Origin of the sequence: Clostridium sp. E02 (assembly GCF_003833015.1) — a bacterium.
Classification (GTDB): Bacteria; Bacillota; Clostridia; order Lachnospirales; family Lachnospiraceae; genus Lacrimispora.
The window spans coordinates 1-115343 of the sequence record NZ_RJLQ01000007.1 but is presented as its reverse complement, the minus strand read 5'-3'; the positions used below and the strand labels follow the sequence as shown (position 1 = coordinate 115343).

The 115343-nt window shown below is 39.5% G+C and carries 105 protein-coding genes, 2 tRNA genes and 1 riboswitch (1 of these 108 running past the window's edge); of the genes, 85 read left to right on the top strand and 22 right to left on the bottom strand.

Annotated elements, in window-relative coordinates:
* The 21 genes from xylB to EFT72_RS06740 form a co-directional block, all read left to right on the top strand.
* Window positions 1-866, top strand: the 3' portion of a protein-coding gene (xylB, locus tag EFT72_RS06840) for a xylulokinase (RefSeq protein ID WP_124066165.1). The gene continues 655 nt to the left of window position 1, outside the view; 866 of the gene's 1521 nt are visible here — the last part of the coding sequence; its start codon lies off the left edge, out of view; its stop codon occupies window positions 864-866.
* Between the two features lie 3 nt (window positions 867-869).
* On the top strand, window positions 870-1931 hold the full coding sequence (locus EFT72_RS06835) for a galactitol-1-phosphate 5-dehydrogenase (protein ID WP_124066164.1): 1062 nt from the start codon (window positions 870-872) through the stop codon (window positions 1929-1931).
* The gene (locus EFT72_RS06830; protein ID WP_124066163.1) at window positions 1928-2935 is read left to right on the top strand and encodes an aldo/keto reductase; all 1008 of its coding nucleotides are present in this window, start codon (window positions 1928-1930) and stop codon (window positions 2933-2935) included. Before EFT72_RS06835 ends, EFT72_RS06830 begins: the two co-directional genes overlap by 4 nt.
* A 77-nt stretch (window positions 2936-3012) precedes the next feature.
* Window positions 3013-4623: a response regulator gene (locus EFT72_RS06825; protein ID WP_164473102.1), complete on the top strand. Its 1611-nt coding sequence runs from the start codon at window positions 3013-3015 to the stop codon at window positions 4621-4623.
* Window positions 4601-6376 carry a sensor histidine kinase gene (locus EFT72_RS06820; RefSeq protein ID WP_164473101.1) on the top strand — a complete coding sequence of 592 codons (1776 nt, stop codon included), beginning with the start codon at window positions 4601-4603 and terminating at the stop codon, window positions 6374-6376. Before EFT72_RS06825 ends, EFT72_RS06820 begins: the two co-directional genes overlap by 23 nt.
* Window positions 6366-7340: a substrate-binding domain-containing protein gene (locus EFT72_RS06815; RefSeq protein WP_124066160.1), complete on the top strand. Its 975-nt coding sequence runs from the start codon at window positions 6366-6368 to the stop codon at window positions 7338-7340. The genes EFT72_RS06820 and EFT72_RS06815 overlap by 11 nt, the downstream gene beginning before the upstream one ends.
* A 121-nt stretch (window positions 7341-7461) precedes the next feature.
* The gene (locus EFT72_RS06810) at window positions 7462-8991 is read left to right on the top strand and encodes a sugar ABC transporter ATP-binding protein (protein WP_124066159.1); all 1530 of its coding nucleotides are present in this window, start codon (window positions 7462-7464) and stop codon (window positions 8989-8991) included.
* Window positions 8969-9955 (top strand): ABC transporter permease, encoded by a 987-nt coding sequence (locus EFT72_RS06805; RefSeq protein ID WP_124066158.1) that lies wholly within the window; start codon window positions 8969-8971, stop codon window positions 9953-9955. The genes EFT72_RS06810 and EFT72_RS06805 overlap by 23 nt, the downstream gene beginning before the upstream one ends.
* Window positions 9956-9972: 17 nt before the next feature.
* A complete protein-coding gene (locus EFT72_RS06800) occupies window positions 9973-11046 on the top strand; it encodes a substrate-binding domain-containing protein (RefSeq protein WP_124066157.1) in 1074 nt (357 codons plus the stop codon).
* 61 nt (window positions 11047-11107) lie between these two features.
* Window positions 11108-11539 (top strand): RbsD/FucU domain-containing protein, encoded by a 432-nt coding sequence (locus EFT72_RS06795; protein ID WP_124066156.1) that lies wholly within the window; start codon window positions 11108-11110, stop codon window positions 11537-11539.
* 314 nt (window positions 11540-11853) lie between these two features.
* A complete protein-coding gene (locus EFT72_RS06790; RefSeq protein ID WP_124066155.1) occupies window positions 11854-13320 on the top strand; it encodes an NADP-dependent glyceraldehyde-3-phosphate dehydrogenase in 1467 nt (488 codons plus the stop codon).
* A 143-nt stretch (window positions 13321-13463) separates the two neighbouring features.
* Window positions 13464-14474 (top strand): putative heme d1 biosynthesis radical SAM protein NirJ2, encoded by a 1011-nt coding sequence (gene nirJ2 / locus EFT72_RS06785; protein WP_124066154.1) that lies wholly within the window; start codon window positions 13464-13466, stop codon window positions 14472-14474.
* The gene (locus EFT72_RS06780; RefSeq protein ID WP_124066153.1) at window positions 14471-15418 is read left to right on the top strand and encodes an ABC transporter substrate-binding protein; all 948 of its coding nucleotides are present in this window, start codon (window positions 14471-14473) and stop codon (window positions 15416-15418) included. Before nirJ2 ends, EFT72_RS06780 begins: the two co-directional genes overlap by 4 nt.
* Entirely contained in the window at window positions 15381-16406 is a 1026-nt protein-coding gene (locus tag EFT72_RS06775) for an iron ABC transporter permease (protein ID WP_124066152.1), read from the top strand. The genes EFT72_RS06780 and EFT72_RS06775 overlap by 38 nt, the downstream gene beginning before the upstream one ends.
* Before the next feature lie 9 nt (window positions 16407-16415).
* Window positions 16416-17210 (top strand): ABC transporter ATP-binding protein, encoded by a 795-nt coding sequence (locus EFT72_RS06770; protein ID WP_124066151.1) that lies wholly within the window; start codon window positions 16416-16418, stop codon window positions 17208-17210.
* A 111-nt stretch (window positions 17211-17321) separates the two neighbouring features.
* Complete coding sequence (locus tag EFT72_RS06765; RefSeq protein WP_124066150.1) at window positions 17322-18986, top strand: 2-oxoacid:acceptor oxidoreductase subunit alpha; 1665 nt, start codon at window positions 17322-17324, stop codon at window positions 18984-18986.
* Window positions 18986-19831 (top strand): 2-oxoacid:ferredoxin oxidoreductase subunit beta, encoded by an 846-nt coding sequence (locus EFT72_RS06760; RefSeq protein ID WP_124066149.1) that lies wholly within the window; start codon window positions 18986-18988, stop codon window positions 19829-19831. The genes EFT72_RS06765 and EFT72_RS06760 overlap by 1 nt, the downstream gene beginning before the upstream one ends.
* Before the next feature lie 79 nt (window positions 19832-19910).
* Window positions 19911-20201: a DUF4491 family protein gene (locus EFT72_RS06755; protein WP_124066222.1), complete on the top strand. Its 291-nt coding sequence runs from the start codon at window positions 19911-19913 to the stop codon at window positions 20199-20201.
* A gap of 81 nt (window positions 20202-20282) precedes the next feature.
* Window positions 20283-20846: a TetR/AcrR family transcriptional regulator gene (locus EFT72_RS06750; protein ID WP_124066148.1), complete on the top strand. Its 564-nt coding sequence runs from the start codon at window positions 20283-20285 to the stop codon at window positions 20844-20846.
* Between the two features lie 96 nt (window positions 20847-20942).
* On the top strand, window positions 20943-23351 hold the full coding sequence (gene lon / locus EFT72_RS06745; protein WP_124066147.1) for an endopeptidase La: 2409 nt from the start codon (window positions 20943-20945) through the stop codon (window positions 23349-23351).
* Complete coding sequence (locus tag EFT72_RS06740) at window positions 23351-23554, top strand: DUF1858 domain-containing protein (protein WP_124066146.1); 204 nt, start codon at window positions 23351-23353, stop codon at window positions 23552-23554. The genes lon and EFT72_RS06740 overlap by 1 nt, the downstream gene beginning before the upstream one ends.
* Window positions 23555-23592: 38 nt before the next feature.
* Here EFT72_RS06740 and EFT72_RS06735 read toward each other — a convergent pair whose 3' ends face one another.
* From EFT72_RS06735 to EFT72_RS06715, 5 genes are all read right to left on the bottom strand, one after another.
* Window positions 23593-23982, bottom strand: a complete 390-nt coding sequence (locus tag EFT72_RS06735) for a DUF6483 family protein (protein ID WP_124066145.1) — start codon at window positions 23980-23982, stop codon at window positions 23593-23595.
* Window positions 23983-24087: 105 nt separating this feature from the next.
* Window positions 24088-26301 carry a methyl-accepting chemotaxis protein gene (locus EFT72_RS06730; RefSeq protein WP_124066144.1) on the bottom strand — a complete coding sequence of 738 codons (2214 nt, stop codon included), beginning with the start codon at window positions 26299-26301 and terminating at the stop codon, window positions 24088-24090.
* Between the two features lie 210 nt (window positions 26302-26511).
* Entirely contained in the window at window positions 26512-27084 is a 573-nt protein-coding gene (locus EFT72_RS06725) for a chromate transporter (RefSeq protein WP_124066143.1), read from the bottom strand.
* Entirely contained in the window at window positions 27081-27680 is a 600-nt protein-coding gene (locus EFT72_RS06720; protein WP_124066142.1) for a chromate transporter, read from the bottom strand. The genes EFT72_RS06725 and EFT72_RS06720 overlap by 4 nt, the downstream gene beginning before the upstream one ends.
* The gene (locus EFT72_RS06715) at window positions 27661-28167 is read right to left on the bottom strand and encodes a hypothetical protein (protein WP_124066141.1); all 507 of its coding nucleotides are present in this window, start codon (window positions 28165-28167) and stop codon (window positions 27661-27663) included. Before EFT72_RS06715 ends, EFT72_RS06720 begins: the two co-directional genes overlap by 20 nt.
* A gap of 146 nt (window positions 28168-28313) precedes the next feature.
* On the opposite strand from EFT72_RS06715, the gene EFT72_RS06710 reads away from it, so the two are divergent.
* Window positions 28314-29228 carry a LysR family transcriptional regulator gene (locus EFT72_RS06710; protein ID WP_206426614.1) on the top strand — a complete coding sequence of 305 codons (915 nt, stop codon included), beginning with the start codon at window positions 28314-28316 and terminating at the stop codon, window positions 29226-29228.
* Between the two features lie 50 nt (window positions 29229-29278).
* On the opposite strand, the gene EFT72_RS06705 is transcribed toward EFT72_RS06710, so the two are convergent.
* The 4 genes from EFT72_RS06705 to EFT72_RS06690 all read right to left on the bottom strand — a co-directional run bounded on the left by EFT72_RS06705 (window position 29279) and on the right by EFT72_RS06690 (window position 34668).
* Window positions 29279-30037, bottom strand: a complete 759-nt coding sequence (locus EFT72_RS06705) for a prolipoprotein diacylglyceryl transferase (protein ID WP_124066140.1) — start codon at window positions 30035-30037, stop codon at window positions 29279-29281.
* Between the two features lie 101 nt (window positions 30038-30138).
* Window positions 30139-31134, bottom strand: coding sequence for a spore photoproduct lyase family protein (locus EFT72_RS06700; RefSeq protein WP_124066139.1), 996 nt, complete (start codon window positions 31132-31134; stop codon window positions 30139-30141).
* Window positions 31135-31282: 148 nt separating this feature from the next.
* Window positions 31283-32956 carry a S8 family peptidase gene (locus EFT72_RS06695; RefSeq protein WP_124066138.1) on the bottom strand — a complete coding sequence of 558 codons (1674 nt, stop codon included), beginning with the start codon at window positions 32954-32956 and terminating at the stop codon, window positions 31283-31285.
* Between the two features lie 38 nt (window positions 32957-32994).
* A complete protein-coding gene (locus EFT72_RS06690) occupies window positions 32995-34668 on the bottom strand; it encodes a S8 family peptidase (protein WP_124066137.1) in 1674 nt (557 codons plus the stop codon).
* A 1159-nt stretch (window positions 34669-35827) separates the two neighbouring features.
* On the opposite strand from EFT72_RS06690, the gene EFT72_RS06685 reads away from it, so the two are divergent.
* Window positions 35828-36604 (top strand): Ku protein, encoded by a 777-nt coding sequence (locus tag EFT72_RS06685; protein WP_124066136.1) that lies wholly within the window; start codon window positions 35828-35830, stop codon window positions 36602-36604.
* The gene (locus tag EFT72_RS06680) at window positions 36604-37530 is read left to right on the top strand and encodes a DNA ligase (protein ID WP_124066135.1); all 927 of its coding nucleotides are present in this window, start codon (window positions 36604-36606) and stop codon (window positions 37528-37530) included. The genes EFT72_RS06685 and EFT72_RS06680 overlap by 1 nt, the downstream gene beginning before the upstream one ends.
* 96 nt (window positions 37531-37626) lie before the next feature.
* Here EFT72_RS06680 and EFT72_RS06675 read toward each other — a convergent pair.
* The 3 genes from EFT72_RS06675 to EFT72_RS06665 form a co-directional block, all read right to left on the bottom strand.
* Window positions 37627-37700 (bottom strand) — tRNA-Val (locus EFT72_RS06675).
* 6 nt (window positions 37701-37706) lie between these two features.
* Window positions 37707-37779 (bottom strand) — tRNA-Ala (locus EFT72_RS06670).
* Between the two features lie 84 nt (window positions 37780-37863).
* A complete protein-coding gene (locus tag EFT72_RS06665) occupies window positions 37864-38811 on the bottom strand; it encodes a 2-hydroxyacid dehydrogenase (RefSeq protein WP_124066134.1) in 948 nt (315 codons plus the stop codon).
* A gap of 159 nt (window positions 38812-38970) precedes the next feature.
* On the opposite strand from EFT72_RS06665, the gene EFT72_RS06660 reads away from it, so the two are divergent.
* The 18 genes from EFT72_RS06660 (at window position 38971) to EFT72_RS06575 (ending at window position 62157) form a co-directional block, all read left to right on the top strand.
* Window positions 38971-39216, top strand: a complete 246-nt coding sequence (locus tag EFT72_RS06660; protein WP_124066133.1) for a hypothetical protein — start codon at window positions 38971-38973, stop codon at window positions 39214-39216.
* 213 nt (window positions 39217-39429) lie between these two features.
* Window positions 39430-39672, top strand: coding sequence for an acyl carrier protein (locus EFT72_RS06655; RefSeq protein ID WP_124066132.1), 243 nt, complete (start codon window positions 39430-39432; stop codon window positions 39670-39672).
* Between the two features lie 26 nt (window positions 39673-39698).
* Window positions 39699-41432: an ABC transporter ATP-binding protein gene (locus EFT72_RS06650; protein ID WP_124066131.1), complete on the top strand. Its 1734-nt coding sequence runs from the start codon at window positions 39699-39701 to the stop codon at window positions 41430-41432.
* Window positions 41425-43197: an ABC transporter ATP-binding protein gene (locus tag EFT72_RS06645; RefSeq protein WP_124066130.1), complete on the top strand. Its 1773-nt coding sequence runs from the start codon at window positions 41425-41427 to the stop codon at window positions 43195-43197. Before EFT72_RS06650 ends, EFT72_RS06645 begins: the two co-directional genes overlap by 8 nt.
* A complete protein-coding gene (locus tag EFT72_RS06640) occupies window positions 43194-44600 on the top strand; it encodes a hypothetical protein (RefSeq protein WP_124066129.1) in 1407 nt (468 codons plus the stop codon). Before EFT72_RS06645 ends, EFT72_RS06640 begins: the two co-directional genes overlap by 4 nt.
* Complete coding sequence (locus EFT72_RS06635) at window positions 44590-44853, top strand: phosphopantetheine-binding protein (protein ID WP_124066128.1); 264 nt, start codon at window positions 44590-44592, stop codon at window positions 44851-44853. The genes EFT72_RS06640 and EFT72_RS06635 overlap by 11 nt, the downstream gene beginning before the upstream one ends.
* Entirely contained in the window at window positions 44837-45607 is a 771-nt protein-coding gene (locus EFT72_RS06630; protein ID WP_124066127.1) for a hypothetical protein, read from the top strand. The genes EFT72_RS06635 and EFT72_RS06630 overlap by 17 nt, the downstream gene beginning before the upstream one ends.
* Window positions 45588-46625 carry a hypothetical protein gene (locus EFT72_RS06625; protein ID WP_124066126.1) on the top strand — a complete coding sequence of 346 codons (1038 nt, stop codon included), beginning with the start codon at window positions 45588-45590 and terminating at the stop codon, window positions 46623-46625. The genes EFT72_RS06630 and EFT72_RS06625 overlap by 20 nt, the downstream gene beginning before the upstream one ends.
* Entirely contained in the window at window positions 46613-47719 is a 1107-nt protein-coding gene (locus tag EFT72_RS06620; protein ID WP_124066125.1) for a nucleotidyltransferase family protein, read from the top strand. Before EFT72_RS06625 ends, EFT72_RS06620 begins: the two co-directional genes overlap by 13 nt.
* 75 nt (window positions 47720-47794) lie before the next feature.
* Window positions 47795-48436 (top strand): hypothetical protein, encoded by a 642-nt coding sequence (locus tag EFT72_RS06615; RefSeq protein ID WP_124066124.1) that lies wholly within the window; start codon window positions 47795-47797, stop codon window positions 48434-48436.
* Window positions 48437-48443: 7 nt separating this feature from the next.
* Window positions 48444-49901: a PEP/pyruvate-binding domain-containing protein gene (locus EFT72_RS06610; protein ID WP_124066123.1), complete on the top strand. Its 1458-nt coding sequence runs from the start codon at window positions 48444-48446 to the stop codon at window positions 49899-49901.
* Window positions 49876-52764, top strand: coding sequence for a non-ribosomal peptide synthetase (locus EFT72_RS06605; protein WP_124066122.1), 2889 nt, complete (start codon window positions 49876-49878; stop codon window positions 52762-52764). Before EFT72_RS06610 ends, EFT72_RS06605 begins: the two co-directional genes overlap by 26 nt.
* Complete coding sequence (locus tag EFT72_RS06600) at window positions 52727-53701, top strand: hypothetical protein (RefSeq protein WP_124066121.1); 975 nt, start codon at window positions 52727-52729, stop codon at window positions 53699-53701. The genes EFT72_RS06605 and EFT72_RS06600 overlap by 38 nt, the downstream gene beginning before the upstream one ends.
* A 36-nt stretch (window positions 53702-53737) precedes the next feature.
* The gene (locus tag EFT72_RS06595; protein WP_124066120.1) at window positions 53738-55420 is read left to right on the top strand and encodes a hypothetical protein; all 1683 of its coding nucleotides are present in this window, start codon (window positions 53738-53740) and stop codon (window positions 55418-55420) included.
* A gap of 51 nt (window positions 55421-55471) precedes the next feature.
* Window positions 55472-57424 (top strand): hypothetical protein, encoded by a 1953-nt coding sequence (locus EFT72_RS06590; RefSeq protein ID WP_124066119.1) that lies wholly within the window; start codon window positions 55472-55474, stop codon window positions 57422-57424.
* 388 nt (window positions 57425-57812) lie between these two features.
* Window positions 57813-58757, top strand: coding sequence for an AraC family transcriptional regulator (locus EFT72_RS06585; protein WP_124066118.1), 945 nt, complete (start codon window positions 57813-57815; stop codon window positions 58755-58757).
* Complete coding sequence (locus EFT72_RS06580) at window positions 58747-60813, top strand: glycoside hydrolase family 3 C-terminal domain-containing protein (RefSeq protein WP_124066117.1); 2067 nt, start codon at window positions 58747-58749, stop codon at window positions 60811-60813. The genes EFT72_RS06585 and EFT72_RS06580 overlap by 11 nt, the downstream gene beginning before the upstream one ends.
* 12 nt (window positions 60814-60825) lie before the next feature.
* Window positions 60826-62157 carry an MFS transporter gene (locus EFT72_RS06575; protein WP_124066116.1) on the top strand — a complete coding sequence of 444 codons (1332 nt, stop codon included), beginning with the start codon at window positions 60826-60828 and terminating at the stop codon, window positions 62155-62157.
* A 70-nt stretch (window positions 62158-62227) separates the two neighbouring features.
* Here the strand turns inward: EFT72_RS06575 and EFT72_RS06570 are convergent, their stop codons facing one another.
* The 3 genes from EFT72_RS06570 to EFT72_RS19210 all read right to left on the bottom strand — a co-directional run bounded on the left by EFT72_RS06570 (window position 62228) and on the right by EFT72_RS19210 (window position 64019).
* Window positions 62228-62719 (bottom strand): DUF6512 family protein, encoded by a 492-nt coding sequence (locus tag EFT72_RS06570; RefSeq protein WP_124066115.1) that lies wholly within the window; start codon window positions 62717-62719, stop codon window positions 62228-62230.
* 87 nt (window positions 62720-62806) lie between these two features.
* Window positions 62807-63778: an ABC transporter substrate-binding protein gene (locus EFT72_RS06565; RefSeq protein ID WP_347561853.1), complete on the bottom strand. Its 972-nt coding sequence runs from the start codon at window positions 63776-63778 to the stop codon at window positions 62807-62809.
* A 100-nt stretch (window positions 63779-63878) separates the two neighbouring features.
* A complete protein-coding gene (locus tag EFT72_RS19210; protein ID WP_164473100.1) occupies window positions 63879-64019 on the bottom strand; it encodes a hypothetical protein in 141 nt (46 codons plus the stop codon).
* 152 nt (window positions 64020-64171) lie between these two features.
* Between EFT72_RS19210 and EFT72_RS06560 the strand changes: the two genes are divergently transcribed.
* Both EFT72_RS06560 and EFT72_RS06555 read left to right on the top strand, forming a co-directional pair.
* The gene (locus EFT72_RS06560; protein ID WP_124066113.1) at window positions 64172-64984 is read left to right on the top strand and encodes a Cof-type HAD-IIB family hydrolase; all 813 of its coding nucleotides are present in this window, start codon (window positions 64172-64174) and stop codon (window positions 64982-64984) included.
* 80 nt (window positions 64985-65064) lie between these two features.
* Window positions 65065-65364, top strand: coding sequence for a YerC/YecD family TrpR-related protein (locus EFT72_RS06555; RefSeq protein ID WP_124066112.1), 300 nt, complete (start codon window positions 65065-65067; stop codon window positions 65362-65364).
* 64 nt (window positions 65365-65428) lie between these two features.
* On the opposite strand, the gene EFT72_RS06550 is transcribed toward EFT72_RS06555, so the two are convergent.
* Window positions 65429-66043, bottom strand: coding sequence for a DUF1836 domain-containing protein (locus tag EFT72_RS06550; protein WP_124066111.1), 615 nt, complete (start codon window positions 66041-66043; stop codon window positions 65429-65431).
* Between the two features lie 405 nt (window positions 66044-66448).
* Between EFT72_RS06550 and EFT72_RS06545 the strand changes: the two genes are divergently transcribed.
* The 12 genes from EFT72_RS06545 (at window position 66449) to spoVAE (ending at window position 74056) form a co-directional block, all read left to right on the top strand.
* Window positions 66449-67774 (top strand): Mur ligase family protein, encoded by a 1326-nt coding sequence (locus EFT72_RS06545; protein ID WP_124066110.1) that lies wholly within the window; start codon window positions 66449-66451, stop codon window positions 67772-67774.
* Entirely contained in the window at window positions 67767-67907 is a 141-nt protein-coding gene (locus tag EFT72_RS19205) for a hypothetical protein (RefSeq protein WP_164473099.1), read from the top strand. The genes EFT72_RS06545 and EFT72_RS19205 overlap by 8 nt, the downstream gene beginning before the upstream one ends.
* Before the next feature lie 11 nt (window positions 67908-67918).
* The gene (locus tag EFT72_RS06540) at window positions 67919-69235 is read left to right on the top strand and encodes a hypothetical protein (protein WP_124066109.1); all 1317 of its coding nucleotides are present in this window, start codon (window positions 67919-67921) and stop codon (window positions 69233-69235) included.
* Between the two features lie 140 nt (window positions 69236-69375).
* The gene (locus tag EFT72_RS06535; RefSeq protein ID WP_124066108.1) at window positions 69376-69717 is read left to right on the top strand and encodes an anti-sigma factor antagonist; all 342 of its coding nucleotides are present in this window, start codon (window positions 69376-69378) and stop codon (window positions 69715-69717) included.
* A gap of 10 nt (window positions 69718-69727) precedes the next feature.
* Window positions 69728-70162, top strand: a complete 435-nt coding sequence (gene spoIIAB / locus EFT72_RS06530) for an anti-sigma F factor (RefSeq protein ID WP_124066107.1) — start codon at window positions 69728-69730, stop codon at window positions 70160-70162.
* A gap of 5 nt (window positions 70163-70167) precedes the next feature.
* A complete protein-coding gene (sigF, locus tag EFT72_RS06525; RefSeq protein WP_243109964.1) occupies window positions 70168-70881 on the top strand; it encodes an RNA polymerase sporulation sigma factor SigF in 714 nt (237 codons plus the stop codon).
* A 61-nt stretch (window positions 70882-70942) separates the two neighbouring features.
* Window positions 70943-71104, top strand: coding sequence for a hypothetical protein (locus tag EFT72_RS19200; protein ID WP_164473098.1), 162 nt, complete (start codon window positions 70943-70945; stop codon window positions 71102-71104).
* Complete coding sequence (locus EFT72_RS06520) at window positions 71101-71727, top strand: stage V sporulation protein AA (RefSeq protein ID WP_124066105.1); 627 nt, start codon at window positions 71101-71103, stop codon at window positions 71725-71727. Before EFT72_RS19200 ends, EFT72_RS06520 begins: the two co-directional genes overlap by 4 nt.
* Complete coding sequence (locus EFT72_RS06515) at window positions 71717-72145, top strand: stage V sporulation protein AB (protein WP_124066104.1); 429 nt, start codon at window positions 71717-71719, stop codon at window positions 72143-72145. The genes EFT72_RS06520 and EFT72_RS06515 overlap by 11 nt, the downstream gene beginning before the upstream one ends.
* Before the next feature lie 24 nt (window positions 72146-72169).
* Window positions 72170-72622 carry a SpoVA/SpoVAEb family sporulation membrane protein gene (locus tag EFT72_RS06510; protein ID WP_124066103.1) on the top strand — a complete coding sequence of 151 codons (453 nt, stop codon included), beginning with the start codon at window positions 72170-72172 and terminating at the stop codon, window positions 72620-72622.
* 33 nt (window positions 72623-72655) lie between these two features.
* The gene (gene spoVAD, locus EFT72_RS06505; protein ID WP_124066102.1) at window positions 72656-73669 is read left to right on the top strand and encodes a stage V sporulation protein AD; all 1014 of its coding nucleotides are present in this window, start codon (window positions 72656-72658) and stop codon (window positions 73667-73669) included.
* A 30-nt stretch (window positions 73670-73699) separates the two neighbouring features.
* Window positions 73700-74056 (top strand): stage V sporulation protein AE, encoded by a 357-nt coding sequence (gene spoVAE / locus EFT72_RS06500; RefSeq protein ID WP_124066101.1) that lies wholly within the window; start codon window positions 73700-73702, stop codon window positions 74054-74056.
* A gap of 583 nt (window positions 74057-74639) precedes the next feature.
* Here the strand turns inward: spoVAE and EFT72_RS06495 are convergent.
* On the bottom strand, window positions 74640-75653 hold the full coding sequence (locus tag EFT72_RS06495; protein WP_124066100.1) for a LacI family DNA-binding transcriptional regulator: 1014 nt from the start codon (window positions 75651-75653) through the stop codon (window positions 74640-74642).
* 161 nt (window positions 75654-75814) lie between these two features.
* Here EFT72_RS06495 and EFT72_RS06490 point away from each other — a divergent pair, with 161 nt between their 5' ends.
* The 7 genes from EFT72_RS06490 (at window position 75815) to EFT72_RS06460 (ending at window position 84883) form a co-directional block, all read left to right on the top strand.
* Window positions 75815-77215, top strand: coding sequence for an L-fucose/L-arabinose isomerase family protein (locus EFT72_RS06490; RefSeq protein ID WP_124066099.1), 1401 nt, complete (start codon window positions 75815-75817; stop codon window positions 77213-77215).
* Between the two features lie 20 nt (window positions 77216-77235).
* Entirely contained in the window at window positions 77236-78054 is an 819-nt protein-coding gene (locus EFT72_RS06485) for a transketolase (protein ID WP_124066098.1), read from the top strand.
* Window positions 78051-78995: a transketolase C-terminal domain-containing protein gene (locus EFT72_RS06480; protein WP_124066097.1), complete on the top strand. Its 945-nt coding sequence runs from the start codon at window positions 78051-78053 to the stop codon at window positions 78993-78995. The genes EFT72_RS06485 and EFT72_RS06480 overlap by 4 nt, the downstream gene beginning before the upstream one ends.
* The gene (gene glpK / locus EFT72_RS06475) at window positions 78992-80458 is read left to right on the top strand and encodes a glycerol kinase GlpK (protein ID WP_124066096.1); all 1467 of its coding nucleotides are present in this window, start codon (window positions 78992-78994) and stop codon (window positions 80456-80458) included. The genes EFT72_RS06480 and glpK overlap by 4 nt, the downstream gene beginning before the upstream one ends.
* A complete protein-coding gene (locus EFT72_RS06470) occupies window positions 80451-81527 on the top strand; it encodes a LacI family DNA-binding transcriptional regulator (RefSeq protein WP_124066095.1) in 1077 nt (358 codons plus the stop codon). Before glpK ends, EFT72_RS06470 begins: the two co-directional genes overlap by 8 nt.
* Window positions 81528-81728: 201 nt before the next feature.
* On the top strand, window positions 81729-83579 hold the full coding sequence (locus tag EFT72_RS06465) for a beta-glucoside-specific PTS transporter subunit IIABC (RefSeq protein WP_124066094.1): 1851 nt from the start codon (window positions 81729-81731) through the stop codon (window positions 83577-83579).
* Between the two features lie 26 nt (window positions 83580-83605).
* Window positions 83606-84883 carry a DUF4038 domain-containing protein gene (locus EFT72_RS06460; protein ID WP_124066093.1) on the top strand — a complete coding sequence of 426 codons (1278 nt, stop codon included), beginning with the start codon at window positions 83606-83608 and terminating at the stop codon, window positions 84881-84883.
* 122 nt (window positions 84884-85005) lie between these two features.
* Here EFT72_RS06460 and EFT72_RS06455 read toward each other — a convergent pair whose 3' ends face one another.
* Window positions 85006-87720 (bottom strand): transglycosylase domain-containing protein, encoded by a 2715-nt coding sequence (locus tag EFT72_RS06455; protein ID WP_124066092.1) that lies wholly within the window; start codon window positions 87718-87720, stop codon window positions 85006-85008.
* Window positions 87721-87876: 156 nt separating this feature from the next.
* Between EFT72_RS06455 and EFT72_RS06450 the strand changes: the two genes are divergently transcribed.
* From EFT72_RS06450 to EFT72_RS06390, 13 genes are all read left to right on the top strand, one after another.
* Window positions 87877-88539: a YigZ family protein gene (locus EFT72_RS06450; RefSeq protein ID WP_347561852.1), complete on the top strand. Its 663-nt coding sequence runs from the start codon at window positions 87877-87879 to the stop codon at window positions 88537-88539.
* 215 nt (window positions 88540-88754) lie between these two features.
* Window positions 88755-90590, top strand: a complete 1836-nt coding sequence (gene typA, locus EFT72_RS06445) for a translational GTPase TypA (RefSeq protein ID WP_124066091.1) — start codon at window positions 88755-88757, stop codon at window positions 90588-90590.
* A gap of 207 nt (window positions 90591-90797) precedes the next feature.
* A complete protein-coding gene (locus EFT72_RS06440; RefSeq protein WP_124066090.1) occupies window positions 90798-91424 on the top strand; it encodes a single-stranded DNA-binding protein in 627 nt (208 codons plus the stop codon).
* A 114-nt stretch (window positions 91425-91538) separates the two neighbouring features.
* Window positions 91539-92042, top strand: coding sequence for a cob(I)yrinic acid a,c-diamide adenosyltransferase (locus EFT72_RS06435; protein WP_124066089.1), 504 nt, complete (start codon window positions 91539-91541; stop codon window positions 92040-92042).
* Between the two features lie 23 nt (window positions 92043-92065).
* Window positions 92066-92240, top strand: a riboswitch (Lysine riboswitch).
* A 154-nt stretch (window positions 92241-92394) separates the two neighbouring features.
* Complete coding sequence (gene dapA, locus EFT72_RS06430; RefSeq protein ID WP_124066088.1) at window positions 92395-93279, top strand: 4-hydroxy-tetrahydrodipicolinate synthase; 885 nt, start codon at window positions 92395-92397, stop codon at window positions 93277-93279.
* Window positions 93280-93309: 30 nt separating this feature from the next.
* Window positions 93310-94068, top strand: a complete 759-nt coding sequence (dapB, locus tag EFT72_RS06425) for a 4-hydroxy-tetrahydrodipicolinate reductase (RefSeq protein WP_124066087.1) — start codon at window positions 93310-93312, stop codon at window positions 94066-94068.
* A gap of 73 nt (window positions 94069-94141) precedes the next feature.
* Window positions 94142-94435, top strand: a complete 294-nt coding sequence (locus EFT72_RS06420) for a hypothetical protein (protein ID WP_124066086.1) — start codon at window positions 94142-94144, stop codon at window positions 94433-94435.
* Window positions 94436-94621: 186 nt separating this feature from the next.
* A complete protein-coding gene (locus EFT72_RS06415) occupies window positions 94622-94987 on the top strand; it encodes a hypothetical protein (RefSeq protein WP_124066085.1) in 366 nt (121 codons plus the stop codon).
* 145 nt (window positions 94988-95132) lie between these two features.
* A complete protein-coding gene (gene purC / locus EFT72_RS06410) occupies window positions 95133-95840 on the top strand; it encodes a phosphoribosylaminoimidazolesuccinocarboxamide synthase (RefSeq protein ID WP_124066084.1) in 708 nt (235 codons plus the stop codon).
* A gap of 24 nt (window positions 95841-95864) precedes the next feature.
* Entirely contained in the window at window positions 95865-97307 is a 1443-nt protein-coding gene (gene purF, locus EFT72_RS06405) for an amidophosphoribosyltransferase (RefSeq protein WP_124066083.1), read from the top strand.
* 136 nt (window positions 97308-97443) lie between these two features.
* Window positions 97444-98874 carry an adenylosuccinate lyase gene (gene purB, locus EFT72_RS06400; RefSeq protein ID WP_124066082.1) on the top strand — a complete coding sequence of 477 codons (1431 nt, stop codon included), beginning with the start codon at window positions 97444-97446 and terminating at the stop codon, window positions 98872-98874.
* A gap of 70 nt (window positions 98875-98944) precedes the next feature.
* Window positions 98945-99838, top strand: coding sequence for a LysR family transcriptional regulator (locus EFT72_RS06395; RefSeq protein ID WP_124066081.1), 894 nt, complete (start codon window positions 98945-98947; stop codon window positions 99836-99838).
* Window positions 99839-99939: 101 nt separating this feature from the next.
* The gene (locus EFT72_RS06390) at window positions 99940-101217 is read left to right on the top strand and encodes an adenylosuccinate synthase (protein WP_124066080.1); all 1278 of its coding nucleotides are present in this window, start codon (window positions 99940-99942) and stop codon (window positions 101215-101217) included.
* A 59-nt stretch (window positions 101218-101276) separates the two neighbouring features.
* On the opposite strand, the gene EFT72_RS06385 is transcribed toward EFT72_RS06390, so the two are convergent.
* The gene (locus tag EFT72_RS06385; RefSeq protein ID WP_124066079.1) at window positions 101277-101498 is read right to left on the bottom strand and encodes a hypothetical protein; all 222 of its coding nucleotides are present in this window, start codon (window positions 101496-101498) and stop codon (window positions 101277-101279) included.
* 167 nt (window positions 101499-101665) lie between these two features.
* Here EFT72_RS06385 and EFT72_RS06380 point away from each other — a divergent pair, with 167 nt between their 5' ends.
* On the top strand, window positions 101666-102736 hold the full coding sequence (locus EFT72_RS06380; RefSeq protein WP_243109962.1) for a cell wall-binding protein: 1071 nt from the start codon (window positions 101666-101668) through the stop codon (window positions 102734-102736).
* 37 nt (window positions 102737-102773) lie between these two features.
* On the opposite strand, the gene abc-f is transcribed toward EFT72_RS06380, so the two are convergent.
* Window positions 102774-104687: a ribosomal protection-like ABC-F family protein gene (abc-f, locus tag EFT72_RS06375; RefSeq protein WP_124066078.1), complete on the bottom strand. Its 1914-nt coding sequence runs from the start codon at window positions 104685-104687 to the stop codon at window positions 102774-102776.
* A gap of 156 nt (window positions 104688-104843) precedes the next feature.
* Between abc-f and EFT72_RS06370 the strand changes: the two genes are divergently transcribed.
* The 6 genes from EFT72_RS06370 to EFT72_RS06345 all read left to right on the top strand — a co-directional run bounded on the left by EFT72_RS06370 (window position 104844) and on the right by EFT72_RS06345 (window position 111178).
* Window positions 104844-105512: a redox-sensing transcriptional repressor Rex gene (locus EFT72_RS06370; RefSeq protein WP_124066077.1), complete on the top strand. Its 669-nt coding sequence runs from the start codon at window positions 104844-104846 to the stop codon at window positions 105510-105512.
* A gap of 104 nt (window positions 105513-105616) precedes the next feature.
* Window positions 105617-107131 (top strand): NAD(P)H-hydrate dehydratase, encoded by a 1515-nt coding sequence (locus tag EFT72_RS06365; RefSeq protein ID WP_124066076.1) that lies wholly within the window; start codon window positions 105617-105619, stop codon window positions 107129-107131.
* 15 nt (window positions 107132-107146) lie between these two features.
* Window positions 107147-108325 (top strand): alanine racemase, encoded by a 1179-nt coding sequence (alr, locus tag EFT72_RS06360; protein ID WP_124066075.1) that lies wholly within the window; start codon window positions 107147-107149, stop codon window positions 108323-108325.
* A 124-nt stretch (window positions 108326-108449) separates the two neighbouring features.
* Window positions 108450-108797 carry a type II toxin-antitoxin system PemK/MazF family toxin gene (locus EFT72_RS06355; protein ID WP_124066074.1) on the top strand — a complete coding sequence of 116 codons (348 nt, stop codon included), beginning with the start codon at window positions 108450-108452 and terminating at the stop codon, window positions 108795-108797.
* A gap of 95 nt (window positions 108798-108892) precedes the next feature.
* Window positions 108893-110284 carry a hemolysin family protein gene (locus tag EFT72_RS06350; RefSeq protein ID WP_124066073.1) on the top strand — a complete coding sequence of 464 codons (1392 nt, stop codon included), beginning with the start codon at window positions 108893-108895 and terminating at the stop codon, window positions 110282-110284.
* A 165-nt stretch (window positions 110285-110449) separates the two neighbouring features.
* A complete protein-coding gene (locus EFT72_RS06345) occupies window positions 110450-111178 on the top strand; it encodes a YebC/PmpR family DNA-binding transcriptional regulator (protein ID WP_124066072.1) in 729 nt (242 codons plus the stop codon).
* 50 nt (window positions 111179-111228) lie between these two features.
* Here EFT72_RS06345 and EFT72_RS06340 read toward each other — a convergent pair whose 3' ends face one another.
* Window positions 111229-111987, bottom strand: a complete 759-nt coding sequence (locus EFT72_RS06340) for a GNAT family N-acetyltransferase (protein ID WP_124066071.1) — start codon at window positions 111985-111987, stop codon at window positions 111229-111231.
* A gap of 139 nt (window positions 111988-112126) precedes the next feature.
* Between EFT72_RS06340 and pepF the strand changes: the two genes are divergently transcribed.
* Window positions 112127-113911, top strand: a complete 1785-nt coding sequence (gene pepF / locus EFT72_RS06335; protein ID WP_347561851.1) for an oligoendopeptidase F — start codon at window positions 112127-112129, stop codon at window positions 113909-113911.
* Window positions 113912-113941: 30 nt separating this feature from the next.
* The gene (locus EFT72_RS06330; protein WP_124066069.1) at window positions 113942-114715 is read left to right on the top strand and encodes a nitroreductase family protein; all 774 of its coding nucleotides are present in this window, start codon (window positions 113942-113944) and stop codon (window positions 114713-114715) included.
* A gap of 75 nt (window positions 114716-114790) precedes the next feature.
* Here EFT72_RS06330 and EFT72_RS06325 read toward each other — a convergent pair whose 3' ends face one another.
* Window positions 114791-115204, bottom strand: coding sequence for an Hsp20/alpha crystallin family protein (locus EFT72_RS06325; RefSeq protein WP_124066068.1), 414 nt, complete (start codon window positions 115202-115204; stop codon window positions 114791-114793).
* Between the last annotated feature and the right edge of the window lie 139 nt (window positions 115205-115343).

The following is a 115343-nucleotide window of genomic DNA, read 5'->3' as shown; positions in this document are numbered from 1 at the left end:
TAACCCCAGCTGCAGCAAAAGAAACAGGGCTGATCGCAGGAATCCCTGTGGTTGCAGGCGGTCTGGATGCCGCCTGTGGAACGTTAGGTGCAGGGGTGATCCATGGAGGGGAGACCCAGGAACAGGGAGGTCAGGCTGGGGGCATGAGTATTTGCTGTGACCGTTGTCAGGCAGACCCCAGACTGATACTCAGCTATCATGTGATTCCGAACCGATGGCTGTTACAGGGGGGAACAACCGGCGGAGGCGGTGCCATGCGATGGCTGGAGAAAGAATTTGGAGCGCATGAAAGAGAAGAAGGGGGAAAACGAGGGAAATGCTCCTTGGATTTATTCAATCAACAGGCGGAAAGGATTGCCCCAGGATGTGATGGACTTATATTCCTCCCTTATATGATGGGAGAACGTTCCCCCATCTGGAATCCACAAGCAAAGGGCGTATTTTATGGTTTGGATTTTAGAAAGACCAAAGGACATTTTATTCGTTCGGTTATGGAAGGGGTTGCTTTTTCACTTTTACACAACTTAGATGCAGCAGAGGAAGCAGGTGCAAACGTTCAGGTACTAAAGGCCATGGGAGGTTCTGCCAACTCCCTTTTGTGGACGCAGATTAAAGCAGATATCACAGGAAAGCCAGTTGCGGTTTTATCATCGGATACTTCCACAACTATGGGGGCTGCCATTCTTGCCGGAGTAGGAGTGGGCATGTATCTAAACTACGAGGAAGCGATTCAGCTGACCGTGAAAAACAAGCGCTACCATGTACCAAATGCAAAAAACAAACAGGTCTATGATGAGAACTATGGAATCTATCTTAAACTGTATGAAAACTTGAAAGAACTAATGAATGGGAAAGGGGATTGTTAAAGAATGAAAGCAGCAGTTGTATGTGCCAACGAAGATGTCAGATACTTAGATTACGAGGAACCAAAGACAGAGGCGGGTACCGTGAAAGTAAAAATAAAGGCATCGGGGATATGCGGTTCCGATCTTCCAAGAGTGTTACACCATGGAGTTCATTTTTATCCCATAGTCCTAGGACATGAATTTTCCGGGGATGTGGTTGAAATTGGAGAAGGGGTAACAGATGTTAAGGTAGGGGACCGGGTTTCTGGTGCACCATTAATTCCTTGTATGAAGTGTGACGATTGTCAGAATGGGAATTTCTCCTTGTGTAAACACTACAGCTTTATTGGTTCCAGACAGCAGGGAAGCAATGCAGACTATGTGGTGATACCAGAAAAAAATGCAGTGGTTTTTGACAAAAGTATTTCCTACGAACAGGGAGCCATGTTTGAACCATCTACCGTGGCACTTCATGGAGTCTTTTTAAATGATTATAAAGGTGGAGAGACAGTCGCTGTTTTAGGAGGGGGGACCATTGGCCTGTTTACCATGCAATGGGCAAACATATTTGGAGCCAAAAAAGTAGTGGTATTTGATGTCAGTGAAGAACGGCTGGCACTTGCTAAAAAGCTGGGAGCAGATGAAACCATAAATACAACCAAAGATGGCTATATGGAAACTGCCATGGCAATAACCGGAAAGAAAGGCTTTGATTTTGTATTTGAAACTGCAGGACAGGTTGCAACCATGCAGATGGCGTTTGAACTAGCGTCGAACAAATCTCATGTATGCTTTATAGGAACGCCTCATGAGGATCTATCTTTCACTCCAGCTATGTGGGAAAACATGAATCGAAAAGAATTTAAATTAACAGGTTCCTGGATGTCTTATAGTTCGCCTTTTCCTGGAAAAGAATGGAAGCTGACAGCTCATTATTTTGCGACGGGTCAGTTAAAATTTGATTCTGGACTTATCTATAAAAAGATGCCCATGAGTCAGGCAAACGAAGCATTCCAGATGTTTAAAACCCCAGAACTTGTAAAGGGGAAAATCTTACTGATGAATGAAGAGCAGGAGGAAAGATGAAAGAGATAATAAATAAAACCTTGATCCCAAATGTTACCTTACATACAGGGGAGAAAATTCCATGTGTGGGAATGGGAACGTTTGGATCAGATCGTTTTACCTCAGAAGAAGTATCAAATGCAGTCGCCGGAGCCATTCGCTGTGGATATCGTTTATTTGATTGTGCTGCTTGCTATGGGAATGAGAGCTTAATCGGAGAAGTATTTCAAAACGCATTTGACAAAGGCGTAGTCAAACGGGAAGAACTAATTATTATAACAAAAGTATGGAACGACATGCACGATAAAGTGGAGGAATCTGCAAAGAAGAGCATTGCAGATTTATGTTGTGACTATGTAGATATCTTTTTTATTCACTGGCCATTCCCCAATTATCATGCGCCCCATTGCGATGGAGATTCCCGCAATCCTGATTCTAGACCATTTCGCGCAGAGGAATTCTTAAATACATATCAACAGTGCGAACAACTGGTGGAAAAAGGGCTTATAAAAAACATTGGAATCTCCAATATGACCATACCAAAGTTAAAGGCAGTTCTTCCGCGGATGAAGATCAAACCGGTCGCTTGTGAGATGGAACTTCACCCTTGTTTTCAGCAAAAAGAATTGTTTGATTATCTGGTTGCAAATAAGATCCAGCCGGTAGGATTTATGCCCCTTGGGTCTCCACAAAGACCAGAACGAGATATGTGCCCAGAAGACATTGCGGATCTTCAAACCCCGAAGATGAAGGAAATTGCTGCCGCTCATGGGGTACACCCAGCGTTAATTGCTCTAAAATGGGCACAGCAGAGGGGACAGATTCCCATTCCTTTTTCCATACACGAACAAGAATATAGGAGTAACCTAAAAGCCATGACAGAGGATCCTCTTACACCCAAAGAGATGAAAGAAATCTCCACTCTGGAACGGAATAACCGGTTGGTAAAAGGCCAGGTATTTCTCTGGGAAGGGGCAAAAGACTGGCATGACTTGTGGGACGAAGAAGGGCAGATCGTAACGTAGCAGAAGAATAGAATTATTCCGGAGTTATGCTTTTACTCCGGAATTTTTACTGTTTCTTATGGGAAGAGGGATGTGTGATGTATAAGGTATTATTAATCGATGATGAAATACTGATCAGAGAACGGATTTCCAAAAAAATACCATGGAATCGATTGGGGTATGAATTAACTGGTACCTGTGCCAATGGGCAGGAAGCGATACCAATTATAAATCAGCAAGAGATAGATGTTATTTTAACTGATATTTGTATGCCTTATGTTGACGGGCTTGATCTGGCGAAATTTGTATATGAGAATCAAAGGAAGAGCAAGGTAGTAATCATAACCGGTTATGATGAGTTTGAATATGCAAAAAAAGCGGTAGAATACCACGTATTCTCCTATGTGTTAAAACCAGTAACTTCCATGGAACTAATGGAGAAATTAAGAGAGGTTAAATGTGTACTTGATGACGAGAGGGCAAGTCAGCAAGTGCTTTCCTATTATAAGGATAGTTACCCAATTTTAAAAAATCAGTTTCTACTGCAACTGGCTGAAGAGCGATTAAACAGTACTACCATATACAAAAAGATGTCAGAATTTCAGATGGATTTTAGCGGGAATTGTTATTGTGCAGTGATTTTATATTCAAAAGAGGGGTTGGGGAAACAGAAAATTCTTTCACTTGTATCAGAATTTAAGACCGTATTTGGGCAGGAGAAGGAGATCATACCATTTGAGGGAAATGATAAAAACATGGTTTTCTTTGGAAAGAAAAAAAACAGTTCTCTTCTGAAACAAGAAGTACGTATCATCTGTCAGACTGTAAAAACTCAGATTTGGAATCGATGGGGAAAAACCTTATTTTGTCTGATTGGGACCTGCGTTACGACTCTAGAACAGATCAATATCTCTTACCAGACCGCAATGGAACTAAAAGAGTATCTTTATCTCGATTGTAAAGCCGGAATGTATGAGTGGGAGAACTATCAGAAAGCACGAATGAATGTTAATAGCAGCATCTATGATAAGGTACATGAGAAACGAATCCTTCTGGCAGTGCAAAGCAATTTAATGGAAGAAGTAAGAAATGAATTATATGTAGTACGGGAAAAATGTCAGGAAAAATGGGTAGTAAAAAGTAAAGTTGTGGTTCTGTATCAGAACTTTATTTTGGCTGTTATGAATCATTTGGAACGGCTAAACCTGGTGGAAGAGTCTTTTTTTATGAAAGAACAGGAGTTACTTTATGGATTGTACCGATGTTCCTATCTGACAGAGATGGAAACAAAGGTATTGGAGTTTTTTGAACAGGCAATTGATCGGATCAACAAAAACCGGACGAACTATGGGGAGCACCAGGCCATGCTTGCTCTACAGTATATCAATGAGCATTATTCCGACGGTGATCTTACCTTGCAAAAACTATGTAAAACACTTTCCATTAGTGTCAGTTATTTTAGCTCTGTCTTTAAAAATCATACGGGGATGACGTTTGTAGAAGCACTGACAAAGCAAAGGATGGAACATGCACTTGAATTGTTGAAAAATCCTTCCATGAAAACCTATGAGGCTGCAGAACGTTGCGGTTATAGTGACTCCAATTATTTCAGTTCCATTTTTAAGAAAACAACTGGAAAAACGCCCAGAGACTATGCAAAATCTATCATTGGAAAAAAAGGGGGGTATGAATATCAGGATAAAATTTAAAAGTATCCGAACCCATATGGTGATTTGTTTTTCTTATCTGGTCCTTTTTGCTGTTGTAATCTTTATGTTTTTTTCCATTCATTATACCAAAGAGAGTGTAAAAGAACTCTCAATTAAGAACAATGGGCAGCTCATTGAGCAGGTCAATCTAAATATAGAAAACTATATTGATACCATGGAAAATATCTCTCAGGTCATACTCAATAACCGGAACATAAAGGAGTATCTATTTGAAGACAAGGAGATAGAAGGAAGGGAGCGTATTGGGGAAGAATTCCAGACCTTTCTACATATGAGAAAAGATATCTGCAATATAATCATTCTAGGTAATAACGGAAGGTATTTTATCAATGATGGAAAGAAACAATTAAATCCCTATGCACGACTGTATCAGAAAGAGTGGTACCAAGAGGCAAAAAAAGCAGGTGTAAACATTGCGATTTCTTCCTCTCATGTACAGAATTTGGTGCAAAATGAATATAAATGGGTAGTTTCCCTCACCCGGGGTATCATCAATCAAAGGACAGGGATGGTGGAAGGACTATTAATTATTGATTTGAATTATGATGTGATCAAAGATCTATGTGAGTCTCTTCGTCTGGGTGGAAAAGGTTACGTCTATATTGTGGATCAAAAGGGAGAAATCATCTATCACGATCAGCAGCAGCTGATACTCAGCGGACTAAAACATGAACTTTTAAACGAGGTAGTAAAACGCAAGGGGAGTTTTTCAAATCAAAGCAAACAGAGGGGAAGTAAGATCTACACACCCTATCATTCTTTAAAAACTGGTTGGACGATTGTATTGGTGGGAGATACATCGGAACTGGTTCGGGATGAAAGCACCATAAAAGTCATGTATTTGGGGGCAGCACTGGTACTTGTTGCACTAGTAATACTTATCTCCATTTTTCTGGCTGGAGCTATAATAAAGCCCATCAAACAGCTTCAGATAGCTATGAAAGAAGTACAGGAGGGCAGATTTGGACAGATTAAAGTGGATGCCCAAGGCGAAGAAGAAATTGTGGTACTAATTCAGTCCTTTAATTTAATGACCGAAAAGGTCAATGAATTAATGAAAAAAAATCTTGCAGAACAGGAGGAAAAGCAAAAAAGTGAATTAAAGGCTCTACAAGCTCAGATCAATCCTCATTTTCTCTATAATACATTGGATTCGATTATCTGGCTGATTGAAACCAACGATGCAGAGAATGCCATTCAAATGACAGCATTCCTTGCCCGGTTCTTTCGACAGGCGATTGGGACATCCTCTGTGTTTGTACCATTGATTAAGGAACTGGAGTATACCAGAAATTATTTACGCATCCAGCAAATGCGGTATAAGGACAAAGTATCGTTTCAAATCCAAGTGGATGAAGAGATTTTAAGTGGCTCCATAATTAAACTGGTATTACAGCCTTTGGCTGAAAATGCATTATACCATGGATTAAAATATAAGAAAGGGCAGGGGACAATTTTAATTACCGGTTATCGACAAGGAGAAGAAGTAAGAATCCAGGTTATGGACAATGGAATCGGAATGAGCCAGGAAACGCTGAAACACTTGTTTTTTGATTCCCAGAGGTCATCTGGCAAAAAACACAATGGAGTGGGGATTAAAAATGTGCAGAATCGTCTGCAGTTATATTATGGCTGTAAATATGGGATAACCGTAGAAAGCATGGAAAAAGTTGGCACAATTGTGACGGTAGTGATTCCTTATCAATGTATGGGGGTGGCAGATGAAAATTAGTAGAAGTTATATTTTGATGGGCATGATTGCCATAGCAGCAAGTATCGTTATGGCATTTTCTAATCCGTTGGCTAGTTTACATAAGAAAGATTCCATGACTATTATTATGATTCCAAAGGTAAAAGATCCCACCAATGATTTTTGGATGTCCATGATCTCCGGTGCTCAAAGTGCGGCAAGAGAAAATCAGGTCACCTTGGAAATATTGGCTCCTGATGTGGAAAATGATTGTCAAAGTCAGAAACAGTTTATCGAAGAAAGCATTCTAAGAAAGCCGGCGGCCATTATATTATCTCCCATTCAGTATTCGGAGATGACAGATACGGTAAGGAAGATTAAAGAAGCAGGGATTCCCCTGGTTTTGGTGGATTCCAAATTAAGTGAGAATGTGGAAGCCGCTTATGTGGGGACGGATAATGAAAAGGCTGGGCTCCAGATGGGGATTTTGATGAAAAAATATGTTAAAAAAGGAAGTAAAATTGCAATTATGTCCTATATTCCAGGAGCCTCCACGGCCATTGAGCGAGAGACTGGAGTTTCAAAAGGGTTGGGGGATTTTAAGGATAGAATCGAAACGGTTTTATACAGCAACTCAGATTATTTAGAGGCCTGCAGGTTAACCAAAAAATTAATAAAAGAGCAGCCGGATGTAGATTTGATTGCTGGATTAAATTTATATTCTACCGTGGGAGTGGCACGCGCCATTAAGGAAATGGGGGTCGCTCACCGTGTCCACGTAATTGGATTTGATAATGACGTGGAAGGAATTTTATACTTAGAGGAAGGAATCATTGATGCACTGATAGTCCAGAAACCGTTTAATATGGGGTATCTGGCTGTTCTAAAATCTCTGGAAGCAGTAAAAAAGGAGGTTGGGGAGACTGAAGTTTACTGTGAAACAGAAATTATAACACGAGATAACATCTATACGGATGAGAATCAAAAACTATTATTTCCTTTTTGATAAGAGATTGGCACAAAAAGGAAAATATTCTTCCTTTCAAGTAAGATATTCTATTAAAAAAATCCCACCAACCGATATACTTAAATCATGAATGAAAATGATTAAGAAGGAAGGTGAGGGTGTGGACGATGTATTACTAAAAATGAAAGGAATCGATAAAACGTTTCCCGGTGTACACGCCTTGGATCATGTGGATTTTACCGTGAACAAAGGGGAAGTTCACGCTTTGATGGGAGAAAATGGTGCAGGAAAGTCAACGCTTATGAAAATTCTAACGGGAATCTATACAAAGGATTCTGGAACCATTGAGTTTGAAGGAAGACAGATCAGTTTCCGCTCTCCAGGGGAAGCAATGGAAGCTGGAATTGCAATGGTTCACCAGGAACTTAATATGATTGATCACTTAACGGTTGCCCAAAATTTGTTTATTGGGCGGGAACGATTAAAGGGAACCATCATTGATGATTCTTTCATGATCAAAGAGGTAGAAGCATTGTTTCAACGTTTACATATTGACATAGATCCGTCGGAGACGATGGGGAATTTAACCATTGGCCGTCAGCAGATGTGTGAAATTGCCAAAGCAGTTTCCAAAGAAGTCAAACTAATTGTATTTGATGAACCAACGGCAGCGTTAACAGAATCTGAAATTTGCGAGCTCTTTAAAATCATTGGGGATCTACGGAAAAAAGGTCTGGGAATCGTATATATATCCCATCGCATGGATGAAGTAAAAGCAATTACGGATCAGGTTACGGTCATGCGGGATGGGGGGTATGTAGGAACGATTGTGACAAAAGATTGTACCAAAGATGAAATTATTCGTATGATGGTAGGTCGTGTCATCTATGAAACACCAAAGGAAAAAAGCAGGGTGTTAAATCAGGCAAGTGTGAGATTGGAAGTGAAACATTTAAGCAGCGGAAATATGGTAAAAGATGTTAGCTTTCAACTTCATAAAGGAGAAATTCTTGGAGTTTCTGGTTTAATGGGAGCAGGAAGGACAGAGATGGCGAGAGCTATATTCGGCGCGGATCGAAAGGATCAGGGGGAGATTTTAATAAGCGGAAAGCAGGTAAAGATCCGGTCCACGAAAGATGCGGTGCACCTTGGACTTGGATATCTGTCGGAGGATCGGAAGCGTTACGGCCTTGTCATCCAGAAAACAGTAGCAGAAAACTCAACAATGGCTTCTTTATCCAGATTTCAAAAAGGGTGGTTTATTGATAAGAGGAAGGAGCAAAAAACGGCACAAGAATATGCCGCCATTTTAGATACCAAGACCCCGAGTGTGAATCAGCTTGTGGTGAATTTATCGGGAGGAAATCAGCAAAAAGTAGTTCTTGCCAAATGGTTGATACGAGATTGTGACATTCTTATTTTTGATGAGCCAACCAGAGGAATTGATGTTGGGGCAAAAAGTGAGATCTATCAGTTGATGAATGACTTGGTTAAAAAAGGAAAATCCATAATAATGATTTCTTCTGAAATGACGGAAATCTTACGAATGAGTGACAGAGTCCTTGTTATGTGTGAGGGCCGTGTTACGGGGGATATGCCCATAGAAAAGGCAACGCAGGAGAAGATTATGGCGGCAGCTACGTTACGACTGGAAGGAGGAGAACAAGATGGAACGACTGAAAAACAATAAAGTTGTTAAGGCAATGGGTGCCCAAAGATTGGTGGCATTGGCTGCTCTGATTGCAATCTATGTGATCTTTGGTTTCTTAAATCCGCGGTTTGCTACTTACAGTACACTGGTTAATATATTTGATGCATCTTATTATATCGGTTTTATGGCAATTGGAATTTGTTTTGTGATCGCCACGGGAGGGATTGATCTATCCATTGGAACCGTTCTTACCATGTCTGGTCTTGTGGCTGGCTATTTAAGTGTTAATCTTGGATTGCCCATTTGGATGGTAATTGTTGTCTGTATCTTAATCGGTACAATCTTTGGAGTGATAAATGGAGTGCTGGTAGCGAAAATGGGGCTGCCTCCCTTTATAGCTACCCTGGGGACCATGATGCTGTCCAAAGGAATCGGATCCATCATCACAGGAGCACAATCCGTTACCTGGAAGTCTGGTTCTGATCCAGAGGGATGGTACCGAGCGATATTTAAGATTAAGACAGCAGATGGAATGCTGATTCCCACTGGATTTGTTTTGTTGATAGCGGCTGCTATTTTCATGGCAGTGGTTTTAAACAAAACCAGAACGGGGCGCTATATTCTTGCCCTTGGAAGCAACAAAGAGGCAACCAGGCTCTCTGGAGTTAATGTAGATCATTATTTAATGATTGCCTATATCATCAGCGGGACATTTGCAGGACTGGCAGGTCTTGCATATTCTACCATTTATTCTACATTATTGCCAGGAGGAGGAGCTGGATTTGAGATGGATGCCATAGCTGGAGTTGTAATCGGAGGCACATCGATGTCAGGCGGAATTGGAACCATTGCAGGAACCATGATTGGTGTATTTATCATCTCTGTATTAAAAACAGGACTTCCCTTCGTGGGACTGCAGACTCATTATCAGCAGGTAGCAACTGGTCTGGTATTAATTGTTGCTGTGTTTGCAGATGTATATCGGAATCGGAAAAAGAGGTAAAAAAATGGAGGGTTTTTATGAAGCGAAAGACTTTAAGTGTGCGTGTGATCTTGTTGGCGGCGATGATAGCGGCAATGGCTGGAGGCTGCAAACGTGAGGCAAATAGCAACGCAGATCCCATAACGGTTTATATGGTTGCAAAGGGATTCCAATCCCAGTACTGGCAGGCTGTTTATAAGGGGGCAAAAAAGGCAGCAGAAGAACTGGGAGTTCATCTAGAATATCAAGGACCAGACTCCGAATCTGACATTGCACAACAAGTTCAGTTGATGAATAATGCAGTTCAAATGAAGCCAGCGGCGATTGGCTTGGCAGCCCTTGATGTATCGGCCTTAAATGACAGCATTGTAGAGTCAATGGATGTTGGGATTCCAATTATTGGATTTGATTCTGGTGTGCCCGATGCACCGGAGGGGGCAGTTGTCTGCAATGCTTCAACGGATAATTATAAAGCAGGGGCAGTGGCGGCTGAAAACACCTTTCCTCTCATAAAGGAACGGATTACAAGTTCCCCTTCAAAGGTAAGAATTGGGGTGCTGAATCAGGATGCCACATCCGAATCCATTATTAATCGGGGGCTTGGGTTTATTGATACCATAACAAAGTTAATTGAGGCAGATGGAAAGCATGTGTCCATTGTGGGCAATGATAAGTTTGTGGATGATTCAAAAACTGAAAAAGGAGATTCTGGTGAAGTTATAATCGATGTTGCAGTTCCTTCGAAAGTAGAAGCCTCGCTGATGACCGGGGATGCTCAGACAATTCTTAATAAGGCTGATACCATCTGTATCTTTGCCTCCAACCAAAAGACGGGGGAGGGGTTAATTACTGGGGACGAAAATTTAGGCAGACTGGCAGACGATGTTATAGGGATTGCATTTGATTCCGGAACCATGATCAAAGAAGCAATAAAGGATGGTAGATTAAAGGGTGCAGTTACCCAGGCACCAGTGGAAATCGGGTATCAGACGGTTAAACTTGCGGTAAAAGCGGCGAAAAAGGAGTCGATAACGGATGTAGATACGGGAAGTCAGTGGTATACAGTTGAAAATATGGATCAGGAAGAAATTGCACAGAATTTATATGATTAATTTAAAAAGTACTCACTCAAATGAGAGTGGGTACTTTTGATGAAAAAAGGAGAAAAATAGTATGTTAAAAGGAATTCCACCAATCATTAGTCCAGAATTACTGAAAATATTATGCGAGATGGGACACACAGATGAACTCACGATTGGAGATGGAAATTTTCCCGGTCATACCTACGGGAAAAAGGTGATACGTCTGGATGGACATGGGGTACCGGAAGTATTAGAGGCCATCTTGCAAGTGTTTCCTCTTGATACCTATGTGAAGCATCCGATAACCTTGATGCAGGTAGTACAAGGAGACGACGTAAAGACGCCCATATGGGATCAGTATAAGGACATTGTGAAAAAGCAGGACAATCGGGGGGCAGATGCTTTTTTAGAGATGGACAAATGGGAATTTTATGAGAAAACAAAGCAACATTCATCGGTTGTGATCATGACCAGTGAAACTGCATTGTATGCAAATATCATATTAAGAAAAGGTGTGGTGTAAATATTCCACCGTTTCTGGATATAATACCCTTTGATTGCTATAATTAAAGTTCATTCTTAACGGTTGTGCATAGGAAATGAAACCCTTTATTTTATGATTTTATAATATGACAAATTAAACAATAATAGTACAAACAAAAGCGTATAGTTTGAAAATTTGAGATATAAACAAAAGATGAAGAATATTAAAAAAGAATAATCCGTATTGATTGGTATTACAAAGTGTAGTATTCTAACAAATAAGAAAATAGAATGCTACATACAACGGAATATCCGATTGTAAGGAGAGGCAATGGAAATAGAAAGGAGAATCACATGTTAACAACCATTAAAAATGATAAGAATCAGTATCGGAATTTAATCAATGGTCAGTGGGTAGAAAGTCAAACCGGAACTTATATGGATATCAAATCCCCGATTGGTGGAAGTGTGTTAGGGAGTATTCCTGCAATGTCAAAGGAGGAAGTTGATTCTGTTGTCCAAATAGCCAGAGAAGCTCAAAAAAAGTGGAGAGAAATCACAATCGATGAAAAAGCAGAAATGCTTTACCGGGTTTCTGATGTATTGCTTCAACACATCGAAGAATTTACGGAACTGCTGGTAAGGGAGATTGCAAAAGATAGAAAAAGCTGCCGGTCTGAGATCGAAAGAACTGCAGATTTTATCCGTTTTACTGCGGACACAGGAAAAAACATTTCAGGAGAAAGTATTCCTGGAGACAGTTTTCCGGGTGGAAAACACAATAAAATTTCCATCGTCAGAAGAGAACCTCTAGGAGTGGTTCTTGCCATTTCCCCGTTTAATTATCCGATTAACTTAGCCGCGTCAAAAATTGCCCCAGGTCTGATGGCAGGAAATTCCGTTATATTAAAGCCAGCAACGCAAGGGAGCTTAAGTGGATTGTATCTGGCTGGAATTTTTAAAGAAGCAGGTCTCCCAGCTGGTGTCTTAAATACCATTACCGGAAAGGGAAGTGAAATCGGAGATTATATCACAACTCACAAAGGAATCGATTTTATTAACTTTACCGGAAGTACGGAAGTTGGTACCCATATATCTGGAATTACCAGTATGGTTCCCCTGCTTATGGAACTGGGAGGAAAAGATGCCGCTATTGTGCTAGAAGATGCCGATTTGGAACTGACAGCCAAGAACATTGTGGCAGGCGGTTATTCTTATTCTGGGCAGAGATGTACAGCAGTAAAACGAATTTTAGTGATAGATTCCGTAGCAGATCAGTTGATCGGAAAAATAATACCTAAAATCGAAAAATTAAGGGCGGGGAATCCAGTGGATGAAGAGGTAGAAATTGTTCCCCTGATTAGTTCCAAAGCAGCTGATTTTGTGTGTGAATTGATGGAAGATGCCAAGGAAAAAGGTGCCGTATTGTTAACTGGAGGGAAACGAGAGGGGAATTTAATTGAGCCAACTTTATTTGACCGGGTAACAACTGATATGCGCCTTGCCTGGGAGGAACCCTTTGGTCCTGTGCTTCCTATCATTCGGGTAAAAGATAAAGATCAGGCCATAGAGATTGCAAATGCATCGGAGTATGGTTTGCAATCTGCAGTCTTTACTCAAAACATCAATCAAGCTTTTTACGTTGCAGATCGGCTTGAGGTGGGTACCGTCCAAATAAACAATAAAACAGAGCGAGGACCGGATCACTTCCCGTTTTTAGGAGTGAAAGCATCTGGAATTGGAACGCAGGGAATTCGGTATTCCATTGAATCCATGTCAAGACCAAAAGTTACAGTCATAAATGTATCCGATCCAGATTAATCAAAGTATAGAACGATAAGAAAGGTTGTGCCAAGGCACAGCTTTTTTTTGTGCAAACATTAGAATATCTACTGCATTTTCTACAAATTAGTCATAAAAAGAAAAAAAGCTAGTACTTTTAATAGCATAGGAGGAGCAATCTTATGATCGTATCGTGGCTTACCACCAATCAGTGTAATTTAAAATGCCGGCATTGCTATCAGGATGCCGGAAACAAAGAAGCAAAAGAGTTAACCACAAAAGAAGCGGAGAAGATGATCGGTGAGATAAAAAAAGCCGGGTTTCAAATCATGATTTTTAGTGGAGGAGAACCTCTGATGCGCCCGGACATTTTTCATTTGGTATCCTATGCGGCCCGTGTAGGGTTAAAACCCGTATTTGGAACCAATGGAACGCTATTAACCACCCATGCTGTAGAAGCACTAAAGAAAAGCCAAGCTGCAGTTATGGGAATCAGCATCGACAGCCTGAACGAAGAAAAGCATAACGATTTTAGAGGCGATCCAGAAGCATTTCGTTTGACTATGGATGGAATTAAAAATTGTAAAAAAGCGGGACTCCCTTTTCAGATACATACCACAGTGATGGATTGGAATGTAAGGGAAGTCAGCAATATTATTGATTTTAGTGTTGCTTCTCGGGCAATTGCCAATTATCTATTTTTCCTCATTCCAGTAGGAAGAGGAAAGTTTTTAGAAGAAACCGCTCTGGAGGTTATGGAATATGAACGTTTGCTGGAAACCATAATGAAAAAACAAAGAGAAGTACCCATTGACATCAAACCAACCTGTGCACCTCAATTTATCAGGGTAGCAAACGAGCTGGGAGTTAAAACCAGGTTCTCAAAAGGGTGTCTGGCAGGATTGTCTTATTGTGTCATTAGTCCGGTGGGAGACGTACGTCCTTGTGCTTATATGACCGAATCAGCAGGAGAGGTCAGGAAAACCCCTTTTGATGAGATTTGGAGAAACAGCAACTTGTTTTTACAACTGCGGACGAAGTATTATGGGGGAAAATGTCATGACTGTAACTATGGCGATACTTGCGGCGGATGCCGCGCCAGAGCGGCCTATTATCATAATGGAGACTATATGGCAGAAGACAGTTATTGTGCTTATAGAAAAAGTGAAATCGGTAAGGAGCTTAATACATGAGAATCAAAGGTCTTATTTGTGGAATTTCATTGTTGCTGGCGTGTTCTCTATCTTTTGGCTGCATTAATCAGGAATCCGTAAATCAAACAGAGGGGGACAAAGGCAATACATTTACCGATTCCCTGGGGCAAACAATACAAATGAAGACTCCCAAACGGGTGGTTGCATTGATGGGGAGTTTTGCCGAGATCTGGTTGGAATCGGGTGGAACGTTGGTGGGAGTCACAGATGATGCCTTTGATAAAAGAGGAGTGCAGCCAGAAAAGGACACCATTACCGTAGGGACCTATAACCGTCCCAATCTAGAAACAATCCTTGCATTGGGTCCAGATCTTGTTCTCTTGTCGTCCGAAACCAAGGAACATGTGGCGCTGAAAAAACCTTTAGAACAGGCGGGAATTCAGACTGTTTTTTTTCGGGTCACTGATTTTAATGACTATTTAAACATGCTAAAAATATGTACAGATATAACGAACCGATCTGATTTGTATGATAAAAATGGAAAAGAGGTGGAATCGCAGATTCAACAAATCATTACGGAAAGAAAAAAGATTGAAGAGTCTCCGTCTGTTTTATTTCTAATTACATATTCCGGGGGAGCCAAAGTTGAGGATTCAAAAACCATGACAGGAAAGATGTTAAAGGATCTAGGGTGCAGGAATATAGCGGATCAGAATGTAAGTCTGTTAAAGGAATTTAATATGGAATCAATCCTGGAAGAAAATCCTGATTTTATCTTTGTGATTCCTATGGGCAATGACGAGGAACGGACCAGAAAAAATTTAGTAGAAAGCATTGAAAAAAATCCAGCATGGAATGGACTTACAGCGGTAAAAAAGAACCGGTACATATTACTTCCCAAAGAAATGTTTCTCTATAAGCCAAATGCCAGATGGGGGGATAGCTATGAATATCTTAAAGAAATTCTTGACAGGAAGCAATAAAGGCTGCTGGCTTCTTGCGGGAATATCAGCTTTGGGGTTGATTCTAACGGTTTTTTGGGGGTTTTGCATGGGAGCCAATCCTATATCTGTTTTCACCTTCTTTTCCGTACTGCTTTATGGAACAAGCGATGACCCGCTTTATCAAATCATTACCATCGTACGGATTCCAAGAGTAATGGCAGCGCTTCTTGCTGGAAGCGGTCTTGCGGTATCGGGGACGTTGATTCAGTCTGTTCTTAATAACCCAATGGCAAGTCCCAATATTATCGGAATCAATTCAGGGGCTGGTTTCTTTGTTCTTTTGGTTTCTGTATGGCTAAATACAGATCCTTTTTTACGTTCTTTCTCTGCATTTATAGGGGCTATGCTTGCGGCCTTTTTTGTTTTGTTTATAGGAATGAAAAGCAGAATGTCCCGGCTTATGCTTGTACTTACCGGATTTGTGATCAACAGCCTCTTTGGTGCAGGGATGAATGCTGTATTGATTTTAAGTCCGGATTCCTATGTGGGGGCCGGGAATTTTTTGGTAGGAGGGCTTTCGGCGGTAACAGCAGATACTCTACTAATTCCAGGTGCATTTATTTTAACTGGAATCTTAGCTGCCGTGTTTTCTTCCAGAGGGCTTAATCTTCTTGGCTTGGGATCAGACCGGGCAAAGTCTCTTGGCATGAATGTGTTGGTATGCAAATGTATGTATTTATTCATTGCTGCAGTTTTAGCTGGTGCTGCCGTCAGTTTTGCCGGATTAATTGGATTTATAGGACTTTTAATTCCTCATTCTGTAAAATTATTGATTGGAAAGGATCACAGATTTGTGATACCGGCCAGTGCTTTTTTAGGCGGTATATTTGTCATACTCTGTGACTTATTCGCCAGAACCTTATTCCTTCCCTATGAGCTGCCTGTAGGGATACTCATGTCTTTGATTGGTAGTCCCTTTTTTTTGTATTTGATCCTGAAAAGCAAACAGAAAGATTCCATAAAATAGGAGGAATTGATGTTACGTCTAAACGATGTTTCTTATTCCTATGACAAAAAAACATTTATTAACCATATGAATCTAACGGTAAAATCTGGAAAAATAACCGCCTTGATTGGACGAAATGGCTGTGGAAAAAGTACGGTTTTAAAACTGTGTACCCGTCTGCTTACTCCAGATGAGGGGCAGGTTTATCTAGATGGAATTCCGGTTGAGACAATGAACCCCAAAGTCTTTGCCAGAAATGTTTCTGTGCTGCTGCAAAACAGTGAAATCCCTGATATGACGGTGGAACAAGCGGTATTATCTGCAAGATTTCCATACTGGTCCCCTTTTGGAGGACCTTCCACGGAGGACCGTGATCGTATGGAGGATGCCTTAACGGCTTCTGGCTGTCTTTCCCTTAGATATCAAAACATGTATAGAGTATCAGGTGGAGAACGTCAGAGAGCTTATCTTGCCATGATCCTGGCTCAGAACACTCCCTACCTATTTCTGGATGAACCGACTACCTATTTGGATCTTAATGTTTCTCATGAGATGATAAAACAGATCTATGAGCTAAATCGTAAATTTGGAAAAACAGTGGTTATGGTTCTTCATGATATAAATCTGGCTCTTAATTATACAGATTATATTTTGCTGTTAGAAAAGGGAAGCGTGGCTGCCTACAAACCCACAGCAGATCCCCAGTTATTAAGGAGAATCAGCGATTTATTTCAGATCAATATCAAAGATTTATCTGAAAATAATCGGAAGACTTATTTCTTTACATTAAAATACGAGGAAACGAATCCGTGTAAAAATTATTAATACTTTAAAAAACCGTAAAATAACTATTAATTTTATATGTTTATATGAATATAACTTGTAAATTTAAAATAGATGATATATAATTAGACAAAATACAAAGGAGGAACATCTATGTACAATATTTTAATTGGTGGTGCCGCAGGACAAGGGATTGATACCACCGTTGCAATTCTTGAAAAATTGTTAAAATATTCTGGATATTATATTTATACGACCAAAGATTTCATGTCTCGTGTCCGAGGTGGACACAACTTTGCGATGCTGCGTTTTGGCATGGAAGAAATTACCTCTCACAGTCGTAAATTAGATGGTATTATCGCTTTAAACCACGAAACAATCGATCTACATAAAGACAAACTAACATCTCAGGGGTTTATTTTGTGTGACAGCAGCATTTTAAAAGAGGAAGAGGACAAACGGATCATATCCATTCCTATGGGGGTAAAAGCAAAGGAGCTTGGGAATGCAAAAGCAGCTGGAAGCATTGCAGTGGGAGCTGTCTTGAAACTTTTTCATGAATCCCTTGATGGGGTTGAAGCTGTGTTGTCTTCTGTAATGAAAAAAGAAATTTTGGATGTGAATGTAAGAGCAATCGCCGCAGGATTTGAAAGTGTTGAATCAAAGTATCCCCATTTGGAAGGTAAATTTAAAGAGTATATGCTAATCTCAGGAAATAAAGCCTTGGGTTTGGGTGCCATAGCAGGTGGACTTAAGTTTTATTCCGCTTATCCTATGTCGCCATCTACAGGGGTGATGGAATATTTGGCTTCGGTAGGAAATGAGGCTGGAGTCGTGGTGGAACAGGCAGAGGATGAGATTGCCGCAGTCAACATGGCTCTCGGTGCCTCCTATGCAGGGGCAAGAGCCATGACAGGAACCAGCGGCGGCGGTTTTTGTCTAAAAGTAGAGGCTCTTGGCTTTTCGGGGATTGCAGAGATTCCACTTGTAGTGGTGGATGTTCAAAGACCAGGACCTGCGACCGGGCTTCCAACCAGGACAGAACAGAGTGATTTAAAGTTTGTTATAGCAGCATCTCAGGGAGAGTTTCCTAGAATGGTCATTGCATTGAGGAATCAGGAAGATGCATTCTATCAGACCGTCCGTGGGCTGCAACTGGCAGAAAAATATCAGATACCTGTGATCTTACTAAGTGATCAATATCTTGGAGATTCCATTGCCTCAGTAAAGCCTTTTGATGTATCAGGGATCACGTTAAACGGTCCGGCGACAGAAGAGGATGGGGAATATCTCCGATATCGGATTACCAAAGATGGCATATCAAAACGTTTGATCCCAGGCCTTACCAAGCACCTTGTTTCTGCAGACAGCGACGAACACGATGAAAGAGGGTGGATTACAGAGTCCGCAGAAGTCAGAAATCAGATGATGGATAAAAGAATGAGAAAGTTAGATGGTTTGGTGGAAGAACTTTTGGAACCAGAATTGATTGGAGAAGAGGACTGCCATACTCTTTTGTTGGGCTGGGGATCTACGTATGGTCCCATCAAAGAAGCGATTGGAATTCTGAATAAGAAAAAGGGAGGATTTGGAGCACTTGTTTTTGGAGATATTTATCCCCTTCCAAAAAAGAAACTTTTAAAATACGCAGAGAAAAGAAATCTAATTGATGTAGAGCAAAATGCCACAGGACAGTTGGCGTCCTTGATCAGAGAACAGACAGGAATCGCCTGTCACGGAAGTATATTAAAATACGATGGCAGGCAAATTTCAGGGGAAGAAATTGTTGAAGAGATATTGAAAGGAGGTTTGAGCTAATGGAGCAATTTAAAACTTACGAGACCGCATGGTGTCCAGGCTGTGGGAATTTTGCTATATTAAATAGTTTAAAGAAAGCGTTAGAGGAGCTGGGAAAGAACCCAGAAGAAGTACTGATGGTGGCTGGAATTGGACAGGCTGCAAAGACACCTCAATATTTAAGTGCGAACAGTTTCTGTGGTTTACATGGGAGAGCACTTCCAGCAGCAGTTGCTGCCAAGATTGCCAATGAAGAACTTACGGTTATTGTAAATTCAGGGGATGGAGATTCCTATGGCGAGGGAGGAAATCATTTTATTCACAACATTCGGAGAAATGTAAACATCACTCATTTTGTCCATGACAATCAGATTTATGGATTGACCAAAGGACAGGCCTCTCCCACGACAAGTGAGGGCCATGTGACTGGGGTACAGACCGATGGAAGTAAAAATACTCCTCTAAATCCAATTTTGTTAGCCCTTGCGTCTGGTGCCGGATTTGTTGCAAGAGGATTTAGTGGAGATCAAAGTCAGCTAGTACATATTATGAAAGAAGCAATTTTATATCCAGGATATGCTTTTGTTGATATTTTCCAACCCTGTATAACCTTTAATAAGATTAATACATTCTCCTATTATAAAAATATAGTCTCTCCTTTGGGAGAGGATTATGATCCCACCGATAAACAAAATGCATTCAAGATATCCATGGAAGTGGGGGATAAAATTCCAACCGGGATATTATACCGGGAAGAGAGGCTGGATTTTCACAAAAAACATGCTCTGCTAAGAGATGGAATCCCACTGCTCAAGCAAAAAACCAAAAAGAATGTAATGGATCATTTGATCAAAGAATTTATATAACAATTGGAATAAGGTTGTATCAGGAGAGATCGAATAAAAGCAATGGGATAAGAATACGATGAATAAAAAGGAATTTTATATGAATTATAATGGAATTATCATTGGATTATTAACCTTTCTTATGATCGGAGTATTGCATCCAGTTGTCATTAAAGCCGAGTATTATTTTACCACAAGTATCTGGCCCCTTTTTTTGATTTCTGGCTTTATTTTTATCGGTCTATCTCCTGCACTGCCGGGGCAAATAATTTCGGTACTGTCTGCGGTTCTTGGATTTTCTCTTTTATGGAGTATTCAGGAATTGTTTGAACAGAAAAAAAGAGTAGAAAAGGGGTGGTTTCCAGAAAATCCAAAACGAAACAAGGAATGAGTGGGTGATAAATATAGAAAAAGCATAAAATGATTGACAATAAGTGAATGATCGTTTATTATAGAAGTATGAGGTGATGGAATGAGAAAAAAAGACGACGAAAAAGTGAGAAGCATTAAAGAAGCGGTAATTAAGCTGATCCTGCAGGAGGGCTTTCATGGTACGTCTGTCTCTAAAATCGCTAAGATGGCAGGGGTTTCGCCGGCAACTGTATATATCTATTTTGAGAACAAGGAAGATATGCTTCATGACATTTACCTGGAGTATTCAGAAGAAATATTTGATTATTTACTGCAAAGCATAGAAAAGGAAACCGATGGAGCCCGTACAATTGAGATTTTGATACGGAGCTACTATAACTATATTTTAGAGAACAAAGAGGAATTTAGTTTTGTAGAACAATTTTCCAATTGTCCATCTTTGGCGAATAGCTGTTCCGGGAAAAGAGGGATCTGTAAGATCTATCACCTGATCAGAGAGATGAAGCAAAAACAAATACTGAAGAATTATCAAGAGGATAATTTGGTGGCGATCCTGTTTCAGCCGGTCAAGGCAATTGCAGTTGATCACCGAAGAAACGAAATACAGAAGGAAGAATTGCTAACAGAGATGATTATGGTGATACAGAAAGCAATTTTGAATTAATTGATACAAACGGGATTCCACTGATACAAACGAATCCCGTTAAAAAATAAAAATTTAGTAAATGAACATTCACTTATGTGGAGAAAGGAGATATTTATGAAACCTGAATATAAACATAGGGGTATGGTTTTCCCAATATCGAACCGAGTTCTGCTGCCAGATGTGGCTGCAGTAATCCAATTAAATGAGCTCAATGAGATTCAATTAGAGGCTCTTTCCGACAAAGAAACCGTAAAGATCGCATTGATAGAGAAACAGAATTTAAATGGAGAGAAGAAGGAAGAAGATTTATATCGAATCGGTGTAATGTTTACCGCAACTGACGTGGAAAAATCGGAACAGGGAGTGAAAGTTTCTGTAAAGTTAACAGAAAGGGTGCTGGTTTCCGATCTTCAGAAAGAACAAGGGATCCTGTACGCAGGGTATAAAATAGAACCCGATACCATTGATCTTGACGACAAAAGCATGGAAGAGATGCTTGGATATTTAAAAGAGGTAACAAGTGACATCAGTAAAAACTTTACTGGATCAGAACATTATCAGAGAGTCATAAACGGATTTTCGGAATTGAATGCAATGATCATGTACTTATCCCAGTTCATACAGATATCCGGAGAAGAACGGTATGAATTACTGAAAATACAGTCTTTAAAAGAACGAAGTCTTCGCTTTATGGATCATTTGTTAAAGCAGAAAGAGATGATCCAGCTGCAGATGCAGATATCGGAAAAATTTTCAGAGAAAGCAAACCATAATTATAGACAAACGGTATTAAGAGAGCACTTAAAAGCAATTCAGGAAGAGCTTGATGAAGGAAAAACAGAAGGCAAAAAGGAACAGGATTACAAAAGTAAGATTGAAGAAGCCGGTATGCCCTTGGAAGTAAAGGAAGTGGCTTTGGAAGAACTAGAAAAATTGCAAGATCAAAGTCCGAATCAGCCCGATTATAAAGTGGTACGTAATTATCTGGATTATTTAATTAAGCTGCCATGGAAAAAAGAAGAAACAAAAGCGGTTGATCTTAATAAAGCCAGAGAAATCCTTGATGAGCAGCATTATGGACTGGAAAAGGTAAAAGAACGGATCATACAACATCTGGCAGTGATGCAGATGAATCAAAAGAAAATGGGATCTATTTTGCTTTTGGTGGGACCACCTGGAACTGGAAAAACAAGCTTAGGAAAGAGCATTGCAAAAGCACTTTTAAGACCTTATGTACGTTTAAGTCTTGGTGGAGTCAGAGACGAGGCAGAAATCAGGGGGCATCGTAGAACTTATGTGGGTGCCATGCCTGGTAGAATTATACAGAGCATTCAAAAGGCAGGTAAGACCAATCCAGTTATGGTTTTAGATGAAGTGGACAAACTACTTTCCGGCGGATTCAGCGGAGATCCCAATAGTGCTCTTTTGGAAGTTTTAGATCCAGAGCAAAACAACAGTTTTACGGATCATTATTTAGATCTCCCATATGATTTGTCAGATGTGTTCTTCCTTGCAACTGCCAATTCTCTAGAGAACATACCAAGACCACTTCTGGATCGGATGGAAGTAATTCAGCTAAGCAGTTATACCATGGGAGAGAAGTTTCACATTGGCAAAAATCATTTAATTCAGGAAGTATTACAGGAACATGGTTTGACAAACGAACAGCTGATTGTGGGAGACGAAGTGCTTCGCAATGTAATCGAAGAGTATACGATGGAGGCTGGTGTGAGAGGGCTGAAAAAGCAGTTAGCTCATTTTGCAAGAATCGCAGCGGAGAAGATTGTATCCAAAAAGGAGAATCCACCCATTACGATTAAGTCAGATGAGTTAGAGGCATTACTTGGGAAAAAGGTGTCCCGGCACGAAAAGGCACAGGCGGATAATCCCCCAGGTGTTGTGACCGGCTTGGCATGGACTCCTGTAGGAGGGGAAATCCTATTTATCGAAACAACGGATATGCAAGGGAGTGGAAATGTTATCTTGACAGGGAAGCTAGGGGATGTAATGAAAGAATCCGCAAGAATTTCTCTAAGTCTGTTAAAATCCAGGTTGCCCTTAAATTCTTTTAACTTTAAGGAAAAAGATCTTCATATTCATGTTCCATCTGGGGCAGTGCCAAAAGACGGACCTTCTGCCGGAATTGCTTTATTTACTGCACTAGCATCTTTGGTTACTGGTAAGAAAGTGGATTCTAAACTGGCAATGACTGGTGAGATCACCTTACGGGGGGCAGTTTTACCCATTGGTGGACTAAAAGAAAAGCTTTTAGGGGCAGAACGGGCGGGGATACAAAAAGTACTAATTCCAAAAGAAAATGTAGTGGATTTGGCCGATGTCCCCAAAGAAATCAAACAAAAGCTATCCATCATTCCGGTAGAAACCGTGGAAGACGTTTTAAAAGAAACCATAGGAATCTCGTTACCTGGAATAGAACAAGTCTTTCTTCCAAAAGAAGCAAATGGCCGGTTCTTTGAATCCATAGAGTCAATAAAAAATAATATTAGAAGAGAGGTAATATAATGAATTTAGCGATAACAAAGAATACATTAATTGGAGAAATTTTAGATGCAGATATGACGACAGCCCCTTATTTTACAGAGATGGGAATGCACTGCTTGGGTTGCCCCTCATCTACCATGGAAAGTCTAGAAGAAGCATGTATGGTACACGGTGTACCTGTAAATGAATTGGTAGATAAATTAAATCAGCATCTAGCAGAATAAAAGAAAACAAAAACAGGCTGCTCAAAGGCAGCCTGTTTTTATTCTTCGTTCTCACCAAAAAGTGCATTCGCCATACTCTCATACCCATAAACTTTGGAAACGTAACGGAGTCCATCTAGGATTTCACCTTTTGAAAAGTCATGTTCGGATAGAAAATCAGGATCTTGTTCAATCAGAGTGTAATAAAACATGAGTGTCAGTTTAAAATATTCCATGTTATCTGGATCAAGTTCCTCTAGTAACTTATTCTCCGCTTCATTAATGAAGCCCTGCTCGATCTGCTCTTTTCGTTCCTGAAATTTGGATTTAATTTCCTGATCTAGGAATGCGTTCTCTTCATTTTTCCCGATTTCTATTTGAAAGATCAGCTTTAATAAAGTGCTAACCATTCCATTGGTCATTCGTGTTGCATAATCATCACTCAGCATAAAATACTCCCTGTTTGATCTTTGTTTTACTATAAAATATAGGATAAAAGTTACTTTACCATAACAGGGAGTAAATGTAAATATTATAAAACGAATTGTAATAATTTAGTATTTGGTTACAGAATTGTCATCCTCTGTGCTCCAAGTAGGTTCGTCTGATTCCGTTTCTTTGGGTTGGTTGTAGGAAGAAAGTTCACTAGGGAGTTTGAAGTTACCAACCAGAGATTTTAATGTGTCAGCCTGAGCAGAAAGTTCTTCAGAGGTAGCAGCACTTTCTTCCGAGGTGGCGGAGGTTGTCTGTATAACAGCAGATATCTGATCAATCCCAGTTGTGATCTGTAATATAGCGTCAGATTGTAAACGGGAGGCTTCTGTAATTTCGGAAATCATATGAGTAGAAGTCTTTGATTTATCCACGACCTGACTCAATGCATTCCCAGTTTCGTCGGCTATCTGGGTTCCTTTTTCAATAGCTGTTATAGCATTTTCAATTAAAGTTGTTGTGTTTTTTGCTGCTTGTGCAGATTTACCGGCCAGATTTCTGACTTCATCGGCAACAACTGCAAACCCTTTTCCGGCAGATCCAGCCCTTGCTGCCTCTACGGCTGCATTTAGAGCCAGAATATTCGTCTGAAATGCGATGTCATCAATGGTTCTGATGATTTTTCCGATTTCATTGGAAGTATTTGAGATTTCATTCATGGCAGCCATCATATCTTTCATTTTCTGATTGCTAGTCATGATGCCTTCCCCTGCAATTTGTGAAATTGCATTTGCTTCTTCCGCATTTTTGGCATTCTGATTCACCCGATCCGAGATCTCTGAGATCGTAGCTGATAATTCTTCAATGGAAGAGGCCTGTTCGGTGGCTCCTTGACTGAGTGCCTGAGAAGCACTAGAGACTTGGGAAGCACCAGTAGATACCTGTTCGGATGCCTGATCAATCTCCGTTAAGGTATTGCTTAAATTATACTTAATATTTTGCATGGCTAAAAGGATATAGCGATAAGATCCTATGTACTTATTTTCATGTTCAGTTACAGCTGTAAAATTACCCTGACTCATTTCTCCTAGGAGATAATTAATATCTTCAATGATCATTTTTAGATTATCTGACATTTCGATAAAAGTTTTAGAAAGAATCCCAATTTCATCATTGCTGTCTGTCGTGAGCTGAAAATCAAGATTTCCAGCAGCAATACTTTTGGCGGCATTTACAACTAAAGTAATGGGGGCAAGGGTCTTTTTTAAATAAAGGGAAATAATAATTAAAATGATTATAAGTGCTAGAACGGCCATGATAATCATAGCCATTACACTAATGGCCACATCTTTATTCAAATCACTTACTTTCAGGCTGCTAGAGGTCCACCAGGTTTGTGAACCACAGGTTATGGGGGAATAGTGTCGAGATTCCATGGTTCCGTCTGCATTTTTTGTATTCACATGAAATGCAGTTTTTGCGTTCTGCAATTCCGTAATTTTAGCATATTCAGAAGCTGGGATCATATCTTCTAATTTTTTCCCAATGTTATCATTAGACTGGCTGTCATAGGCGATGATATTACCCTCTGTAAAGACATCGACATACATGGTGGGATATTTAGAATCTGTTGTTTTGATTTTTGAGAAGTTTGTTACATTAATATCGGAAAGAATAACGCCAATTACATTATCCCCATTAAGAATAGGAAATGCGATGGTACTCATCATGGTTCCTTTATAGTCAAATGGATCCGTTAGATAAGGAGCTTTTGTTTCTTTTGCAACCCGGTAATAATCCTGATTGGAATAATCCGTGTATTTACCAAGTGATTGGGCTGTTTTTGTATTTGCATTGTCAGTGTCTACATATACGGAGTAGTCCCTAACGGCAGAATCAAACTTTCCCGGTTCAAAGAAGGCACCGACTCCATAAAGGTCTGAACTGTTGCTTACGGCCGACCAGGCAGAATTAATAATATAGTTTTCAACTTCATAATTCACTTCTTTTAATTTCGCATCGTAAACACGACTTTTTCTCTCAATATTTTTCCAGTCACTGGTGGCCTGGCTTCCATTGTATACTCCGTTTAAATAGTTTTGCAAATCCTTAGCGGTTCCAGTAGCATCATCGATGATTGCTTGTACCATAAGACCATTCTGCGCAGCAATTCCCGTAAATTCCCCATTAATGGCCTTGGATATGGACTGGCTGGCAAGGAAAGCTGAGAGTGTAATCAGCAATGTTAAACTTACAAACAAAATACCTCCTGTGGTGATTGCCGTTTTCGTCGCAAGCTTAAGATTTTTAAACATCATATTCTTTTTGTTCTTCATGTCGTGTTATGTACCCTTTTATCATGTCAATGGACTTAACTAAAAGAGTCAAACCTCCTTTCCTGATATTGTTTTTTATTCATGATAACATTTGTATAATCGACATAATATGACATAAAATTAATAGAATATTGAAAAAAAGTTACTATAATTATGAATTTATTTCCAAAATGTACAAATTGTAATAGTAACAAAACTGCCAGATTGGGGCTACACACCAGGAGAAACCAATTGTACGATTAATTCAGCCAAGCCGCACAGAACCATAACCAAGATGGGATCTGCCTTCTTTTTTCGCAGCAAAAATATAGCGCCTGTAAAATAAAGTACAGGACGAAGCTTATAGTTACCAGACTGAAAGGAGATGGTTCCTGACAGGAAAATTGCAGGAAGGATGATATCAATCCCAGCTGTAGCAATCATAGCAACGACAGCAGGTCGGAGGGACTCTAATATCCCCTGCAGCAGACTTAAATTCTTATATTTATTATAAATCCAGGCGAGAAATGTGACAATGAGACAGGAAGGAAGGATGCTCCCTAACGTTGCGAAGAAGGCACCGCCAATCCCTGCAACCTGATTGCCGACAAACGTAGCTGCATTAATAGCGATGGGGCCTGGTGTCATCTGAGAGATGGTAATCAGATCGGTAAAGTCCTTTATGGTAAGCCAGTTATAATGGTCTACGACCTGCGCCTGAATGAGCGGCATAGCGGCATAGCCGCCGCCAAAACTGAAAGCTCCAATTTGCAGAAATGCAATAAATAATTCAAAATAAATCATTTGTAAGCCTCTTTTCTGTGTTTATTAAAAAAGACCCCTATAATACCGATTAAGGCGGCACAAAGTATAACGTAAATAACATTGACTCGAAAGTAATAACTTGCAATAAATGCGCCAGCCATCATTAGTAATAGCAATGGCTTTTTTTCTTCGACAACGCCTTTTCCCATATCATAAACCACGGATAGGATAACGGCTCCAACGCCTGCTTTCATTCCGTTTAGTAAAGCTTGTATCATCCTGTTTTCTTTAAACACATCGTAAAAGAATGAGAGTGTGGTGAGAATAAAAAATGGGGGGATGACCGCTCCTAAAATAGCACATAAGACACCAGGGAGTCCAGCTAATTTATAGCCCACAACAACCGCACCGTTGACTGCAATGGCACCTGGGGCGGATTGAGCAATCGCAACCAGATCCATCATTTCTTCTTCATTGATCCAATTTAGTTCATCTACAAATTTCTTTTTTAGAAGGGTAACGATTACATACCCACCTCCGAATGTAAATGTACTTAAATATAAAGTAGAGAAAAATAGTTTCCTTAGGACTTTTCCGTCCATTTGTGTTCCTTTCTTATGCCATAATAAATTCATTTTCTTTATCCAGATAGCGGCAGAAGAGAAAGAGTCCCATCAGGATATAAGGAGAAAAGACGGGATCAGCCTCTAATAACCAGCCTCCGCTTTTTTCGTTATGAACCAGTTTGGCAACGTTCCAGTTTCTTTGATCTACCAAGTTACATTCCAAGTTATCTTTCATAGACAATTCATAAACTTTGTGGTTCATATAAAGTTTAATGTGGTTAATCCGAGGGGCATTTAAAGCTACATGTTGTTCATTATAAGTAGGATGTCCAGTTAGAACCACCTGATTCAAAGGATCCATAAGGGTGTAGATGCGTTCACGGATTTTCCCTGTATTCTCTGCACGTTGTACATCTGCAATCAGTCTGACCTCACCATCTGGAGAAAGAATGGTTTTTTTTACAGGATAAAATGGGGTTTTTAAACAAGCGAGTTTGGAACCAGGACGTCCGTTATCAATCTGATAGAGATTTCCTGATTTAATTAAATATTTCATAAAGAATTCCTTCCTGTAGATAGAGTAAACAAATGAATCCGTTATCATTCGTCGTTGATTTAAGTATAACACTTGAAACGTTATAATGAAAATAGTATAATCTTATTAAAAACATATGGATTTACCTATGTATAAGGGGAGAAAACATGTCGATTCGACATTTGAGAATATTTTTAAAGGTATGTGAGTGTAATAACAGTATAACTGGGGCCGCAAAACAACTCTATATGACACAGCCTTCTGTATCGGTTGCCATAAAAGAATTGGAGAAATATTATGGGATTAGTCTCTTTGACCGTATTTCCAAACGTTTGTACTTAACCGAGGCAGGAAAACAGTTCTTGGAATATTCCCAGCGTATCTCTGCACTTTTTGACGATATGGAAAAAGGAATCCGCAACTGGGATTTTATTGGGCCAATTCGGGTAGGTGCTAGTATTACCATCGGTTCCCAGTTTATGCCCAGTTATGTAGAGGCATTTTCCGTTATGCACCCAAAAGCGAATGTCCAGGTGTTTATTGGAGCTTCCCTTCAATTAGAGCAGAAGCTTCTTAACAATGAGCTAGATGTTGCCTTTGTAGAACGTCCAATTCATGAAGCTTCCCTAATCGCTGAGCCCTACATGGAAGATTCGCTGGCTGTCATAGCACCCGCCCGTTTCCCTTTTACTCTAGGGGAGGTATTAACAAAAGAAGCATTTCGCCAACAGAAATTTCTCTTAAGGGAACATGGAAGTGGAACCAGGGAAGTTTTTGAGGAAGCGATGGAACGGAATGGAATTACCATCAATCCAGTCTGGGAGGGAATGAGTACCACTGCTTTGGTCAATGCAGTGATTCATGGCCTGGGAATCGCCGTTGTTCCAAGAAGAATGGTTTCTGGACCCTTAGAGAAAAAATTAGTTTATGCATTGGAGGTTGAGGGGATTGAGTTTAAGCGTTGCTTTTATATCACTCATCATAAAGATAAACTTTTAACCAAAACACTTGAATCATTTATCGATCTGTGTCGGAGTTATGAACTGGATTATCCTATGCCAAGGTACAATGGGCTCTTTTGAATTGATAGAAAAAGCCTTCCTTGTGGCAAGGAAGACGATAGGTATCCGTATCATGTTGTTTTGCTTTTTCTGGTCGTTTTCCATAATAGAAAGAAGCCTGCCATGGCTGCAAACAGTGAGATAAATTGGGAGGTAGAAAAGAAACCGACGGAACCACGGATCATATCTCCACGGAAGAACTCAATGGCAAACCGCCCCAGACTATAAAAGATCAGATAGAATGCACTGATTTGTCCGGAAGGTCGTTCTTTTCTACTCAAAGCCAATAGGAGAAAACAGTTTAAAAAATTGAAGGCACTGGATGCGATCTGCGTAGGAAACAAAGCAACTCCATTGGGAGCAAACTGGGAACTTTGGAAGGTAATTGAAATAGGCAGATTGGATTCTACTCCATAACAGCATCCAGCAAGAAGGCAGCCGATTCTTCCAAAACCTTGGGCTAGAGCGATGGAAGGAACCACCAGATCTAAATATTTTAAAAAGTCGATTCTCTTTATCCGGCAGTAGACATATCCGGCTAAAATCCCTCCGATAATTCCTCCATAGACAACGAACCCTCCTGAGAGATTTAACAACAAACCAGGGTCTTTTATAATGTCATCTAAAATTGTCATATAGTATAAAAGTTTAGCACTGACAAATCCAAATCCTGCGCCATAGATCAATAAATAAAACAGATGATCAGGATCTAGCAAATGTTTTCTAGCACGGTATTCAGAGGTCCAATAAGCAGCAAGGATCCCCAATCCAATCATAAGACCATAGCCGTGAAACGTAAGCCTCCCTATTGTAAACAAGTCATTATGCATAAGAATACGATTCCTTTTCTAAGCTTTAGTTTGAAACCGTTTTATTATATCATATCTTATGCTTTCTGCAAAGGAGGATTAAGATTTTGGATTTCGTAAACTTAAACGATATATAAAATTGTCATTTCTTTTAATTTTTCTTCCAATTGATTTCTTAAAAATATTTCTCCATCCGTTCGTAAATCATTTCGATAACAATATTTCCCCCGACCACGACCGGTCATTTGTTCTTTGTTATATAGGGGAACTGCGTCTGGGAATGCTTCTGAATTAATCGCATTATGAACATAACTATAAGTCATAAAAATAATTTCAATCAGAGCAGTCCGCTTTACCTTTTCAGTCAGCTGCTGGGAAAGAATGGTAATGAACTCAGAATACAAGTGTTTCCAATTTTCTGTTAAGATGACGGGTGCGATGAGTATCCCAACCCGATATCCATCTTCGCTCATTTTATTTAATGCAGTGATTCTGGCGTTTAGACTTGAAGTACCTGGTTCAAAATCACTTATAATTGACTGTGGATTCACACTCATTCTTACAATAATACGTCCCCCGTGATGAAGTCCTAACAGGGGATCAACTTGATTAAATTTTGTAGGAAACGTAAGAAATCCCTTGTTGTTTTTAGCAAAGGCCTCAATGGTCCAACTTAAATTATCAGTTATGGTATTTTCCAAAATCAAGTCACTGTTGCTGCCGATTTCATATGTGTTTTCTCGAATAGATTTTGCCTGATGATCTATAATTTTTTTCAACATTTGTTCCCGATTTACAAATAGCCGTAGATAGGCACACTTGTTATAATTACAGACAAGATAGCAGTAATGGCACATTGCAGTACATCCAGATGAAGTATAGGGGACCAGAAAATCTGACACCTTATGATTGGGGACGTATTTGTGTGTTTTTCGAACGCCTATGATGAGATGTTTTTTCAATAATGTGAAATCTTTATTGGGACTGGTACGGAGTTCGTCTATTTTATTGTGACTTTCAATGGGAATCCAGGGAATCGCATTGTATTTTTCTTTTAAAAGCCGCCCGAGTTCATAATCCAGAGCTGCAGGTTCATAATAAATTTTATCAGGAAACATGTGATACCTCCTATCATTTGTAGTATGTGTTAAAAACACAAGTTGATTTAAAAATAAGTAACAAATTTTCTGATAAAAACTGTGCATTGTTACAAATAGATGGGATCAAGCGGAAGAAGTTTCACAGGGTGCACTGGCAGTCTCTGCGTTAGAATTTAGCAAGTTGTATGAATATGTTGTTCACATTAATGCGACCGTATCCCCACACATTGTTGGGATATACTTCTTTCTCATTCCGGTCTGCGCTTCTTATGATCAGCCGGTTGACATTATAACCGGTCATGGAAGGATAGTTACCTCTTGGTATCGCCCATTCCAGAACCATAGCGATAATACCTGCTGCATGTGCACTGGCAGCGCCTGTACCAGTAATGGTTCCGTACAAGTTTCCTGGAAGTGCACAGGGAACCTGGAAGCCTGGTGCTGCAATGTCAGGTTTTACCAATCCGATACGGGTATACCCTCTGCTAGACTCAGGTAGAATGCTGTCATTAAACTGATTATAAGCAGTAACAGTCAACTGTTGTGCACCGTTTCCAGGTGAGGTAATTGTAGTGTCTGGATTTGGGTTTAGAAAAAATGTATCATTGGATATTAAATCGCCGTTTGGTAACCAACAGTGAAAGGAAAATGGCTCATTTTCCAGACTTTCAGCCCTTAAATACCAGACTCCGGAATTGGGATTAAAAAAACGGATTAAAATTAGCTGGTCACCGGTCTCTTCTTCAAAGACGATGTTATTGACATAGATATTACTTTTATTGAAGATAAAATTAAATTCCCTGCAATCACCAATTGTGGGGTAAACCCGTTGGGTGGATTCCCGAATGGGTGAAGAAATGTCTATGGAGATCCTTTCTGGTGCATAGGGCCAAATTTCCATCCATAATTCTTTCTCTTGTTCCCCAATTCTTAATTCAAAGTTATTATAGTATGGGGGAACGGAGGTGCTGTTAAAATAATGCCTGCGCTTGTTTCCTTCGTTGCCGGCAGATACGGATACACCGATTCCGGGCAGTTGGACAAGATAAGTTAAATAACTGCTTAATACACTGCTTCCATCATGCCCGCCCTGACTGCTTCCCATAGCAATGCAGATTACAATTGGCTTACGAAGTTTTTGTGCGGATAAGAGCAGATATCGTACTCCCAATACGATATCAGATTCCTGATAGCAGACAGCATCCTTTGGGACTAAGAAAATATCTTTTAAATTTTCTTTTGCCTGTTTTAATTTTACTACGATAAGTTCCGATTCAGGGACAATACCAGTAAAGGTATGTTCCAAATTCTCACGTCCGGCAATGATACTTGCCAAAGCAGTTCCATGACCGTTTAAATCCACGGAAGGGACGATGGAAAGGGGGTCCTGTGATGCCAAGGCAAGATTAATCTGAGCTTTGCTGTATTCACTTCCAAAGGTAAAATCTTCTGGTGGAGTACCACTTTGTATGGTTTGATCCCAAATGGATATTATTCTTGTAGTGTCGTCCGTGTTCTTAAAAACGGTATGCTGATAATCGATACCAGTATCGATGAGTCCGATAAGAATCCCTTCACCAAAAAGCCTGAGAGAAGAGTTTCTATGAACCGTTCCGATTCCTGACTTTTCAATGCTTATGGTAGATTCCAGAGTATAAAGAGATGGGAACGCATTATAGGGGGAGATGCCTAAATCGCAAGGCTGCTTCTCGTCTTTTTTCACATGAAGAAGGGAAGAGCGTTCATTTAGATAGGTAATGTTATCACCGGTATCAACATCAGAGACAGAAATGTTATTGATGATCAGGTCGTAATATTGATTGTCTAGAATTTTGTTCATATACAGACCTCCTATCTCTTCGATTTTATATGATTTCATTAAATATTGGTTAGTCTTCGGAAAAGGTTAGTTACATCTAACTTTCCATATCCCCAGATATTATTTGGGTATACGATGGAAGTTTCCCGTCTGGCGCCTCGTATGATTAGTCGGTTGATGTCATTGCCTGTTATCGTTGTATAATTTCCCCTGGGAATTCCCCATTCCATGATCATGGCAATCGCCCCAGTTGTATGTGCAGCGGAAGCTCCAGTTCCTGTTAGTGTTCCATATCTATTTTTAGGAAGAGCGCAGGGAAGCTGAAATCCTGGAGCTGCAACATCTGGCTTTACCAAGCCATTTCTGGTATAACCACGGCTGGATTCGATGAGGATTCCATCATTAAACTGGTTGTATGCAGTCACGGTTAGTTGATTGATGCCATTTCCTGGCGAAGTTATAGTGGTATCTGGATTTGGAGTCAGGAAAAATGTTTCATTGGAAATAAGAGTTCCGGCAGGCATCCAGGAATGAAAGGAGATGGGTCCATTTCCGATGCTCTGCACTCTGATTCTCCAGACTCCAGGAAGTGGATCCAGCAAACGAATTAAGATGAGCTGATCCCCAGTTTCTTCTTCAAAAATAAAATTATTTACCCATAGTTTACTTTGTGTGAAAATAAAGTTAAACTGCTGACATGATCCGATGGAAGGATAAATCAATTGAGTGGATTCTCTGTTGGGGGTGGATATATCAATTGATAGTCTGCCGACTGCATAGGACCAGATTTCTATAAAAAACTTCTTGTCTGGTTCCCCTACCCTGAATTCAAAATCGTTGTAGTAAGGTGGATTTGTGGTCGCATTAAAATAGTGTCTGCTGCTGTTTCCTTCGTTACCAGCAGAAATGGATACATCTATTCCCTGAAGTCTTGTAAGATAATTGATATAGTTACTAAGAGCACTACTCCCATCATGACCGCCCTGGCTGCTGCCGAGAGCAATACAGATTACAATTGGACGGCTTACATTTTGTGCATAGTCTTCCAGATAACGCAATCCGAGCATAATATCGGTCTCTTGAAAACACAAAGCATCAGGACGTACAAATAACATGTCTTTTAAATTTTGTTTGGCTTCTTTTAATTTAACAACCAAAAGTTCTGCTTCAGGAACTACACCGGTGAAATCATTTTCTGGATTTGGGGAACCTGCAATGATGCTGGCGATTGCGGTACCGTGTCCATTGGTGTCGGTAGTAGGGACAAAGGCAAGTGGATCTTCCGATTTTAAGGCGATGTTAATCGATTCTCTGCTATATTCCGTACCAAACGTAAAGCCTTCTGGTATAGTCCCATCTTGAATGGATTGATCCCAGATGGAAAGGATTCGTGTCGACCCGTCATTGTATAAAAAAGCAGGATGTCGGTAATCAATGCCGGTATCTATAATACCAACAAGAATGCCTCTGCCTTTTAGATTCAGGAATGGGTTTCTCTGAACCGTACCAATTCCTGATTTTTCAATACTAATTGTAGAATTGGTGATGTAGAGTGTTGGAAACGTGTTATAAGGATTTTGTCCAAGTAAACATGGATTTGCATCACCAACAGGAATATGTTTTATAGAATGTCTAAAATTGATTGTAGTAATATTACTTTTATCCTCATCTGGCGGTATGGTTATATTATTAATAATAAGATCATAGTAGTCATTATCCAGAATTTTTTCCAAAAGAATGCCTCCAGTTTTTTTGCATTACCTGGTAGGAAGTCAGACGTTTGAAAGACGTTTGAATACGTTACTTATCATTAACTGTCCATACCCCCAAATATTATTTGGATACGTTTTCCTGCTTTATGCTGGGTTGCCCGTATCAGCATTCGCTTGATGTCAAATCTAGTCAGAGTTGGAGGATTTCCACGAACGTTTCCCTATTCCATTAGCATAGCGGCTGCGCCTAAATCGACATCAGATTCCTGGAAACAATAAGCATTTTCCGAAAGGCTAACGAGGTCAGACTCTGGTACAACCCCAGAGAAGATTAAATCTTTTGACTTACTCCCTGCGTTGATAATTAAGTCATATAATTATTGTCGAGATTTTTATTCACAAGAATTCTCCCGCTAGAAATCTATGGCATATATGATATATTTATGCAAAAGGAATTCTATTATGAGAAGGAGTAATAAAACGGTGCGGCAATATCAGGTTTTATCATATCATTTCTGTGTTGATTCTTGAGTGGGGGTAAAAATATGAATGGAGCGTGTAGTCAATTCCTGTATCATTTATGCCGATTAGGACCCCTTTGTAAGATGAATTTTAAAAAGGGTTTCTCTGAATCGTTCCGATTCCAGAATTTTTTCCAAATGATAACCTCCAGATTGAATTATAAAGGAGTATTTGTTTTATAATATGCAGAATTAAGGGGAATATGATCGACCGTGAGGTCAGTTTTTGATCGTATACTGAATCAGAACTGATATTAAGAAAAGAAATAGGGAGGCCGGCAGTTTTTCGTTTCTACTGCCGGCTATAAAGATATCATAAAAGGATCATACAAATATTCAGTTTTGTTATGTAATACTAATTACTTTTAAAGTAGCCTTTTTTAAGTAAGAAACTTAATGATATCCCCATAAGCAATCCCAATCCTAAGTTATTAAGGATTGCCGCACATAAGAAACCAAGACTCATTCCAAGCGTGAGATAATTATGGAAAGAATTGTTTTTGTTCCATGGATTTTGCATCGTTAACACCTTTCGCTTTTTTTCTATTTTACAGGATAGGATTCCATTCGTATACTGGTAGTTTCTGTAATGGCTGGAAGATTAGTTTTGTATAAGTACCATTTTTTTTGCCACACTAAACAGTAAAGGTGGTGATTCTATGGCAGTAGCTCATAAAAGTGCAATTAGTGTTGGTATGCTTTATATACCAGTTGGGTTATATAAAACAACGAGAGAGATATCCGTAAGTTTTAATCAGCTTTGTAAAGATACCCACGAGCGTGTCAAATACAAAAAAATATGTCCTTCCTGTAATAAAGAGGTAGCGAGTGATGAAATTATAAAAGGGTATGAATATGAAAAAGGGAAATATGTAACATTTACAGAAGATGAGTTGGAGAAAATAAAAACGAAAAAAGATAAAACGATACACATAGAACATTTTGCGAAAATGTCTGATGTAGATCAGATTTACTATGAAAAAAATTACTATGTGGTGCCAGAGCCAGGAGCAGAAAAAGCTTGTGAATTATTAAGGTTATCAATGCTATCTCAAAAAGAAGTGGGGATCGCAAAAACAGTAATAGGTTCCACTGAAAATTTAATGGTATTGTATCCAACGAAAGATGGAATTATTGCGAAAACTCTTTTTTATCAAGCAGAGATCCAGGCCGTCCCTGTTGGTGTGGCTAAGGTCGAGGTTTCAGAACCAGAAGTAAATATGGCGAAAACTATGATTGATTCCATGACTTCTACATTTGAGCCCAGTGCCTATCAGGATGAATACCAGGAAAGACTACGACAGGCGATAGAAACAAAGATAGCAGGGAGAGAGATTATAAATTCTGACACCGAGGGAGAAAACAACATAATTGATCTTATGGAAGCGATGAAGAAGACGGTTGAAATGGCAAAAGGAAATAAAGGACTGGGATAATGGACATATTTGAAAGTAAAAATATAAGCCCTATGCTCATTTATGAAATACAAGATCCGTTTAATGCACCAGATTATATTTTTGAAATAAAATGGGATGGCATCCGATGTGTGTCCTTTTTAAATGATAAAACAGATATGAGAAATAAAAGAAATAAACTTATGACACCACTTTTTCCAGAATTGGAACCGTTGCATAAGCAGGTAAAAACAAAATGCATTCTAGACAATGAATTAGTGGTACTTAAAAATGGCATCCCTGACTTTTACCAGGTGCAAAAACGAGCAATGATGACGAATCCTTTCAAGATAAAATTGGAATCTGATCGATTTCCTGCCAGTATTGTCGCTTATGATATCTTGTATTATAAAGAGAAAGATATCACAATGCTTCCACTTTTGGAACGAAAGAAGTATTTAAATGATGTGGTTTTGGAAAATAACTTGATATCAGTATCACGTTACGTGGAGAATAGCGGTATCATGTTATTTGATCTGGTGAAGAAACAGGGGCTAGAGGGAATTGTCGCAAAAAAGATAGATAGCCTGTATTGGCAGGGAAAGAAAACGAAAGACTGGATTAAATGCAAAGTATTGTCTACCGATGATTGTGTGATCTGTGGATATATTAAAAAACCAAATAATATGACAAGCCTTGTACTTGGGCAATATGATCATGATACGATTGTTTATAGAGGGCATGTCACATTAGGGGTAAGTTTGAGGATATTAAACCAACATAACTATAAAGTAATCGACTATTCTCCATTTGGATACGTTCCGGAAGGGAATCATGATGCTGTATGGCTAGTACCTGAATTGGTTTGTATTGTAGAGTCAATGCCAACCGACAAAGAAAGTTTCAGACAGCCTGTATTCAAAGGCATAAGAGATGATAAAACAGCAAAAGATTGCGGGATTTTATAGAGCAACTATAAGTTTCATTAGTTTAGGATAAAACAAGAACACCGGAATCCCCTGTATTTACAAGTGATCCCGGTGTCTTGGCTGTTTATGGTAAAATGGAAGTAATGGGGCTCGAACCCATGACCTTTCGCGTGTGAGGCGAACGCTCATCCCAGCTGAGCTATACTTCCATTTCGTGGAGATAGCGAGACTCGAACTCGTGACCTATGCGTTGCGAACGCATCGCTCTCCCAGCTGAGCTATATCCCCTTATCTTGATTATAGCACGATGCGTTGTAATTACAAGAAGAATTCGTACAAATAAGAAAATAGGGGGATGAAAAAGTTAATTAATTATAAAACAATGTTTTCCTGCGTGCCATCTAACCAACTTTTAATGTTCTGAAAAACAATCTTAGCTCTTGATTCCATAGATTCTTTTGTTGCGAATGCCACGTGAGGAGTTACTATGGTGTTTTTGCAATTTAAAAGTGGATGGGTTTTAGTAAGTGGTGGTTCTCCTTCGAATACGTCAATCCCTGCCCCAGATAAATATCCATTATTTAATGCTTCCGCAAGTGCTAAAGAATCCACAACGGGACCCCTGGCGGCATTGATTAAGTAAGCACCCTTTTTCATTTTAGAGATCGTTTCTTTGTTGATAAGATGATGAGAATCATCATTTAATGGGCAATGCAAACTCACAATATCGGAACGAGAAAGCAGTTCCTCAAGGGAAACCTGCTCAATAAAATCCGGGTTCGTTTTATTTTCATGGCGTTTATAGCCTAGAACGGTGCAGCCAAACGCATGGAATAGACGTGCCGTTCTTAAACCGATGGCGCCAGTGCCTATGATCCCCACGGTTTTCCCCATAAGCTCAGATCCAACAAGTCCATCTTTTGTCTTTCCCTCCCTGCATCGGGCCTCCACTTGAGGGACATTGCGCAAAAGAGAGAGGGCCATACATAGAGTCAATTCGGCAACGGCTTCTGTAGAATAACCGGCAGCATTGCTGACTTTAATTCCTTTTGCTTTTGCAGCAGAAAGATCTACATGGTCAACTCCAGTAAAAGCAACATCAATAAATTTTAACTGTTCACAAGCAGTAATCACATCTCTCGAAAGAGGCATGTTTGCAATCATAAGAATGTCTGCTTTCTTGGCATGTTCCATTTGAATGAGTGGGTCCGTGTTTTTTTCATATGCAGTAAAGCTGTGACCGGCATCGGTTAATGGTTTTGCACATTCCATTAAAAGGTTTTCAGGGATTCCAAGAGATTCTAAAAGTACTATATTCATATGTATCACTCCAATCGTAATATAGATTGCAGGAAATTGAATGGCAAATCCTGCAACATGATTATAACACGAGTTGGATCAATAAAAAAGCACGCAATTGCATATTGATTCTTCTAGTTTTTTGTAAATACCGTGGAAGCTTCCAATGGAGGGCAAAACATGGAGATGTGCTGTACTCAGTTTTTTGGCGAGAGACTAGTAGAAGCCGTTCGCAAAGGGCTTGTTGTTCTCGGCAAATTAGGAGAAAAAGAGGTCATAGGAGATCACGGCTCCAGTCAGGTCCATCCTGCATATGTCATCACCCGCTATCAAGGAATAAATAAATACAAGGGTTACCTTGAAAAAAATCAGGTAATCAAAAAAATAGAAAAAATGTTCAAATGTAAAAATAAATGTAAAATTTAAATTTACATTTTAACATAATAATGTTACACTTATATATAAATTAGTATTTGCATATGTAAAATAATTCAACAGTTTATAAATTTACATTCAATGAAAAAGAACATGGAATTCCATTACTTGCTGAGAACCTACCCAGTATTTTGCTTAGCAATTAAGGCAAATTAATTGGTAAAGAGGAATTTTATAAAGTACATTTTTAGGGAGGGAGATTTTATGATGGAAGAAATTAATGTGGAAAAAATTATGGAAATTGTAAACAGAAATTTGGAAGGAACCACCATCACCCTTAAGCAGCGGGAGGTGGAACTAGAGAAATTTGGATTGAATTCAATATCATTTGTTAAAATGATTGTACAGATTGAGGATGAATTTGAATGCATGTTTCCAGATTCTAAGCTTTTATTATCTGAGGCAAATACTGTAAATAAGATATTGGATATCCTTCAAATGTTGTAACCGGCAAAGTGAAATAGAGGAATAAAATGAAAAAATTTCAATTTATAAATAGATACGCTAAACCATATACTCTAAAATTTATAGTACTCTTTTTATGTATCGTGATAACAGTTTTAATAGGAGCTGTATTTCCTTATATTTTTGGTAGATTGATTGACGTAATATTTTATGAAAAGGATTTACATCTATTTTTTTTCGTCATAGAGATTTATGTTTTTCTTTTTCTTGTCAATCAGGTTTTCCATTTTATCCTGAATATGAATTGGGCATATTTGATGACTGATTTTTTGTTCGATATTAAAGAGGACATATTTAAAAAGGTATTGTCTCTGAAAGGACAGTATCTGGCTGATATGCATTCAGGGGATATTATTAAACGTATGTCTGATGATACGGAACAAATAATGGAATTGATTCACTGGAATATTTTTTATGCGGCGGGAGGAATTGTCAATTTGGGTATTTCCATTTTCTTTCTCTTTTATATCAATTGGGGAATTGCGTTATATTCTATATTGATTACACCGGTGGTCGTTTATTCGTCTCGGTATTTTTCAAGGCTCTCTAAAAGGTATCATGCTGAAAATCTGAAGGAAAATGGACTTTTGTCTTCTTGGGTGTTTGAAATCTTAAAAGGGATGCAGGAAGTTAAACTTTTAAATGCGGCAGGAAATGTGGTATGTGATTACATAGGCAGAACAGTTAAAATTATCCGTATTAGAATTAAGGTGGATCGTGTGGAAGTTTTTTCCGAGCGGGTTAATTCTGGAATCCAAACTTTGGCACAGATTTGTTTGTATGGATTTGCCGCGGTTTTTATTATCAATGGACAAATGAGCATAGGAGAATTTACTGCCTGCATTGCTTATTTTGCTAAATGTATCGGTGTTTTTAACAGCTTAAATGATAAAACAATGAATATATCAGCCAATATGGCATCCATCGACAGGGTTGCAGAGCTATTTAATGAGGAGGAAGAGGATAGTACTGGAGATCTAACCGCGAGTGAAATTTGTAATGCTTCCGTGGAGTTCCGCGATGTCAGTTTTTCATATGAAAAAGCCAAAACGGTGCTGAAAGAGGTTAGCTTTAAGGTGGAAGCAAATAGAAAGATATCCATTGTGGGAGCAAGCGGTACGGGGAAATCCACCCTCGTAAACCTTATCTATCGTTTATATGAACCGGAACGCGGTGAAATATTGATTGATGGAAAGCCGCTGTCTGAATATAATCTTTATAGGTTAAGAGATCAGATTGGTATTGTACATCAAGATAGTCCGGTGTTTGATGGTTCTATCCGTTACAATATCAGCTATCAAGCTGATTGTAACCAGGATGAGCTTATATGGAATGCCCTGAGAATGGTTAATCTTCATGAATTTGTAAGTTCCATGAAAGATGGACTTGATACATGTCTTGGCAACGGAGGAATTGGAATGTCGGGTGGGCAGCGCCAGAGGCTTTCCATCGCCAGAGCACTGGTGAAGAATCCCGCAATTCTTATATTTGATGAAGCGACAAGCTCCCTTGATGGTGAAACGGAGAGTATTGTTACCGACTGCTGGGATGTATTGAGTAAAAACTGTACCATTTTAATCATCGCACATAGGTTGACAACGATACAATCGTCTGATGCCATACTTGTATTGTCTGATGGCAAAGTGGTGGGATTTGACAAACATGACCGGTTACTTGCAAAGTGTGAGCCTTATAAGCAAATTTTCAGAGAGCAATATGAGGGGGTGACTGATTATGGCTAAATTAACAGATTATTCCTTAAGGCTTGAGATATTTAAGGAGATATATCCTTACCTGAAGGGAAACAAACGTTATCTGGCGGCATTGTTTTGTATGAAGGCATGGACACTTATTCTGTCATTGCTGCCACCATGGCTTTATTTAATATTAGTTAATTACGTGATGGTCGAACACAGAAAGCAGTATCTCTTATGGATCGTTTTGGGGTATATTGCAGTTTATTTGCTTCAGACAGTTGATACTGTCTTTCAGAAGGTAGTGGGAAACATACTTTACTTTCGGTTGGAAGTGCGATTAAAAAAGAAAATGATACAGAATCTGACACGGATACCTCAGGAAGATTTTGAGAAGTACGGAATAGGAAGTTTGAAGACAAAGTTGGAAAGTGATACTGGGTCCATCCGAAGGTTTCTGCAGGAACATATTTTGAATTTTTATCATTCGTTGATTTCAAGTATTGTGATTGCCGTAATTTTACTCAACATGAGTCTACAACTTGCTCTTGTGGGTTTTTTAATGGTTCCTATTTCTTATCTGTTTACAAAAGTGATGGGGAAGAGAATTCAAAAGGTTGCGTCGGAGCAGAGGGAGGAAAAGGGAAATTATGAAAGCTTTCTTCATGGGATATTACAGAACTGGAAAGAAGTAAAGACTAACAACCTGCAGGCCGATTGCATTAGGACGCTACAAAAGCATAGAAGGTTACAGACGGAGCAGTTTCGTAGAGCACAGATTTATTGGTATATTAACCGGGGATTTATATCTATAAAAGAATTTTTTATTACAAAGCTCAACCTGTATTTTTGTGGCGGGATACTTAGTTTTCTGGGTTACATCAATATAGGTATCATGTTGGCATTCATGAATTATTATGAGCAGTTTTTTAAATTAATCAATCAGTGCTGTGATTCAGTGCTGAATCTGAAGAGCGATGTGCCGCTGATACAGCATGTACTAGAGCTATATTCAATAAACACCGAGCAAAAGACCCGTGTTCGCAATTTGGAGAGCGAAATCCGTCTGGAATATGTGAATTTCTGTTATAGCGGGAGCAAAGGCAATGTCTTAAAGGATATTAATCTATGTATACATTCCGGTGAGCATGTGGCAGTCATAGGGCGAAGCGGCTGCGGTAAAACCACATTGGCAAAAGTCATTATGGGCTTGTATCAGCTGCAGTCAGGAAAAGTTTTTCTTGGGGGATATGATGTCGCTTGTATTTCCAGAGAAAGCATAGGTAAGAAGGTGAGCATCGTAACTCAGGATACGCAAATGTTTAATCTTTCTATTAGGGAAAACCTTAGATTTGCAAAATGGAATGCTACGGATGAGGAGTTGTTTCATGCGTGCAAAGAAGCTTGTATTTATAATTTTATTTTGTCGCTTCCTATGGGGTTGGAGACCATCGTAGGCGAGAGGGGAGTGAAGCTCTCAGGAGGCCAGAAACAAAGGTTGGCAATTGCAAGAGTATTCCTGAAGAATACAGATATTTTAATCTTTGATGAGGCGACAAGTTCACTGGACGGACAAAATGAAACTCTGGTTATGGAGGCGGTTAGGAAGATTTCTTCCGGTAAAACTCTGATAACCATCGCCCACAGGTTATCCTCTATTCAGAATTGTGGAAGAATCATTGTAATGGATGGGAGCTGTATATCTGCGGTTGGAACCCACAAAGAATTATTTGATACGAACCCAACTTACCGTTCCATATTCAGCAGGCAGATTAAAATTGAAAAGAACAGCAAAGGTGGAATTTTACTATGAGATACATGATACGGTATCAGGAGTTTATCTTGACGAACCATGGCCAGACTATTGTGTCACAGCAGGTAAAAGGTAGCGGATATGAGATTGATCAGCATAACTACATAGTGCGTGAGGTGAAACAGGATTTTATTTTTGCTGATGCAATATCGGTTGTTGATACTATGGAGAAAATTAAAATCAGTGAATTGATTTCAAGGAAGATAAATTTAAGTGAATTAATTGGCTGCGTTGTGAATTTTCACTCGTATTCCATAGATTTGTCAGAATATGGTATCCGGTTTTTACTACAAATGATGGGTTTTCAATTTCATCTTGTGCGTTATTGGAAGAATTCAATCAACGGATATGCAGACAAAGGTAATAGAAAATTTTTTTATAAAATTCTGGACTTGAAGCATCATGAACAAGAACTTTCCGGTTATGCGACTGTCCGTTTTAAATTTCCTTGTTCTGTATTGGTAGGAGTAGATTATTTTATTAATTATGTAATATCTTTTTATGAGTTTGACAAATCAACAGGAGCAAATCGTGGATTGCTCCAGGATTTGCTGGCACAGTACGATGAATATTCCCATTTGCCGGAGCATGTATTAGTCCAGCTTGATACAGTAATAAGCGCCTATACCAGAAATTACAGTGACCAGATTCCCAGAAAATCATATCCTTTGGATCTTTTTTTTAGGGACAGACTGAAAAGCCGAATTGTTTTGTGGTATGAAAACTGCGAGTGGATGGATTATACGGTTTATGTGAATGGGGAGAATAGCATAACAACAAGACATATATTGCAGGAAAGCATAAATTATTTTGAAACTGGGCCGGAATTATCCTGTGTTATCTCCCATGGAGATCCCAATATGCTCAACCTTGGTTTGAAGCCCGTATTTTTCGATTTTTATGTTTCGGGGTATAATCCGGCAATCGCTGATTTGACTATATTTTTTTTATCCGTTCTTCTTTTTGACCGTTTTTTGGCACCGAAATATCACAAGCGGACATTTATGGAACATGATTTTATATTACAGCAAAAGAATGATCTAGATACTGTATGCCTGTCACATACGAATCCTTTGTTAAAAACAATAAAACTAGATGTGAGACTGATTTTAAGTCCTGTTAGGCATGAGCTTTTAAACAAGCTGTTGGATAAAATAGAAAGTTTTGAATTAAAACTAGATGATACTGCAAGATTTTTTGTTGCAGTCAGAATCATGAGTGTATTTAATTTAAATGAAATGGAGGTTCCTGACAGAATGTATTGTCTTGCTTTGTTACACTTATTTTACAGCAGTTTTTTTGAAAATAATGGGGTGGAGTTCTTTCGCAGCATATTAAAGCTGTATGCAGATGAAAGGGCCAAAATAGATCTGATTGAGAAAGGGGAAGCCTATGTACGATAAGCAAATTATGAAGATAATGGAGTCAAGTCTTGGAGAAGAATTATTAGAACAAGCTGATTCTATCAAAAGAGAGGAAGATTTGTTTCTTCTTGGATTGGATTCAATGAACGTTATCCGGCTGATTATCGGAATTGAAGATGAATTTGGAATCGAATTTTTGGATCATGAGATAGCGAAAGAAAATTGGCGTTCTATTCAGGCGATAGACAATATTATACAAAGAAAGAAGGATACAGATGATTTATCAGGATGACACTCCGGGACTTGGCGAATTCAGCTATCCATATCCAAAGAACAATGGTATCGGAGTAGAAGCGCTTCGAGAAGAAAGGGGTATTCTTATTGAGTTTGAAGGATTGGACGGCAGCGGAAAGAGTACACAGGGTAAAAGAATATTGGAACGGTTGAAAAATGAATATGAAGTGTATTACACAAATTTCATTCACAGTGACTATATTAAGGTTCCCCTGTTAAAGACAAAATGGGAAAACAGCGATCCCTACACATTTGCCCTTATGTATTCAGCGGCACTTCAGTTCGTTTACACATCTGAAATACTGCCTAGGCTTAGAAAAAACCAAATAGTGATAGTGGATCGTTATCTGCTGACCATCTGGTTGAAAGCATGTATGAGCGGTGTGGAATTGGACTGGATCAAAACAGTCACTGCCAATATCAGGCCTGCGGACATGAGAATTATTATTGATACTCCGGCAAAAGTATGCATGAGGCGTAAGCTTGAGAAAAACAAACAGCTCACTTATTGGGAATGTGGAGGGAATTTGTTCCGACTTGAATCCATGCGCATTGGATATGATGAAAAAGAATATCAAAACATGTTTTTGCTCTATCAGGGCAGAGTTCGGGAATTTTTACTGAATTACGCGAAGAGACAAGGGGCTGAGATTTTTTCAGGAGTGCAGAGTATGTCCGGCTTAAATGACAGTATTTATCAATACATTAGAGCAGGATTGGAAAGGAAAGGTTATGGCAGGCAAAACGGATAATCTGCTGGCAATGCGTAAAATACACTATACGCCGGATTATGTACATATTGAATGCGATATTGGAATTCGCTGGCTACAGGAAGCTTATTTTAAATCAATAGCCCGCATGCCCCTGATTCTATTGGGTAAAGAAACCTTTACAGACATCCGGCTAAGCGATAGGGATATTTCAGTTCCAGTAGAACAATGGATAGCATTTACGGGTCATATAGTATCATCCTTTCGTGATGGTAAGAAGGAAAGAAAAGATATACTCACGAATATGTATCAGCAGCTTGCAGATGCAGAAATATATACAAATAAAATTTATAGTAAAGTTTACGGAAAGGGTATATTGCCAGGTAAGCAGGAAATCTTCGATTTGATTCAGATAATAATTAATTTGGACTCCTATGCAGTTTTTAATATGTTCATGCCCTGTGAGTATTATATAAAACAGTTCCAGGTATGCCGTTTGGAGCCCCAATTATGTAATGTGGATAATCTTATGGTATGCATGTTTGAACCCCATAGGATTCTTGTGCGGAAAAAGAAGCTTAAATTGGCACTCCAGTATCAGAAAAATGAACTGGGAGAGGAAAGTATCTTCGATTATCTGAAAGAAATTGCAGTTTATGAGCAGTTTGCCGATTGGATTTTCGGTGTTGAAAAGCTTCTTGATACCCGTTTTATTAAAAAAGAATTGAAAAAGCTTGCGGGCTGCTTTACGAAAAAGGAACTGGAAGAAGAATACAGGACACTGGACAGAAGCAGGGACTGGCAGGTTTACAGTCTTTACAGTCTTCTTCATGCTGTGGGAAAAAGCAGCGCCGAAAGGGAAGAGTATATAGATAAATTTTTATACCTGACGCATATTACTACGGAAGAAGAGAAGAGACATATGATTGAATGCAGGATATTTGCAGTCCTAGGATATGTTTTTTCCCAACTTAAAATTGATTCCACTAGGTACAGTCTGGAGGAATTACATATGATCATTCACTATCTAAATAAAGGAGAAGAGGAATGCAGCAAATAATTGAGAAATACGGACCGGAATGGGCACTATTGGAAATAGTAGCAAAAAAAGATAGTAATTTTATAGCAGAGGCGACGGATATTATAGATAATTATGAGATTCATTGGGGTGAGCTGATGGAGCAAGCCATGAGCCATAAAATGTTCCCCATGGTCTGCAGTTGTTTTATGGAGGATATGTTATTTGAGAAACTTCCTCCATTTATAAACCAGTATTTTACTCTCAATTACCAGATTAATGTTCATAAAACCCAAAGGATTAAAGAACAGACGCTTCGCATTGTGGATGCAACGCGAAAGAAGGGAATAGATATCGTCTGCACAAAGGGTATCGTCCTGGATGTACAGCTTTACGAAGGCAAGGGATATCGTTTTTTGTCGGATGTTGATTTCATGGCAATTCCTGAAAATAAGAAAGAAATCGACAGCATAATACAATCTCTTGGTTTTAAGGTAGGAACGGTGAATTGGCGCAGCAATTCCATCAAAGAAATGGACAGGAGTCAATATCTGATGTATTTAAATACAAAAGATAAACTACCGGAATACGTGATTGAAATTGATGACCCGCTCATTCGTTATGTGTCGGCGGGGGTGGCGTTTTCTTTTACTTGGGAGAAATGTCCATATCAGATTCCAGTGGAGGAGGCATTTTTGAAAAGAGTGGAGCGTCCACTCTGCGAAAATTCAGAGCTCACCGTTCCTGTGCTTGATAATGCGTATCATTTTATCTATATTATACTTCATTTGTATAAGCATGCCTGGCTGGATCATTTGCACAAATGGAGGAATGATGTGAATCTGGTTAAGTTTGCGGATGTATATCATTTCTGGCGCGCAAACGGGGAGGAACTAAAAAAGACTCTGCCTGCTATTCTCAAACAGCATAACATTGCTGAGCCGATAATGTGGACTCTCATCCATACTGACGGCATATTCGACAGTCATATGTCTAAAGAACTTATGGTGGAATGTGAGATAACTGAAGAATACCTTCATTCTTCGGGAGATAAAACTGGAAATACCCGTATCTGGAAGGGAAGCATGCGTGAGCGTCTATGGTCAAAAAAAAGAGAAACATTGTTCACTTGTTAATGAATGAACCGTTTATATTTTACCTAAGTGTGAACATCAAATTTATCGCCCAATACAGGGCAGAAGGGGATATATATGAAAATTACAAAGGATCTTTATGAATCTAAAAAGGAATTTATTCAGGGAATGTTTTCTCTGGGGGGACTGAGTGAATGCGGTAAAACATCAGCAGGTTTATATCTGCAGAGAATCGGTGTTAAAAGAATGAAAATTATTCAGATTGAAAGAGAAATGATGGAAGAGCGTGGATATGATCTTTCTGAGGGAATGAAAGAGCATCATTTTGATGAATTGTATGCGGTAAATATAGAAGATGTGTTCCGGGAGTTTTTGTACAGGCTAATCACCAAACTACAGGCGGAAGGGATAAAATTTGCATCTATTGAAAGCTTATATCGGGCGGAGCTTGGAGCTTTTCTAAAGAAAGAATTGGGATCCCGCATGATTAATATTTTCATTGATGCTCCTGTGGAGGTGAGAGCGGAACGTGAACTTCAAAAGATAAATAAAAAGGCAGCGAGTGAAAACAAGTCTAAAGCAACGTTAAAAGAAGTGATTGACCAAACTAAACAGAAAGATGCTTTCAAGCTCAGGCATGGAGCGGATCGTGTTAAAGACGTTGCAAATATTATTATTAACAACGATTCTTTGATTACGAAAGCAGAGTTTGATTCTATGGTGGGGGGCATTGCGTCTATTTTGCTGAAGCGGGGTTGATACTTTTATGAGACTGATCATTCCAATTAAAAATATAAAAGAAGGTACATTTGGCGGAAAGGCAGATCAGATTATCAAGATGAAAGCCAGAGGTATTAGAGTTCCGGAAACCTGGGTGATAAGCAGTCATGAGGTGACAGATGCCCTAAAGAAAAAAGGACTGATAAATGAAACTGGCGAAATCTTTAATCTAAATAATCTTAAATTGTTTTTTGATCGTAATTTTGATCTAGAATTGTTCTTTGGCTTACTGGAAGAAATAAAAGATATAAAAAAGCAAAACAGAGCTATAAGGCGGTTCGTGGTGAGAAGTTCTCACGAGCAGGAGGATGGGGCGGAATATAGCTTTTCAGGTCTCTTTCACACGGAGCTGAATCTGTCAGGAGCAGTAGAAATTGTGATGGCTATTTTAAAATGCTGGAGGAAAAGCCTAGATAATAGCCTAAACACTTATATGGGAAAAGAAGCTGGTTATATTTCTAGTCCATGTTCTTTGATTTTACAGGAATTTATACCCTCTGACGCGGCTGGAGTAGTCTTTCGTAGTGGGGACAAAATTTATATCAATGCGAACTACGGACTTGCCAAGTCTGTTGTTGACGGTAATACCGGATGTGACTCCTGGATATTCCATGAACACGACAGGGAATCAGTGAGCAGAGAAACGAATAAAAGTCATGCTGTCTTTCCAGTGAACAGCAGAATTAATCCGCTATATGGAGATGTGGTTTGTTTTGGCAGGTTGGAAGGACTTGTTGTTGATGAATACAATAATTGCGACCAAGTGATCAGAGTAACGCTTCCGAAGAATTTAAAGCAGTCGTTTTGTATGGATGACAATGGGATTCAAAGACTCATTTGCCTGTGTGAACAGGTATCATCGGTTTTGGGAATCCCTGATTATGATATTGAATGGGCTTGCCAGGGAGAAGAACTTGTTATATTGCAGTGCAGACCTCTCACTAGACAGGTCACAGGAAAAAAAGCAGTTGCTTTGGAGGGAGCGGGGCTAGGGCTGGTAAAAGGTGAAGCAGCCGGATATATTTATACTGTTACGGATGAGGAATCTGCTAAAAGATTCCCCAAGGGAGGCATCCTAGGGGTAAAGCGGCTGGAAGGAAGTGCTATCCTTGCGGCGACAAAGGCGGCAGGCTGCATATTAGAATCAAAATCCCTTCTTTCACACAGTGCCATTATTGCCAGAGAATTGGGGATACCGGCAGTAGGAGCGGTACATCTAAGCGATATCAAATGGAACAAATTATACTATTTAAATGGCGAAACAGGGGAATATAGATTAATAAAGGAAGACGACGGGCTAAAGTTTAACCGGAAGGAAGAGGAGGTAATCTGTCAGGATTTAGAACCGGAAATGATAACAATGTTGGAGGAGTTATCTCTTACTGTCGGTGGAGATTTTGGCAGGCGACTGAAATGTAATGCCAGAAATGGGGATGAATGTTGAAATGATTAAAGAATATGAAAGCATGTCCGCGTGGTGGGATGCTTCAGTTTTGGCATACCGTGACTGTATTGCTGTTGAATCAGCAGATAAACAATATTCATATGGGGAGATAGATGAATTGGCCTGTCGGTTTGCTGCCCATTTGAGTGTCTGTCAGACTAAAAAGAATGAAATTTTTGCCATCTGCAGTGCTAAGACGGTGGATTATGTTGTATGTATATTGGCAGTATGGAAAATTTCCTGTGCTTTCATACCGATAGACGTGGAACTTCCGGCGGAACGTATCAAGTACATGCTAGATGTGGGTCAGATTGATAATGTGATTGTTGAAAACTCACATAGCTGGCTGAAGGGCCGGAATCAGATTTCCATGGATACTTTGCACCGGAATCCGGAAAATAATCTCAAAAGCCGTTATATAACACCTTTACATGTGGATACGGCTTATGTGATTTTTACTTCCGGTTCCACCGGTAATCCTAAAGGCGTTGACATAAGCGCGGGCAACCTGACCAACTTTATTACAGCCATGAGAAGGGTATTACCAGTAGCGGAGGGAGATCGGTTCTTATCCATCACGACGGTAAGCTTTGATATCTCTATAATGGAGTTGTTTCTTCCGCTTTGCACTGGTGCAACACTTGTCCTTGCCACAAAGAGAATGCAGATTGATATGAATCAACTGAAAAAAACTCTTACAAATAAAGGTATTACTGTAATGCAGGCAACGCCGGTTACCTGGAAGATGCTTTTGGGATCTGGGTGGAAAAATCCGAAAGACATGATAATTTTATGCGGCGGGGAAGCCATGAGCACAGAACTTGCAGGTGAATTACGCTCTTGCTCCTCTTTTGTTTATAACCTTTATGGACCTACGGAAACAACAATCTGGTCCTCTGTTATGCGGATTAAGAATCCCTATGACATTCATCTTGGAAATCCTGTGTTGAATACACAGTTTTATATTCTGGACGAAAACAGAAAGGAAGCAGATGAGGGAGAGTTATATATCGGCGGGGCAGGGGTCGCAAAAGGGTATTACGGTCGTCCTGATTTAACGGAAGAAAGGTTTACATATTTGTCGGGAAAACCTGGAGAACGGGTATACAGGACAGGGGATATGGTGGAACGTAAAAATGGGAATTATTACTTTCTTGGACGTGCTGACTATCAGTTAAAAATAAACGGATACCGTATAGAACCAGAGGAGATAGAACAGGCTGTGCTCCGGTTAACGGAAGTGTCAGAAGCGGTGGCTGTGCCTGATACTGAAACAAAGACACTCTATTTATTTGTAAAAGCAGATACTGAGATATCGGGAGATCAGATTGCAGAATCCCTTAAAGAAGCCCTCCCTGCTTACATGATACCTCACCACATTGTTTTAACAGATACCTTCCCACGTACATTTAATCAGAAGATAGACAGAAAAAAACTGATTGGATATTATTTAAATAAGCAAGCAAATTCTTATGATATCTCCTTGCTTACAGAGTTATGGAAACAAGTATTAAAACGGGAAGATATTGAGACAGATGTATCTTATACAGAATATGCCCCTGATTCTTTATCAATGATCACACTGTGCAGCAGGATGAATACGGCAGGGTTTTTAATCAGTTTTGATGATTTGATCAGGCTTGGGACCATAAATCAGATTTATAAGTATCTTGAAAGATCTAATACAGTAGGTTCTGTGGTGGAATTGAGCCAGGGCGCTATTGCGTTTGCGAGACGGTATGGGCAAGGAGAGATAAATGGGGTACCTTATCATTTATCTGAACTTCAAAAAGCGATGCTTTTTGAGCTACAGTTTTATGCCGAAAATTCTAACTTTATTGAATCCTATACCATTGTAATGAAGAACAGGTCGGGGCGTGCAGAACGGTTAAACGATGCCATTGATCAAGCGTCATCAATGGCAGAAGTGCTTAAAAGTATATATTACTTTGATAAACGTGGGAATAGCATAGGTATTTATATACCTCATCTTAAGCTGTGTAAGAATACTGTAAAACACTATGAAAATGATGATGAGGCAAAACTGGCATGTGGCGTATTAGCAGAATACGGAGATGTAAATAAAATAGCCATGATATCTTCCATACATGCAGGCTGTGACCACATATATCTAAATATACGCTATCACCATATTCGTTTGGATATGGATACATTTTATGGATTACTATGTGAAATGCTTAAAAAGGCCATAGAAGGGGAGGAAATAAATCGCCTATCCTTACATGAAGATGAAAATTATTTCGGAGACAATGATTCAACCATTGTATTAAATGAAATGCTGAGGGAAGAACTCTCTCAGTTCTGCAAGAAGCGCAGGATAAGGCTGGGAGCGTTTTTACAGTGGTTTATTATTTGCAGTTTTTTTAAGAGCACAGGTAAAGAGGAGCTGGTTTATAGCGTTGTACTAAAGGATTGGTCGATGGATTACCGCTATTGCGGAAATAATATCCGTGTGCTTCCGGTAAAAACCAGGAAAAAGGATTGTCTGGATGTTTTCAACTATCAGAATCAATTCGATACATCATTAAATAAGTGTAAAAAATATAACAGTGAAAAAAATATTCTTTTTATTGTTAACTATGTACAGCAAAGTGCAGAAAGAATGAATCATTTGAGTAAATACGGATTGCTTGAAGTACAGCATACGGAATCAAACAGTTTTCAGTGTAATATTGTAATCAATATAGAATCGGATAAAATTAAGATAACCCCATACGGTAACAGTGGGATCGCAGGAAAATTCAGACTGAATGATATGGCAGAAAACCTGAAAACATATTTACATCTGGAGGCGGAGGGGACAAATGACAAGGAAAAAAATGCTCAAGATGAAACCTTTTAATGAATTTTATCACAAAAGCTGCTACTATAATTCTATTTTGTCAGCTGTTTTATATCTTGGCGGCTCTATAGAGCCATTACTATGCAACGATTTCTTTTATTATTGCAATGAATTCGATGAGGAGAATCCAGGCATACATCTTCAATATAAAAGTAAAGTAATTAAGGAAGAAGCACAGCTTTTAAAATTAATGGGAATAAGCTTTGAAAACATAGAGTATGAACAGATTTGGGATATGCTTGATCATGGTATACCGGTACATATACGTATTGATAGACGATATTGGGGATCACCGCGAAACAATTCCATATTTGACTCTGTTGCTATGGCTCATAATTATATGATTACAGGTTATGATAGGGATAAAGATGAATTCCTTGTCATTGATTCAACACCTGGGCAGAATGTATTATCTAAAGTTTCCTGCTCCATGATGAATTCGGGTATGAGAGAGTATAAAAAGCTGAATAAAAAGCATGGGATCGTTGCGATCAGGGCTATGGAACGGGGAGCGCGGGCAGAGGATTACAAAAAAATGTTTCATCACAGATTCGATGAATTCAGGGGGGTGATGCATCAGGGGATTGAAGAGCTGCCTTTAGTGAGACAGACATATGCCGTTATGGAGAGTGAACTCTGGCAGAGGGCTGCTTTGTCTGATATTACGCTTAATATAGATAGAATCAAGACATCCAGAGAATTGGAAGCATACCGGGTGGAAAGGTTTTATGATGGTATGACGGGGGAATATACATTGAAAACCCAAAAAGCTGTGGATATACTAGGAGTTATTCAGAGCTTGTTTACTAAAATTAGTATGCGGGGAACAGTTAGTGATACAGTGCGTAAATCAGTTTGTGGCATGTTTCAACAGCTGTATCTACAGGAAAATGATTGTTTTAATACATTGGCTTGTATCATAGACAGAAACAGGTGATAATATCTTTGTTTGCTAAGATAAAGGGGATTGTACATGGATAAGATATTTGTGTCATTAGACGGAGCAAATTCTACGGGAAAAACTTATTTGCTTAATACCATTGTTAGGCATAACTCCTTATATTATGGTATTGGATTAGGGGAAAACCAAAAAATTGCTGATGAGAACTGGTGGTTTTATAAAAGTATGCCAGTAGAGCTTATGGAAGAGCTGCTAGTGATGGTTCAGGAACGTGCTGTTAAGTGTAGACAAATCAAACAACCGGTAATCTTTCTGGATAAGGGGCTCCGAACCCTGCAGTCAAGACTGTATTCTACCTTTAAAATCAGAGGAGTAAGCCAGCAGAGAATTGAGGAATATATAGAGCATTTTACAATCAAATATTGTGAGATAGTGAAAGAAAATTTGTTCGTGCTCCTCGATAATCAATTTGTAACATTTGATCAAAAATTTTTTGCAAAATATAACCGGGTTCAGAGAGAGTATTTGAAAAAATTTGTATTCGATGTAACACACGAGATGAAAAATGATAAGGACTATCCCGGCAGCGCTGTAATTGATAAAATGGAACAAGCTATCTTAGAATATTTAAAGAATAAGTGGTTGGAAGAAATTTCAGGGCGGAAGTATATGATTACTGCCTTGACAGGTTTTCAGGATAATGAAACTGATTTTTTGATACAGTATCTGCGGAAAAAGAAAGCAGTTTGGTGTATAGATTATGCTTATATGAAAGAACAGGTGCAGAAAAAGTTCGGTATATTTCAGGAGAATACCTTATTTCAAGAGTTGCTGTTTCATGAATTGGCTGATTATTTGAAACAAAACAATAATTGTCATGTAATTCTTAAAAATCCAGAAGGTAACTTTTGTACAGAGGCAGGCGCGATATTGGGGGGACAGTTCAATTGCATTAATAAGTCTCTTATGAATTTTCAGGTAGAAAAATCTTGCGGTAAAAATATAGGGTTGTATCAAGTATGTGACATAATGGAGCAAAAGAGCCAGGAACCATATGAGTATGCAAAACTAGAAAGAAAAGCTTTATACGATTTATGTATTGATTCGTGTTTTAGGAATATTATAATAGATATTGAGGAAAAGGTCAGAGAGAGTGCTGGAGAAAATTTGGCACTATTTTCAGTGGTAGGCAGTTGTGCATTTGAATCAGCCATTAAAAATTGGAGCGATATTGATGTATTTGTTATACTTAAACAACAGGATCATAAATTTCAGCATTTTATCAATCAAATTCCGAAAAACTATTCAATTCATATAGGTATAAGTTGTTTCACCGTTCTACAAATTGAAATAGGGGAAGTTGATATTAAAGGACAATGGAATCTTTACTATATACAGAATAAAATTATCGCCCCCAGTTATATTGACTCTTCATTATGCACCAGAAGAATGAATCTGAATGAATTAATTGAGATAGAAAAATATCGATCTAATGAATTTAAGTATATGATGAACCGAATGATTTATTCAGACATGTTTTCAACTCGTAAATTGGTGAAGCTGACATTAGATTATGTAAAAGTCACGCTGCACAAATATAATATTGTGGTAAACAGGAAGCAGAATATTTTAGAGGCTCTGTTAGTCATGTGGGGAATTGATTATGGGCTGTATTTTAATAGTAATCGTATTCAGGATATCAGTATTTCGGCAGCTCAAAATTTCGCAGTTAAAGTGTTGGAAAAAGTGTATTAACAAGTGAATTAGGGAACATTAGTACAAAGGTTATACGAAAGGATTGAGAAAATGCATTCAAATATTTATAAACTATTACCAATAAAATATCCACCTATAACATCCTATCCTCATCACGCAAATATATTATCTATCTTATCCTGTAATGAAGAAAACTTAATTTGGTTTTACAATTACTATTTTCAACTTGCAATAAAGAAAAAGCCTAACAATCGGCTTGATTTTAACATTGGTTATAGTATAATTCCTTTTATCAAGAATTGTCCTATTGTGACTTTTCATGGTTTAAGCAGGGAATTTATAAGAAAAAAGTGGGATAATATAACGGACTTTTTAATTGATGGTATTAACTCTGGTTATTATATTTATTTAGTAGTTGATAAATTTTTTGTTCCAGTTTATGAAGATCAATATATGAAATATCATACATATCATGACATTATGGTTTTCGGATATAATATACAAAATCAAAAATTTAATGTTGCTGATTTTTTTAAAAATAGCAAATACTCCTATGAAGAATCTGAGTTTTCTAAAGTAGCAGAAGGATATTACGCAAGTGACGAGTTTGATTGGCTACATGGTGTTATTCTACTGAAAAAAGATAAGTCATACCAACCTAATTTTAATACTAATATTCTTAAAAATTATATAAATGATTATTTGACATCATACAATTCTAACGCCAGAACTATTCTTATTAACACATGGTTAAACAATAAAGAGTATGCTTTTGGATTACAGGTTTATGATGTTCTTGAAAATCATCTTAAAGAAATATTAAGTCGTAATGTTGAATTTGATATTAGACCATATCATGTACTTTGGGATCATAAAAGAATGATCTTGTTATTAATAAAATATTTATTTAAGAAAGGCTATCTGCAAAATGCTGACTATTTCTATTTGGGATTTATTTTAGTGGAAAAGAAAACTTTGATTTTGCGTAATCTATTACTTAAATATAAATTTAGTCAAAACAAGGGATTAATTGAAAAAGCAATGATTAAGCTTAGAGAAATTTCTGCAAAAGAACAACAATTGTTACAAAAGTTCATGGTAAATATTAATGAAGTTGCTACTCTGTACACTCCTTCAAACTCAAAATTAAGTTGTTATAGTTTATATATTGATTATAGTGACAACTGGATAGAATCAGTTTATGAGCTTGACAGTTCATACTGTACAAATGCTATAAATGCAAATGCAAGTTTCATATTTTATGGATCTTCCATTGATTTTATAGCTAGAAAAGATAGTCGCTGTGGCTATATAGATCTCTTTATTGATGATATAAAAGAAGCAACAATAGATCTATATTCTGAAGAACTAAAATGTAATGAAATTATTTATTCAAATTCAACATTGTCTTTAGGGAATCATTTAGTCAAGGTGGTATGTAGTGGAAAGAAAAATTATAAATCTAAAGATTGCTTTATTACTTTAAGTGGGTTTGAATTTTCTTCGAACAAACACTCAGAAGTAATACCAAATACTGCTAAGTTACATTCGATTGATATGACATCTGAGGGTACGTGGTTTAATTCATTTGGTAAAGAAGGATACGAAGTTATTGGGGTTCCTTCAAAGTATCCTTTATATGTGGATATAAGATATAAAAATGCGGAATTCTATCGTTTTCCGGATACCTCAAATGATAATCGAGCTTTACAGAGCCCTAATGACTTTAAAGATAGAATTCTTGCTATCATGTGCAATCCTGATAGATTTGAAATGCAAGTGTGTATATCAGGTCCTAAAGAAAAATTAGTAACTCTTTACTTAGTGGATTTTGATAATCATGGTAGAAAAGTAAAAATTGAAATTTTTGATGAAGATAGTAAGCAGTTAATTCTTACTCATACAGTAAGTAATTATGAGAAAGGAGTCTATTTAACATTCTCAGTAAAAGGTCGAATTAATTTTATATTTAACAATATATCAAAAAATAAAATTTTATATCAAAACACAGTATTGTCTGGCGTTTTTTTTGATAGCATTTAAATACTATGCGAAAAACGTCCGTATCAAAATAATATGGATAGTTGTAAACGCTCATAGCAGATGCTGAATCCAGTGCTATTATATCTTCTGACAGAGATCCCAAAACACTTGGAGGAAAAAGATAACAACTTCTGCGAAGTTCTGCTACCCTGGTCAGATAAGCTTCCGGTTAATTGCAGAAAATCATTGTATAAATATACCGCTCGTGAGAGCGGTTGTTTTTTTGGCTGCACTCACTATGGCGCGTTTACTTACACCAAAACAAAAATAATAGTAAAAAGTCCTAAAATGAATGGGATAAAGTTCAAATATGACAACAAAATGCCGATGAAAGAGCTATAATGATGTGGTAGATGCAAATCAAACATGGGAATGGTAAGGAGGCATTATGAAACCTTACATATTTGAAGCAATCGAGCATGGGAAGAAATATCCGGCAAAAGCATTTGTAACAAGCATCGAGCATTCTAGTTTTCACTGGCACTATGAATATGAGATCATTCTGGTTTTAAAGGGGAGTATTTTGGTAAATGCCAGTCCTAAGCCAACGACGCTGGAAGCTGGTGATATTATTTTGTTAAATTCAAAAGCGATTCATGAACTGCAACGAACACAAGCTGAGAACCTATGTCTTTTTATACAAATAGGCCAAAGTCTAATTCGTGATTTTAGTGATGGGAATAAGACCTACTATTTTCATTTAAACAGTCAGTCTGTGGATCTTTTTCCAAAGCAGAATTATTGTGAGTTTGTAAGCCTGGCAGCCAAAATCGGATTAGAATTTCAGAAAAATGATATCGCCGGCTATTACCGGACAAAATCACTTTTGTTTGCATTCATCGCTGATTTGTTTGAGTTTGTGCCCTATGAGATTCACCAGAAAGCGGCTGCAACAAAAGAGAAGGAGAATCAAGTTTTGCTGATGCAGATCATTGAATTCATACAGGAAAACTTCAACCAGGAGACAAAGCTAAACCAATTATACAAAGCCCTTGGAATCGGTGAAAAAACAGTTTATCGGTTTTTAAAGTGTAATGTGGGTTTAACTACGAAAGAGCTAATCGATAATTGTAGAATCGAAGCTTCCAAGCCATTGCTTAAATTTTCCGAAAAACCCATTTGTTGTATTGCAGGCGAATGTGGGTTTGGATCAGAAAACACATTTTATCGAGTTTTTAAAAAGGAGGTGGGTGTAACACCCAATGAATATCGGCAAAATGGGACCATGTTGGATAAAAATCCAGAGGTAAAAGGTTACTTAAGTTTTAGTCAGAAAGAAGCAGTGAATCTGTTAAACAAACACATTGAAAGGAGAAATACCCATGAAGTGTAAGAAAAATCATCGCATAAGTTATACAGACAGAGCGAGAGCAATTGTTGATTCTTTGACGTTGGAAGAAAAAGTCGCCCTTATGGGAGGAAATGTATCTCATCAGGAGATGATTTCTGATATGTCAGTGGATCCAGACAAACATTATAATTATATTCCATATTCCGCAGGAGGAATTAAAAAAGCGGGTGTTCCACCTATGCTTTTTTGCGATGGTCCCAGAGGAGTGGTATGCGGAAGTGGAAAGAGTACTTGTTTTCCTGTCTCCATGTTGCGGGGAGCCTCGTTTGACACGGAATTAGAAGAAAAAATCGGTCATGCCATTGGAAAAGAAGTAAAGGCATATAAGGGGAATTTATTCGCAGGAGTCTGCATCAATCTTCCATACAATCCGGGCTGGGGTAGGAGTCAGGAGACATATGGAGAAGAATCGTTTCATTTAGGAGAGATGGGAAGTGCATTGGTTCGAGGGGTACAGGAGGAAAATGTGATCGCCTGCATCAAACACTTTGCATTTAATCAGATGGAAATTTCTCGGTTTAAAGTAAGCATAGATTGTGAGAAACGAACGGAACGGGAGGTATTTCTTCCTCATTTTAAACAATGCATTGAGGAAGGGGCAGCCTGTGTTATGAGTTCTTATAATTTATATCAGGGCATTCATTGCGGTCATCATGATTATCTCTTAAATCAAGTGTTAAAAGACGAGTGGGACTTTGATGGATTTGTTATGAGTGATTTCATTTGGGGAGTAAAAGATACCGTGGAAGCTGCCAATGGGGGGCAAAACATGGAGATGTGCTGCACTCAGTTTTTTGGAGAGAGACTAGTAGAAGCCGTTCGCAAAGGGCAAGTACCGGAATCTAAAATTGAGGATGCAGCTTTGCGGATCATTCGTACATTGCTCGCTTTTCATGAGGCTTCTGTTTCGCCCACAGAGGAAACGATATTAGGATGCAAAGATCACGTTGCATTGGCACTGCAGTCTGCAAGAGAAGGAATTACGCTGATTAAAAATGAGAATCACGTTCTACCCTTGAATAAAAAAGAGACAAAAAAAGTAGTCGTTCTTGGCAAATTAGGAGAAAAAGAGGTTATAGGGGATCACGGCTCCAGTCAGGTCCATCCTGCATATATCGTAACTCCGCTTCAGGGAATTGCAAACATAAGTCCCAAGACAGATGTCATCTATTATAGTGGGGAAAATATTGCGCATGCGAAAAAGCTGGCGAAGGAAGCAGATGCGGTCATCTTTGTAGTGGGATATGATCATGACGATGAAGGAGAGTATATTTCAGAAGACTTAAACGATTCTTATACAGGTGCTATTGGCGGAGATCGGGTAAACTCTCTAGGGCTTCATGAAGACGAAAGCCAGTTGATTCAGGAGGTAGGACCTGTAAATAAGAATTCAGTGGTCGTGCTAATTGGTGGAAATATGATAATGATGGAGGAATGGAAAGATAAAGTAAGTTCTATTTTAATGGCTTATTATGCTGGAATGGAAGGTGGTACTGCAATTGCAGAGATTTTATTTGGCGATGTAAATCCCAGTGGAAAACTTCCTTACGTAATTCCTTACAAGGAGACAGATCTACCTCAAGTGAACTGGGATACCAAAGAACAGTGGTATGATTACTATCATGGATATACAAAATTGGAGAAGGAAGGAGTTCAACCATCGTTTCCGTATGGATTTGGATTGTCTTATACAACATTTGACTTAAAAAATCCCCAGTTTTTAGTGAATGGTGAAAGCGTGACTGCAAGCTGTCAGATTACAAACACCGGTGACAGGGCTGGGACAGAAGTGGTTCAGATGTACGTTGGTTTTAAGAACTCCTCCATAGATCGTCCCGTTAAGATTTTAAGAGGATTTAAACGGATTACATTAAAAGAAAAGGAAAGTGGAATTGTTACCATATCTTGTCCTGTGAAACAGTTGTGCTGGTATAATGAAGACAAAAAAACAATGGAACTGGAGCATATGACATATGAAATTTATGTGGGAACGAGCTCTGCACCACAGGACTTATTAAGTGGTACATTTACACTATAAGGGAGGCATATCATGAAGGAGAAAGTTTCTTTTGGGGAGAAGCTGGCTTATGGAGTTGGGGATGGAGGCTGTAATTTTGTCTGGACTACCATTGGTTCATTTCTAACCTTATATTATACAGATAGTGTAGGAATCAGTGCTGCAGTTGTTGGAACGATAATGCTGTTGACCAGACTTTTAGATGGACTCAGTGATTTGGGTATGGGAGCCTTGATTGACAAAACTCATACCCGGTGGGGAAAGGCTCGTCCGTGGGTGTTGTGGAGTTCGATTCCCATGGCCGTTGGTTTAATTTTGTTGTTTCACGTGCCAGATCAATTTCATATGCAGGGGAAGATCATTTATGCAATGATTACTTATGTCTTTCTTGCAGCGTTTGCTTATACGGCATGTAATTTGTCCTATAACACGCTACTGTCCCTGATTACAACGGAACAAAATGACAGAACTTCTATGAGTACCATACGGTTTATTTGCACGTTAATTGCCATTTTATTTATTTCCTATAGTACAATGCATTTTGTTGGCTGGTTCGGTTGGGGAGGAATGTCAGTAATTTATGGACTCATTGCCTTTGCTTTATTACTGGTTACATTTTTTGGAACGAAAGAACGGTATGTGCCGCTGAAAAGACAACAAGAGAATCCTTTGGGACTTTTACAATCCTTTCATATTCTATTTAAAAATAAATACTTTATCTTTGTTACATTACTTTTTGTAGTAAACTATGTAGTAATGGGGTTGCAGGGGGGCGCTGGAATCTATTATGCCAGGGATGTATTGGGGAATGCAGGAGCATTTGGCACTTTAGTATTAGCGGGTTTTCTTCCCATGCTGATTGGATTGCCATTATTTCCGATTCTTGCGAAAACCTTCGGAAAGTGGAAATGTATGATGTTTGGATATGGAATGCAGCTTGTGGGTTTACTTCTAATGATTGCTTTTCCTGTCTATTTACCAATGATTTTAATTGGTCTATCGTTAAAAGGTTTTGGTAGTATTCCTCACACCGCTGGTTTGTTTGCATTGGTGGCAGATGTGGTGGATTATGGGGAGTGGAGAACAAAAGAACGTCTAGATGGACTTACATACAGTGCAACAAGTTTTGGGATGAAAGTCGGTACCGGACTTGGTACAGCATTGGTGGGGTGGATCCTTGCATTTGGAAACTATGATCCCAATGCTTCCATTCAAACAGCAAAGACAATAGTAGCAATGAAGGCATTGTATATCTATATTCCTTTTGTGTTTGTTTTGCTCGGGATTATTGTACTTTTCTTTACCAATATTGACCGGATCTATCCGATTATTATTTCAGAACTGGAACAGCGAAGGAAAGAGTAGAGCGTTATTACAAAATTCAAACGGAAGTGGCTTTTTAATATAGTCTACTTCCGTTTTTATATGGAGAAATTTATGGTTCTTGGAAAATAGGAAACCGTTTTGGAGGTAAATGCGTAAATATAATAAATGCTATTAGTAACAAAAATACGCCAAAAGATAAAGGCCTATCATATTTACCAAACGTACAATGAATCGTAAAAAAGTAATAGCAGATAAAGGCAATAATAATTGATATAAGAAAAGTAAGGATGTCAAGAATCAGGAAATTGCGACCAAGTAAATTTGTATAGGTATAAAAAATAATGGGTATCAAAAAGGTTCCAATCAATATACTTGCACTAAACGCAGATGACTTACAGGAATCATTAGTTGTTCCTAATGTAAATAAGCCATATACCAGCATGGGAAAGAAAAGCATTTTCATATGCTCCCAGACAGATTCATTAACAGGTGAAAAATATCCAACAATACTATTATTTCCAGACCATTCATAAGTAAAATGCAAAAGGGTACCAACAATAAATACAAATAGGATGCCAAAGAAAATTTTATAAAAGTCCATATGTATTTCCTTTCCACGTAAGATAGAATAATAAAATCTTTGAGCAGGGCCACAAGTGTCTACGACCCTGCCAATGATAACATGTACTTACTTGGCTGCTTTTTCGGAAAAAGAAGTCGTCACTAAAGTTTCATAAGGAACCCGTTTACTTAGTTCTCCGGATTCCACTAGAATATTTTGCAAGAGTTCAAAACTGTCTTTTTTAAAAATCGTATCCTCTTTCCAAGTGTCCTGTTCTTTGTAACGGTTTACAATTGCTGTTATATTCTCCACATCTGATTCTTTGAACTGGGGCTTAATAACTTTTGCAATTTCCTCTGGAGAATGAGAATTCACATATTTCAGTCCTTTTTGAATGGCATTGGTAAATTTCTGAACGGTTTCTGGATTTTTTTCCAAATAGCTTTTCTTTACACTGTAGGCAGTGTAAGGAACATAGCCAGAATCAACGCCTAAGGATGCAACTACATATCCGTTGCCTTCGTTTTCCAGCCCCGATGCAAACGGTTCAAATTCAACCGTATAATCGGCATCGTTACTAGTAAAAGCAGCCGCTGTAAGTCCGAAATTAATACTTTGATCGATGTTAACATCCACAGCGGGATCAATACCATGTTTCTTTAAGATGTATTCAAAAACCATTTCTGGCATTCCTCCAGCTCTGCCTCCCAGTATCTTTTTCTCTTTTAAATTATCCCATTTAAAATCATTTTCTTTTTGTCTTCCAACCAAGAAGTTCCCTGCTCGTTGTGTTAATTGTGCAAAATTAACAGCGTAATCTTCCGATCCGTTTGCATACGTGTAGATACTAGCTTCTGACCCCATAAATCCAATGTCGGCATCTCCAGATATGAGTGCGGTCATAACCTTGTCAGCGCCCGCTCCGTTAACCAGAGTTAAATCAATCCCTTCATCCTTAAAATAACCCAATTCAATGGCTGCGTATTGGGGTGCGTAGAAGATGGAATGAGCGACTTCATTTAAAGTGACCGAAGTCATATCAGAGTTTTTTGCCTTGGATGAGCAGGCGGTTAAACTTAAGATGAAAACACCGGTCATTATAGCGGTCAGAAAAAAGTGATAGGCTTTTCTCATAAAATCCTCCTTTGGAAATCTTAATACTACATAGTATTAAAAGATTACGGGAAGGTACCTTGTCTTAAGAAAAATCACAAATCATTGACTGTTCAATAACATGGTAAAAAAGTGGTTGGATTTGCTTTCTGGCTTTTGACCTGCAGGCGGTTAGGGAGAAGGACAGCATAAATGCGGCAAGGATTAAGGCAAGTGTCTTTTTCATAGAATTCTCCCTCCATTTTTCATACTACTGTTATCATATGAAGGCAGGCCGATAGGGGTACCCTATTTAAAGAAATCTTTCTGAAAAGATGGAATAAGAAATTAAACTATGTTATACTGCTATAGTAAAATTACAAAAGCAGGAGATATGCAATGAACTATCGGATGATTGTGTTGGACTTGGATGGTACTTTGACCAATCGGGATAAGGTGATCACCCCCAGGACCAAAGAGGCACTTTTAAAGTTTAAACAGCAGGGCGGTGTGATCGTTCTGGCTTCCGGACGGCCTACTTATGGAGTCATGCCTCTGGCAAAGGAGCTGAAGCTTCAGGAATCAGGCGGCTATATTTTGTCCTTTAACGGGGGACGTATGATTGATTGCAGAACCGGAGAGACCATATTTGCGAAAGAACTACCGATTTCTTCGAATCAAAGAATTATTCACATGGCGAAAGAGTATGGGGTTAACATTCTGACCTATGAAGACGATTTGATCATCACTCCGAATGCGTCGGATGAATATGTACAGAAAGAAGCTTCCATTAATAAGTTAAAAGTTAAAGAGATTTCAGATATGGAACACTATGTACAGTTTCCTGTGGTCAAGTATTTAATGTTAGAAGAGGGAGACTATCTTGCTATGGTAGAACCCAAAGTCAAGGCTTCATTAGGCCGAGATTACAGTGTTTATCGGTCAGAACCGTTTTTTCTTGAGATTCTTCCCAAAGGAATTGACAAAGCGTCAAGCCTTGAACGGCTATTATTAAGGCTTGGTATGTCAAAGGAGGAGATGATTGCTTGTGGAGATGGGTATAATGACTTATCTATGATAAAGTATGCAGGTCTTGGCGTTGCCATGGAAAATGCAGTTTTGCCTGTTCGGAAAGCGGCAGATTTTGTGACGCATTCCAATGACGAAGACGGCATTGCTCATGTAATTGATACGTTTATTTTTTCCGAATGATGCTAGGGGTGGACTTTACAACTTTAGTATGTTAAACTTACAATAAGAGCAAAGGAATATAAAGGGGATTGAACGATAATATGAATAAGAAAATTAAGACAGATGCCGTTGATCATCTGTTTGAGGCCATTTTAACTCTAAAGACACCAGAAGATTGTTATACATTTTTCGAGGATGTGTGTACCGTGAATGAACTGTTAAGTTTATCTCAAAGGTATGAGGTGGCTAAAATGCTAAGAGAAGGTCGTACCTATTTAGAGATAGCAGAAAAAACAGGAGCGTCTACCGCAACGATCAGTCGGGTTAATCGTTCCTTAAATTATGGAAACGACGGCTATGATATGGTATTTAAGCGATTAGATGATAGCAAAGAAGAATAAGAAAGCAGGGGACATACCGTAGAAGGTACTGTCTCCTGCTTTTTATCTTATAGAAAATAAGACATTACTTTTTCTTTTTAGTCGGCTCCGTATCACCAAGATCATCAATTAACCGTTCAATCACCTGTTTTTTTAAATAAACATCAAAAGAAAGTTCACAGATCCAGGAAAACAGGCGCATATATTCAAGGTCCCCATCCTCTAACCCTTTTCCTTCAAATGTTTTAGAAGAGTGATGATACTTTTGAATGATATCATCCTTTATATGTTCTAATTCTTCTTCCTCCTGAGATAAAATTGCGCTGTATATCTCTTCAAAGGGCAAACCATTGGAAGAACTAAAATGTTTCTCGGTCAGTGGGCGGAACAGTTGCTCGATATCATGAAAGGATATTAGATTTTTAAAATAATATATAAAGATAAGTAGTACCATATGTTCTTTGGCATACTTCTTTTTCACGGGAGCAGGGAGCAGATTGTTCTTCGCATAATTATTAATCATGGTTTTTGTAAGAACTTTATCTTCCGGATAGCGTTTCGTCTTTTTTAAATGTTCATCCATGAACGTAGTGACTTGGTCCATATATAGATCAATATTTGGTATGGTATCTGGTTTGATATGGTTTAATTGGTCTAGATGCTTTAAGACATCCTGCATTCTTTCTTCATTGGTCTTCATAGTTCCTCCGTTCTGTGCAGCATGGCAAACACTAGGATTAATAAATCCCTTCATCATATTATATAGTATTCAATACCAGATGACAAGAGGAAAAACCTTATAAAACAGTTTCTTGACATTTTTAGAATGTATGTTAATCTAGAATTAACAGTTAAAAATGAAAAGGAGATCCATAACGATAAAAGATACAGACATACAGAGAGTACACGACGAAGGGATAATTAAGAATAAATTCTGGGATTGTACTCTTTTTTTGTATAAAAAGGACAAAAAATCAGAGGTTTGTAGAATTTAAGGATTTTTTGCGAAAGAAATGGGTTGCATATTAGCAGACTTATATTATAATAAATTGAGGAAGTTTGTAAGACTTCGAATAAATGTTAGGATGGAAGTTGGTACTTTTAGATGACAGTGAAGGAAGCGGCTGTAGATTATCTGAGTCAGATACCTATGTGGACCAGAAAGAAAAATTCTCTGGAGGATATTCGCATCTTTCTAAAAGAGATGGGGGAACCGGATGAGGGGATGAAGATTATTCATGTTGCCGGAACCAATGGCAAAGGATCCGTCTGTGCGTTTCTTCAATCCGTACTTCTAAAGGCGGGGTATAGAGTGGGAACTTTTACATCCCCACATTTGCTGGAGATTAGAGAACGTTTTATGATTCAGGGAGAGAAAACGTCTTGGAACGTGTTTTTAGATAGTTTTAGTACAGTTCGGGTACTTGTAGAGAAAATGATGGACAAAGGGTATAACCACCCATCTTATTTTGAGTTTTTGTTTTATATGGCTCTTTCAATGTTTCAGAAAGAGAAGATGGAGGTTGTGATTTTAGAAACCGGTATGGGAGGAAGATTGGATACTACGAATGTAATTCGAAATCCCATGGTGGCTGTAATTACTTCCATTAGTCTAGACCATACGGAAATTCTTGGTGATACCATAGAAAAGATAGCAATGGAAAAAGCAGGAATCATAAAAGAAGGGGTTCCGGTTGTATATGATGGAAATGATCAGAAAGCTGTTTCTGTTATAAAAGACAGAGCAAGTAAACTCCATTCGCCTTGCTATTCCATGGACAGGCATGCATACACCATTAACAATATAAATGAAACGGGGATTCATGCCTCTTTGCAAAAGAAAGAGGGGGACTTTGTTTCCCTGTTTATTCCATCTCCTGCAGATTATCAGGTAAGGAATGGACTTTTGGCACTTCGGGCATTGGAGGTATCTGGGCTTTTTGAGAATGAAAATCCAGAAGTTTTTAACCAATGGCTGATAAGTGGTTATGCCAGCATGCACTGGCCAGGTAGAATGGAAGAAGTGTTGCCAGGAGTATTCTTAGATGGGGCACATAATCCAGGAGGGATTGAAGCGTTTATAAAGACAGCTGCGGATTTGTGCATGAGGAGAAAGAAACGTGCATTTGTATTATTTTCAGCCGTTATTGGGAAAGACCACCATAAGATGATCCACAAAATCACCAGATTGCTACCTCTTGATTTAGCTGCAGTTGCTCATATAAGTTCTGAGAGAGGACTTAAGACAGGAATTTTGTTCGAAGAGTTTGAAGCCCCCCACGAGTGTGAGGTTGAAAGATTTGAGGAGGTAGAAGAAGCATTTTTATCTATGCTTCGTAATCTGGATGAAGGACATTTGCTATTTTGTGTCGGATCCCTTTATTTAATCGGGGAGATAAAAGCAGTATTAAGGAGGAATGGTTATGATTGATTTTGAAGCTGAGATTGATAAATATAGGCCGAGCCTTGAGGTGGATGCCGTAGAAGATGCCATTGTCAGAAGTGATTTAACCGATATGAATGATCTGATGATGGATTTAATCAAAGAAGTCAGCAAAGAATAGGCGGTTGCTATATGGATTATCAAAGAAAAACCCGCGTAATAGCAAATAGCTATTATAACAAAGGCCTGGAACAGGCAAGGCTCAGAGATCTTTCAGGAGCAGCAGAAAGTCTGAAAAAAAGTCTGCATTTTAACAAATATATGACAGATGCCAGAAATTTATTGGGACTTATTTACTACGAAATCGGAGAAGTGGGAGATGCACTAGTTCAGTGGGTAATTAGCATGAATTTGCAAGCCCAGGATAACCGGGCAGACGATTACTTAGGTGAGATACAACGGAAAAAAGGGACCATGGATTTAGAACGTAAAACAATTCGCCGGTTTAATCAGGCATTGATTTATTGCCAGAGTGGCAGTGAAGATCTCGCCATTTTACAGCTGAATAAAGTAATAGAAAGTAAGCCCAACTATCTAAAAGCCCAGTTATTGTTTGCACTTTTGTGTATGGGTAGGGAAGAGTATCAAAAAGCCGGGAAATCCATAAGTAGGGTGCTGCAGATTGACCGGAACCATAAAATAGCACTGTATTATAAGACTTTGGTGAAAAAATTCGGTGTAAATGTGAAAACAGAGCGGGAACCGGAAAAAAGAAAACTTAAGAGTGTGATCTCCCATAGGCAGATGGAAGATGATGATGTGATTATACCGCCGAGTTATAAGGAAAACACCAGAGATCAGGCAGTTCTTAATATTTTGGCCGGGCTTTTACTTGGTGCTGCAGTTGTGTTTTTCTGGGTTATGCCAGCAATCACCAAATCCATCAATGTAAAGCATAACAAAGAGATGTTAAAATACAGCGAAGAATTAAGTCAGTCCAATCAAAAGGTGGATAGCTTATCAGATCAGATAGAGACATTGATGGCAGATAAGAGCAAAGCCGAAGAATCTCTTGCATCCATGACGAATGATTCTGACAGTATACTTGCCCAATATCAGGCTGTGATTGGAATTTTGCAGGCATATAAAAAAGATGAATTTACATCTGCAGTTAAGATATATGCCGTTTTAAACCCAGATCTAATTGCTTCCACAGATGTACAGGCAATTATAGTAGAGATTAAGAAAGATATGACGGAAAAGGGGTGCCCCATTTTGGAGGGATTGGGAGACAAAGCAGTGTCTTCGGGAGACCAACAAACAGCACTTACATATTATGCCAAATGCATTGAGTTAAAACCTGACAGCTGGGAGGCGAAATTTAAGTCCGCTGTCATATACAAAGGATTGGATCAGAAAGATCAGGCCAATGGACTGTTTTCTGATATCATAAATAACAGCAAAGATGAAGAGTTATCTGCGAAGGCAAAATCAGAACGAGGTTTTTAGGTAGCAGATATCGAAAAAAGACGCGACAGAAGAGGAATCTTTTTGTGGTGTCTTTTTTTCTTCAACCGGATTAATTGCTGCAATGAAACACTCTTCTTAGGGATTGCGGTCAGACAATAAGAAATGGAGGAGTATTGCATATGAATCAACCATTCTTTACATATGAAGCAGATGGACAGGCTCTTATTGTTCATTTGCCGGAAGAACTAGATCACCATAAATGTTCCGGACTTAAATATGAGACGGACCTTATTCTTTCGGAAAACTATATTAAACGGATTGTATTTGATTTTTCAAACACCAGGTTTATGGATTCTTCGGGAATTGGGATATTACTCAATCGTTATAAACAAATGGCCTTAAGTGGAGGCATTGTCACAATTTATGGGGTAACACCCCGCACACTCCGGATTTTAAAAATGGGAGGAATTTTAAAATTAATGAAATTATATGACTCTAAGGAAGCAGCAGTCACAGGTTGAGGAGGAACGTATGTCAGAACAGAATAAACCAGAAATTCTGAAAATGGAAGTGGAGGCCCTGTCAAAGAATGAAGAATTTGCCAGAGTGGCAGTGGCTGTTTTTATGGCGAGATTAAATCCAACGATAGAAGAGGTGGATGACGTTAAGACAGCCGTGTCGGAGGCTGTAACCAATGCAGTCATCCATGGGTATCAGGGAAATGGAGGAATCATCTATTTAGAAGTAGGGGTCGATCATCAGGACATCATCATAACCATAAAAGATACAGGAATCGGAATCCCAGATATTAAACTGGCGATGGAGCCGATGTATACCACAGATCCGGATGGGGCTCGATCTGGAATGGGATTTTCTTTTATGGAAGCATTTATGGATGAAGTGGAAGTAATATCCACACCAGATGAAGGAACCGCTGTGACGATGAAAAAGAAGATAAACGGGTGAGCCATATGGATGAGACCATGAGATTGATACAGATGGCTCACGATGGAGATAAAGCGGCAAGGGACCAGCTTGTAACCGACAATTTCGGGCTGGTTTGGAGTATTGTACGCAGGTTTACAGGGCGTGGTTATGAGCCGGAGGATTTGTTTCAGATTGGAAGCATCGGTTTAATGAAAGCCATAGATAAATTTGATTTATCTTATGAAGTGAGATTTTCCACTTATGCGGTTCCAATGATCACAGGAGAGATTAAACGGTTTCTAAGAGATGATGGAATGATAAAGGTAAGCCGGTCGATTAAAGAAATGGGGTTAAAAGTAAAGACTGTCAGAGAAGAACTGATCTATCGTTTTGGGAGGGAACCTACGGTTGAAGAAATCGCTGGTAAAATTGGGACCAGCAAAGAAGAAGTGGCGGCATCCATAGAAGCAGGGGCGGAGGTGGAATCTTTATATCGCTCTGTTAATAAAAATGATGAAAACAGCATTCAACTTATCGATAAAATTGAAGAAGAAAATTCCGCCCAGGAAGAGCTCCTTAATCGAATGCTGCTTCGGGATCTGGTTACTGAATTATCAGATAAAGACAGGGAAATTATTATCAGACGTTATTATTATAATGAGACACAGAGTCAGATTGCGTCAAAGCTTGGAATTTCGCAGGTTCAGGTATCCAGGCTGGAAAAAAAGATTTTAAAGCAAATGCGTGAAAAATTATAGAATAAAAAAAATGATACGGCTCATACTAATTTTGAAGTACAAAAAAAGGATGTGAGCACGTATGGAATCCATAAAGCATAAGGTTGTGATGGCGATCCTTGTGATCAGTTTGATTGTTGTCGCAGCAGCAATCTGGTATATGATCGCTGTCATGCCGGATCGTGTACAAAAGGAGGGGACTCTTGTTGAGGCCGTACCAGGAATTGTGAGGCTGATTTCATGAGCAAAACAGTGTATATCAATATCAGTGAGATAACAGAAGTTCACCATAAGGAGATTCAGTTAAAGGACGTAGCCGATGTATTCTGCGATGATTCGGCGGTGATGAACAAGTGCAAAGCCCTACGGATTAAAACCATTCATATGGACCAGAATAAGCGTTACATCGAAAGCACACTCGATGTAATAAAAAAGCTGCTGGAGATGGATAAAACCCTTCAAATTAATAACATTGGTGAAGTGAAATTCATCATTGATTATCATAAGAAAAAAAAAACCAACTGGGTTTTGCAGTGGTTTAAAACCATTTTTGTCTGTATTATCTGTTTCTGTGGGGCGGCATTTGCCATCATAACATTTAATAATGATGTAAGTGTTCCAACTGTTTTTAACGAGATTTACAAAATAATCATGAGACAGGAATCCAGTGGTTTTACAATCTTGGAGATTGGATATTCCGTTGGACTGGCACTGGGTATTATACTGTTTTTCAACCATTTTTCGAAATTTAAGATAAATACCGATCCAACGCCGTTGGAGGTGGAAATGCGACTTTATGAGGACAATATCAGTAAGACTCTCATACAAAATGATGGAAGAAAGGAGTCGGATATTGATGTTAATTAAAGAAGCAATTCTTTTATTAGTGGGACTAAGCGCTGGCGGCATTATAGCAGCCGGCGTTTTTGCATTTTTGGCTATAATTGGAGTATTTCCCAGATTGATTGGAAAAACACATACCAATGAACACATTATGCTTTACGAATCTTGTATCATTCTAGGCGGTGTTCTTGGAAACGTAAGTGATCTTTACAAAATACCAATTGGACTGGGAGGTTTTACGTTTTTAGGTGTTTTTGGATTAGCGGTAGGCATATTTGTAGGCTGTCTGGTTATGTCCCTGGCTGAGACGTTAAAGGCGCTTCCAGTAATCAGTCGGAGATTGAATCTGGGGGTAGGGCTTCAGTATATCATTCTATCGATTGCGCTTGGTAAACTAACCGGATCTCTGTTGTTTTTTGCAGAACGGTTTGGGCAGAAATAACAGATTTAAGATTGGAGGGGAATAATGGAAGTAAATAAAAAAGCATATGAAGCATATGTAAAGGAAATGACTCCGGTGCATAAAAAATGGCCGAATCTGATCAAAGCGTTTTTCGTGGGTGGAATTATTTGTACGATTGGACAGGTTACCACAAATCTGATTATGAATATGGGAGTGGAAAAAGAAGCAGCTTCTGCCTGGACTCTCTTAATCTTGATCGCAGCCAGTGTGATTTTAACCGGTCTGAATCTTTATTCTAAAATTGTAAAATTTGGTGGAGCAGGAGGATTGGTTCCAATTACAGGATTTGCAAATTCAGTGGTTGCTCCGGCAGTGGAATTTAAAGCAGAAGGACAGGTGTTTGGGATTGGGTGTAAAATATTCACCATTGCCGGTCCCGTAATATTATATGGGATACTAAGCTCATGGATTCTGGGGGTCATTGCTTATGTGCTCAAGGCTTTTGGTATACTGTAGTAAAGAAACTGGAAGAGAAATGGAGAGAAAATCATGCAGGTAGGAAAGGCAAGTATTAAATTTGAAGAACCTCCGATTATTGAAAGTATGGCTTCCGTGGTTGGAAAAAAAGAAGGAGAAGGTCCTCTGGGGAAATTGTTTGATGTTGTGGAACAAGATGACATGTTTGGTGCAGAAACATGGGAGAAAGCAGAAAGTGCGCTTCAAAAGCAGACGGCAGATCTTGCAATTGAAAAAGGAGACATTAGAAAAAAAGATATTCGATATCTATTTGCTGGAGATTTACTTGGACAGCTGATTGCTACTTCTTTTGGTACTGTAGACTTAGAGATTCCGTTGTTTGGATTATTCGGGGCCTGTTCCACAATGGGGGAAGCACTGAATTTAGGAGCGATGACGGTAGCGGCTGGATATGCGGATAAAGTTCTGGCTATGGCATCGAGCCATTTTGCAACGGCCGAAAAACAGTTTCGTTTTCCACTTGGATATGGCAGCCAGAGACCTTTATCCTCTTCGTGGACAGTTACTGGATGTGGCTGCGTTGTACTTAGCAAACATCGAAAAGACGGGATTGCTGCAATTACTGGGATTACAACAGGCAAAATGGTGGATATGGGGATTAAAGATTCCATGAATATGGGGGCAGCCATGGCTCCGGCTGCATTTCATACCATTCAGCAGAATTTTGAAGATTTTCATGTGGATGAATCGTATTATGATAAAATCATAACGGGAGATTTGGGTGAGGTAGGAAGATCCATTTTACTGGATTTCATGAGAAATAAAGGGCATAATTTGGACTCCGTTCATACAGACTGCGGATTGGAAATTTATGATCCACAATCTCAGGATACGCATGCAGGAGGGAGTGGCTGCGGTTGTTCCGCATCGACTCTTTGTTCTTATATTCTTCCTAAAGTGAAAGATGGAACCTGGAAACGAGTCCTGTTTATTCCCACAGGATCCCTTCTTTCGACCATAAGTTTTAATGAGGGAGAATCAATACCAGGAATCGCCCATGCTGTCGTAATTGAGCATATTGGGTAAAATGAAAGTGATTCGATAAAGGAGGCATTTATGGATTACGTAAGAGCGTTCGTAGTAGGGGGAGCAATTTGTGCTGTAATACAGATATTAATGGATAATACCAAATTAATGCCCGGCAGGATTATGGTTCTTTTGGTAGTTTCTGGAACGATACTGGGTGCCATTGGTATCTATGAACCATTTGCCGAATGGGCAGGTGCCGGAGCTACAGTTCCCCTTTTGGGATTTGGAAACACCTTGTGGAAAGGGGTCTGGAAGAGTCTGGGGGAGGATGGCTTCTTGGGGATTTTTAAAGGTGGATTTACCTCAAGTGCAGTCGGTATTTCAGGTGCTTTGATATTTGGTTATCTGGGATCCATTTTATTTAAGCCAAAAATGAAAAGTTGAGAAAAAAAGAAGTGGTATACCACTCCTTTCAGACTGTAGACAAATCGGTGTTAAGACGCAAGTCGTAGCACCGATTTTTTTGTGTATATGGCTTTATTCCATTGTCTACGGTACTAAGTCATTCATGCAAAAAATCTGCATTTGATCTCGTTTTTATTTAATACCTAAAAAGTGTTAAGAAAATTGTAGAAAAAAACGGATATCAATTCAGTAAAATAATGGGATCGGATATTGATGCCGGGAGCCGCGCCCAAAGGCGCGCGGAATGGAGATTATTACGAAAAGAAAATTTGTTAGATATGTTGTTGTTACTATGTTATGTATGTTAGGAGTAATCCAACCACTAACTTGTACTCTCTTAATATAGATCTACAATCTTTGAAATTAATAGCCTTAACAGATTTATTCACAATAAATGAAGAATTTGAAAAGACTTTTTTTGAGAAAGCTTTTTTTCCAACCAATCCAGTTACATCGTATAGGCAGAGTATCATACCATTTTGTCTACAGTCTGAAAGGAGTGGGAAACCACACCTTTTTTGGTATTAAAAATCCATTGTAAAGGTTGAGCAATAAATAAAAATTAAGTAGATTTTCGATGGACCAAGGTGGTACTGATTTCAATTTTTATGGGGTATGAGGCTGTTTCTTGGATCAGTTCTGCCATACGCCTTGCAGCCATCATTCCCATATATTGCTTGGGAACATGAATGGTGGTAAGGGGAGGATCTAAAAAGGTACATAAGGGCATATTATCAAAACCAACTACGGCAACATCTTTGGGAATCAGGTATCCATTTTCCTTCAGTGCTTTGATGGCCCCGGCTGCAATGAGATCGTTGTCTGCAAAGTAACAGTCAGCCGGGAGTTCTCCCTGTTTTAAAATAGCAGCCATATCGGCATAGGCACCATCCATAGATGGTGATAATTTATGGACCTTTGTATTGGAAATAGACATGCCGTTTTTTTTGACTGCTTGATAGAATCCATCCGATCTCTGCTCGAAATTTTTTATCGGGTAAGAGGATTTTAAATATCCCGGCTGATTTTTTCTTTTTCGGATCAAATAGTTTGCTGCAAAAAATGCGCCCTGTACATTATCAATTACGACACAGTCTGTGCTCTGACTTTCAAAATAGGTGTCTACGACTACAACAGGTATAGGGAGGTTCAAAAATGGTTTTATATCTTCTTCTGCCATCTCTGTTCCCAGAAGCAGAATCCCCCGGCATCCCAAGCGCACCATATCAGCGACCTTGGAAGGGATATCATCTTCTTCATAAAGATAAGATATATTCAAATAATAACAGGCCTCTTTGCAACCAGCATCAATTCCCTCTGATAATTGGGAGAAGAATGGGGTATCGGAAACTACGGCACCGTTTTTCTTATATATGATAAATTGTATCATACCATGAGGGGTGGTGCTTACGGAGTTTTCTTTTATCCTTGAAAAATCATAATTATATTTTTTGGCAGACTCAATGACTTTTTTTCTTGTTTGAGTGCTGACCCCTGGTTTATGGTTAAGAGCCATGGAGATTGCCGCTTCCGATAGGTTAAGTAGTTTAGCAAGATCTTTTGCTGTTATAGACATTAGTATAGGCTCCTTTCTTGTTTACAGACTTCTTTTCTATCAACTTAACAGATTAAGTAAATTAAGTCAACAAAAATACTGCATTTTACTTAATTATAAATTGTAATTAATTTAATATCAGTAAATAATAGTAGTAACCAGTTAAAAAAGGAGAGATGTGTATGACGAACGTAGTATTGGGATTTGCACCAACCAGAAGAAGTATATTCTCTGCACCGGATGCAGTAAAGTATGCGGATTTAACCAGAAAAAAGTTAGAGGAAATGGGAGTCACTTTTGTAGATATCATGGATATCTCAGAAGATGGTTTGCTACATAAGGAAGAGGATAGAATAAAGATTTTAGAGAAATTTAAGTCTAAAAAGATCGATGGTCTATTCATCCCACATGGCAATTTTGGGACAGAGTATGAGGTGGCCAGACTTTGTAGAGAATGCAACGTGCCGGTACTTCTATGGGGACCGAGAGATGAAAGACCAGATGAGAATGGGATTCGTCTTCGTGACAGTCAGTGTGGGCTGTTTGCAACTGGAAAGGTTCTTCGGAGGTTTCAAATTCCTTTTACCTATTTATGCAATTGCCGCTTAGAGGATGAGGCTTTTTTAAGAGGTATCACAAATTTTATAGCTGTATGCAATGTGGTAAAGGCATTTAAAAAGACCCGTATTCTTCAGATCGGACCAAGGCCCTTCGATTTCTGGTCCACGATGTGCAATGAAGGCGAGCTGCTTGAGAAATTCAATATCCAGCTTGCTCCCATCCCTATGCCGGAGCTGACTAGGGAGATGAATCGGGTAAAAGAGGATGGAGAAAAAATTCAGGAGATTGTAAATTACTGTAAAGAAAATTTTCAAGTAGGCATAAAAGAGGAAGATTTAAAAACAGTGGCAGCGCTGAAGGCAGCTATGAAAGCTCTGGCAGACCGTTATGGCTGTAACGCAATAGCCATACAGTGCTGGAATTCACTCCAGGATGAGATTGGGATCATGCCCTGTGCAGCCAATAGCCTATTAAACGAAGAGGGACTTCCTGTTGTATGTGAGACGGATATTCACGGAGCAATTACAGCAATTATGTGTGAAGCGGCAGGACTTGATGAAACAAGAACATTTTTCGCAGATTGGACAATACGACATCCTGACAATGAGAATGGAGAACTGTTACAGCACTGCGGACCCTGGCCCCTTTCTTGTGCGGCGTGTAAGCCGACCATCGGGTATCCCCTTGCGTTTAGCCATCCAGGAGCTGTGGAAGCTCAGGCAAAGCTGGGGGAAATGACACTTTGTCGCTTTGATGGGGATAATGGAGACTACAGTCTGCTACTTGGAAATGCAAAGGGGATAGAGGGACCCTATACCAAGGGTACCTATGTATGGGTGGAAGTTGAGAATTTAAAGAGGCTTGAGGCCAAAATTGTAGAAGGACCTTATATCCATCATTGCGTAGGCATTCATAAAGATGTTGTACCAGTGCTGTTTGAGGCATGTAAGTATTTGGGAATTATGCCGGATCTATATGATAATAATTATGAAGAAGTAAAAGCGTGGATACGAGGAGAATAAGGAAAGGACGGGTATAAAACATGGACAGACTCACAAGGAAAGCTTATGAACTTCGAAGAGACGTAATTGAGGAAATATATCGGTCGAAAGCCGGTCATATCGGCGGAGATTTAAGTGTGATTGATATCTTAACCGTGCTTTATTTTGAAGTGATGAATGTCAGCCCCCAAAACTGGATGCAAAAGGACCGTGACCGATTTTTGTTAAGTAAGGGGCATTGTACAGACGCACTTTACATGATTCTGGGAGATGTGGGTTTTTTTGACAAGCAGAAAGCCATAGATACATTTAGCAAATTCGGATCTAAATTTATTGGTCACCCCACTATGGATGTGCCTGGAATTGAGATTAATTCTGGATCACTGGGGCACGGACTTTCGTTAGGTGTAGGAATGGCACTTGCAGCCAGAATGGATGACCAGTCGTATAGGACCTATGTGGTATTGGGAGATGGTGAAATGGCAGAGGGATCTAATTATGAGGCAATGATGGCTGCTGGACATTATGGTCTGGACAATTTGTGCGCAACGGTTGACTTAAATGGTCTTCAGATCAGCGGAACGACAATGGAAACCATGAAAAGTGATGATTTGGGGGATAAGTTTAAGGCATTTGGCTGGAATATTATAGAGGTGGAAAATGGAAATGACTGCAAGCAGCTTCAAGATGCCTACAGGAATGCTGAATCAAAAAAGGGTTGTCCTTCTGCGATTCTGGCACATACAACAAAAGGAAAAGGGGTGTCATTTATGGAAAATCAGAAGAAATGGCATCATGGTGTTATGACAGAGGAACAATATAGGAAAGCAGTGGAAGAATTAGAGGGGGTGCTAGCATGAATCAGACAACAAACCGACAGGTGATTTGTGATACACTTATGAAAGCGGCAAAAGAGGATCGGGACATCGTGGTAGTATGTTCAGACTCCAGAGGCTCAGCGTCCCTCGCACCGTTTGCAGAGCAATACCCAAAACAGTTTGTTGAGATGGGAATCGCAGAGCAGAATCTAGTTTCCGTGTCTGCTGGTCTTGCTTCCTGTGGGAAAAAAGTTTTTGCTGCTTCCCCTGCAAGCTTTTTGTCCACCAGAAGTTACGAACAGGTAAAAGTTGATGTGGCCTACTCAAAAACCAATGTTACGCTAATCGGAATCAGTGGCGGTGTCAGTTACGGAGCTCTTGGCATGACCCATCATTCCTGCCAGGATATCGCCGCTATGGCCAGTCTGCCGGATATGCGGGTTTATCTTCCCTCTGACCGCTTTCAGACCAGAAAACTCATTGAATCACTTATTGAGGATGAAAAACCTGCTTACGTTAGGGTTAGCCGTTCAGCAACAGAGGATGTCTATAAAGAAAATATGGATTTTAAATTGGACCAGGCCAATGTGATTAAAAAAGGAACGGATGCAGTTATTATTTCATGCGGAGAGCTGGTTCCTTATGCAGTAAAAGCAGCTAATGAGCTGGAAAATGAGGGGTATCGTGTTGGAGTAATAGATATGTACTGTTTGAAGCCAATGGATGAGAGAACTGTGATTGAAGCAGCTGGGAAGGTTGATTTAATTGTAACAGCAGAGGAACACTCCCCTTACGGAGGTCTTGGGAGCATGGTAGCACAGATTGTATCGGCCAACAGTCCAAAAAAGGTGGTGAACCTGGCTCTTCCTGACGGGCATATCATAGCAGGCACCAATCATGAGATATTCAGACATTATGGTCTAGATGAACAGGGAATGAAAAAGGCAGTACGAAACGGGTTAAGTCAGAGGCTGGAAAGATGAAATATGTAATTGCAATAGACCAGAGTACACAGGGAACCAAAGCAGTACTATTTGATGAAACAGGGAGTCTGAAAGGCAGAGCAGATCGAAAACACAGGCAGATTGTCAACGGAAAGGGATGGGTATCTCATGACCTGACGGAAATTTATGAAAACACAATTCTAACGGTAAAGGAAATAATGAATCGTTTCGACCTAAAAAGAGAGAACGTGGCAGCGGTAGGAATCAGTAACCAAAGAGAATCGACTGCTGTTTGGAACCAGAATGGAGATCCGCTTGCCCCTTCGGTTGTCTGGCAATGCAGTCGGGCAGCCAAAATCGCTGACCGATTTGTAAACAGCAGTTCGGTTATTTATGAGAAGACAGGTCTTCCCCTTTCTCCTTATTTTCCATCGGCAAAAATGGCCTGGTTGATAGAAAATGTTTCTATAAAGGAACCATATTGTCTGGGAACAATGGATAGTTATCTGATTTATAGGCTTACAAATGGACGAAGCTTTTTGACGGATTACTCCAATGCTTCAAGGACTCAGTTGTTTAACCTTCATACCCTAGAATGGGATCAGGAATTATGCCATATGTTTGGAATACCAGTTGCGGCACTTCCTACAGTCTGTGACAGCAATTCCTGTTTTGGATATACGGATTTTGAGGGATATTTTGATTTTCCTGTTCCTATTTATGGTGTAATGGGAGATTCCCACGCTGCCTTGTTCGGTCAGGGGTGCCATATGCCGGGGCAGGCAAAGGTAACCTATGGTACGGGCTCTTCGATTATGATGAACGCAGGGACTTCGTTTATAAAAAGCAGCGCAGGTTTAGCCACATCTCTAGCCTGGGGAATTAACGGACGAGTAGAATACGTTTTGGAGGGAAATATTAATTATGCAGGAGCCGTAATTTCCTGGCTGAAAAATGAGATGGGTCTCATTCGTTTTGATGAGGAGACGGAAGAACTGGTGAAAAAAGCAAATCAAGATGATACTGCAGTTTTAATTCCAGCATTTACGGGTCTTTCTGCACCGTACTGGAGGGAAGATGCCAGAGCTATGATTTTGGGTATGAGCCGAACAACGGGCAGGGCTGAGTTTGTAAAGGCAGCAGTTGAGAGCATTGCCTTTCAGGTAGCAGACGTACTGACTGCCATGGAAAAAGACAGCAAGAAAATTCTAAAAGAACTTTGCGCAGATGGTGGACCTGTAAATAACCGCTATCTAATGCAGTTCCAGTCTGATATATCAAATATCCGTATGCGGGTATCCAAACAGGAAGAACTTTCTGCAATCGGGGCTGCCTATATGGCAGGAATAGCAGCAGGAATTTATGACCGGGACAAAATATTTGCTAATATCAATTATAATAATTATAATAGTCATATGGAGATAGACAGCCGAAACCAGAAAAGAAATCGCTGGAAGGAAGGGGTAGATCTGGTCTGCAAAAATGTAGGTGGCTTTGAATAATCATGAAAGAGAGGACAAAGCAATGCGGCTAAAAGCAAAGGATATTGCTGCGGCGCTTGGAATATCTCCGGCGACCGTTTCTCTGGTGTTAAATAACAAACCAGGGGTAAAATCTACAACAAGAAAAAGAGTCCAGAATTACATTTTGATGGAAGAAGAGAAAAATAATTGCAAGTTAATGGTTGAGTATAAAGAAAGTAAAGGGACGGTTCTCATGCTTAACTATATTAAGCATGGGATTATTTTAAAGCAGAGGGAAAGCAGGCGGGACCCTCTGCTTTTTGATGATTTTGAACACATATGTAATAAAGCGGGATACCGGTTTGACTATCAGGTTTTTTATGAAAAATCAGGAAATCTAGAGAAATTATTAGATAAATACAAGAAAAGTGATGTAAAGGGAATCTATATGATGGCAGCGGAAATGAATTATAGTGATATTTATCCCTTTGGGCAGCTTAAAATTCCTATGGTGGTTGGTGATAATCTATTTTATGAGCAGGGGATGGACAGCTTTCTTATTGACAATAGAGAGGGAATCTGCAGAGCGGTTGATTATCTGGTTGATAAGGGGCACAGCCATATTACCTATTTAGCAGAGAAGGTTGACATCTTTAACTTTACAGAGCGGAGAGAGGCATTTGTCGAAGAAATGGAAAAGAGGCACTGTAGTACTGGAAGCAGCCGTATTATCCGCTTAGGGAATCAGATTGATGAAGTGTATGAATCCATGAACCAGTATTTAAATGAAGGACTTAGGAAAACAACAGCTTTTGTCCTTGAAAGTTCCGTGATATCCCTGGGGGTAAGCAAGGCTCTTTTAGAGAGGAATATACGGGTACCCAAAGAAATATCATTGATTGGTTTTGATGCACTGCCAAAGCTTAGTATACCTGGTATAAACCTTACATTAATAAAAGGTACCCATACGATGAGGCATAAAGCAGCCATGAGTCATTTGATCCGCCATATACAAAATGAGGAGGGAGAGATGGTCCGGGTTTATTACAAGACCAGGTTGTTAGAGGGGGAAAGTGTAATCGACAAAACCAAATACATTTATAAATAGTGTTTTTAAATAAAATTTAAAAATATATAACAATTATACAAATAAAATATAAATATATAGCCCTATACTATGGTATTTTCAGTGATATGGAGAAAATCACAAGGGGGATTGATTGGAAAAAAAACTGGTGTTAGTATGAAATTACAATCTAGTCTATAAAGTGGGTTTAGAGGAGAAGAATTAATCTCAGGAGGGATAATCATGGCTAAAAAAAATTACGATGAGCTGGCAAAAAAGATTGTGGCCGGCGTAGGGGGAGCGGATAATGTTAATTCGTTGATTCACTGTGCAACCAGATTGCGGTTCCAGATTAAGGATCCTGCTAAAGTTGATAAAAAAAGGCTGAATCAGACGGAAAAAGTGATAACAGTGGTGGAAGCAGGAGGCCAGTTTCAGGTTGTAATTGGAAATGCTGTTGGTGATGTATACGACTCCATATTGGCAAATTCATCGATTAAAGCAGGGGATACAGATTTAGATACTAAAACAAATAATGATAAAAATATCATTAACTTATTTATGAGTACAATTTCCGGTATTTTTGCTCCAATTCTGGGAGCAATGACTGGAGCCGGTCTGCTAAAGGGATTTCTAATTCTTTTTACAACAATGGGCTGGCTGGCAACTGATACGGGTACCTACCGGATCTTATATGCAGCGGCAGATGGTGTATTTACCTTTCTTCCGGTTTTCCTTGCTTATACATCAGCCAAGAAGTTTAAAGCAGATCCTTTTATAGCGGTAGCAATTGCGTCAGCGCTGGTATATCCGGATTTAACAGGGGCATTTGCCGCAAAGGAGGCATTGACATTTATAAAAATCCCGGTGGTTCTTGTAAGTTATACCTCATCGGTGATTCCAATCATTTTTTCTGTTTATGTTCTTTCTAAACTGCAAAAAGGCTTGCATAGAATTCTTCCGGAAATTATTAAAAATATATTTACACCGCTTTTGTCTCTTGTAATTATGGTGCCGTCAACTTTCCTGGTAATTGGACCTGTCTCCGATATTGCAGGAAAACTGCTGGCAGGAGGATATACTACACTGGTTGTGTTCAATCCTATCATTGCCGGATTTCTCCTTGGGCTTATCTGGCCCGCAGCAGTTATGTTCGGATTACACTGGGGATTTATTCCCATTGTTATTAATAACATTTCACAATTTGGAAGAGATACTTTATTTACAATCACAGGACCTAATAATTTTGCTCAGGCAGGAGCTACATTAGGAGTATTTTTAAAGACAAAAAATAAAAAAGTAAAAGATATTGCAGGACCAGCAGCAATTTCTGCAGTGCTTGCAGGTATTACAGAACCGGCTATTTATGGCGTAACATTAAAATACAAAAAACCGTTCTTCATCGGAGCGTTTTTCTCCGGAATTGCAGGGGCAATTACTGCAGCAGTGGGTGCAGGAACGCCTGCAGTTGTAGGTACCAGTCTTCTTACATTGTCTGCTTATATAGGAGTCGGATTTGCCGGATTTTGTGCTGCTTGTGCGATTGCATACTTTGGTTCTGCTATCTGCACATATCTGTTTGGATTTAATGATAAGATGATACTTGAAGAAGTGGAGGCGGAAGCTTCGGCCAGTCCTGTTAAAATGGAAGAAGAATTAGCAGCTCCTGTAAATGGAACCAGGATCCCATTATCAGAAGTAAAGGATGAGGTGTTTTCAGGCGGTGGATTAGGAAAAGGAACTGCAATCTCACCGGAGAGCGGCATGTTCTTTGCACCATGCGACGGAACGATTGAAACGTCATATCCCCACGCCGTGGGAATTAAGACAGATCAGGGAGCCGAGGTTTTTATTCATGTAGGTTTAGATACGGTAAAGCTTGAGGGGAAATATTTTGAACTTAAGGTAAAAGCAGGAGACAGGGTAAAAAAGGGTGACCTTCTGTTAAGTGCAGACTTGGAGAGCATAAAGCGGGAAGGCTACGATGTTACTACTATGGTGTTGGTAACAAACAGCAATGAATATGAAGATGTTTTAACTACGGAAAAGAAATTGGTAATAGCAGGAGACACGATTATTCAATGTATTCCCTAGTAACAAAAAAGATTTGGAGGTTTTCCATGAGCAGACTTAAGATACATGAAAATAAGAGAAATTTCACACTGGATGGGCAGGAATTCTTTTATCTGGCTGATACGGTATGGAGTGCATTTACTTCAATTACGTTGGAAGAATGGGAGGATTATCTGGAGCGACGCTGGGTTCAGGGCTTTAATGTGCTCCAGATCAATACGCTTCCGCAATGGGACAGATGTATGTCGGATGTGGGAGTTTATCCGTTTAAGACTAAGGATGGGCATAAATTTGATTTTACAGAGTGGGATGAAGCATATTATACAAGAGCCAGACAGATGTGCCAAATGGCAGTTGATAAGGGATTTCACCTAGCACTAGTGGTATTGTGGCTTAATTATGTTCCGGGAACCTGGGGGAGCAGAGTGAATGACTCAAACGTGATGCCGGAGGATTTTGTCAGTACCTATACAGAAAAAGTAGTGGAGGTATTCGATGAGTTTGACCCCATCTATGTGGTCAGTGGTGATACAGATTTTGATACGGATGAGGCAATTTCTTATTATGAAACCGCACTGAAAACCGTATGTGAAAAATCACCTTATTCCTTAAAAACAATGCACATTAAGAGGGGATATGATTATATTCCACAACAGTTTTTGGACCGTCTAGACTTTTATATGTACCAATCCGGACATTTTGCAGAGGGGCAGGACATGGCCTACTTGCTTGCGGAAAAATTCTACAGGGATTATCCGAAAAAACCGATTGTAAATGCCGAGCCCTGCTATGAGCAGATGGGCTACAGCCGTAAGATGTATGGACGTTTTCAGCCGTATGACTTAAGAAAAGCAGCGTGGAGTGGTATTCTGTCGGGGGCTTGCGCAGGTGTTACCTATGGTGCTCATGGAATCTGGAATTGGAAAAAAAGAGGTATGAAAGCCAACCCGGTGTTGGGAGAAGGTTTTGATGAAGCCTTTCCTGTCTCGGAGGCGATCCATTTTCCAGGAGCTTGGGATTACGGCTTTATTGCTAACTTTTTGGGGTCTAATCAGATTGGAGAGTTGGTTCCTGCAAATCAACTGCTACTGGACAAGTCAGAGAAGATACGGATGGCAGTGACAAGGGATGACAGATATTTAATCTATGTTCCTTATACGACAAACCTTGTGATCGGAAAGGAACTAAAGGGGTATGTAGGTAAAGTTGTGGATTTCATCACAGGAAGGACAGGCAGAGTCAGGCTGATTTTAGAGACGGGAGAAACGAAAGTGTTGATGCATAACTTTAAAGGGGATGGGCTGATAGTGCTGAAGCGAAGTTAAGAGGATAAAAATAAGAGGAACGTCTGATTCAGACGTTCCTCTTATTTTTAACCAAAGATCTATTTACATATATTTTATAACCATTGACTCTAGCATGGATTGGCTGGCAATATTACAATCTATCAATAGTTTTCCCACGGAAAGACGGGTCTGGTTCTCTGGGAACCAGGAGACCGCGTTTCATCGGTATCCTCCGGGGCTCTGGTTCTTTCGGTCTCAGGAGTCCATGATCCAGGGGGAGGTCCGTATTGCTCTGATTGATTATCACCGGGAGCATTGCCACCTTCTACAGGAGGAATTATGATCGAGTTCGATGTATGAATGTTACAATAACCAGGCATCGCATATTTGGAATCGTCTGTGGTACCTGTTTCACCAGTTGGCAAGACCATAAAGACAGCGGTCGTTCTTGGTTCCGGACAATAAGGAGTTGGAAGCATATGTGATTCAGGGCATACCGTAGCTCGTACATGCACGTTGCAAACTTCCGTAGGTACGGTTCCCTTTGCAAAATATTCCGTATAAACTGCATTTCCCCTTGGGTCGTTATTACAAAGTTCGGATACCGCAAGCTTTCCTGATTTTCGGCAAATCTCAGCCGTTTCGATACTATCTGGGGCAGCAAATCCAGGATCCGATTTCCCTTCGTGAACTCTAGTCATGATTTTCCGCCAGATAGCCTTATGGAATGATGCACCTCCATTTTTAGAAGTCAGCTTTTGGTTGTCATCGCAACCGGCCCAAATCCCAGCGGTGTAATAAGGGGTGTACCCTACAAACCAAATATCATTGTTAAGCGAAGTCGTACCGCTTTTTCCGGCGACAGACATTCCAGGTATTTTTGCAGCGGTACTGGTGGAACTTGGACCGGATGAAGAAAATTTACGATTGCTTACCATGGAACCTGCCATCGCATCTGTTAAAAGAAAAGCGGTAGAATCTTTCAACACCCGGTGGGTTTCTGCGGTATTGTCAATCAGTACCTTGCCGTCATGGTCTAGTATCTTAGTAAAGAAAACGGGCTTTGTATAAACCCCTCCATTGGCAACGGTTGCGAAGGCTCCAGTAAGCTCTAAATTAGAAACCCCTTTGGTAATACCGCCCAGTGCAAGGGCTGGGTTGTAATCAGTATCTGTTAGTGTAGTGATACCGAAATTTTGGGCATATTCTACACCAAGCTGTGGAGTTACTGTCTCCATAAGACAACGGACTGCTACAATGTTCATGGAATAAATAATACCATCCCGAATACTGGAATAGCCTTGATAGCCAGAACGATACCAGTTGGAAAATGTTTTTTTGCCAACGGTGAAGGGAGCGTCGTAATAGATGGAACCAAGTGTAGCTCCACAGGTATCCAAAGCAGGAGCAAACGCAGTTAAGATTTTAAACGTAGAACCAGGCTGGCGGTAGGTGCCAGTTGCACGATTTAGAGTCAGACTGGCAATTTTCTTCCCACGTCCCCCACTGATGGCTTTCACGTCCCCTGTTTTTTGATCCATAAGGACAAAGGAAGCCTGTGGCTGTAGTGTTTTATGAAGGTTTTCCCCTAAGATCGTATCTCCATCCCTTTGGATATAGGCTTTGTAATCGTTCACATCTGCCATAAGCTCTTCTTCTGAGTCGTAAAGACCATCGAACCGGGCGTTTTTTTGTTCCTTATGATATCGAAGGATATTCTTCTCAGAATTGTGTGTCGTCGTGCCATCCTTGTGACGGATAGACAAACGGTATTCCATAGAGTATCGCGCCGCTTTATAATTCTCTGGGTTACTGATTTCCTCATCCACGATCGTCTGTATGCCTGGATCTTGTGTGGTATAGATAGAAAGACCTCCACTATAGAGCATGTTGTGCGCCTGAGTTTCAGTATATCCTAATTGGTCTTTCATGGCATTGATTACCTGTTCCACAAGCTCATCTGTAAAATAACTGTAAGGTGATTTGGTTTCTTTGGTAACAGTATCCACATTCTGTATTCTGGAATATACATGATCTGACAGGGCGGCATCCTCCTCTTCCTTGGTAATATAGCCCTGATCGTGCATGTATTGCAAGATAACCTTCTGCTTTTCTGAGTTTAATTTCTGTCCGGTAATGGGATTGTATTTTGATGGGTTCTGGGTAATTCCGGCTAAAACTGCACATTCCGACAATGTTAATTCCGAAACATCCTTGTTGAAATATCTTTTTGAAGCCACTTTTACGCCCAAGGTATTATTGCCTAAATTGATTGTATTTAGATAATTGGTAATAATCTGTTCTTTTGACATGGCATCATCTAACTTCACAGCCAGAAACCATTCTTGAAATTTACGCTCCAGGCGCTCCCCAAAGCTTTTTTCCATACCACCTCCAAAAACACTGTTTTTAATCAGCTGTTGGGTGAGGGTACTTCCTCCGCCGGCACTGGAGTCACCAGTTAAAACACCTTTCACTGCTCTTAGAATCGAACGCAAATCGATCCCGTTATGTTCCCAAAATCTGGAATCTTCATAGGAAACAAAAGCGTTGATTAAATTCTTAGGAAGTTCTTCATACCGGGCCTCCTCCCGGTTGGAGCCTGCGGTAACCAAGGTTTCTGTTATGGTACCCGTGCTATCGTATACGGTGGTGGCATATTCATTGGGCACGATCGTAGAGATGTCCACATCGGGTGCATTGTCTATGATTCCTTTTACCATACCGAATAGGACACTTGTCATTACTATGGTTAAAAAAAGGCAGAGTATGAATAAGCTTTTAAAAAAAGCAAGGAATACCTTTGTCGTGTATTTCTTTGCCTTTGAATTGGCATTTCTAATCTTTTTTTCTGTTGCTTGCTTGCCGTAATTCATAGGAAACCTCCTGTTCCGATCCATTATAACAAAAATTGTCATACAATTCAACACTTACCATTTTGGGAAGAAATTTCATCCTTTATACATGTTTCCTTGATGGATGAACCTTTTTTAGATATAATGGAAGGCAGTTGCAAAAAGGAGAAAATAAAAATGGCAATGAGAGATACTTACAGGATACTATATATGGGAAGCTCCGGTGAGATTATAGAGAAAAAATCCAGATTTATAGCTAGCTTTCGTCCCGTTAAAACGGAAGAAGAGGCTCAGGAGTTTATAGAGGAAATCCGTAAAAAATATTGGGATGCCAGACATCACTGCTATGCCTGGATCTTGGGAAAGAAGGGGGATAGAAAACGATGCAGCGATGATGGAGAGCCCAGTCAAACGGCGGGAAAACCCATGCTTGATGTACTGGAGGGGGAAGAAATTGTCAATGTTTGTGTCGTTGTGAGCCGGTACTTTGGAGGAACGCTTCTTGGAACGGGTGGTTTAGCCCGGGCTTATAAAGGAGCCGTGAAGGAAGGACTTAAAACCTGTACGGCTCTCACTCTTTTACCTGGAAAAAAGCTTATAATAAGAACGGAATATACCGATGTGGGAAAGATACAGCATATATTGGGACAGCAGGATTTAATTACTCTAAACAGTGAATATACCGATGTGGTTGCATTGACAATTTTAGTGCCAGATGAAATTATAGATAAAATTTTGTCAGATATAACAGAAGTAACCGGAGCAAAGGCAGATTTACAAATTTTGGAGGATCTCTATTATAGTAAATATGAAAAAGAGGTGTGTTTATTTTCGAAATAACAGGGAAAAGTACAAATAAAGAAGAAAAAAATCTTGCAATATTAAAATTCGGGTGTTATACTAATAAATCGTGATAATAGAAATGAAACTAAGGGCGGATCCGGTCCTTAGTTTTTTATCTGATAAGATGGTTTGCCCTATGATTCCCTGGCATAAATACATTTCTGCGGTCAGGGTACATTCTTTGTTGAAAGAATAGAAAGAAGAGTACGATTATGAAGATGAAAAGAGAAGACATAAGAAATGTGGCGATAATCGCCCACGTTGATCATGGTAAAACAACACTGGTTGATTGCCTCTTAAAACAAAGCGGTATATATCGTGAGAATCAGGAAGTAATAGAACGTGTCATGGATTCCAATGACATTGAAAGAGAACGAGGCATCACAATTCTATCAAAAAACACAGCAGTTTTATATGATGGAACTAAAATAAACATTATTGATACTCCTGGACATGCAGATTTTGGTGGAGAAGTAGAACGTGTATTAAAAATGGTTAATGGTGTAATTTTAGTTATAGATGCGTATGAAGGGGTTATGCCACAGACGAAATTCGTACTTCGAAAAGCATTGGAATTAGGTCTTTCTGTGGTTGCCTGCATCAATAAGATTGACCGTCCGGAAGCAAGACCGGAAGAGGTTGAAGATGAGGTGTTAGAACTTCTTATGGATCTTGATGCCAGCGAAGAGCAGTTAGACTGTCCATTTCTTTATGCATCAGCGAAAGCAGGCTTCGCAAAGAAAGAACTTTCTGATCCAGAAGTAGATATGTCACCATTATTTAAGACAGTGATTGATCATATTCCTGCTCCAGAAGGAGACCCAGATGCCTCCACTCAGCTTTTAATCAGTACCATAGATTACAATGAATATGTGGGTCGAATCGGTGTTGGAAAAGTAGATAACGGTAATATCCGTGTAAATCAGGAGTGCGTGATTGTCAATCATCATGATCCGGAAAAATCACGGAAAGTAAAAGTTGGGAAGCTCTACGAATATGTGGGACTGAATAAGGTGGAAGTACAGGAAGCATCCGTTGGTTCCATCGTAGCGATATCTGGAATAGCAGACATCCATATTGGAGATACCCTTTGTTCTACAGAGAATCCAGTAGCCATTCCATTCCAGAAGATTTCAGAGCCGACCATCGCTATGAACTTTATGGTAAATGACAGTCCTCTTGCTGGTCAGGAAGGAAAATTCATTACATCCCGCCATATTAGAGAACGTTTATTCCGGGAACTGAATACAGATGTCAGTCTTCGTGTGGAAGAAACCGATTCTCCAGACTGTTTCAAAGTTTCGGGACGTGGAGAGCTTCATTTATCCGTACTCATCGAGAATATGAGAAGAGAAGGGTTCGAATTTGCTGTCAGCAAAGCGGAAGTCCTTTATCAATACGATGATAGAAACAGAAAACTAGAACCTATGGAAATTGCATACATTGATGTTCCAGAAGAATTTACCGGTGCGGTTATTCAAAAATTAACAGGCCGGAAGGGAGAACTTCAGGGTATGAGTCCTTCTAATGGTGGATACACCAGACTGGAATTTTCGATCCCTTCCCGAGGATTGATCGGTTATCGTGGAGAATTTATGACAGATACAAAGGGAAATGGAATAATGAATACTGCTTTTGATGGCCACGCACCATTTAAAGGGGAATTATCCTATCGGAAAACAGGTTCTTTGATTGCCTATGAATCAGGGGAATCCATTACCTACGGACTTTTCAATGCTCAGGAAAGAGGAATTTTATTTATTGGGGCAGGCGTGAAGGTGTATTCAGGTATGGTCATTGGTCAGAATCCAAAAGCTGAGGATATTGAGATTAATATCTGTAAGGCAAAAAAGCTGACCAATACCCGTTCCTCTGGTGCGGATGAATCCTTGAAGCTGTCACCACCTAAGATAATGAGTCTGGAACAGTCTCTTGATTTTATTGATGTAGATGAATTGCTTGAGATCACACCGAATAGTCTTCGAATCAGGAAAAAGATCTTAGATCCAACCGTAAGAAAAAGATCATCCAATAACAAAAGCAAATAGCACAAATTGTAATAACAGGGAGGATGTTGCCACAGGTCGCCGAATTATCGGCAATCAGGCAGCATTCTCCATTATTTTTTGTGCATTATGCCTGGTTATGTCGATATTTTTGGATTGTTTTTTATCATTATTTTGGATTCTTTCACATAAATTTAATATTAGCTGTGGAGCATATTAGCTAATAAGTGAAAGAAGAGGAGAAATACAATGTCAGAAAAAATGATTGAAAACAACAAAGTAAGCGTAATAGGAGAAATAATCTCCGGCTTCACCTTCAGCCATGAGGTATTTGGAGAAGGATTCTATATGGTGGATATAGGGGTAAATCGTTTGAGTGAACAGACAGATGTAATTCCGCTCATGATTTCAGAACGTCTGATTGATGTAGAAGGAGAGTATAATGGTTGTACGGTTGAAGCGGTCGGTCAGTTCCGTTCCTATAATCGTCATGAAGGAACAAAAAACCGTCTTGTGCTTTCTATATTTGTCAGAGAGGTCCACTTTATAGATGAGTTTACAGATTACACGAAAACCAATCAAATTTTTTTGGATGGATACATATGCAAAGATCCCATTTACAGGAAGACTCCACTGGGTAGGGAGATTGCAGATTTGCTGCTTGCAGTGAATCGTCCATATGGAAAATCGGATTACATACCATGCATTGCATGGGGACGGAATGCCAGATATGCTTCAGGTTTTACAGTTGGAACCAGAGTGAAAGTCTGGGGAAGAGTGCAAAGTAGAGAATACACAAAAAAGCTAAGCGAAACAGAATGTGAAAAGAGAGTGGCATATGAAGTCTCTGTTAGTAAACTGGAATGTATGGAATAAATAGAGTTTATGGTGGGAAGAAAACTTGCAAATATATTAATTTTATGATACGATGTAACGGTTCTAACAATAGATGTAAATAGTTGCTTTTTAGCTGTTATGAGGTGCAAAAAGATGAAGAATGGTACGATACAGGTTATATACGGGAAAGGGAAAGGAAAGACAACAGCTGCACTGGGGATGGGCATCGAAGCTTTGATCAAGGACCGTACGGTCATTATGATACAGTTTCTAAAAGGTTGTCAGGACCAGGGTACTGTGGAACTGATCAAGCGGCTGGAACCGGAGATGAAGATCTTCCGATTTGAAAAGTGTGACGGCTTATTTGAAGATCTAAGCAGTGAACAGCAGGAAGAAGAACGGATGAACATCCGTAATGGTCTTAATTTTGCCAGGAAAGTAGTATCTACCGGGGAGTGCGATTTGCTTATTTTGGATGAAATTCTTGGTCTGCTGGACCAGAATATCCTTGAGAAAGAAGAACTTATCAAGCTTTTGGGGACTAAGGTAGACGACATGGAGGTTATCTTGACAGGTAAGTTTTTTTCAAAAGAGATGGAACCTTATGTAGATAGTATCCTTGAAATCAAACAGGTTAAAGTTGACAATACAAAATAATAATGATAGTATGGTGACATACATAATAGAGTAGAGGCTGCGTTGCTTATGAGTACTCCGTCCGATGTATCAGGTACAGATGAGGACAGAGAAAAGGAAGAAACGCCGAAGGATGGTATGGCCTGAACGTACCAGTTCTGGGCATATGGTTAAGAACCATGTGACTGTCATCCGATGGGATGGGGAGCTACTTAAAGAAAGATGAGTTTACCAAATTCTAAACTTTAAGAGCTGACCCTTTGTCAGCTCTGTTTTTGTGTTTGAGTAAGACATGCACCAAACTAAATCGTGAGGATTGGGGAGCTTTATTTACAGTTAATAGGTACGACAAAAGAATTAGGAGGATATAATAATGGCAATTTTTGAAGGTGCAGGTGTAGCGCTTATCACACCATTTAAAGAGAGTGGAAAAGTGAACTATGAAAAACTGGAGGAGCTTGTAGAGGAACAGATCGTGGGTGGTACGGATGCGATTATCGCATGTGGTACGACAGGTGAAGCATCAACTATGACTCACGAGGAACATTTAGATGTGATCAAATACATATGTGAGATTACCAACAGAAGGATACCTGTTATCGCAGGAACCGGTTCAAATTGCACCGATACAGCTGTTTATCTCTCCAAAGAAGCAAAAAAGCATGGCGCAGATGGTCTGCTTCTTGTATCTCCATATTATAATAAAGCAACACAAAATGGGTTGAAAGCACATTTCAAAGCAGTAGCCGATGAAGTTAAAATTCCAATTCTTCTTTACAACATTCCAGGAAGAAGTGGAGTGAATATAAACCCCAAGACCATTGCGGATCTATGCAAAGATGTTCCCAATATTGTAGGGGTCAAAGAAGCCAGTGGAGATTTTTCTGCCATCGCAGATTTGATGAATTATTCCGATGGAAATGTAGATGTGTATTCCGGTAATGACAATCAAATCGTTCCGCTTTTGTCACTGGGAGGAAAAGGTGTGATTTCTGTTCTTTCAAACCTTGCTCCTGAAAAAATCCATGATATATGTCATTCTTATTTTGATGGAGATGTGAAAAGAAGTGCAAAGCTTCAACTAGAGGCAATTCCTCTGATGAATGCATTATTTTGTGAAGTGAATCCGATTCCGGTGAAAGCGGCACTCAATCTTATGGGTAAGAATGCTGGACCGATGCGTCTACCACTTACCGAGATGGAGCTTGAAAATCAGGCACGGTTAAAAATTGCCATGGTGGAGTATGGAATCTTATAATCGGTGAAAGAATAAACTATGGAGGAAATTATGATTCGTATGATAATGCACGGCTGTAACGGGTCGATGGGACAGGTCATCACTCAAATTGCAGCGGAAGAAACAAACTTTTCGATTGTCGCAGGGATTGATCCTTATACGAAAAAAGAAAATTCGTATCCTGTATTTGGGACTTTGGCTGAATGCACTGTGGATGCAGATGTGATTGTAGATTTTGCATCTTCAAAAGCAGTGGATGCGCTTCTTTGCTACAGCGTAGAAAAAAAGATACCAGTCGTCGTTTGTACCACCGGACTTTCTGAGGAGCAGAACAAACAGATAGAAGATGCGGCGAGCAAGGTTGCAATTCTGAGGTCTGCGAATATGTCTCTTGGTGTAAATCTGTTAATGAAACTGGTCAAAGAAGCAGCACAGGTACTTTCTAAAGCAGGATTTGATATCGAAATACTGGAAAAGCATCACAATAAAAAGCTAGATGCACCCAGCGGTACGGCACTGTCATTGGCAGATTCCATCAATGAAGCCATGGATCAGGAATTTCATTATGTATATGACAGAAGTCAAGTTCGAAAAGCAAGAGATAAGAAAGAAATCGGAATCATGGCAGTACGCGGCGGATCCATCGTAGGAGAGCATGATGTAATATTTGCTGGTACCGATGAGGTGGTCACGTTTCAGCATACTGCATATTCCAAAGCAATTTTTGCAAAAGGAGCAGTCTCTGCTGCAAAATTTTTGGCTGGAAAGAAACCGGGGTTATATTCCATGAAAGATGTAATTGAATCTTAATTTTCCAATATATTCCAATATAATTCTCCTTCATTTACACATACTAATCGTAGTAAATGAAAGGAGAATTATTATGAAAAGAATGAAACCATTAGTATTTGCCCTTATGGTCGTTATGGCAGTAATTTGTATGTCAGCATGCGGAACCACAAAAAATAATGGGGCTGGAACTTCCGCAGCAACTAAGGCGACGACAATAGCCGCTACAACCGAAGATAAAACCATGGCAGAGACAACAAGAGCAGATGAAGTAGGGAATGAAAGCAGTACAGGAGTCATTAATGATGTGGTCGATGACGTTGAAAAGGGAGTCGATAATATTACAGGGGAAAGCAATGGAACCCCAACCACTGAGACGGCACAGTAAAAATCATTAAGAATTAAGAAAGCTTCAGGCATAAAACATGCTTGAAGCTTTTTTTATCATGGTATATAATAATATGGAACATAGAAGCGGTTCGGTCAAACGTCAGTAATATCTTAAGCCGGTATCCCGGCATTCATCCATTGAATCTAAGAGAGTAACATCAGAAAAGAAAGGCGGAGTAAAAGAATGGAAAGGTTTGTGTCTTTCCGATATTGGGGGTATAATAAAAAAAGCAAACCATGGCGAAGCCTTACGTGGATTGTGGAGTACAAACGGACGCGAAAAAGTAACTTACGTTCTGGTCTCTATATTTTTATTCTATTAGAAGGTTTTTGTCTTTTTCCCGATTTTGGAAGCAACATGGTTGCTGATATTAAAAAAATGTTTTTGGTCAGACAGGAGATTGTAACAAAAAAAGAACCAGATTTCATGGAGTTTAAGAACCGAAGAACAGGGGAAACAAAAGAGCAGGGAATCACCATAGACTGGAAAGAAGGGAAGATGGAACTATGGAAAAAAGTGGAACAGGTTTTTTTAAAAGAACCTGATTGAGAACCAAAGTTGCATACTGGTCATTAGTATTTATAATAATAAAATCAGTTGCAATCCTAATTTCAATGTATTATAATTTCTACTGAAACACCATAGTTTTATTTGAAAAACTTATAATTAATTCAGTAAAGGACAGGTGGATACCATGGAAAAAAAAGAGATGCTGTATGAAGGAAAAGCAAAAAAGGTTTTTAAAACAGAAGAACCTAATGTATTAATTGTTTCTTATAAAGACGATGCAACAGCCTTCAACGGTTTAAAAAAGGGTACCATTGTTGGAAAAGGTGCAATAAACAACAGAATGACGAATTTTATCTTTCAAAAATTGGAAGAAAAAGGGGTTCCGACTCATTTGGTAAAAGAGTTAAGTGATCGCGAAACCGCAGTGAAAAAGGTTGAGATTGTGCCACTTGAGGTAATTATCAGAAATTACTCTGCTGGAAGTTTTGCAAAAAAGATGGGTATGGAAGAAGGTATCAAATTTTCTTGTCCGACACTTGAATTTAGTTATAAAAATGATGATCTGGGAGATCCATTCATTAATAGTTACTATGCTTTGGCTCTTAACCTGGCGACACAGGAAGAGATTGATGTCATTACAAAGTATGCATTTACGGTGAATGAAGTCCTAAATGAGTACTTTGGCAGTTTAAATATTGACTTAATTGACTTTAAAATAGAATTTGGCCGATATCACGGTGAAGTGATTCTGGCAGATGAGATATCTCCGGATACCTGCAGGCTTTGGGATAAAGATACGCATGAAAAGCTGGACAAAGATCGGTTCCGTAGAGATTTGGGCGGTGTTGAAGATGCGTATGAAGAAATATTTAGACGTCTGGGGATTCACTAAAAGTAGAGAGAGGGAAGGCGATTAATGACGAACGAACTGAATTTCAATCTAGAAGAAGAACTGCATGAAGAGTGCGGCGTATTCGGAATGTATGATTTTGATGGAAACAATGTAGCATCAACCATTTATTACGGATTGTTTGCATTGCAGCATAGAGGACAGGAAAGCTGTGGAATTGCTGTTAGTGATACAGAAGGTCCCAAAGGAAAAGTTGCTGCTCATAAAGGGATGGGGCTTTGTAACGAGGTCTTCACCCCGGATATCCTAGAGGGGCTTCACGGTAACATTGGTGTAGGTCATGTTCGTTATTCAACTGCCGGAAGCAGTACTCGGGAGAATGCTCAGCCACTTGTCCTTAATTATGTTAAGGGAACGCTTGCCATGGCACATAACGGAAACTTGGTTAACGCATTGGAATTGCGCAAGGAATTAGAGTATAGTGGAGCGATTTTCCAGACAACGATTGACTCAGAGGTGATTGCTTATCATATCGCAAGGGAACGAGTTAAGACCACATCGGTAGAGCTTGCAGTAGCCAATGCAGTGAAAAAGATCAAAGGGGCTTACTCTCTTGTAGTTATGAGTCCAAGAAAGCTCATAGGGGCAAGAGATCCTTATGGATTTAAGCCATTGTGTATAGGGAAACGTGACAATGCCTATATCATCGTTTCTGAAAGTTGTGCACTTGATACCATTGGTGCTGAATTTGTGCGTGATATATTGCCGGGTGAGATTGTTACCATCACAAAGGATGGGATTGTGTCGGATACCCGCCTCTGCTTTCCAGATAAATCAAAAGAAGCAAGATGTATTTTTGAATATATTTACTTTGCAAGACCAGACAGTGTCTTTGATGGAGTGAGTGTGTATCACTCCAGACTTTGTGCGGGACGCGCGCTTGCTGTGGATTCCCCAGTCGATGCGGATTTGGTGGTAGGGGTTCCAGAATCAGGCAATGCCGCAGCATTGGGGTATTCTCTGCAGTCCGGCATTCCTTATGGAACCGCATTTATAAAAAATTCTTATGTGGGAAGAACCTTTATCAAACCCAAACAAAGCAACCGGGAATCTTCCGTCAGAATTAAGCTGAATGTTTTAAAAGAGGCCGTGGTAGGGAAACGGGTTATTATGATTGATGATTCCATTGTTCGTGGAACCACCAGTGCTCTGATCGTGAATATGCTTCGGGAATCTGGAGCGAAAGAGGTCCATGTACGCATAAGTGCTCCACCCTTTTTGCATCCTTGTTATTTTGGAACTGATATTCCAGATGAAGATCAGCTAATCGCTCATAATAGAAGTGTTGAAGAAATTCGGGAACTACTGGGTGCAGATTCTCTGTCTTATCTTAAGATTGACCGATTAAAAGAGATGGCAGAAGGTCTTTCTATCTGCACTGCGTGTTTTAGCGGAGACTATCCCATTGAACCGCCAGAAGAAGATATTCGAGGAGAATACACAAGGTAATGTGTAGAATTTATGAAAAGGGAGCGTCATACCGGCAGATATTGAAGCGGGAAGGCGGTCCCTGCTTTCTCTTCCCTTTGTAAATAAAATATGCTAAGATATGAATGAAACCAAATCCTAGGAGGAATGAAAAAATATGACAGATCGTTACCAAAGTCCGCTGTCTGAGCGTTATGCCAGCAAGGAGATGCAGTACCTCTTTTCCCCAGATAAGAAATTTAAGACATGGAGAAAATTGTGGGTTGCGCTTGCGGAAGTAGAAAAAGAATTGGGACTTCCCATATCGGATGAACAGATAAAGGAATTAAAGTCCTTTCAGGATGACATCAACTATGATGTGGCAAAACAAAGAGAAAAGGAAGTTCGTCATGATGTCATGTCTCATGTGTATGCATATGGAGTGCAGTGTCCCAAAGCAAAGGGCATCATCCATCTGGGTGCAACCTCCTGCTATGTAGGTGACAACACGGATATTATAGTCATGACAGAAGCCTTATTCCTGGTTCGTAAAAAATTAATGAATGTAATTGGGGAATTGGCAAAGTTTGCAGATAAGTATAAAGATCTTCCCACTCTGGCGTTCACTCATTTTCAGCCAGCGCAACCTACTACGGTAGGGAAAAGAGCAATGCTCTGGCTTCATGATCTGACCATGGACTTAGACGACTTGGATTATTTACTGGGATCGATCAAGCTTCTGGGTTCTAAGGGAACTACAGGTACCCAGGCCAGTTTTCTGGAACTGTTCGATAAAGACATGGACAAGGTAAGAAAAGTGGATGCCATGATCGCTGAAAAGATGGGATTTTCCGGATGCTACCCAGTTTCTGGCCAGACCTATTCCAGAAAAGTAGACAGCCGTGTGGTTAATGTTCTGGCTGGAATTGCTCAGAGTGCTCATAAATTTTCCAATGATATCAGGCTTTTGCAGCATTTAAAAGAAGTGGAAGAGCCATTTGAAAAGAATCAGATTGGTTCCTCGGCGATGGCTTATAAGAGAAATCCCATGCGAAGTGAACGGATTGCCTCTTTGTCCAATTATGTAATGGCGGATGTTATGAACCCTATGCTTGTTTCTTCCACCCAGTGGTTTGAACGGACACTTGATGATTCTGCCAACAAGCGTTTGAGTGTACCGGAAGGTTTTCTTGCCATTGACGGAATCTTGGATCTTTGTTTAAATGTTGTAGATGGCCTTGTGGTATATCCCAAAGTAATTGAAAAACATTTAATGGCCGAACTTCCATTTATGGCAACAGAGAACATCATGATGGATGCAGTAAAAGCAGGAGGGGACAGACAGGAACTCCATGAGAGAATCAGAGAACTTTCTATGGAAGCAGGAAAGAATGTAAAGGTAAATGGACTTGATAATAACTTATTAGAGTTAATTGCCGGGGATTCTTCTTTTAATCTTTCTTTGGAAGATCTAAAAGAAAGCATGGATGGAAAAAAATACGTAGGTTGTGCACCGGAACAGGTGACGATCTATTTAGAAGAGATCATAAAACCTCTTTTAAAAGAGAACGAAGAATTGCTTGGTTTGACAGCCGAAATTACCGTATAGAGAGAGTGCAGGCAGACTTATGAAAACAACAAGTCTGCCTGCGTTTTTGTGTATCTGTGAGGAGGAATATATGGGAAGCAGCTTAGAATATTATAAAGTTTTTTATTATGTGGCAAAACTGGGCAGTATAACATTAGCGGCGGAAAAGTTGTGTATCTCCCAACCGGCGGTGAGTCAGGCGGTGAAACAGTTAGAACAATCGTTAGACACCCAGCTTTTTATGCGAATGTCAAAAGGCGTTCGATTGACCAGAGAAGGTGAATTTTTATATGGGTATGTAAAATCTGGACTGGATCGAATTTGGAATGGGGAAAATATGCTAAGGCGTATGAAGGATTTAGATACAGGAGAAGTCAGGATTGGAGCCAGTGATATGACGCTCCAGTTTTATTTGCTTCCATATTTGGAGCAGTTTCATGAATTGTATCCAGGGATTAAGGTTTCCGTTTCCAATGGTCCAACACCAGAAACTCTGGATTTTTTATACGATGGGAAAATTGATTTTGGAGTAGTCAGCACACCCTTAAAAGCCAAGGCAGAGGTGCGCAGCACCATGGTAAAGGAAATCCATAACGTATTTGTGGCAGGAGAAAAATTCCGTTATTTAGAAGGAAAAAAACTGGACTATGAAGTTTTGAAAAATCTCCCTTGTATATTTCTGGAGAAAGATACAAGCACCCGGACATTTATGGATGAATTCTTAATGGATAAGGGAGTGGAAGTGGAACCTGAATTTGAATTATCAACCAGTGATATGATTGTTCAATTCGCCATTCGTAACCTTGGGATTGGTTGTGTCATGTCAGGATTTGCCGATGCAGAACTGGGAAAAGGAAAATTGTTTGAATTAAAATTTAAAGACGAAATGCCGGATCGCCATTTTTCTATCATTACAGATAGCAAAACACCCATTTCACCTCCAGGAAAAAAACTATTAAAATTAATGCTGGGTGATATAAGTTAAACTTATGTCAAGCATAAATATTATTGACTTTACTTATGCTTGACTTTGCGTTATCATAGGAGAGTAAAAGGTACGTTATCACTCGAAGGAGGATTAAACAAATGGTAAGAGCAATCGTAGGAGCCAATTGGGGCGATGAAGGAAAAGGTAAGATCACAGACATGCTGGCGAAGGAATCGGATATTATTATTCGCTATCAGGGAGGAAGCAACGCTGGACATACCATTATCAACAACTATGGGAAATTTGCGCTTCATCTTCTGCCATCTGGTGTTTTCTATAATCATACAACAAGTATTATCGGCAATGGTGTGGCACTAAATATCCCATTTCTGGCAAAAGAAGTGGAAGATATTGTTAGCAAAGGCGTTCCAAAACCCAATATTTTGGTTTCCGACCGTGCACAAATCCTTATGCCGTATCATATTCTGTTTGATCAGTATGAAGAGGAACGTCTCGGTAAAAAATCCTTTGGATCTACAAAATCAGGAATTGCACCATTTTATTCAGATAAATATGCCAAGATAGGGTTTCAGGTAAGCGAACTATTTGATGAGAAAGCATTGAAGGAAAAGGTTTTAAGTATCTGCGAGATGAAGAATGTTTTAATGGAACATTTATATCATAAGCCAGCTATAGATCCGGAAGCGTTATTTCAAACACTGCTTGAATATAGAGAGATGGTAAAACCCTATATCTGTGATGTGTCTAAATATCTTCATGATGCTATAAAAGAAGGCAAACAGATTCTGTTGGAAGGTCAGCTTGGTTCCTTAAAAGATCCAGACCATGGAATTTATCCAATGGTTACCTCTTCTTCCACCCTTGCAGCTTATGGTGCCATTGGTGCAGGCATTCCACCTTATGAGATTAAAAATATTACAACTGTAGTCAAGGCCTATTCCAGTGCGGTTGGTGCAGGTGCATTCGTCAGTGAGATCTTTGGGGACGAGGCAGATGAATTAAGACGCCGTGGCGGTGATGGTGGAGAGTACGGGGCAACAACTGGTCGTCCAAGGCGTATGGGGTGGTTTGATGCTGTCGCTTCTAGATATGGCTGCCGGATTCAGGGTGCAACCGAAGTGGCACTTACTGTTTTAGATGTGCTTGGATATCTTGAAGAACTTTCTATCTGTGTAGGATATGAAATTGATGGTAAAGTAACGAAAGATTTCCCAACAACTGCAGAATTAAAAAAAGCAAAACCTGTTTATATAACCCTTCCAGGTTGGAATTGTGAGATCAGAGGAATTAAAAAGTACGAAGATCTACCAGAAAATTGCAAAAAATACATTGAATTTATAGAAAAAGAGTTGGAGACTCCAATCACCATGGTATCCAACGGACCAGGAAGAGACGAAATTATATACAGAGTATAGAATCCAAAAAGGAGAACGAAAAACAACGAACTGTTTTTCATTCTCCTTTTACGTCCTGATTATTTTTCCTCAGACGCATTGTCTTTCTGATCCCGTTTTAACACGCGGATTACAAGTTGTGAAGCATATAGAATTACAGGTATGATCACAGTGCAGAAAATGGCAGCCATTAACCAGTTATTGGATTCAGGGCTTTTCATAAACGCAGATATCAGGGCAATGAGGTACATGCCTAGAAGAATCAGAACACCAACATAAGCCAGGATACGTTTCCATAGCATAAGAGAACCCTCGCTTTCTGAATATATATACTCTTATTATAGCCGAAGAAAAGAAAAATGAAAAGATTTGTTTCGAAAATCTTTCGATTTTGTTCTCTGTACTTTTCCTCAATTCTATAGTAAAATTCCATACATAGAACTTATTCGCTTAAAAGGAGGGAGATTCTTTGTATAAAAGGTGGTTTGGTGCGGTATTCGTTGTCTTTGGTCTGGGTTTTGCCATGAATGCCATGGCAATGGATGCAGCGGCCAAGCAGATGATGAAGGATCCCCAAGTAGTTTCTTCTGACTGGCAATGGAAGGAAGATAAATATGGTTGGAAGTATATTCTTCCCGATGGTACCTATAAAAAAAATACTTGGGAAAAGATAAACGGGAACTGGTATTATTTTCAAAGGGATGGAATCCCAGCCACAGACTGGACCCGCATCAAAGGATATGATTACTGTTTTAATGGGACCGGAGAGCAGTTGCTTGGTTGGTGTTATAACGACGAAGAAGAGAAGTGGCAGTATTATAAAGAAGATGGAACCTTGCAGAAAGGCTGGTATCAGGATCAAGAAGGGAATTGGTACTGGTTTTCGAATAAAGGGCTGATGGTATCTTCCGGTTATAAGAACATATTAGGGAAACGGTATTACTTTTTTGACAACGGTCAGTTGGCAGCCAACCAGTATGTAGGCCTTTCCTATATGGACGAAAACGGAATCAGAAACCGGGAATATGATATTTTGCGAAAGGGAAAAAAGAAGGTATCCTCTATTTCTGAAGATACCAAGGAGACATTATCCGAAGCATCGAAAAATCTGCCTAGAAGTTGGGTAAAGAAATTTAATCAAGATGGTTGGGAGATCCTTTATTATACAGACAAGTATTATTTTTCTGCTCCCATGACCGGCAGTGGTGTTTATTATATGTGTCATCAACTGGATACCAATTATAAAAAGATTAAAATCTGCAGTCCCCAAGAACTGACAGAGGCTTTTTGTGAATACATTGGTTATAAATCAGGATGTTATAAACCGAATTCTAAGGCAATGACGGATTTGTTTATGAATAGAGCTTTGATCGATTCATTTATCGATATTCCGGATTACTATGAAAATGATGCCAGGTTTTACTTTGGGAAAGTGGCAGGATCCTATCTCTTAAGCGATGAGAATCGTTTGGAAATGGAAAAAGCTGCACCGGAGGTAACTGAAATTCTTAAAACCATACTTTATGGAGAATCGGATTAACTTAAAAAAGAAAAGCCATTTTAGGCTTTCCTTTTTTTTAATCAGCAAGTTCTTCCCATAAAACATAAAGCTCCTCCAAACGTTTTAACATAGATTCTTTTTCCATATTTAGTTCAAGGAGTCTGGGAACATCTGTAAATACCTCTTCTTTTCCAAGTAATTCGTCGATTTCACTATCTCTGGTCTCCAGTCGATTGATTTCTTCCTCTGTTTTTTTTAAATCATTCTGGCGCTTGCGTAGCTTCGCCTGTTCTTCTTTTTGTGTTTTCCAATCCAGTTTAACCTCAGAGATTTCTTCGTTGGAAGTTTGTAAAGTCTCTTCGGATGCTGCATAGATTGGGGTCAGCAAGTCCTTTTTCTCCAGGTAATAATCATAATTTCCAATGTAATTAACCAGGGTCTGATTGGTAAGATCCAGAATTCTGGTTGCCGTTTTGTTGATGAAATAGCGGTCATGAGATACATAGAGGATGGTTCCGGTATAATGGTTGAGCGCATCTTCTAAGATCTCTTTTGAGGTGATATCCAAATGGTTAGTCGGCTCATCAAGGATTAGAAAGTTGGCTTCTGAAAGCATTAGCTTTGCAAGAGAGACCCGCCCTCGTTCCCCACCACTTAAATCTTTAACTCGTTTAAACACATCATCACCAGTGAATAAAAATGCGGCAAGTATGCTTCGAATCCGTGTGTTGTTCATGGAAGGATAGGTATCCTGAAGTTCATCAAATAACGTTTTTTCCATATGAAGCACCTGATGCTCCTGGTCATAGTAACCGATATGTACCTTGGAGCCCAATAGAATTTCCCCATGATCAGCGGGTATGATTCCGTTGAGAATCTTTAAGATTGTGGTTTTTCCGGTGCCGTTCTCTCCAATAATAGCAACTCGCTCTCCTCGCTTGATTCCAAAATTCGTGTGATCAAATAACAGTTGATTCCCAAATGATTTTGTAAGATCCTTTATCGTTAATACATCGTTTCCGCTGATGATGTTTGGTTCGAGACGAATTTTCATCTCATCATTTATTTCTGAGGGCTTTTTTAAAACTTCAATCTTATCAAGCATCTTTTCCCGGCTTTCGGCTCGGCGGATGGATTTTTCACGGTTAAAGGATTTTAGTTTTGTAATGACCTCTTCCTGGTGCTTAATCTCTTGCTGTTGGTTTAAATATGCTTTCATCTGCGCATCCCGGATCATAGCGCGTTTCTGACTGTAATCTGAATAATTCCCCTGATAAACGGTCATCTCTCCACAATCTAGTTCCATAATTTTAGTAACCACCCGATCTAAAAAATATCGGTCATGGGCGACTATAATGACGCTTCCGTCGTAATTATTTAAATAACTTTCCAGCCAGGAAATAGAATTCATATCCAGATGGTTGGTTGGCTCATCTAAAAGGATGATATCTGGTCTGGTTAAAAGAAGACGACCTAAGGAAACTCTGGTCTTTTGACCTCCGGAAAGAGCGGATACTGGCTTGTTAAATTCTTCTTCCGTGAAGCCAAGTCCTTTTAATACACCCGTTACCTCGCTTTGATAAGCATATCCATTTTGTAGTTCGAATTCATGATTGAACCGACTATAAGCTGCCAACATGGATTCCAGCTCTTTTCCAGATGCGTGTTTCATATCAAGCTCTAATTGCCGGATCTTAGCTTCCATTTCGATGATGGGCTGTTTTACTTTAAGAACTTCTTCCCATATCGTATTGTCTCCGGATAATTCCTGATGCTGTGCCAGGTAACCAAGTGATTTTCCCTTAGATATGACAACTTCTCCTTCATCGGATGGCAGTTCCCCGATGATTATTTTTAGTAGAGTAGATTTCCCTGCACCATTGATACCTACTATGGCGGCTTTCTCATGATCTTCTATATGAAAAGAGGCATGTTTGATTACTTCGTTACTCCCAAATGCTTTGTTGATATTACTGCATGACAGAATCATGTTTCATTTTCCTCCTTGTTCCTCTTATCGCAATAGGAATAGTATAATATAGGTCTGTTTTTTTTTCAAGGATACAATCCTAAAACCCGTTTGACAATGTTTTATCACCCAGTTATAATGATGTTAGTTTAATTCTAAGTAGAAGAAGGTGAAGATGTGGCAGAGAAAGAAATCTCAAAAGCAGTGATAGCCAGACTTCCCAGATATTATCGTTATCTGGGAGAAGTGTTGGAAGAGGGAGTAGAACGGATTTCATCCAATGAACTAAGTCTGCGAATGAAAGTAACCGCCTCTCAGATTCGTCAGGATCTGAATAATTTTGGCGGATTTGGACAGCAGGGGTACGGATATAATGTAAAACATTTATATACAGAGATAGCAAATATATTAGGAATTAACAGACAGCATAATCTTGTGATTATAGGAGCCGGGAATTTAGGACAGGCGATTGCTAATTATGCAAATTTTGAAAAACGTGGTTTTTTAATCAAAGGAATGTTTGACATTAACCCCCGGCTGATTGGTCTGGTCGTGCGAGGAGTTGAAATAAGAAGTGTAGACGATTTAGAAACATTTGTTAAGGATAACGAAGTTCAGATAGCAGCCCTGACCATACCTAAGACCAAGGCACCACAGATTGCAGACCGTCTTGTGAAGGCAGGAATCAAGGCGATCTGGAATTTTGCTCATACAGATTTGACGGTTCCAGATGATGTGGTTGTAGAAAATGTTCATTTATCAGAGAGTCTGATGCGGTTATCTTACCGGGTCTGCAGCATGCAGGATAAGGAAGAAGGAAAGAATCCGATTCAGCTGGATGTTTAAGTAACTGCCTGCCGGCAGCACAAGAGGAAGGACTCTTTGCTGTCGGTTGTTTTACTATGATAGATCGGAGTCCATTCCCTGAGACAAAGAAAGGCGGGAGTAATATGAGATATCTGGTAACTGGAGAACAGATGAAAGAGGTAGATCGTTATTCTATAGAGCAAATTGGAATCCCCTCTTTGGTACTTATGGAACGGGCGGCCCTTGCAGTTTTTGAGGAAGCAAAGAAACATGTAAAAAGGACCGGAAAGATCTGGGTGTTATGCGGAAGTGGGAACAATGGAGCAGATGGAGTCGCAACGGCCAGAATGTTTGCGCTTGCTGGGTATGATACCTTGGTAATACTTGCAGGAAAGAGGGACAAAGGAAGCAGGGAATATTTAACCCAGATAGCGATTGCAGAGAAGATAGGATTGAATATGGTTACTGGTGCTTCCTTGATACCAGAGACGTGTGATTTGTTTATCGATGCCCTCTTTGGCGTGGGACTTGATCGGGAGATTAAAGGCGATTGCCGGGACATTATGGATTGCATCAATCAAAAAGCACTGGGGTATACCGTGGCGGTAGATCTTCCTTCGGGGATTCATTCCGGTACGGGACAAATTATGGGAATGGCTTTTCGGTGTGATCTCACGGTGACATTTGGAGTGGAGAAGTTAGGAACCATGCTTTATCCAGGCAGAGAATATGCGAATCAAGTGTTGATTGCTGACATTGGATTTCCCTCTGAAAGTATAGAGCGTGTGAAGAGCCATTATTTTACATTCGATGATTCAGACTATAATCGTATCCCTAAGCGTCCAGCATATTCCAATAAGGGTGACTATGGAAAGGTTCTTATCGTGGCCGGATCGAAAAACATGAGCGGTGCTGCTTTGTTAAGTGCACTTGCCGCTTATCGAACGGGTGCTGGTATGGTTAAAATCTTTACGGTTGAAGAAAATAGACAGATTCTTCAAACGGGGTTGCCAGAAGCGATTATAATTACCTACAATCCCAATGAAGCAGAAGAAGAAACAGAGGACTTTACCAATCGTTTAATGCATCAATGTGCTTGGGCAAGTGCAATTGTTTTGGGGCCTGGGCTTGGTCAGGAGCCTTATGTGAGACATCTGGTGGAAGTGGTTTTGATGAATGCTTATGCTCCCTTAATTGTAGATGCAGACGGGCTAAATGTGATTGCCTCCTATCAAAAGCTGACGGGCTATTATACAGAAAATATCATTATAACGCCCCATTTGGGTGAAATGGCAAGACTCACTGGAAATTCGATTGAAACCATTCAGACCAATTTGATACAGACGGCGAGAGACTATGCGGACCGCTATGGTATTACCTGTATCTTAAAAGATGCGGCAACCATTGGTGCGCTCAAAGATCAAAGAACTTATATAAATCACAGTGGAAACAGTGGGATGGCAAAGGCAGGGGCTGGGGATGTGCTGACCGGAATCATAGCGGGACTATTAGCTATGGGGATGGAGGAATCAGAAGCAGCGGCCCTTGGCGTCTGGATTCACGGATGCGCTGGGGATATGAGAAAAGAAAAATCAGGCACCTATAGCCTTCTCGCCAGAGAACTGACAGAAGAGATTTACACAATGCTACAAAAGTAGAAGAGGGAATAAGGAATGAAAGTATATGGAAGGGTCTATGAGACCGTGGATTTGGATGCCATAGACCATAATATGAGTGCCATGAAGGCAAATTTAAGAACAGGGACTGAAATGATCGGAGTGGTGAAGTGCGATGGATACGGGCATGGAGCGGTACCAGTCGCCCATGCCATTGACCCTTATGTGATGGGATATGGGGTCGCAACGGCACAAGAAGGCGTAATCTTAAGAAAACACGGTATCACAAAACCCATTCTGGTTCTTGGGGTTGTACCAAATCAGGATTATAACTTATTGGTGGATTACGAACTACGCTCCCCTGTATTTCAATTAAAAAGGGCAACGGATCTTTCCGGTGTTGCTCAAAAAGCCGGGAAAAAGGCGGTGATCCACCTTGCACTAGATACTGGTATGAGTAGGATCGGGTTTCCAGTAACCGAAGATGCAGCAGAGGAGGCCGTTAAAATTTCTGCCTTGCCAGGTTTGGTGGTAGAAGGTCTTTTTACTCATTTTGCAAAAGCAGATGAAAAAGATAAAACGGCAACGCAGCTTCAGGTTAACAAATATGAGTCATTTATAGAGATGCTGTCAGAAAGGGGAATGCACATTCCATTTCTCCACTGTTCCAACAGTGCTGGAATTCTGGATATGAAAACGGCAAATTTTCATGCGGTAAGAGCAGGGATTTCCATATATGGTATTTATCCATCTCAGGAAGTAGACAGAGAAACGGTTAAATTAGAGCCAGCCATGGAACTAAAGAGTTTTATTTCTTACATAAAGAGAATCCCAAAAGGGACCTCTGTTAGTTATGGCGGTACGTTTATAGCAGACCGGGAGATGACGATTGCAACCATTCCAGTGGGGTATGGGGATGGCTATCCAAGAAATCTATCGGGAAATGGGGAGGTACTGATTCGGGGAAAAAGATCAAAAATTCTTGGAAGAGTGTGCATGGACCAGTTTATGGTGGATGTATCTTCCATTGAGGGAGTGGCAGAAGAAGATGAGGTTGTTTTGGTTGGCAAACAGGGGAGGGAACAGATAACGGTAGAAGAGCTAACACAGCTTAGCGGAGGCTTTTCTTATGAGTTCGTTTGTGGAATCGGAAAGCGGGTCCCCAGGGTATATTTAGAAAAGGGTAAAGTCATTGCGGCAAAGGATTATTTTGATGATTGTTTTAACGGGTTTTAAAAGGTCTGATAACAAACTTCACGTCCCAGACATATGATAAGGTATGCGGCAGAAAAACTTAAATGAATACACGAGTCAAATAAGGTCAATAATAGACTTAAATAAATTGACGGAGTGTGAGAATGTGATAATCAGACGTGGAGACATCTATTATGCAGATTTAAGACCAGTAGTAGGTTCGGAACAAGGCGGGATCCGCCCGGTTCTTATTATACAAAATGATGTAGGGAATAAGCACAGTCCAACTGTGATCTGTGCCGCAATTACCTCTAGAATGAACAAAGCAAAGCTGCCAACCCATGTGGAACTGGACACAAAAAAGTGTGATATGATCAAGGATTCTGTAATCCTTTTGGAGCAGCTGCGTACGATTGATAAACAGAGATTGAAAGAGAAAATTTGTCATATCGATGAAGAATTACAGCAGGAAGTGGATTGTGCGTTAAGGGTCAGCTTAGAACTGAATACATAGTTCACCATTGACGGAATGCAGATAAAATGGTATATTCTTAAATAGTTATGAGAAAAAATACGGAAGAAAATGAATAAAAGGAGTAGATTTTTCAAATGGACGATGGCAATCCGCTTATACGCGTGATTATTTTTATTGCTTTTATCGTATTAGATGCAATTTTTCATGGATTTGGATCAGCAATTCAAAATGTGAATACGGGAGAATTAGAACATCAGATGGAAGATGGGAACGAAAAGGCGAGGAAGCTTTTACGTATCGTCAACAGACCCACTGGCTTTGTAAATACCATACAGATAACCACCAATCTTATCGGTATGGTGACAGGAGGTGCTGTTTTGATCCGGTTAGGGCTGGAGCTGCAGTCAAAGGTGATGATAGAAGGGTTCCTTTCGGAACGATGGTTATCTTATTTTAGCCTGATTTTGACCGGAATTATCCTGATCGTACTGCTTATTAGTTTTGGTATTATTATTCCCAAACGCTGTGCGGCAATAAACCCTGAGAAATGGGGGTACCGAATGCTGCCGGTAGTGTCTTTTGTTATGATACTGCTTATGCCTTTTGTCTGGTTGGTCAATCTGGTATCCTATTTTGTGTTAAAGATACTGGGAATTGACATGACATCAGACAATGAGAATGTCACAGAAGAAGATATCATGTCTATGGTAAATGAGGGACATGAGCAGGGAGTGTTAGAGGCAAGAGAGGCAGAGATGATTACAAATATTTTCGAGCTTAACGATAAAGAAGCCGGGGATATTATGACCCATCGTAAGAATGTGGTTGCATTAGACGGAGAAAGAACACTAAAAGATGCAGTGAATTTTATCTTGACTGAGGGTTTTAATTCCCGATATCCTGTTTATAAAAAAGATGTGGATGATATTATCGGTATCCTTCATATGAAAGATGCGCTTATTGCTGCTGAGATTAAAGAGAATGAAACACGTCAGATCTGGGAAATTGAAGGGCTGTTAAGAGAGGCTCATTTTATTCCAGAGACAAGGAATATCGATATCCTGTTTAAAGAGATGCAGTCCAGAAAGATCCACATGGTAGTCGTTGTGGATGAATATGGTCAGACATCAGGAATCGTAACAATGGAAGATATTCTGGAAGAGATTGTAGGCAATATTTTGGACGAGTATGATGTGGATGAAGAAAACATTATTTTATCAGACGACGGTACTTTTATTATGAAGGGTATGACGACTTTAGAAGAAGTAGAAAGTGCTCTATTAATCGAGTTTCTTGAAGAAGATTATGACGCCTATGATACGGTCAATGGTTTGTTGATTTCCAAATTGGACCGGATTCCTCAAGAAGGGGAAGTGTCAGAAATTTCAGTCATGGGATACCGATTTAAGATTCTTCAGGTAGAGAACAAGATGATCCAAACCGTGAAGGTCTGGAAAGAGGTTCCTGAGAATGAAGATGTGCTTCGGAAGATGGATTCTAATCTCGACGGGTCTGAAGAAATATAAAAATAAGTACAGCTGCCACAAACCTGACAGAATCCAGGGGAATGGCAGCTGTATGCTGTTTTTTCTTGCAAGATAAAAAAAATAATGTTAGAATAGATAAGATATTGTTTATGAAAAGAGTTTGAATGAGATAGAGATAGAGAAAGAAAAGGAGTGTTGGAAACGATGTCAGGACATTCAAAGTTCGCAAATATTAAGCACAGGAAAGAGAAAAACGATTCTGCTAAAGGCAAAATTTTCACAGTAATTGGAAGAGAGCTGGCAGTCGCGGTGAAAGAAGGCGGATCAGACCCTGCAAACAACAGTAGGCTCCGAGATGCAATTGCGAAAGCGAAAGCGAATAACATGCCGAACGATACCATTGACCGTGGAATTAAAAAAGCAGCAGGCGATGCCAACTCCGTGAATTATGAAACCATTACATACGAAGGTTACGGTCCGAACGGAGTTGCAATTATCGTAGATACGCTGACCGATAATAAGAATCGCACGGCAGCGAATGTAAGAAGTGCATTCACAAAAGGAGGGGGCAATGTAGGGACTCCTGGATGTGTTTCCTTCCTCTTTGATCGAAAAGGCCAGATTGTAATTGACAAAGAAGAATGTGATATGGACCCCGATGAACTGATGATGATTGCTCTGGAGGCTGGTGCGGAAGATTTTTCGGAAGAAGAGGACAGCTTTGAGGTAATTACAGGACAGGAAGAATTCAGTGCAGTACGTGAGGCATTGGAAAAAGCAGGGATCGCCATGGCCGGAGCGGATGTTACCATGATTCCCCAGACATGGGTGGAACTAACCGATGAAGAATCAATCAAAAAGATGAATCGTATTCTAGACCTTCTTGATGTTGACGATGATGTACAGGCGACATACCACAACTGGAACGAATAGATAAAAAGTGAGGAGACCTTCGGGAATCCTCACTTTTTTGATGAAGTGATTTAAAGAAATGATTCGTATAGATAATAAGTGATAGTTTCTGTAAATTGAAATCCTGCTTTTTGATAGAGAGATAGGGCTGGCTTGTTCTCACTAGAAACCTGTAAGCAGATTTTATGCGGTTTATGATCCTTGTTTTTAATGTATGCTGATAAAAACAGGGAAAGAAAGACTTGTCCCATTCCTTGATTTCGAAATTCTTCCTTGATTTCAAAACTAGAAAGAAAAGAGGAGTGTTTTTGTATGGAAAGACAGCAGCTGCCCAAGGTGGTCTGGTCCTGTTTCAATTTATAATTTAATGTTCCATCAGGTGAGATGGTTTCCATCAGAGACAGATAGTTGGTGAATTTGTCAATTGGCATCGCTTGAGATGAGACAATTAATTCCATGAGATGCTCCTGGTACCACAATTCGGCATTCAAGGCATCGAGTGTGTTTAAAGTGTCTTGGCAGGGATGAGTAACGGGGAATATGATATCAGAATCCTCAGAATCTTTTCGCAGTGTTTGAAAAAGCGTAGAGAATAAGCCCTGCCGCCTGTGTCTCGGTAGCGTGATTGCATAACACTCATATCCTTCATCCGGAAGAAAAAAAGTGGATAGAGCGGATAAGAGGCAATCTTCTTCGTATAATAAATAATAGGTTGCATCGTCGTCTATGGGAAGAAATTCTTTGTTGTCTTGTGTTTTGCATTGCTTTTCTAAAAAAAGCAGATCATTTTTCAGTTTACTGTCCAAAGTATTGGTGCGTATGATTTTCATAGATGGGCTCCTAGTTTAGTTTCATATAGTATAATACAATAAATTGTGAAAAATCAATAAAATATTTTCCATATTGCTAGTTGTTTCTTTGAAATATGGGTGATAGAATAAACACAGTATAGTAATGGGAGGGATCCAATTGAAAAAAAGAGAAGAAATACCGGTTAGTGACACCTGGAATTTGGCGGATATCCTTGCGTCAGAACAAGAATGGGAGAAATTATTCCGGGATACGGAACGTTCTCTATCTGGTTATAAGAATTTTGAAGGACATCTGGCAGAATCTGGTGAGATGCTTTTTTCCTGTCTAAAATTCGATGAGGAAATCTCGTTAAAGATAGAAATATTATTTGTATATGGGAAACAAAAATCAGATGAAAATACGGGGAATGCAAAGTATCAGGGACTTGCATCAAGAGCTAGGGCCATTTCCTATCAGGCTGCAGATCTGTCATCCTTTCTGCTTCCTGAAATTTTGTCCATTCCAGATGAGGTTTTGTCTACGTATCGAACCCAAGTGCCAGAGTTAAAACGTTATGACAGGACTCTGGAAGTAATATTAAAGAAAAAGGCCCATACATTGTCTTCGCATATGGAAGCATTGCTAGCGAAATCCATGGAAGCAACGTCCGGTTCCTCTGACATATTTAATATGTTTAACAATGCAGATATTAAATTTCCCGAAATACTTGATGAGAATAAGAATATGGTCCGGGTCACACATGGAAATTACATCGAGTTTTTAGAGAAACAAGACCGAGAAGTAAGAAGGTCAGCATTTTACGCAGTGTACAGTGTTTACAAACAGTTTGTTAATACGTTATCGGCAACATTTTCATCCAATGTTAAGCGGGCGGCTTTTTATGCTCAGGCAAGAAAGTATTCTTCGGCTAGAGCTTATTATTTGGCTGAGAATGAAATTTCGGAATCTGTTTATGACAACTTATTGGCAGCGGTGCAGGAGGGACTCCCCTATCTTCATGAGTATGTGTCTATCCGTAAAAAAGCGCTTGGAGTAGAAGAACTTCATATGTATGATCTTCATGTGCCGATGGTTTCCCAAAAAGAGAAAAAATACACCTTTGAGGAAGCGAAACAGATGGTACTAGAGGGGCTAAAACCGCTAGGGGATAAGTATCTGGAATTATTAAAAGAGGGATTTAGGAATCGTTGGATTGATGTGTATGAAAATGAAGGGAAGCGAAGTGGAGCATATTCCTGGGGTGTATATGGAATTCATCCTTATGTACTTCTAAACTTTAACGGAACACTGGACAGTGTATTTACACTGGCGCATGAGATGGGGCATGCTCTCCATAGCTGGTTTTCAGATGAGAAGCAGACTTATGTAGACGCAGGATATAAGATATTCGTGGCTGAGGTTGCGTCTACCTGCAACGAGGCACTTTTGATCCGTCATCTGCTAGAAGAGACAAAAGATAAGAGAGAACGAGCATATTTACTCAATCATTTTATAGATAGTTTTCGGGGTACCTTATATCGTCAGTGTATGTTTGCTGAGTTTGAAGCTGATGTACATCGCATGTCAGGAGAGGGAACGGTTCTTACTGGGGAAGTTCTGTGCGGTCTATACCATGAATTAAATCAAAAATATTTTGGACCCGATGTGGTAATCGATGAAGAAATCGATTATGAATGGTCTAGAATTCCTCATTTCTATACTCCTTTTTATGTGTACCAGTATGCAACTGGATTTTCCGCTGCAATAGCCATTAGCAGCAGGATATTAGCTGGGGAAGAAAATGTGTTAAAGGGATATTATGAATTTTTGAGTGGCGGTTGTTCCATGACTCCTATCGATCTACTCAAACTATGCGGTGTTGATATGTCAACTGCAGAACCGGTAAAGGATGCGTTATCAGTATTTGCTGGACTTTTAGGAGAGATGAGAGAACTTATATAAGAAGGACGGATTGCGCAGAGGGGAGCAGGTATGAATCTTTATCAAATGATATTTAAAAGAAGAACCATTCGGAAGTTAAAAAAAGAACCGGTCCCTGACCAGCTGTTAAAAGACATTTTGTATTTTGGAAATTGTGTCACCAGGCTATATCCTGAAATTTCTATCCAGATGGAAATTTGTGATAATCTGGATGGAAAGCTTCCGGTATCAGGACTTTGGAAGGTGGACGCTCCCTATTATCTTGTGCTTTATTCAGAAGAAAAGGAAGGCTATCTGCTCAATGCTGGGTACACGATGGAACCAATTCTTTTGTATATGACGGCGAAAGGACTGGGAACCTGTTATCTTGGGAATACAAAAATCTCTCGGTTGGAACCGCCTGGTTTAAAACCAGTCATTGCCATAGCCTTTGGATATCCAAAAACACTGTTGTACCGGGATCCGGCAACTGCGAGAAGGCTTCCATTGAAAGAGCTATGTATTTTTAAAGAGGAAGCAGGGGAACCGATGAAGAACATATTAAAAGCGATCCGCTTATCCCCTTCCATTATGAATACACAGCCATGGCGGTTTATTGTTTATAATGACAAAATATATATATTTTCCTGTAAGGAGATATTACCCTCCCCTCATCTGATTTCTCTAAGAGAAATCAGTCTTGGAATCATGCTTTCCCATCTTTCGATTGCAGCAGAGGAGATGTGGATGAATGTAAAGCTGGAAGTAGAAGAAGCTATGGATAGAAAATCATACAAAAGTGGTTCCTATGTATCTACAGCGAATGTAAAAGAGTACCGCAGCTGAAACAAAAGAAAGCACCCATTAAAAAGCAACAGGCATACATAATCTTTAGCCGTTGCTTTTTAATGGGTGTTCGTTTTATTCAATGGGAATGGAATGGATTTCTTCGTTTTGTTTGGGTGCTTCCTTCGGTACCGTGAGTTTTAAAATCCCCTGTTCAAAGGAGGCCTTAATATCTTCTTGTCGGAGTCCGGTGCCCACATAGAAACTTCGTTTTATAGAACCATTATATCGTTCTTTATGAATGTATTTTTTAGAGTTACTGTCCTCCGATTCGGTAGCAGAATTAGCTAAAATAGTTAAATAACCATCTTTTAGATCGGCGCGAATCTGTTCCTTGCTATAGCCTGGAAGCTCTGTTTCTATCCTATAATTTGTACCGTCATCCTCGATATCTGTCTTCATAACTGCCCGTCTGTTTAGAAATCCATCGTTTAAAAAAGGATCGTTTAAAAAATCATCAAATAAACTGTTTCTTTTCGTTAATAACATAAATATACCTCCTTGTATAATAATGATATAGCCAATGAGGCTTATATCTTACTAACATCTTTTTATTCTGTAACTGAATAAGGCTTCACCCTTAATCAGAAGTTACTATTTCTTAATTACCATGTCTGACGGTTCCCTG

What these genes read in the sequence shown, in the direction of transcription:
- EFT72_RS06835 (WP_124066164.1), top strand. Translation starts at nt 870, where the DNA reads ATGAAAGCAGCAGTTGTATGTGCCAACGAAGATGTCAGATACTTAGAT.
- EFT72_RS06830 (WP_124066163.1), top strand. Translation starts at nt 1,928, where the DNA reads ATGAAAGAGATAATAAATAAAACCTTGATCCCAAATGTTACCTTACAT.
- EFT72_RS06825 (WP_164473102.1), top strand. Translation starts at nt 3,013, where the DNA reads ATGTATAAGGTATTATTAATCGATGATGAAATACTGATCAGAGAACGG.
- EFT72_RS06820 (WP_164473101.1), top strand. Translation starts at nt 4,601, where the DNA reads ATGAATATCAGGATAAAATTTAAAAGTATCCGAACCCATATGGTGATT.
- EFT72_RS06815 (WP_124066160.1), top strand. Translation starts at nt 6,366, where the DNA reads ATGAAAATTAGTAGAAGTTATATTTTGATGGGCATGATTGCCATAGCA.
- EFT72_RS06805 (WP_124066158.1), top strand. Translation starts at nt 8,969, where the DNA reads ATGGAACGACTGAAAAACAATAAAGTTGTTAAGGCAATGGGTGCCCAA.
- EFT72_RS06800 (WP_124066157.1), top strand. Translation starts at nt 9,973, where the DNA reads ATGAAGCGAAAGACTTTAAGTGTGCGTGTGATCTTGTTGGCGGCGATG.
- EFT72_RS06795 (WP_124066156.1), top strand. Translation starts at nt 11,108, where the DNA reads ATGTTAAAAGGAATTCCACCAATCATTAGTCCAGAATTACTGAAAATA.
- EFT72_RS06790 (WP_124066155.1), top strand. Translation starts at nt 11,854, where the DNA reads ATGTTAACAACCATTAAAAATGATAAGAATCAGTATCGGAATTTAATC.
- nirJ2 (WP_124066154.1), top strand. Translation starts at nt 13,464, where the DNA reads ATGATCGTATCGTGGCTTACCACCAATCAGTGTAATTTAAAATGCCGG.
- EFT72_RS06780 (WP_124066153.1), top strand. Translation starts at nt 14,471, where the DNA reads ATGAGAATCAAAGGTCTTATTTGTGGAATTTCATTGTTGCTGGCGTGT.
- EFT72_RS06775 (WP_124066152.1), top strand. Translation starts at nt 15,381, where the DNA reads ATGAATATCTTAAAGAAATTCTTGACAGGAAGCAATAAAGGCTGCTGG.
- EFT72_RS06770 (WP_124066151.1), top strand. Translation starts at nt 16,416, where the DNA reads ATGTTACGTCTAAACGATGTTTCTTATTCCTATGACAAAAAAACATTT.
- EFT72_RS06765 (WP_124066150.1), top strand. Translation starts at nt 17,322, where the DNA reads ATGTACAATATTTTAATTGGTGGTGCCGCAGGACAAGGGATTGATACC.
- EFT72_RS06760 (WP_124066149.1), top strand. Translation starts at nt 18,986, where the DNA reads ATGGAGCAATTTAAAACTTACGAGACCGCATGGTGTCCAGGCTGTGGG.
- EFT72_RS06755 (WP_124066222.1), top strand. Translation starts at nt 19,911, where the DNA reads ATGAATTATAATGGAATTATCATTGGATTATTAACCTTTCTTATGATC.
- EFT72_RS06750 (WP_124066148.1), top strand. Translation starts at nt 20,283, where the DNA reads ATGAGAAAAAAAGACGACGAAAAAGTGAGAAGCATTAAAGAAGCGGTA.
- lon (WP_124066147.1), top strand. Translation starts at nt 20,943, where the DNA reads ATGAAACCTGAATATAAACATAGGGGTATGGTTTTCCCAATATCGAAC.
- EFT72_RS06740 (WP_124066146.1), top strand. Translation starts at nt 23,351, where the DNA reads ATGAATTTAGCGATAACAAAGAATACATTAATTGGAGAAATTTTAGAT.
- EFT72_RS06735 (WP_124066145.1), bottom strand. Translation starts at nt 23,982, where the DNA reads ATGCTGAGTGATGATTATGCAACACGAATGACCAATGGAATGGTTAGC.
- EFT72_RS06730 (WP_124066144.1), bottom strand. Translation starts at nt 26,301, where the DNA reads ATGAAGAACAAAAAGAATATGATGTTTAAAAATCTTAAGCTTGCGACG.
- EFT72_RS06725 (WP_124066143.1), bottom strand. Translation starts at nt 27,084, where the DNA reads ATGATTTATTTTGAATTATTTATTGCATTTCTGCAAATTGGAGCTTTC.
- EFT72_RS06720 (WP_124066142.1), bottom strand. Translation starts at nt 27,680, where the DNA reads ATGAATTTATTATGGCATAAGAAAGGAACACAAATGGACGGAAAAGTC.
- EFT72_RS06715 (WP_124066141.1), bottom strand. Translation starts at nt 28,167, where the DNA reads ATGAAATATTTAATTAAATCAGGAAATCTCTATCAGATTGATAACGGA.
- EFT72_RS06710 (WP_206426614.1), top strand. Translation starts at nt 28,314, where the DNA reads ATGTCGATTCGACATTTGAGAATATTTTTAAAGGTATGTGAGTGTAAT.
- EFT72_RS06705 (WP_124066140.1), bottom strand. Translation starts at nt 30,037, where the DNA reads ATGCATAATGACTTGTTTACAATAGGGAGGCTTACGTTTCACGGCTAT.
- EFT72_RS06700 (WP_124066139.1), bottom strand. Translation starts at nt 31,134, where the DNA reads ATGTTTCCTGATAAAATTTATTATGAACCTGCAGCTCTGGATTATGAA.
- EFT72_RS06695 (WP_124066138.1), bottom strand. Translation starts at nt 32,956, where the DNA reads ATGAACAAAATTCTAGACAATCAATATTACGACCTGATCATCAATAAC.
- EFT72_RS06685 (WP_124066136.1), top strand. Translation starts at nt 35,828, where the DNA reads ATGGCAGTAGCTCATAAAAGTGCAATTAGTGTTGGTATGCTTTATATA.
- EFT72_RS06680 (WP_124066135.1), top strand. Translation starts at nt 36,604, where the DNA reads ATGGACATATTTGAAAGTAAAAATATAAGCCCTATGCTCATTTATGAA.
- EFT72_RS06665 (WP_124066134.1), bottom strand. Translation starts at nt 38,811, where the DNA reads ATGAATATAGTACTTTTAGAATCTCTTGGAATCCCTGAAAACCTTTTA.
- EFT72_RS06660 (WP_124066133.1), top strand. Translation starts at nt 38,971, where the DNA reads ATGGAGATGTGCTGTACTCAGTTTTTTGGCGAGAGACTAGTAGAAGCC.
- EFT72_RS06655 (WP_124066132.1), top strand. Translation starts at nt 39,430, where the DNA reads ATGATGGAAGAAATTAATGTGGAAAAAATTATGGAAATTGTAAACAGA.
- EFT72_RS06650 (WP_124066131.1), top strand. Translation starts at nt 39,699, where the DNA reads ATGAAAAAATTTCAATTTATAAATAGATACGCTAAACCATATACTCTA.
- EFT72_RS06645 (WP_124066130.1), top strand. Translation starts at nt 41,425, where the DNA reads ATGGCTAAATTAACAGATTATTCCTTAAGGCTTGAGATATTTAAGGAG.
- EFT72_RS06640 (WP_124066129.1), top strand. Translation starts at nt 43,194, where the DNA reads ATGAGATACATGATACGGTATCAGGAGTTTATCTTGACGAACCATGGC.
- EFT72_RS06635 (WP_124066128.1), top strand. Translation starts at nt 44,590, where the DNA reads ATGTACGATAAGCAAATTATGAAGATAATGGAGTCAAGTCTTGGAGAA.
- EFT72_RS06630 (WP_124066127.1), top strand. Translation starts at nt 44,837, where the DNA reads ATGATTTATCAGGATGACACTCCGGGACTTGGCGAATTCAGCTATCCA.
- EFT72_RS06625 (WP_124066126.1), top strand. Translation starts at nt 45,588, where the DNA reads ATGGCAGGCAAAACGGATAATCTGCTGGCAATGCGTAAAATACACTAT.
- EFT72_RS06620 (WP_124066125.1), top strand. Translation starts at nt 46,613, where the DNA reads ATGCAGCAAATAATTGAGAAATACGGACCGGAATGGGCACTATTGGAA.
- EFT72_RS06615 (WP_124066124.1), top strand. Translation starts at nt 47,795, where the DNA reads ATGAAAATTACAAAGGATCTTTATGAATCTAAAAAGGAATTTATTCAG.
- EFT72_RS06610 (WP_124066123.1), top strand. Translation starts at nt 48,444, where the DNA reads ATGAGACTGATCATTCCAATTAAAAATATAAAAGAAGGTACATTTGGC.
- EFT72_RS06605 (WP_124066122.1), top strand. Translation starts at nt 49,876, where the DNA reads ATGCCAGAAATGGGGATGAATGTTGAAATGATTAAAGAATATGAAAGC.
- EFT72_RS06600 (WP_124066121.1), top strand. Translation starts at nt 52,727, where the DNA reads ATGACAAGGAAAAAAATGCTCAAGATGAAACCTTTTAATGAATTTTAT.
- EFT72_RS06595 (WP_124066120.1), top strand. Translation starts at nt 53,738, where the DNA reads ATGGATAAGATATTTGTGTCATTAGACGGAGCAAATTCTACGGGAAAA.
- EFT72_RS06590 (WP_124066119.1), top strand. Translation starts at nt 55,472, where the DNA reads ATGCATTCAAATATTTATAAACTATTACCAATAAAATATCCACCTATA.
- EFT72_RS06585 (WP_124066118.1), top strand. Translation starts at nt 57,813, where the DNA reads ATGAAACCTTACATATTTGAAGCAATCGAGCATGGGAAGAAATATCCG.
- EFT72_RS06580 (WP_124066117.1), top strand. Translation starts at nt 58,747, where the DNA reads ATGAAGTGTAAGAAAAATCATCGCATAAGTTATACAGACAGAGCGAGA.
- EFT72_RS06575 (WP_124066116.1), top strand. Translation starts at nt 60,826, where the DNA reads ATGAAGGAGAAAGTTTCTTTTGGGGAGAAGCTGGCTTATGGAGTTGGG.
- EFT72_RS06570 (WP_124066115.1), bottom strand. Translation starts at nt 62,719, where the DNA reads ATGGACTTTTATAAAATTTTCTTTGGCATCCTATTTGTATTTATTGTT.
- EFT72_RS06565 (WP_347561853.1), bottom strand. Translation starts at nt 63,778, where the DNA reads ATGACCGGTGTTTTCATCTTAAGTTTAACCGCCTGCTCATCCAAGGCA.
- EFT72_RS19210 (WP_164473100.1), bottom strand. Translation starts at nt 64,019, where the DNA reads ATGAAAAAGACACTTGCCTTAATCCTTGCCGCATTTATGCTGTCCTTC.
- EFT72_RS06560 (WP_124066113.1), top strand. Translation starts at nt 64,172, where the DNA reads ATGAACTATCGGATGATTGTGTTGGACTTGGATGGTACTTTGACCAAT.
- EFT72_RS06555 (WP_124066112.1), top strand. Translation starts at nt 65,065, where the DNA reads ATGAATAAGAAAATTAAGACAGATGCCGTTGATCATCTGTTTGAGGCC.
- EFT72_RS06550 (WP_124066111.1), bottom strand. Translation starts at nt 66,043, where the DNA reads ATGAAGACCAATGAAGAAAGAATGCAGGATGTCTTAAAGCATCTAGAC.
- EFT72_RS06545 (WP_124066110.1), top strand. Translation starts at nt 66,449, where the DNA reads ATGACAGTGAAGGAAGCGGCTGTAGATTATCTGAGTCAGATACCTATG.
- EFT72_RS19205 (WP_164473099.1), top strand. Translation starts at nt 67,767, where the DNA reads ATGATTGATTTTGAAGCTGAGATTGATAAATATAGGCCGAGCCTTGAG.
- EFT72_RS06540 (WP_124066109.1), top strand. Translation starts at nt 67,919, where the DNA reads ATGGATTATCAAAGAAAAACCCGCGTAATAGCAAATAGCTATTATAAC.
- EFT72_RS06535 (WP_124066108.1), top strand. Translation starts at nt 69,376, where the DNA reads ATGAATCAACCATTCTTTACATATGAAGCAGATGGACAGGCTCTTATT.
- spoIIAB (WP_124066107.1), top strand. Translation starts at nt 69,728, where the DNA reads ATGTCAGAACAGAATAAACCAGAAATTCTGAAAATGGAAGTGGAGGCC.
- sigF (WP_243109964.1), top strand. Translation starts at nt 70,168, where the DNA reads ATGGATGAGACCATGAGATTGATACAGATGGCTCACGATGGAGATAAA.
- EFT72_RS19200 (WP_164473098.1), top strand. Translation starts at nt 70,943, where the DNA reads ATGGAATCCATAAAGCATAAGGTTGTGATGGCGATCCTTGTGATCAGT.
- EFT72_RS06520 (WP_124066105.1), top strand. Translation starts at nt 71,101, where the DNA reads ATGAGCAAAACAGTGTATATCAATATCAGTGAGATAACAGAAGTTCAC.
- EFT72_RS06515 (WP_124066104.1), top strand. Translation starts at nt 71,717, where the DNA reads ATGTTAATTAAAGAAGCAATTCTTTTATTAGTGGGACTAAGCGCTGGC.
- EFT72_RS06510 (WP_124066103.1), top strand. Translation starts at nt 72,170, where the DNA reads ATGGAAGTAAATAAAAAAGCATATGAAGCATATGTAAAGGAAATGACT.
- spoVAD (WP_124066102.1), top strand. Translation starts at nt 72,656, where the DNA reads ATGCAGGTAGGAAAGGCAAGTATTAAATTTGAAGAACCTCCGATTATT.
- spoVAE (WP_124066101.1), top strand. Translation starts at nt 73,700, where the DNA reads ATGGATTACGTAAGAGCGTTCGTAGTAGGGGGAGCAATTTGTGCTGTA.
- EFT72_RS06495 (WP_124066100.1), bottom strand. Translation starts at nt 75,653, where the DNA reads ATGTCTATAACAGCAAAAGATCTTGCTAAACTACTTAACCTATCGGAA.
- EFT72_RS06490 (WP_124066099.1), top strand. Translation starts at nt 75,815, where the DNA reads ATGACGAACGTAGTATTGGGATTTGCACCAACCAGAAGAAGTATATTC.
- EFT72_RS06485 (WP_124066098.1), top strand. Translation starts at nt 77,236, where the DNA reads ATGGACAGACTCACAAGGAAAGCTTATGAACTTCGAAGAGACGTAATT.
- EFT72_RS06480 (WP_124066097.1), top strand. Translation starts at nt 78,051, where the DNA reads ATGAATCAGACAACAAACCGACAGGTGATTTGTGATACACTTATGAAA.
- glpK (WP_124066096.1), top strand. Translation starts at nt 78,992, where the DNA reads ATGAAATATGTAATTGCAATAGACCAGAGTACACAGGGAACCAAAGCA.
- EFT72_RS06465 (WP_124066094.1), top strand. Translation starts at nt 81,729, where the DNA reads ATGGCTAAAAAAAATTACGATGAGCTGGCAAAAAAGATTGTGGCCGGC.
- EFT72_RS06460 (WP_124066093.1), top strand. Translation starts at nt 83,606, where the DNA reads ATGAGCAGACTTAAGATACATGAAAATAAGAGAAATTTCACACTGGAT.
- EFT72_RS06455 (WP_124066092.1), bottom strand. Translation starts at nt 87,720, where the DNA reads ATGAATTACGGCAAGCAAGCAACAGAAAAAAAGATTAGAAATGCCAAT.
- EFT72_RS06450 (WP_347561852.1), top strand. Translation starts at nt 87,877, where the DNA reads ATGGCAATGAGAGATACTTACAGGATACTATATATGGGAAGCTCCGGT.
- typA (WP_124066091.1), top strand. Translation starts at nt 88,755, where the DNA reads ATGAAGATGAAAAGAGAAGACATAAGAAATGTGGCGATAATCGCCCAC.
- EFT72_RS06440 (WP_124066090.1), top strand. Translation starts at nt 90,798, where the DNA reads ATGTCAGAAAAAATGATTGAAAACAACAAAGTAAGCGTAATAGGAGAA.
- EFT72_RS06435 (WP_124066089.1), top strand. Translation starts at nt 91,539, where the DNA reads ATGAAGAATGGTACGATACAGGTTATATACGGGAAAGGGAAAGGAAAG.
- dapA (WP_124066088.1), top strand. Translation starts at nt 92,395, where the DNA reads ATGGCAATTTTTGAAGGTGCAGGTGTAGCGCTTATCACACCATTTAAA.
- dapB (WP_124066087.1), top strand. Translation starts at nt 93,310, where the DNA reads ATGATTCGTATGATAATGCACGGCTGTAACGGGTCGATGGGACAGGTC.
- EFT72_RS06420 (WP_124066086.1), top strand. Translation starts at nt 94,142, where the DNA reads ATGAAAAGAATGAAACCATTAGTATTTGCCCTTATGGTCGTTATGGCA.
- EFT72_RS06415 (WP_124066085.1), top strand. Translation starts at nt 94,622, where the DNA reads ATGGAAAGGTTTGTGTCTTTCCGATATTGGGGGTATAATAAAAAAAGC.
- purC (WP_124066084.1), top strand. Translation starts at nt 95,133, where the DNA reads ATGGAAAAAAAAGAGATGCTGTATGAAGGAAAAGCAAAAAAGGTTTTT.
- purF (WP_124066083.1), top strand. Translation starts at nt 95,865, where the DNA reads ATGACGAACGAACTGAATTTCAATCTAGAAGAAGAACTGCATGAAGAG.
- purB (WP_124066082.1), top strand. Translation starts at nt 97,444, where the DNA reads ATGACAGATCGTTACCAAAGTCCGCTGTCTGAGCGTTATGCCAGCAAG.
- EFT72_RS06395 (WP_124066081.1), top strand. Translation starts at nt 98,945, where the DNA reads ATGGGAAGCAGCTTAGAATATTATAAAGTTTTTTATTATGTGGCAAAA.
- EFT72_RS06390 (WP_124066080.1), top strand. Translation starts at nt 99,940, where the DNA reads ATGGTAAGAGCAATCGTAGGAGCCAATTGGGGCGATGAAGGAAAAGGT.
- EFT72_RS06385 (WP_124066079.1), bottom strand. Translation starts at nt 101,498, where the DNA reads ATGCTATGGAAACGTATCCTGGCTTATGTTGGTGTTCTGATTCTTCTA.
- abc-f (WP_124066078.1), bottom strand. Translation starts at nt 104,687, where the DNA reads ATGATTCTGTCATGCAGTAATATCAACAAAGCATTTGGGAGTAACGAA.
- EFT72_RS06365 (WP_124066076.1), top strand. Translation starts at nt 105,617, where the DNA reads ATGAGATATCTGGTAACTGGAGAACAGATGAAAGAGGTAGATCGTTAT.
- alr (WP_124066075.1), top strand. Translation starts at nt 107,147, where the DNA reads ATGAAAGTATATGGAAGGGTCTATGAGACCGTGGATTTGGATGCCATA.
- EFT72_RS06350 (WP_124066073.1), top strand. Translation starts at nt 108,893, where the DNA reads ATGGACGATGGCAATCCGCTTATACGCGTGATTATTTTTATTGCTTTT.
- EFT72_RS06345 (WP_124066072.1), top strand. Translation starts at nt 110,450, where the DNA reads ATGTCAGGACATTCAAAGTTCGCAAATATTAAGCACAGGAAAGAGAAA.
- EFT72_RS06340 (WP_124066071.1), bottom strand. Translation starts at nt 111,987, where the DNA reads ATGAAAATCATACGCACCAATACTTTGGACAGTAAACTGAAAAATGAT.
- EFT72_RS06330 (WP_124066069.1), top strand. Translation starts at nt 113,942, where the DNA reads ATGAATCTTTATCAAATGATATTTAAAAGAAGAACCATTCGGAAGTTA.
- EFT72_RS06325 (WP_124066068.1), bottom strand. Translation starts at nt 115,204, where the DNA reads ATGTTATTAACGAAAAGAAACAGTTTATTTGATGATTTTTTAAACGAT.